The organism is Brevundimonas huaxiensis (assembly GCF_014218725.1).
Taxonomy (GTDB): Bacteria; Pseudomonadota; Alphaproteobacteria; order Caulobacterales; family Caulobacteraceae; genus Brevundimonas; species Brevundimonas huaxiensis.
The window spans coordinates 667,981-779,772 of sequence record NZ_JABBJE010000001.1; the positions used below are offsets into that span (position 1 = coordinate 667,981).

Annotated in this window: 111 protein-coding genes, 3 tRNA genes and 1 other RNA gene (2 of these 115 cut by a window edge); 72 read left to right on the forward strand and 43 right to left on the reverse strand. The window is 65.4% G+C overall.

Annotated features, from left to right (window positions below; translation table 11 throughout):
• Together hflX and HF680_RS03355 are read left to right on the forward strand one after the other, a co-directional pair.
• On the forward strand, positions 1 to 129 hold the 3' portion of the coding sequence (gene hflX / locus HF680_RS03350) for a GTPase HflX (RefSeq protein WP_185224059.1). It extends 1,185 nt beyond the left edge of the window; only the last 129 of its 1,314 coding nucleotides appear in the window; its start codon lies off the left edge, out of view; its stop codon occupies positions 127 to 129.
• Between the two features lie 6 nt (positions 130 to 135).
• Positions 136 to 1,773 carry a Na+/H+ antiporter gene (locus tag HF680_RS03355; RefSeq protein ID WP_185224060.1) on the forward strand — a complete coding sequence of 546 codons (1,638 nt, stop codon included), beginning with the start codon at positions 136 to 138 and terminating at the stop codon, positions 1,771 to 1,773.
• 3 nt (positions 1,774 to 1,776) lie between these two features.
• On the opposite strand, the gene HF680_RS03360 is transcribed toward HF680_RS03355, so the two are convergent.
• From HF680_RS03360 to HF680_RS03370, 3 genes are read right to left on the reverse strand one after another with little or no spacing between them, the layout of a single operon-like run.
• Entirely contained in the window at positions 1,777 to 2,433 is a 657-nt protein-coding gene (locus HF680_RS03360; protein WP_045810779.1) for an HAD family hydrolase, read from the reverse strand.
• Between the two features lie 10 nt (positions 2,434 to 2,443).
• Positions 2,444 to 3,238: a nucleoside triphosphate pyrophosphohydrolase gene (gene mazG / locus HF680_RS03365; RefSeq protein ID WP_082064417.1), complete on the reverse strand. Its 795-nt coding sequence runs from the start codon at positions 3,236 to 3,238 to the stop codon at positions 2,444 to 2,446.
• Positions 3,235 to 4,596: an MFS transporter gene (locus HF680_RS03370; RefSeq protein ID WP_185224061.1), complete on the reverse strand. Its 1,362-nt coding sequence runs from the start codon at positions 4,594 to 4,596 to the stop codon at positions 3,235 to 3,237. Before HF680_RS03370 ends, mazG begins: the two co-directional genes overlap by 4 nt.
• A 105-nt stretch (positions 4,597 to 4,701) precedes the next feature.
• On the opposite strand from HF680_RS03370, the gene HF680_RS03375 reads away from it, so the two are divergent.
• From HF680_RS03375 to ygiD, 4 genes are all read left to right on the forward strand, one after another.
• Positions 4,702 to 5,559, forward strand: a complete 858-nt coding sequence (locus HF680_RS03375; RefSeq protein WP_185224062.1) for a D-alanyl-D-alanine carboxypeptidase family protein — start codon at positions 4,702 to 4,704, stop codon at positions 5,557 to 5,559.
• A complete protein-coding gene (locus HF680_RS03380; RefSeq protein WP_185224063.1) occupies positions 5,535 to 5,993 on the forward strand; it encodes a hypothetical protein in 459 nt (152 codons plus the stop codon). The genes HF680_RS03375 and HF680_RS03380 overlap by 25 nt, the downstream gene beginning before the upstream one ends.
• 98 nt (positions 5,994 to 6,091) lie before the next feature.
• A complete protein-coding gene (wrbA, locus tag HF680_RS03385; protein ID WP_055805062.1) occupies positions 6,092 to 6,694 on the forward strand; it encodes an NAD(P)H:quinone oxidoreductase in 603 nt (200 codons plus the stop codon).
• Between the two features lie 4 nt (positions 6,695 to 6,698).
• Positions 6,699 to 7,457, forward strand: coding sequence for a 4,5-DOPA-extradiol-dioxygenase (gene ygiD / locus HF680_RS03390; RefSeq protein WP_185224064.1), 759 nt, complete (start codon positions 6,699 to 6,701; stop codon positions 7,455 to 7,457).
• Here ygiD and HF680_RS03395 read toward each other — a convergent pair whose 3' ends face one another.
• Positions 7,458 to 9,011 (reverse strand): AMP-binding protein, encoded by a 1,554-nt coding sequence (locus HF680_RS03395; RefSeq protein WP_185224065.1) that lies wholly within the window; start codon positions 9,009 to 9,011, stop codon positions 7,458 to 7,460.
• A 183-nt stretch (positions 9,012 to 9,194) separates the two neighbouring features.
• Here HF680_RS03395 and lipA point away from each other — a divergent pair, with 183 nt between their 5' ends.
• From lipA to lpdA, 14 genes are all read left to right on the forward strand, one after another.
• On the forward strand, positions 9,195 to 10,157 hold the full coding sequence (gene lipA, locus HF680_RS03400; protein WP_045810784.1) for a lipoyl synthase: 963 nt from the start codon (positions 9,195 to 9,197) through the stop codon (positions 10,155 to 10,157).
• A 7-nt stretch (positions 10,158 to 10,164) separates the two neighbouring features.
• Entirely contained in the window at positions 10,165 to 10,617 is a 453-nt protein-coding gene (locus tag HF680_RS03405) for a type II toxin-antitoxin system RatA family toxin (protein WP_039243665.1), read from the forward strand.
• Entirely contained in the window at positions 10,614 to 11,729 is a 1,116-nt protein-coding gene (locus HF680_RS03410; protein WP_185224066.1) for an NAD(P)/FAD-dependent oxidoreductase, read from the forward strand. Before HF680_RS03405 ends, HF680_RS03410 begins: the two co-directional genes overlap by 4 nt.
• Entirely contained in the window at positions 11,726 to 12,277 is a 552-nt protein-coding gene (locus tag HF680_RS16140; protein ID WP_039243667.1) for a sugar O-acetyltransferase, read from the forward strand. The genes HF680_RS03410 and HF680_RS16140 overlap by 4 nt, the downstream gene beginning before the upstream one ends.
• A 134-nt stretch (positions 12,278 to 12,411) precedes the next feature.
• On the forward strand, positions 12,412 to 12,594 hold the full coding sequence (gene rpmF / locus HF680_RS03420) for a 50S ribosomal protein L32 (RefSeq protein ID WP_026108365.1): 183 nt from the start codon (positions 12,412 to 12,414) through the stop codon (positions 12,592 to 12,594).
• 109 nt (positions 12,595 to 12,703) lie between these two features.
• Positions 12,704 to 13,324: a hypothetical protein gene (locus HF680_RS03425; protein WP_045810786.1), complete on the forward strand. Its 621-nt coding sequence runs from the start codon at positions 12,704 to 12,706 to the stop codon at positions 13,322 to 13,324.
• An 89-nt stretch (positions 13,325 to 13,413) separates the two neighbouring features.
• Positions 13,414 to 14,691, forward strand: a complete 1,278-nt coding sequence (gene eno, locus HF680_RS03430) for a phosphopyruvate hydratase (RefSeq protein ID WP_039243670.1) — start codon at positions 13,414 to 13,416, stop codon at positions 14,689 to 14,691.
• Positions 14,692 to 14,829: 138 nt separating this feature from the next.
• On the forward strand, positions 14,830 to 15,129 hold the full coding sequence (locus HF680_RS03435; protein ID WP_017504845.1) for an FtsB family cell division protein: 300 nt from the start codon (positions 14,830 to 14,832) through the stop codon (positions 15,127 to 15,129).
• A gap of 134 nt (positions 15,130 to 15,263) precedes the next feature.
• Positions 15,264 to 16,292 carry a pyruvate dehydrogenase (acetyl-transferring) E1 component subunit alpha gene (gene pdhA / locus HF680_RS03440; RefSeq protein WP_039243674.1) on the forward strand — a complete coding sequence of 343 codons (1,029 nt, stop codon included), beginning with the start codon at positions 15,264 to 15,266 and terminating at the stop codon, positions 16,290 to 16,292.
• Positions 16,293 to 16,295: 3 nt separating this feature from the next.
• On the forward strand, positions 16,296 to 17,675 hold the full coding sequence (locus tag HF680_RS03445; RefSeq protein WP_045810787.1) for a pyruvate dehydrogenase complex E1 component subunit beta: 1,380 nt from the start codon (positions 16,296 to 16,298) through the stop codon (positions 17,673 to 17,675).
• On the forward strand, positions 17,672 to 17,989 hold the full coding sequence (locus HF680_RS03450; RefSeq protein WP_045810788.1) for a DUF5076 domain-containing protein: 318 nt from the start codon (positions 17,672 to 17,674) through the stop codon (positions 17,987 to 17,989). Before HF680_RS03445 ends, HF680_RS03450 begins: the two co-directional genes overlap by 4 nt.
• The gene (locus HF680_RS03455; RefSeq protein ID WP_185224067.1) at positions 17,989 to 19,287 is read left to right on the forward strand and encodes a pyruvate dehydrogenase complex dihydrolipoamide acetyltransferase; all 1,299 of its coding nucleotides are present in this window, start codon (positions 17,989 to 17,991) and stop codon (positions 19,285 to 19,287) included. Before HF680_RS03450 ends, HF680_RS03455 begins: the two co-directional genes overlap by 1 nt.
• A gap of 15 nt (positions 19,288 to 19,302) precedes the next feature.
• A complete protein-coding gene (locus HF680_RS03460) occupies positions 19,303 to 19,782 on the forward strand; it encodes a glutathione peroxidase (protein WP_045810790.1) in 480 nt (159 codons plus the stop codon).
• The gene (lpdA, locus tag HF680_RS03465) at positions 19,782 to 21,188 is read left to right on the forward strand and encodes a dihydrolipoyl dehydrogenase (RefSeq protein WP_185224068.1); all 1,407 of its coding nucleotides are present in this window, start codon (positions 19,782 to 19,784) and stop codon (positions 21,186 to 21,188) included. The genes HF680_RS03460 and lpdA overlap by 1 nt, the downstream gene beginning before the upstream one ends.
• Positions 21,189 to 21,249: 61 nt before the next feature.
• On the opposite strand, the gene HF680_RS03470 is transcribed toward lpdA, so the two are convergent.
• Both HF680_RS03470 and HF680_RS03475 read right to left on the reverse strand, forming a co-directional pair.
• On the reverse strand, positions 21,250 to 21,432 hold the full coding sequence (locus tag HF680_RS03470; RefSeq protein WP_026108366.1) for a DUF3606 domain-containing protein: 183 nt from the start codon (positions 21,430 to 21,432) through the stop codon (positions 21,250 to 21,252).
• A gap of 33 nt (positions 21,433 to 21,465) precedes the next feature.
• Positions 21,466 to 23,820: an ATP-dependent helicase gene (locus HF680_RS03475; RefSeq protein ID WP_185224069.1), complete on the reverse strand. Its 2,355-nt coding sequence runs from the start codon at positions 23,818 to 23,820 to the stop codon at positions 21,466 to 21,468.
• 73 nt (positions 23,821 to 23,893) lie between these two features.
• On the opposite strand from HF680_RS03475, the gene HF680_RS03480 reads away from it, so the two are divergent.
• The gene (locus HF680_RS03480; protein WP_156146784.1) at positions 23,894 to 24,157 is read left to right on the forward strand and encodes a hypothetical protein; all 264 of its coding nucleotides are present in this window, start codon (positions 23,894 to 23,896) and stop codon (positions 24,155 to 24,157) included.
• Positions 24,158 to 24,176: 19 nt separating this feature from the next.
• On the opposite strand, the gene HF680_RS03485 is transcribed toward HF680_RS03480, so the two are convergent.
• Together HF680_RS03485 and HF680_RS03490 are read right to left on the reverse strand one after the other, a co-directional pair.
• Entirely contained in the window at positions 24,177 to 24,401 is a 225-nt protein-coding gene (locus HF680_RS03485; protein ID WP_039243685.1) for a ribbon-helix-helix domain-containing protein, read from the reverse strand.
• On the reverse strand, positions 24,398 to 24,805 hold the full coding sequence (locus HF680_RS03490; protein WP_185224070.1) for a YbaY family lipoprotein: 408 nt from the start codon (positions 24,803 to 24,805) through the stop codon (positions 24,398 to 24,400). The genes HF680_RS03485 and HF680_RS03490 overlap by 4 nt, the downstream gene beginning before the upstream one ends.
• Before the next feature lie 106 nt (positions 24,806 to 24,911).
• On the opposite strand from HF680_RS03490, the gene HF680_RS03495 reads away from it, so the two are divergent.
• Positions 24,912 to 25,796 (forward strand): DMT family transporter, encoded by an 885-nt coding sequence (locus HF680_RS03495; protein ID WP_185224071.1) that lies wholly within the window; start codon positions 24,912 to 24,914, stop codon positions 25,794 to 25,796.
• Between the two features lie 4 nt (positions 25,797 to 25,800).
• On the opposite strand, the gene HF680_RS03500 is transcribed toward HF680_RS03495, so the two are convergent.
• Positions 25,801 to 25,989, reverse strand: a complete 189-nt coding sequence (locus HF680_RS03500) for a DUF4169 family protein (protein WP_185224072.1) — start codon at positions 25,987 to 25,989, stop codon at positions 25,801 to 25,803.
• A 2-nt stretch (positions 25,990 to 25,991) separates the two neighbouring features.
• The gene (locus HF680_RS03505; protein ID WP_185224073.1) at positions 25,992 to 27,251 is read right to left on the reverse strand and encodes a patatin-like phospholipase family protein; all 1,260 of its coding nucleotides are present in this window, start codon (positions 27,249 to 27,251) and stop codon (positions 25,992 to 25,994) included.
• Positions 27,252 to 27,401: 150 nt separating this feature from the next.
• Here HF680_RS03505 and HF680_RS03510 point away from each other — a divergent pair, with 150 nt between their 5' ends.
• Together HF680_RS03510 and HF680_RS03515 are read left to right on the forward strand one after the other, a co-directional pair.
• Positions 27,402 to 27,641 carry a DUF2171 domain-containing protein gene (locus HF680_RS03510; protein ID WP_185224074.1) on the forward strand — a complete coding sequence of 80 codons (240 nt, stop codon included), beginning with the start codon at positions 27,402 to 27,404 and terminating at the stop codon, positions 27,639 to 27,641.
• Between the two features lie 97 nt (positions 27,642 to 27,738).
• Positions 27,739 to 28,125: a YccF domain-containing protein gene (locus tag HF680_RS03515; RefSeq protein WP_185224075.1), complete on the forward strand. Its 387-nt coding sequence runs from the start codon at positions 27,739 to 27,741 to the stop codon at positions 28,123 to 28,125.
• Positions 28,126 to 28,188: 63 nt separating this feature from the next.
• On the opposite strand, the gene fumC is transcribed toward HF680_RS03515, so the two are convergent.
• A complete protein-coding gene (fumC, locus tag HF680_RS03520) occupies positions 28,189 to 29,580 on the reverse strand; it encodes a class II fumarate hydratase (RefSeq protein ID WP_185224076.1) in 1,392 nt (463 codons plus the stop codon).
• 61 nt (positions 29,581 to 29,641) lie between these two features.
• On the opposite strand from fumC, the gene HF680_RS03525 reads away from it, so the two are divergent.
• Positions 29,642 to 30,304 (forward strand): peptidylprolyl isomerase, encoded by a 663-nt coding sequence (locus HF680_RS03525; RefSeq protein WP_205195899.1) that lies wholly within the window; start codon positions 29,642 to 29,644, stop codon positions 30,302 to 30,304.
• Positions 30,280 to 30,660, forward strand: coding sequence for a RusA family crossover junction endodeoxyribonuclease (locus tag HF680_RS03530; protein ID WP_205196010.1), 381 nt, complete (start codon positions 30,280 to 30,282; stop codon positions 30,658 to 30,660). The genes HF680_RS03525 and HF680_RS03530 overlap by 25 nt, the downstream gene beginning before the upstream one ends.
• 6 nt (positions 30,661 to 30,666) lie before the next feature.
• On the opposite strand, the gene HF680_RS03535 is transcribed toward HF680_RS03530, so the two are convergent.
• The 3 genes from HF680_RS03535 to miaA form a co-directional block, all read right to left on the reverse strand.
• Positions 30,667 to 31,140: an SspB family protein gene (locus tag HF680_RS03535; protein WP_184278155.1), complete on the reverse strand. Its 474-nt coding sequence runs from the start codon at positions 31,138 to 31,140 to the stop codon at positions 30,667 to 30,669.
• Between the two features lie 111 nt (positions 31,141 to 31,251).
• Positions 31,252 to 31,619, reverse strand: a transfer-messenger RNA (tmRNA) gene (gene ssrA / locus HF680_RS03540).
• 11 nt (positions 31,620 to 31,630) lie between these two features.
• Positions 31,631 to 32,503 (reverse strand): tRNA (adenosine(37)-N6)-dimethylallyltransferase MiaA, encoded by an 873-nt coding sequence (gene miaA, locus HF680_RS03545; RefSeq protein WP_185224078.1) that lies wholly within the window; start codon positions 32,501 to 32,503, stop codon positions 31,631 to 31,633.
• 74 nt (positions 32,504 to 32,577) lie between these two features.
• Here miaA and HF680_RS03550 point away from each other — a divergent pair, with 74 nt between their 5' ends.
• Positions 32,578 to 33,645, forward strand: coding sequence for an Mrp/NBP35 family ATP-binding protein (locus HF680_RS03550; RefSeq protein ID WP_045810874.1), 1,068 nt, complete (start codon positions 32,578 to 32,580; stop codon positions 33,643 to 33,645).
• Positions 33,646 to 33,721: 76 nt separating this feature from the next.
• Positions 33,722 to 34,819, forward strand: coding sequence for an NADH:flavin oxidoreductase (locus HF680_RS03555; protein ID WP_045810799.1), 1,098 nt, complete (start codon positions 33,722 to 33,724; stop codon positions 34,817 to 34,819).
• Positions 34,820 to 34,838: 19 nt separating this feature from the next.
• Here HF680_RS03555 and HF680_RS03560 read toward each other — a convergent pair whose 3' ends face one another.
• The 6 genes from HF680_RS03560 to HF680_RS03585 form a co-directional block, all read right to left on the reverse strand.
• Positions 34,839 to 35,159 carry a YbjQ family protein gene (locus HF680_RS03560; RefSeq protein WP_039243695.1) on the reverse strand — a complete coding sequence of 107 codons (321 nt, stop codon included), beginning with the start codon at positions 35,157 to 35,159 and terminating at the stop codon, positions 34,839 to 34,841.
• Between the two features lie 9 nt (positions 35,160 to 35,168).
• Positions 35,169 to 35,696 (reverse strand): dihydrofolate reductase, encoded by a 528-nt coding sequence (locus HF680_RS03565; RefSeq protein ID WP_045810800.1) that lies wholly within the window; start codon positions 35,694 to 35,696, stop codon positions 35,169 to 35,171.
• A complete protein-coding gene (locus HF680_RS03570) occupies positions 35,693 to 35,992 on the reverse strand; it encodes a nucleoside triphosphate pyrophosphohydrolase family protein (RefSeq protein WP_045810801.1) in 300 nt (99 codons plus the stop codon). Before HF680_RS03570 ends, HF680_RS03565 begins: the two co-directional genes overlap by 4 nt.
• 4 nt (positions 35,993 to 35,996) lie before the next feature.
• On the reverse strand, positions 35,997 to 36,851 hold the full coding sequence (locus HF680_RS03575; RefSeq protein WP_045810802.1) for an alpha/beta hydrolase family protein: 855 nt from the start codon (positions 36,849 to 36,851) through the stop codon (positions 35,997 to 35,999).
• A gap of 11 nt (positions 36,852 to 36,862) precedes the next feature.
• Complete coding sequence (locus tag HF680_RS03580) at positions 36,863 to 37,720, reverse strand: thymidylate synthase (protein WP_185224079.1); 858 nt, start codon at positions 37,718 to 37,720, stop codon at positions 36,863 to 36,865.
• A 75-nt stretch (positions 37,721 to 37,795) separates the two neighbouring features.
• Positions 37,796 to 38,338, reverse strand: a complete 543-nt coding sequence (locus HF680_RS03585; protein ID WP_185224080.1) for a DUF924 family protein — start codon at positions 38,336 to 38,338, stop codon at positions 37,796 to 37,798.
• On the opposite strand from HF680_RS03585, the gene ilvC reads away from it, so the two are divergent.
• Positions 38,337 to 39,371, forward strand: coding sequence for a ketol-acid reductoisomerase (gene ilvC / locus HF680_RS03590; protein WP_185224081.1), 1,035 nt, complete (start codon positions 38,337 to 38,339; stop codon positions 39,369 to 39,371). The two genes, HF680_RS03585 and ilvC, sit on opposite strands and share 2 nt — an antisense overlap.
• 60 nt (positions 39,372 to 39,431) lie before the next feature.
• Here ilvC and HF680_RS03595 read toward each other — a convergent pair.
• Positions 39,432 to 39,508 (reverse strand) — tRNA-Pro (locus HF680_RS03595).
• 201 nt (positions 39,509 to 39,709) lie between these two features.
• Between HF680_RS03595 and HF680_RS03600 the strand changes: the two genes are divergently transcribed.
• The 4 genes from HF680_RS03600 to HF680_RS03615 all read left to right on the forward strand — a co-directional run bounded on the left by HF680_RS03600 (position 39,710) and on the right by HF680_RS03615 (position 40,989).
• Positions 39,710 to 39,783: transfer RNA gene (locus HF680_RS03600), tRNA-Gln, on the forward strand.
• A 125-nt stretch (positions 39,784 to 39,908) separates the two neighbouring features.
• Complete coding sequence (locus tag HF680_RS03605; protein ID WP_045810805.1) at positions 39,909 to 40,424, forward strand: Dps family protein; 516 nt, start codon at positions 39,909 to 39,911, stop codon at positions 40,422 to 40,424.
• 68 nt (positions 40,425 to 40,492) lie between these two features.
• Positions 40,493 to 40,855 (forward strand): hypothetical protein, encoded by a 363-nt coding sequence (locus HF680_RS03610; RefSeq protein WP_231576620.1) that lies wholly within the window; start codon positions 40,493 to 40,495, stop codon positions 40,853 to 40,855.
• Between the two features lie 49 nt (positions 40,856 to 40,904).
• Positions 40,905 to 40,989, forward strand: a tRNA-Leu gene (locus HF680_RS03615).
• A 121-nt stretch (positions 40,990 to 41,110) separates the two neighbouring features.
• Here HF680_RS03615 and HF680_RS03620 read toward each other — a convergent pair.
• Positions 41,111 to 42,685: an amino acid permease gene (locus HF680_RS03620; protein WP_185224082.1), complete on the reverse strand. Its 1,575-nt coding sequence runs from the start codon at positions 42,683 to 42,685 to the stop codon at positions 41,111 to 41,113.
• Positions 42,686 to 42,830: 145 nt separating this feature from the next.
• Here HF680_RS03620 and hrpB point away from each other — a divergent pair, with 145 nt between their 5' ends.
• Positions 42,831 to 45,257 (forward strand): ATP-dependent helicase HrpB, encoded by a 2,427-nt coding sequence (gene hrpB / locus HF680_RS03625; protein ID WP_185224083.1) that lies wholly within the window; start codon positions 42,831 to 42,833, stop codon positions 45,255 to 45,257.
• A 56-nt stretch (positions 45,258 to 45,313) separates the two neighbouring features.
• Positions 45,314 to 46,591 (forward strand): MFS transporter, encoded by a 1,278-nt coding sequence (locus HF680_RS03630; RefSeq protein ID WP_185224084.1) that lies wholly within the window; start codon positions 45,314 to 45,316, stop codon positions 46,589 to 46,591.
• Here the strand turns inward: HF680_RS03630 and HF680_RS03635 are convergent.
• Genes HF680_RS03635 through HF680_RS03645 form a run of 3 tightly spaced genes read right to left on the reverse strand, consistent with a single transcriptional unit; the run spans position 46,588 to position 49,628 of the window.
• On the reverse strand, positions 46,588 to 47,385 hold the full coding sequence (locus HF680_RS03635; RefSeq protein ID WP_045810810.1) for a TrmH family RNA methyltransferase: 798 nt from the start codon (positions 47,383 to 47,385) through the stop codon (positions 46,588 to 46,590). The two genes, HF680_RS03630 and HF680_RS03635, sit on opposite strands and share 4 nt — an antisense overlap.
• Positions 47,382 to 48,293: a class I SAM-dependent methyltransferase gene (locus tag HF680_RS03640; RefSeq protein WP_185224085.1), complete on the reverse strand. Its 912-nt coding sequence runs from the start codon at positions 48,291 to 48,293 to the stop codon at positions 47,382 to 47,384. Before HF680_RS03640 ends, HF680_RS03635 begins: the two co-directional genes overlap by 4 nt.
• 18 nt (positions 48,294 to 48,311) lie before the next feature.
• On the reverse strand, positions 48,312 to 49,628 hold the full coding sequence (locus HF680_RS03645; RefSeq protein ID WP_185224086.1) for a glycosyltransferase family 2 protein: 1,317 nt from the start codon (positions 49,626 to 49,628) through the stop codon (positions 48,312 to 48,314).
• Positions 49,629 to 49,832: 204 nt separating this feature from the next.
• On the opposite strand from HF680_RS03645, the gene HF680_RS03650 reads away from it, so the two are divergent.
• From HF680_RS03650 to HF680_RS03665, 4 genes are read left to right on the forward strand one after another with little or no spacing between them, the layout of a single operon-like run.
• Complete coding sequence (locus HF680_RS03650) at positions 49,833 to 50,462, forward strand: TetR/AcrR family transcriptional regulator (RefSeq protein ID WP_185224087.1); 630 nt, start codon at positions 49,833 to 49,835, stop codon at positions 50,460 to 50,462.
• A complete protein-coding gene (locus HF680_RS03655; protein WP_185224088.1) occupies positions 50,459 to 51,256 on the forward strand; it encodes an ABC transporter substrate-binding protein in 798 nt (265 codons plus the stop codon). The genes HF680_RS03650 and HF680_RS03655 overlap by 4 nt, the downstream gene beginning before the upstream one ends.
• Positions 51,253 to 52,242 carry a FecCD family ABC transporter permease gene (locus HF680_RS03660; RefSeq protein ID WP_185224089.1) on the forward strand — a complete coding sequence of 330 codons (990 nt, stop codon included), beginning with the start codon at positions 51,253 to 51,255 and terminating at the stop codon, positions 52,240 to 52,242. The genes HF680_RS03655 and HF680_RS03660 overlap by 4 nt, the downstream gene beginning before the upstream one ends.
• A complete protein-coding gene (locus HF680_RS03665; RefSeq protein WP_317133983.1) occupies positions 52,239 to 52,994 on the forward strand; it encodes an ABC transporter ATP-binding protein in 756 nt (251 codons plus the stop codon). The genes HF680_RS03660 and HF680_RS03665 overlap by 4 nt, the downstream gene beginning before the upstream one ends.
• Here HF680_RS03665 and HF680_RS03670 read toward each other — a convergent pair.
• Positions 52,988 to 55,048 carry a lytic transglycosylase domain-containing protein gene (locus tag HF680_RS03670; RefSeq protein WP_185224090.1) on the reverse strand — a complete coding sequence of 687 codons (2,061 nt, stop codon included), beginning with the start codon at positions 55,046 to 55,048 and terminating at the stop codon, positions 52,988 to 52,990. The two genes, HF680_RS03665 and HF680_RS03670, sit on opposite strands and share 7 nt — an antisense overlap.
• Before the next feature lie 125 nt (positions 55,049 to 55,173).
• Between HF680_RS03670 and dapA the strand changes: the two genes are divergently transcribed.
• Together dapA and smpB are read left to right on the forward strand one after the other, a co-directional pair.
• The gene (dapA, locus tag HF680_RS03675; RefSeq protein ID WP_045810816.1) at positions 55,174 to 56,058 is read left to right on the forward strand and encodes a 4-hydroxy-tetrahydrodipicolinate synthase; all 885 of its coding nucleotides are present in this window, start codon (positions 55,174 to 55,176) and stop codon (positions 56,056 to 56,058) included.
• Positions 56,058 to 56,531, forward strand: a complete 474-nt coding sequence (gene smpB / locus HF680_RS03680) for an SsrA-binding protein SmpB (protein ID WP_045810817.1) — start codon at positions 56,058 to 56,060, stop codon at positions 56,529 to 56,531. Before dapA ends, smpB begins: the two co-directional genes overlap by 1 nt.
• A 3-nt stretch (positions 56,532 to 56,534) precedes the next feature.
• On the opposite strand, the gene HF680_RS03685 is transcribed toward smpB, so the two are convergent.
• Together HF680_RS03685 and HF680_RS03690 are read right to left on the reverse strand one after the other, a co-directional pair.
• Complete coding sequence (locus tag HF680_RS03685) at positions 56,535 to 57,173, reverse strand: uracil-DNA glycosylase (RefSeq protein ID WP_045810818.1); 639 nt, start codon at positions 57,171 to 57,173, stop codon at positions 56,535 to 56,537.
• Positions 57,170 to 57,706, reverse strand: a complete 537-nt coding sequence (locus tag HF680_RS03690) for a LabA-like NYN domain-containing protein (protein ID WP_185224091.1) — start codon at positions 57,704 to 57,706, stop codon at positions 57,170 to 57,172. The genes HF680_RS03685 and HF680_RS03690 overlap by 4 nt, the downstream gene beginning before the upstream one ends.
• On the opposite strand from HF680_RS03690, the gene folK reads away from it, so the two are divergent.
• The 13 genes from folK to recO all read left to right on the forward strand — a co-directional run bounded on the left by folK (position 57,705) and on the right by recO (position 68,931).
• Entirely contained in the window at positions 57,705 to 58,271 is a 567-nt protein-coding gene (gene folK / locus HF680_RS03695) for a 2-amino-4-hydroxy-6-hydroxymethyldihydropteridine diphosphokinase (protein WP_045810820.1), read from the forward strand. The two genes, HF680_RS03690 and folK, sit on opposite strands and share 2 nt — an antisense overlap.
• Positions 58,272 to 58,632: 361 nt before the next feature.
• Positions 58,633 to 58,992 (forward strand): DNA-directed RNA polymerase subunit omega, encoded by a 360-nt coding sequence (gene rpoZ, locus HF680_RS03700; protein WP_017504892.1) that lies wholly within the window; start codon positions 58,633 to 58,635, stop codon positions 58,990 to 58,992.
• A gap of 134 nt (positions 58,993 to 59,126) precedes the next feature.
• Positions 59,127 to 61,286, forward strand: coding sequence for a RelA/SpoT family protein (locus HF680_RS03705; protein WP_185224321.1), 2,160 nt, complete (start codon positions 59,127 to 59,129; stop codon positions 61,284 to 61,286).
• The gene (locus tag HF680_RS03710; protein ID WP_185224092.1) at positions 61,283 to 62,041 is read left to right on the forward strand and encodes an LOG family protein; all 759 of its coding nucleotides are present in this window, start codon (positions 61,283 to 61,285) and stop codon (positions 62,039 to 62,041) included. Before HF680_RS03705 ends, HF680_RS03710 begins: the two co-directional genes overlap by 4 nt.
• Positions 62,042 to 62,091: 50 nt before the next feature.
• Positions 62,092 to 62,676, forward strand: coding sequence for an orotate phosphoribosyltransferase (pyrE, locus tag HF680_RS03715; protein ID WP_185224093.1), 585 nt, complete (start codon positions 62,092 to 62,094; stop codon positions 62,674 to 62,676).
• Between the two features lie 4 nt (positions 62,677 to 62,680).
• Positions 62,681 to 63,421, forward strand: coding sequence for a pyridoxine 5'-phosphate synthase (locus HF680_RS03720; RefSeq protein WP_185224094.1), 741 nt, complete (start codon positions 62,681 to 62,683; stop codon positions 63,419 to 63,421).
• Positions 63,418 to 63,819, forward strand: a complete 402-nt coding sequence (gene acpS / locus HF680_RS03725) for a holo-ACP synthase (RefSeq protein WP_185224095.1) — start codon at positions 63,418 to 63,420, stop codon at positions 63,817 to 63,819. The genes HF680_RS03720 and acpS overlap by 4 nt, the downstream gene beginning before the upstream one ends.
• 160 nt (positions 63,820 to 63,979) lie before the next feature.
• Positions 63,980 to 64,768: a signal peptidase I gene (gene lepB, locus HF680_RS03730; RefSeq protein ID WP_235968860.1), complete on the forward strand. Its 789-nt coding sequence runs from the start codon at positions 63,980 to 63,982 to the stop codon at positions 64,766 to 64,768.
• A complete protein-coding gene (gene rnc / locus HF680_RS03735) occupies positions 64,768 to 65,478 on the forward strand; it encodes a ribonuclease III (RefSeq protein WP_185224097.1) in 711 nt (236 codons plus the stop codon). Before lepB ends, rnc begins: the two co-directional genes overlap by 1 nt.
• Positions 65,475 to 66,422: a GTPase Era gene (gene era / locus HF680_RS03740; protein WP_017503839.1), complete on the forward strand. Its 948-nt coding sequence runs from the start codon at positions 65,475 to 65,477 to the stop codon at positions 66,420 to 66,422. The genes rnc and era overlap by 4 nt, the downstream gene beginning before the upstream one ends.
• A gap of 15 nt (positions 66,423 to 66,437) precedes the next feature.
• Positions 66,438 to 67,676, forward strand: coding sequence for a serine hydrolase domain-containing protein (locus tag HF680_RS03745; protein WP_317133984.1), 1,239 nt, complete (start codon positions 66,438 to 66,440; stop codon positions 67,674 to 67,676).
• A 47-nt stretch (positions 67,677 to 67,723) separates the two neighbouring features.
• Positions 67,724 to 68,200: a nuclear transport factor 2 family protein gene (locus tag HF680_RS03750; RefSeq protein WP_185224099.1), complete on the forward strand. Its 477-nt coding sequence runs from the start codon at positions 67,724 to 67,726 to the stop codon at positions 68,198 to 68,200.
• Entirely contained in the window at positions 68,200 to 68,931 is a 732-nt protein-coding gene (gene recO, locus HF680_RS03755) for a DNA repair protein RecO (protein ID WP_185224100.1), read from the forward strand. The genes HF680_RS03750 and recO overlap by 1 nt, the downstream gene beginning before the upstream one ends.
• Here recO and HF680_RS03760 read toward each other — a convergent pair.
• Complete coding sequence (locus tag HF680_RS03760) at positions 68,928 to 70,700, reverse strand: cytochrome c biogenesis protein DipZ (protein WP_317133985.1); 1,773 nt, start codon at positions 70,698 to 70,700, stop codon at positions 68,928 to 68,930. The genes recO and HF680_RS03760 overlap by 4 nt on opposite strands.
• A gap of 103 nt (positions 70,701 to 70,803) precedes the next feature.
• On the opposite strand from HF680_RS03760, the gene parC reads away from it, so the two are divergent.
• Positions 70,804 to 73,005, forward strand: coding sequence for a DNA topoisomerase IV subunit A (parC, locus tag HF680_RS03765; protein WP_185224101.1), 2,202 nt, complete (start codon positions 70,804 to 70,806; stop codon positions 73,003 to 73,005).
• A gap of 18 nt (positions 73,006 to 73,023) precedes the next feature.
• On the opposite strand, the gene HF680_RS03770 is transcribed toward parC, so the two are convergent.
• From HF680_RS03770 to metC, 4 genes are read right to left on the reverse strand one after another with little or no spacing between them, the layout of a single operon-like run.
• The gene (locus tag HF680_RS03770; RefSeq protein WP_045810832.1) at positions 73,024 to 74,436 is read right to left on the reverse strand and encodes an FAD-binding oxidoreductase; all 1,413 of its coding nucleotides are present in this window, start codon (positions 74,434 to 74,436) and stop codon (positions 73,024 to 73,026) included.
• Between the two features lie 48 nt (positions 74,437 to 74,484).
• On the reverse strand, positions 74,485 to 76,566 hold the full coding sequence (locus HF680_RS03775; protein ID WP_185224102.1) for a DNA topoisomerase IV subunit B: 2,082 nt from the start codon (positions 76,564 to 76,566) through the stop codon (positions 74,485 to 74,487).
• Positions 76,541 to 77,887, reverse strand: coding sequence for an O-antigen ligase family protein (locus HF680_RS03780; RefSeq protein ID WP_185224103.1), 1,347 nt, complete (start codon positions 77,885 to 77,887; stop codon positions 76,541 to 76,543). Before HF680_RS03780 ends, HF680_RS03775 begins: the two co-directional genes overlap by 26 nt.
• A 23-nt stretch (positions 77,888 to 77,910) precedes the next feature.
• Positions 77,911 to 79,089: a cystathionine beta-lyase gene (gene metC / locus HF680_RS03785; RefSeq protein ID WP_185224104.1), complete on the reverse strand. Its 1,179-nt coding sequence runs from the start codon at positions 79,087 to 79,089 to the stop codon at positions 77,911 to 77,913.
• A 104-nt stretch (positions 79,090 to 79,193) separates the two neighbouring features.
• Between metC and HF680_RS03790 the strand changes: the two genes are divergently transcribed.
• Positions 79,194 to 80,261 (forward strand): amino acid ABC transporter substrate-binding protein, encoded by a 1,068-nt coding sequence (locus HF680_RS03790; RefSeq protein ID WP_205195906.1) that lies wholly within the window; start codon positions 79,194 to 79,196, stop codon positions 80,259 to 80,261.
• Between the two features lie 33 nt (positions 80,262 to 80,294).
• On the forward strand, positions 80,295 to 81,620 hold the full coding sequence (locus HF680_RS03795; protein WP_185224105.1) for a dicarboxylate/amino acid:cation symporter: 1,326 nt from the start codon (positions 80,295 to 80,297) through the stop codon (positions 81,618 to 81,620).
• A gap of 2 nt (positions 81,621 to 81,622) precedes the next feature.
• Here the strand turns inward: HF680_RS03795 and sseA are convergent, their stop codons facing one another.
• From sseA to HF680_RS03810, 3 genes are read right to left on the reverse strand one after another with little or no spacing between them, the layout of a single operon-like run.
• Entirely contained in the window at positions 81,623 to 82,447 is an 825-nt protein-coding gene (gene sseA / locus HF680_RS03800; RefSeq protein WP_045810837.1) for a 3-mercaptopyruvate sulfurtransferase, read from the reverse strand.
• Positions 82,444 to 83,664: an SAM-dependent methyltransferase gene (locus HF680_RS03805; protein ID WP_045810838.1), complete on the reverse strand. Its 1,221-nt coding sequence runs from the start codon at positions 83,662 to 83,664 to the stop codon at positions 82,444 to 82,446. Before HF680_RS03805 ends, sseA begins: the two co-directional genes overlap by 4 nt.
• Before the next feature lie 32 nt (positions 83,665 to 83,696).
• Positions 83,697 to 85,154, reverse strand: coding sequence for a cryptochrome/photolyase family protein (locus HF680_RS03810; RefSeq protein WP_185224106.1), 1,458 nt, complete (start codon positions 85,152 to 85,154; stop codon positions 83,697 to 83,699).
• 111 nt (positions 85,155 to 85,265) lie between these two features.
• Between HF680_RS03810 and kdsA the strand changes: the two genes are divergently transcribed.
• From kdsA to HF680_RS03845, 7 genes are all read left to right on the forward strand, one after another.
• Positions 85,266 to 86,144 (forward strand): 3-deoxy-8-phosphooctulonate synthase, encoded by an 879-nt coding sequence (gene kdsA / locus HF680_RS03815; protein ID WP_185224107.1) that lies wholly within the window; start codon positions 85,266 to 85,268, stop codon positions 86,142 to 86,144.
• Positions 86,145 to 86,162: 18 nt separating this feature from the next.
• The gene (gene rfaE2, locus HF680_RS03820; protein ID WP_045810840.1) at positions 86,163 to 87,617 is read left to right on the forward strand and encodes a D-glycero-beta-D-manno-heptose 1-phosphate adenylyltransferase; all 1,455 of its coding nucleotides are present in this window, start codon (positions 86,163 to 86,165) and stop codon (positions 87,615 to 87,617) included.
• A gap of 8 nt (positions 87,618 to 87,625) precedes the next feature.
• Positions 87,626 to 88,615: an ADP-glyceromanno-heptose 6-epimerase gene (rfaD, locus tag HF680_RS03825; RefSeq protein WP_185224323.1), complete on the forward strand. Its 990-nt coding sequence runs from the start codon at positions 87,626 to 87,628 to the stop codon at positions 88,613 to 88,615.
• Positions 88,615 to 89,706 carry a DUF3089 domain-containing protein gene (locus HF680_RS03830; protein ID WP_185224108.1) on the forward strand — a complete coding sequence of 364 codons (1,092 nt, stop codon included), beginning with the start codon at positions 88,615 to 88,617 and terminating at the stop codon, positions 89,704 to 89,706. The genes rfaD and HF680_RS03830 overlap by 1 nt, the downstream gene beginning before the upstream one ends.
• Positions 89,707 to 89,781: 75 nt before the next feature.
• Complete coding sequence (locus HF680_RS03835; protein WP_185224109.1) at positions 89,782 to 90,771, forward strand: SPFH domain-containing protein; 990 nt, start codon at positions 89,782 to 89,784, stop codon at positions 90,769 to 90,771.
• A 17-nt stretch (positions 90,772 to 90,788) separates the two neighbouring features.
• The gene (locus tag HF680_RS03840) at positions 90,789 to 91,247 is read left to right on the forward strand and encodes an NfeD family protein (RefSeq protein WP_185224110.1); all 459 of its coding nucleotides are present in this window, start codon (positions 90,789 to 90,791) and stop codon (positions 91,245 to 91,247) included.
• A 30-nt stretch (positions 91,248 to 91,277) separates the two neighbouring features.
• A complete protein-coding gene (locus tag HF680_RS03845; RefSeq protein WP_185224111.1) occupies positions 91,278 to 92,675 on the forward strand; it encodes an MFS transporter in 1,398 nt (465 codons plus the stop codon).
• Here the strand turns inward: HF680_RS03845 and rnhA are convergent.
• Positions 92,672 to 93,124, reverse strand: coding sequence for a ribonuclease HI (gene rnhA, locus HF680_RS03850; protein WP_185224112.1), 453 nt, complete (start codon positions 93,122 to 93,124; stop codon positions 92,672 to 92,674). The genes HF680_RS03845 and rnhA overlap by 4 nt on opposite strands.
• 110 nt (positions 93,125 to 93,234) lie before the next feature.
• Between rnhA and HF680_RS03855 the strand changes: the two genes are divergently transcribed.
• Genes HF680_RS03855 through tatC form a run of 3 tightly spaced genes read left to right on the forward strand, consistent with a single transcriptional unit; the run spans position 93,235 to position 94,942 of the window.
• The gene (locus tag HF680_RS03855; RefSeq protein WP_017503863.1) at positions 93,235 to 93,453 is read left to right on the forward strand and encodes a twin-arginine translocase TatA/TatE family subunit; all 219 of its coding nucleotides are present in this window, start codon (positions 93,235 to 93,237) and stop codon (positions 93,451 to 93,453) included.
• A 23-nt stretch (positions 93,454 to 93,476) separates the two neighbouring features.
• The gene (gene tatB / locus HF680_RS03860; protein ID WP_045810847.1) at positions 93,477 to 94,055 is read left to right on the forward strand and encodes a Sec-independent protein translocase protein TatB; all 579 of its coding nucleotides are present in this window, start codon (positions 93,477 to 93,479) and stop codon (positions 94,053 to 94,055) included.
• Entirely contained in the window at positions 94,052 to 94,942 is an 891-nt protein-coding gene (gene tatC / locus HF680_RS03865; protein WP_045810848.1) for a twin-arginine translocase subunit TatC, read from the forward strand. Before tatB ends, tatC begins: the two co-directional genes overlap by 4 nt.
• A gap of 98 nt (positions 94,943 to 95,040) precedes the next feature.
• On the opposite strand, the gene glnA is transcribed toward tatC, so the two are convergent.
• Both glnA and HF680_RS03875 read right to left on the reverse strand, forming a co-directional pair.
• Positions 95,041 to 96,447: a type I glutamate--ammonia ligase gene (glnA, locus tag HF680_RS03870; RefSeq protein WP_185224113.1), complete on the reverse strand. Its 1,407-nt coding sequence runs from the start codon at positions 96,445 to 96,447 to the stop codon at positions 95,041 to 95,043.
• Positions 96,448 to 96,528: 81 nt separating this feature from the next.
• Complete coding sequence (locus tag HF680_RS03875) at positions 96,529 to 96,867, reverse strand: P-II family nitrogen regulator (protein ID WP_008261682.1); 339 nt, start codon at positions 96,865 to 96,867, stop codon at positions 96,529 to 96,531.
• 24 nt (positions 96,868 to 96,891) lie between these two features.
• Between HF680_RS03875 and HF680_RS03880 the strand changes: the two genes are divergently transcribed.
• Complete coding sequence (locus tag HF680_RS03880) at positions 96,892 to 97,818, forward strand: NAD(P)H-hydrate dehydratase (protein WP_235968819.1); 927 nt, start codon at positions 96,892 to 96,894, stop codon at positions 97,816 to 97,818.
• 30 nt (positions 97,819 to 97,848) lie between these two features.
• On the opposite strand, the gene HF680_RS03885 is transcribed toward HF680_RS03880, so the two are convergent.
• Positions 97,849 to 101,202: an error-prone DNA polymerase gene (locus HF680_RS03885; RefSeq protein ID WP_045810851.1), complete on the reverse strand. Its 3,354-nt coding sequence runs from the start codon at positions 101,200 to 101,202 to the stop codon at positions 97,849 to 97,851.
• Positions 101,199 to 102,773: a Y-family DNA polymerase gene (locus HF680_RS15780; protein ID WP_231576623.1), complete on the reverse strand. Its 1,575-nt coding sequence runs from the start codon at positions 102,771 to 102,773 to the stop codon at positions 101,199 to 101,201. The genes HF680_RS03885 and HF680_RS15780 overlap by 4 nt, the downstream gene beginning before the upstream one ends.
• Positions 102,774 to 103,601: 828 nt before the next feature.
• Between HF680_RS15780 and HF680_RS03890 the strand changes: the two genes are divergently transcribed.
• Both HF680_RS03890 and HF680_RS03895 read left to right on the forward strand, forming a co-directional pair.
• Complete coding sequence (locus HF680_RS03890; RefSeq protein WP_185224114.1) at positions 103,602 to 104,729, forward strand: zinc-binding dehydrogenase; 1,128 nt, start codon at positions 103,602 to 103,604, stop codon at positions 104,727 to 104,729.
• A gap of 582 nt (positions 104,730 to 105,311) precedes the next feature.
• Entirely contained in the window at positions 105,312 to 105,926 is a 615-nt protein-coding gene (locus tag HF680_RS03895; protein ID WP_231576624.1) for a helix-turn-helix domain-containing protein, read from the forward strand.
• Here the strand turns inward: HF680_RS03895 and HF680_RS03900 are convergent.
• On the reverse strand, positions 105,923 to 107,569 hold the full coding sequence (locus tag HF680_RS03900; RefSeq protein WP_045810854.1) for an amino acid ABC transporter ATP-binding/permease protein: 1,647 nt from the start codon (positions 107,567 to 107,569) through the stop codon (positions 105,923 to 105,925). The genes HF680_RS03895 and HF680_RS03900 overlap by 4 nt on opposite strands.
• Positions 107,566 to 109,170 carry a thiol reductant ABC exporter subunit CydD gene (cydD, locus tag HF680_RS03905; RefSeq protein WP_185224115.1) on the reverse strand — a complete coding sequence of 535 codons (1,605 nt, stop codon included), beginning with the start codon at positions 109,168 to 109,170 and terminating at the stop codon, positions 107,566 to 107,568. Before cydD ends, HF680_RS03900 begins: the two co-directional genes overlap by 4 nt.
• Positions 109,171 to 109,366: 196 nt before the next feature.
• Here cydD and HF680_RS03910 point away from each other — a divergent pair, with 196 nt between their 5' ends.
• Positions 109,367 to 110,947 carry a cytochrome ubiquinol oxidase subunit I gene (locus HF680_RS03910; protein ID WP_045810882.1) on the forward strand — a complete coding sequence of 527 codons (1,581 nt, stop codon included), beginning with the start codon at positions 109,367 to 109,369 and terminating at the stop codon, positions 110,945 to 110,947.
• A gap of 24 nt (positions 110,948 to 110,971) precedes the next feature.
• A protein-coding gene (gene cydB / locus HF680_RS03915; RefSeq protein ID WP_185224116.1) for a cytochrome d ubiquinol oxidase subunit II crosses the window boundary here: on the forward strand, positions 110,972 to 111,792 show its 5' portion. The gene runs 328 nt beyond the window's last position; the window shows 821 of its 1,149 coding nt (coding positions 1-821); it begins with the start codon at positions 110,972 to 110,974; its stop codon lies beyond the right edge, outside the window.

Genomic DNA, 111,792 nt, shown 5'->3' on the forward strand with positions numbered 1-111,792 from the left:
TGGCTGTACGAGCATGGGCGGGTCACGGCGCGCGATGCGGACGAGCTTGGCCGTACTCACGTCACGGTGCGGCTGCATCCTGCGGCGCTCGGGCGATTCGAGCGCCTGTATCCCGACCTGACCGACTGAGTTTTCATGCATCTGATCGAAACCGTCCTGCTTCTGCTGTTGGCCGTGGTGATGTCGGGTTCGATCGCGCGGATCACGCGCATCGCCTTGCCTCTGGTTCAGATCGGGCTGGGCGCGGCCATCGTGCTGATCACGGGCAAGACGGTCGATCTTGAGCCGGACATCTTCTTTCTGCTGTTCCTGCCGCCGCTGCTGTTTCTGGACGGCTGGCGAATTCCCAAGGAAGACCTGTTTCGCGACCGCGCGGTCATCCTCGAGCTGGCGCTGGGGTTGGTGCTGTTCACCGTCGTCGGTCTGGGTTTCCTGATCTGGTGGATGATCCCGGAGATGCCGCTGCCGGTGGCCTTCGCCCTGGCCGCCATCCTGTCGCCGACCGATCCCATCGCGGTTCAGGCCATTGCGGCGCGGGCGCCCATCCCAAAGCGCCTGATGCACATTCTGGAAGGCGAGTCGCTATTGAACGATGCGACGGGCCTGACCTGCATGCGGATCGCGGTCGCCGCCGCGACGACGGGAGCGTTTTCGATCGGCCATGCGGTTGGGACGTTCGCCTGGCTGGCCCTGGTCGGGGTCGCGGTCGGCGTTCTGGTCACCACGGCCATCAGCTACGCCAAGAGCTTCGTCAGCCGACGCTGGGGCGAGGACGTGGGCGCGCAGATTCTTATCAGCCTGCTGATCCCGTTTGCGGCCTATCTGGTGGCGGAAGAACTGCATGCGTCCGGCATCCTGGCGGCAGTGGCGGCCGGGGTGACGATGAGTTTCACCGAACGCGGCGGCATCGCCGGCCAGTCGATGGCGATGACGCGAGTCCGGCGCAGCGTCGTGTGGGACACGGTTCAGTTCGTGGCCAACGGCATCATCTTCGTGATCCTGGGCGAACAGATGCCCTCGATCATGTCGCGGGCGGCCGAGGTGGTGGCGGGCACCAGCCGGCCCGAGGTCTGGTGGCTGGCGGTCTATGTGTTCGGCATCGTCGCCACGCTGGCGGCGCTGCGGTTCGTCTGGGTGTGGACATCGCTGAAGCTGACCCTGTTTCGCCGCCGCCATCGCGGGCCGCCGGCCAAGGTCGGTTTGCGGCTGACCATGGTAATGTCTCTGGCAGGTGTCCGCGGCGCGATCACTCTGGCGGGTATCCTGACCCTGCCGTTCGCTTTGGGAGACGGGTCGCCGATGCCGTCGCGGAACCTGGCGATCTTCTTGGCGGCGGGCGTGATCGTGGTGTCGCTGGTGCTGGCGACCTTCGCCTTGCCCCGGTTGCTGAAGAACGTCGAACTGCCGCCGGAGCCGTCGCATGAGCAGGAAGAGGATCGCGGCCGGGTCGCCGCCGCCTCGGCCGCCATCCGCGCCATCGAGGACGCCTCGCACGCCATGGCGGAGGGCAAGTCCAACCCCGACCTCTATTCCGACATCGCCGGGCGGATCATGGAAACTTATCGCCAGCGGATCGAGACCCACACCCGCACCGACGAGGAAGACGCCGCCCTGACACGCAAGATGGACGACATCGAGCGTCGTCTCTGGCTTGCCGGGCTGGCCGCAGAACGCGAGGAACTGCGCCGATTGATGAGGGCGCGTCAGCTGGACGAGGTGACGGCCAAGAAGCTGTTCCGTGACGTCGATCTACAGGAACTGCGCTACCTCTGATGCTCAGCGATCCATGAAGGCGGAGACGGCCGCATAGCTGTCGGCGATAAAGTGGGCGCCGCGCGCCGTCAGGCGTTCGGCATGGCCGTCGCGAACATGGCCGCCCGCCGTCAGCCCCACGACCGTCATCCCGGCCGCGACGCCTGCGGTGACGCCCGCCTCGCTGTCTTCGATCACCAGGACGCGCGCCGGATCGACGCCCATCGTCTGGGCGGCGTGCAGGAAGATGTCCGGGTGGGGCTTGCCGCGCTCGACCACCAGGCCGGTGAAGACTGCGCCGTCGAAATGATCCGTCAGGCCGAACAGGTTCAGGCCGACGCCGATCCAGTCGGGGCCGCTGGACGAGGCGATGCAGCGGGGCTCGCGGCGGGCGGCGACGAAGTCCAGCAGACCGGGCACGGGTTCAAGTTGCTGCGGCGCGCGCTGGCGACAGGTCGCAAACCATGTCGTGTGGAAGTCGTCAGGGCAGGCACGACCTAAGGCTGCCTCGACGACCGGCCGATTGTCGCGCCAGCGCTTGCCGGTATAGGCGGCCAAGACGTCGTCGAGCGAGGTCGGCAGGCCGATGGCGGTCAGTTGCTCGGCCATGACAGTGCTGTTCAGCACCTCGCTGTCGGCGACCACGCCGTCGTAGTCGAATATGATCAGGTCGTAGGTCACGCGGGATCGCTCAGGCTTGAGGCGCGGCCTTTTCCGCGACCTTTGCGGCGTCCCAGAGGCGATCCATCTCGGCCAGGTCCGATTGGTCGGGTGTGCGGCCGTCCTTGGCCAGCGCCGCCTCGATGAAGCCGAAGCGACGCACGAACTTGGCGTTGGCGGCGCGCAGGGCGTCTTCGGGCTCGACGTCCAGCTTGCGCGCCAGGTTGGCGACGACGAACAGAAGGTCGCCCAGCTCTTCGCGCGCCTTGGCCTTGTCGCCGGCGGCGATCTCGACGCGCAATTCCTCGACCTCTTCGGCCAGCTTGTCGAACACCTCGTCGGTCGATGGCCAGTCGAAGCCGACGCGGCCGGCGCGCTTGGTCAGTTTGGCGGCGCGGGTCAGGGCAGGCAGGCCGACCGGCACATCATCCAGGACACCGGGCTTTTTGCGGTCCTTGCGCTCGGCGGCCTTTATGGCTTCCCAGGCGATGGTCTGTTCCTTCGAGGAGCGCTGGGCCTCGTCACCGAATACGTGGGGGTGGCGGCGCTCCAGCTTGTCGGCGATGGCTATGACCACGTCGTCGAAGGCGAACAGCCCTTGTTCCTCAGCCATGCGGGCATGGAAGACGACCTGGAACAGCAGGTCGCCCAGTTCGCCCTTAAGCTCGACCAGATCGTTGCGCTCGATGGCGTCGGCGACCTCATAGGCCTCCTCGATCGTATAGGGAGCGATGGTGGCGAAGGTCTGCTCCACGTCCCACGGGCAGCCGCCGTCGGGATCGCGCAACCGCTCCATAACGCCGAGTAAGCGGTCGATCGGTCTCAACGGCGGGCTCCGTCGCGAGTTTCCAGGGCGAGGCGGATTTCATCGTGCCGCTTCGGCGTCAGGGGATAGCCCTTCAGCACCCAGGCGGCGGCGGCCAGCAACAGGCCGGGGACCAGAATGAACAGGATCTGCAGCGTCAGTAGTGAAAAGTCGCTGTTGCCCGTCGGTCCTGGCACAGCCTTGAAGCCCACGCCCTGCAGGATCAGGTAGGGGATCAGCGCGACCACATGGCCGATCTTGGTCGTCGCGGACAGGATGGAGAACATCAGTCCGGTGCGATCCACGCCGGTCTCCAGCCGCACCTCGTCACCCGCGTCCGCCATCATGGCGCGCAACAGGAACAGGCCGGCCGCATAGGGCAGGCCGGCGATGAACATGGCCCCCGCCGTCAGCATGAAGTTGCCGCCGGGAACCAGGGTGGCGGCGATGTAGAGGGCCGCGAAGATCAGGCTGGCGACGGCCAGGGCCTTGTCCTTGCCGATGCGCGTGGCCAGCCAGGCCCAGATGGGCGCGCCGCACAGACCGGCGATGAAATAGAACAACATGAACAGGCCGGCCTGGCTGTGGTCGTAGCCCTTGATCTGTCCGAAGAAGAAGAACAGCAGCGAACCCGTGATGCCCGGCGCGACGCCCAGCAGCAGGTCGGCGATCAAGAGCTTCCGGACCGTGGGCATCTTCAGCAGGGCCAGATAGGCGCCGGCGCCCCCATGCGGCTGGTCGCCCGCGTTGACGGGTTCTGGCACGGCGACCATGGCCAGACCGATGGTGACGGGCAGGGCGATCAGAATGGCCCAGCCCATGATCCGCACGCCGTCGGCATAGTTCCCGATGCCCGTCTGAACCACCACGGTCGGCAGCACCAGAATCAGGATCACGCCGATGATGTTGAACACCTGCCACCAGCCATAGACGCGGCTGCGCTGGTCATACTGCGGCGCAAGCACGGCGGCCCAGCCCAACTGACCAAGAGTGCCGATCGAGAAGCCGAGATAGAGGACCAGCAGCCAGCCGAAGAGATAGGCCGGCCCGGCGCCGGGCTGGACCACGACGAACATCATAAAAGCCGACAGCATCAGGATCGGCGTCGAGATCGCCATCCACGGGCGATAGCGACCGAACCGCGTCTTGGTCTTGTCCATGCCCCAGCCGATGAAGGGGTCGAAGACGATGTCGATCAGGCGCACGGCCATGAAGACGGCCGCCACGACTCCCAGCTCCAAGCCCACATGGGTGGCGTAGAATTCCGGCAGGGTGACGGGCAGGGCGACGCCGAAGGCCGCCAGCGGCAGGCACGGCCCGGAAAAGGCCGCAAGCACGGCGTTGGAACGGCGGGGCGCGGTCGGCGCGGCGGTGGACATGCGTCGGTCCGAAAGGCGCGGCGCGAGTCGGCCGCGCGTCACCATGCCAGCGATCGGTGACGCATGCACTTGTGAGATCGACCGGCTTGGGGCTTCCTGTGGGACATGTGGCGAAGCCTTTTTGCGTTCCTGTCCGTTTGCTGCGTTCTGACGTTCGCCGGCGGCGCGCGGGCGGCCGGGCCCTGCCACACCAATGCTGACGGTTGGCGGGCGCAGGGACTGGCGAACGCTGAATCGGCCTACGGCATGGAATGGGCGCCGTTCGGGGTGGCGGAGTGGGGGTGGCAGGCCTATCTGCCGCTGATCCAGCGCGAACTGCATACGATGTGCGGGGCCGGCACGCCGATCTTCGCGTCGCAACTGGCGGGGTTTCAGCAGACCTATGGCCTGGCGCCGACCGGTCTGTTCGATGTGGCGACATTCCAGGTGTTTCGCGGCCTTTGGCAGGAGCGCAGGCCATTCGTCATGGCGCGCGTCGGGGGAGCCTGTCCCGAGCCGCCGCCAATCAATCAGCTCGGCTATCTGGTCGCGTCCGAGGAACATGCAGACCGTCTGACGCGGCTGCTGCGCCGGGACGTCTTGGACGCCTATCGCCGGCTGGTCGCGGCCGCGCGGGCTGAGGTTCCGGAGGTGGGGGCCGATCCCGAACTGCTGCAGATCTTCTCCGGCTTCCGCGACCCCGAGGCGGACGCGGCGCGCTGTGCGCAGCAGGGTAACTGCGACGGCCTGCGCCGCGCGGTCTGCTCTCCGCATCGGACGGGCACGGCGGTCGATCTGTATGTCGGCCAGGCGCCGGGTCTGGGCGTCGATTCCACCACCCCAACTAGTCGCGAATATATGGCGCGGTCGGCGACCTATCGCTGGCTGGTGGCGAACGCTGGGCGTTTCGGCTTTGTGCCCTATGTCTATGAGCCGTGGCACTGGGAGTATGTGAAGCCTTGGGATCCTTCGTTCGCGCCCTGACCGAAGCCGAGAAATCGCTCGCGCGAGAGGCGTTCGGCGCCGCGATCGACCTGGCGACCGTCCGATTGATCGGCTGGCCGTTCCGCCGCGCCTTCGTCGCCGGGCGCTGGTTCGGGCGAGACTGGATCGTGTGGCCGCAAGCGCAGCTCGTCGCAGACTTCACTTTGGCGTCCGACCGCATGCAGGGCGTGCTGATTCATGAACTGACGCACGTCTGGCAGGCCCAGCAGGGTGTCAATCTGCTATTCGCAAAGCTGAAGGCTGGGGACACTTCCGCCTCCTATGCGTATCGCGTGGAACCGACCTGCCGGTGGGACGCGTTGAACATCGAGCAGCAGGCGATGGTGATGGAGCATCGTTTCCACTGTCGCCGCGGTCGCCCCACGCCGGGCGACCAGGGCTTTTACGATACCGTCTGCCCATTCGAGACGTGATTTGATGTCGGGGACTTGCGGAAGGACCGGCAGCGCGCCAAGTTAGCAACGGTCGTTGTTGCGAATGACGACCCTTGTCATTCAACGGAGCCTCCTCGATGCCGAAAGTCCTCGTCCTCTATCATTCGACCTATGGTCACCTGGAAACCATGGCCGAGGCGGTCGCCGAAGGCGCGCGCGAGGTCGAAGGCGCCGTCGTGGACATCAAGCGCGTGCCGGAAACCGTGCCGGAAGAGCTGGCCAAGGCTTCTCACTACAAGCTGGATCAAAAGGCGCCGATCGCCAAGATCGACGATTTGAAGGACTACGACGCCATCATCATCGGCGCCGGAACCCGCTTCGGTTCGGCCGCGTCGCAGATGCGCGCCTTTCTGGATCAGGCTGGCGGCCTGTGGTTCTCGGGCGCCCTGATCGGCAAGGTGGGCGGGGCCTTTACCGCCACGGCGACACAGCACGGCGGTCAGGAGACGACCTTCCAGGGCCTGCACAACTTCTTCATGCACCACGGCATGCCGGTCGTGGGTCTGCCCTATTCCTTCCAGGGACAGATGACGCTGGACGCCATCCACGGCGGCTCGCCCTATGGCGCATCGACGATCACGGGCGGCGACGGCTCGCGTCAGCCCAGCGATGTCGAGCTGGACGGCGCCCGGTTCCAGGGCAAGCATATCGCCGAGCTGGCCAAGAAGCTGCACGGCTGATCCGATGCGCCAGCCCGCCGTCTTCTTCGGCCACGGTTCGCCCATGAACGCGCTCGGCGGTCCCTATGGGGCGGCCTGGCGTGCGCTGGGCGAAGCGATCGGCAAGCCCAAGGGTGTGGTGATGATCTCCGCCCACTGGGAGACGCGCGGGCTGGGCGTCACCGCGCAGGAGAAGCCCGAGACCATCCATGACTTCGGCAACTTCCCGCGAGAACTTCATGAGATGCAGTATCCGGCGCCCGGGTCACCCGCCTTGGCGGCGCGGGTGTCGGCGCTGACCGGGGCCGTCCAGACGCAAGCGTGGGGCCTGGATCACGGGACCTGGTCGGTGCTGTGCCATGTGTGGCCCGAAGCGGACGTGCCTGTGGTGCAGTTGTCGCTGAACCGCGATCTGACGGCGCGCCAGCATTACGACCTGGCCAAGGCGCTGAAACCGCTGCGCGACGAGGGGATTGTCATCGCCGGCTCGGGCGATTTCGTTCACAATCTGCGGACCTGGAAACGCGAGGACGGGGCCGAACCCTACGCCTGGGCGACCAGCTTCAACGAGGCGGTCAAGACGGCGTTCGAACGGGGCGACCATGAGGCCCTGATCGACTGGGTGGGTCTGGCCGAAGACGCGCAGCTAAGCGTGCCGACCGACGAACACTTCCTGCCGGTGCTTTATATCGCCGCCCAGCAGGAGCCGGGCGAGGCGCTCAGCTTCTTCAACGACCGCATCGACGGCGGCTCGATCTCGATGACGGGCGTCCGGATCGGCTGATCAGGCCGCCTTCTCGGCCTCGACCATCTTCTGGATCGACACATAGTCGGTCTTGCCGGTGCCCAGGACGGGGACCTCGGCGACCTTGACGATCTTTTTCGGCACGATCAGCTCGGGCGCACCGTTGGTCCGCGCCCATTCAGCCAGGGGAGCGACTTCAGCGTCTGCGTGGTCAGTGACGAGCACCAGCTTCTCGCCCTTGCGGCTGTCCGGAATCGACACGACGGCGTGGCGCTGATCCGGCCAGACGGCGCCGGCGATCCCTTCGACGGCGGTCAGTGAGACCATCTCGCCGCCGATCTTGGCGAAGCGCTTGGCGCGGCCGCGGATGGTGACATAGCCGTCGTCGATTACATCGACGATGTCGCCCGTGTCCAGCCAGTCGTCGCCGATCGGATCCCACGTCAGAGGCTCGGCCGAGGTGACATAGCCGCTCATGACATTGGGACCGCGCAGCATCAGGCGACCGCCTGCGTCGATGCCCTCGACCGGCTCCAGCTTCCAGTCGATGCCGGGAAGCACCTGGCCCACCGTGCCGGGCGCATTTCGGTCAGGATGGTTGACGGCGATGACAGGCGAGGCCTCGGTCGCGCCGTAGCCTTCCAGAAGTTCGACGCCGCCGAACTTGGTGTTGAACAGGGTGCGGGTTTCCTCGCGCACCTTCTCGGCGCCGGCGACGACGAACTTCAGCGTCGAGAAGTCGTTCGGTTCGGCGACGCGGCCGTACTGGTTCAGGAAGGTGTCGGTCGCGAACAGGATCGAGGCGTTCACCTGGGGCAGCAGGTCGGTGATCTGTTTGGCGTGCAACGGCGACGGATATTGGAACGCCTTCAACCCTTGCAGCAGCGGCAGGATGACCCCGCCGGTCAGGCCGAAACAGTGGAAGGTCGGCAGGGGATTGAACATCACCCAGTCCGGCGACAGGTCGATGTGGGCCGCCACCTGACGCGCATTGGCGACGAGGTTCTTCTGGCTCAGCACCACGCCCTTGGGCGTGCCGAAGCTGCCGGAGGTGAACAGTACGACGCCCGGCGCGTCGGGGTCCGTCTTCACGCGGAACCGCCGGGGCGCCGCGCCGGCGGCGAGGCCATAGAGCTTGTCGGCCAGGCCGATGGTCTTGCGCACGTCGTCCAGCCAGACGACCTCGGCCACCGTCTTCAGTTCGACGATCAGGTCGTCCAGCTTGGCCTGATCGATGAAGCGTTTGGCGGTCAGCACCTTCTTGACGCCCGAGGCCTTGATCGCCGCCTTCAGATTGGCTTCGCCGGCGGTGAAGTTTAGCATCACCGGCACACGACCATGGGCGTGCAGACCGAAGAAGGTGACGACGACGCCCATGGACGACGGCAGCAGGATGGCGACCCGCTCGCCCTTGTCCGTCATATTGGCGATCTTGCGTCCCAGCACGAAGGCGGCGCGGATCAGGCCGGTGTAGGTCAGCGGATGCCGGTCCTGATCTTCCAGGATTTCCTTGTCGCCGAACCGCGACCGCGCATCGATCAGGGCGTCGATCAGGGTCGAGTCGTAAAGCGAGGGATCCAGGGCCTGGCGCAAGCGCGTCTCCTACGGAGGACGCGGGCGGCCCTCTCTGTTGTTCGGGCGACTGTCATTAATGACGCCGCGTCATCTTGAAAAGATGCGTAACGTCGCGTGAGTTCCGATGCGCGATCACGCCTGCGGCAAGTCTGTTACCCGGTGTGCCTTGCCTAAACGGCCTCAAAGTCCGAAATACCGGCCATGGTCACCCTGATCGACACCCTTCAGCGCAAGCCGTCCGAGCTGCGCCACCCCGAAAAGCAGAACCGGCCCGAGTCGGTCGTTCTGAAAAAGCCCGACTGGCTGCGGGTCAAGGCGCCGGGCTCTGGTCAGTATAACGCCACCAAGGAGATCGTTCGTTCCAAGGGGCTGGTGACGGTGTGTGAAGAGGCGGCCTGCCCGAACATCGGCGAGTGCTGGAGCCAGAAACACGCCACCCTGATGATCATGGGCGACACCTGCACGCGGGCCTGCGCCTTCTGCAACGTCAAGACCGGCCTGCCGCAGCCGCTGGATCCGGAAGAGCCGGGCAAGGTGGGCCTGGCCGTCCAGCAGATGGGCCTGAACCACGTCGTCATCACCTCGGTCGATCGCGACGATGTGGCCGACGGCGGTGCGGCCCACTTCGCCGAGGTGGTGCGGCAGATCCGCATCCAGGCGCCGGACACCACCATCGAGATCCTGACGCCCGACTTCCTGCGAAAGGACGGGGCGGCGGTCGTGATGATCGACGCCAAGCCTGACGTCTTCAATCACAACCTGGAGACCGTACCGCGCCTGTATCTGAAGATCCGGCCGGGCGCCCGCTACTTCCACAGCCTGCGCCTGTTGCAGATGGTCAAGGAGCGGGACCCGAACCAGTTCACCAAGTCCGGCATCATGGTCGGCCTGGGCGAGACCAAGGAAGAGGTCATGCAGGTGATGGACGACATGCGGTCCGCCGGCGTCGACTTCATCACCATCGGCCAGTACCTGCAGCCGACGCGCAAACACGCCGCCATCGACCGCTTCGTCACGCCGGAAGAGTTCAAGGCGTATGAGGCGATCGCACGGGCCAAGGGCTTCCTGATGGTGTCGTCCAGCCCGCTGACGCGTTCGTCGCACCACGCCGGCGACGACTTCGCCCGGCTGAAGGCCGCGCGCGAGGCGCAGCTGCGCCGCTAAGTCCCGCATGGCCGTCCATCGCGTCACGCGCATTCTTCCTTATGCGCCCGAACAGCTTGCCGATCTGGTCGCCGATGTGCGCGCCTATCCCGACTTCGTGCCGTGGGTGACGTCGATGCGCGTCTGGAACGCGCGCGAGGAAGGCGAGGGTGTCGGCTTGCAGGATGCGGAGGCCAGCGTCGGGTTTTCCTTCCTGAAGGAGCGGTTCTCCACCTGGGTCCGGCACGATCGCAATGCGCCCAAGGTCGAGGTCGGCCTGCTGCGCGGGCCCTTCAAGCACCTGAAGAACCGTTGGGAGTTCTTTCCCCATCCGGACGGCACGCGGCTGGAGTTCATGATCGACTTCGCCTTCAAATCCCGGATGCTGGACATGATGCTGTCGGCGAACTTCGACCGGGCCGTGGAAAAGCTGATCGGCTGTTTCGAGGCCGAGGCGAAGCGGAGATACGGCGTCCGATGAGTTTTGATTTCGACGCGACCGTCGTGGGCGCCGGGGCTGTGGGCCTGGCCTGCGGTCGGGCGCTGTCGAAACGGGGCCTGACGGTGCTGGTGCTGGAGAAGGAAGGCCACATCGGCCAGGGCGTCTCCTCACGTAATTCCGAGGTCATTCACGGCGGGCTCTATTATCCGACCGGATCGCTGAAGGCCCGCTTCTGCGTCGAGGGGCGGCGAGCGCTCTACGACTTCCTGACCAGCCGCAAGATCGACCATTGGAAATGCGGCAAGCTGGTCTTGGCGACGCAAGAGACCGAGGTCGAGCGGATCGAGGCCATCTTCGAACAGGCGACGGCGAACGGCGTCGAGGGGTTGGCGCATCTGACCGGCGCCCAGGCGCGTGCGCTGGAGCCGGAGCTTAACGCCCACGCCGCCATCCTGTCGCCCGAGAGCGGCCTGTTCGACAGTCACGGCTATATGCTGGCCCTGCAGGGCGAGATCGAGGATGCGGGCGGATCGGTCGTGGTCTCGGCGCCGTTCGAGGGCGCAGAGCCGCTGGCGGCCGGCGGCTTCACGATCCGTGTCGGCGGGGAGGGGGCGATGCAGGTCACCAGCCGCCTTTTGGTCACCGCACCCGGACTGTCGGCCCAGGTGGCGGCGGCGTTGATCGAAGGCTATCCGCCCGGCGACATTCCCGCCGGACATTTCGGCAAGGGCGTCTATTTCCGGCTGACAGGCAAGGCGCCGTTCGACCGCCTGATCTATCCGCCGCCCATCCCCGGCGCGCTGGGCACCCACTATCGCAAGGATTTGGGCGGTCAGGCCGTGTTCGGCCCCGATCTGGCCTATGTCGACACCGAGGACTATTCTGTCGATCCCGCCAAGGCGGAGGCGTTCGCCACTTACATCCGCCGCTTTTGGCCGGGATTGCCCGACGGCGCCCTGACACCGGACTACGCCGGCATTCGGCCCAAACTGCATGGGCCGGGCGAGCCGCAACCGGACTTCCAGCTTCATGGCCGCGAGCATCACGGCATTGATGGTCTGATGGCCCTGTTCGGCATCGAAAGCCCGGGCCTGACCAGTTCGATGGCCATCGGCGAAGCCGTGGCTGACGCCCTGACGGAGGCCGCATGACCGAGCGCGAAAAGATGCTGGCGGGATTGCCCTATGACCCGGGCGATCCCGATCTACGCGACGGTCGCGCCCGCGCCGTGGCCCTGACCGTCGCCATCAACGCCGAGCCCGATCGCGACCGGCGCGGCGCCCTGGTCAACGAACTGGTCAATGCTGCCGATGGCAAGGCGATCATCATGCCGGGCTTCTTCTGCGACTACGGCGTCAACATTCATTTGGGCGCGCGGGCCTTTGCGAACGCCAACTGCGTGTTCCTGGACTGCGCCGAAATCCGTATCGGCGACAACTTCCAGGCCGGGCCAGGCGTCCAGCTTCTGACGCCGGAACATCCGCTGGACGCGGTCGCCCGCCGGGGCGAGGAGACGGCGCGGCCGATCGTTATCGGGGACGACGTCTGGATCGGCGGCGGCGCCATCGTTCTGGCGGGCGTCACCATCGGCGATCGTTCGGTGATCGGCGCGGGATCGGTCGTGACGAAGGACGTGCCGTCCGACGTGGTGGTGGTCGGCAATCCAGCAAAGATCGTCCGGCGTTTGACACCTGCTTAAACGCCTTGAAATCGTCGCGCGGTTCATGCATAAGCCGCGCCTCGCGTGGCGGCTCTTTCGGGCCGCCGCTATTGTTTTCGCGCTAGACGGAGCTCGGCTCTGGGCGGCGCCCGACTTAGAAGATTGAGACGGACATGGCCGTTCCGAAGCGCAAAGTATCTCCCTCGCGTCGCAACATGCGCCGCGCCCACGACGCCCTGACCTCGAACGTCTACGTCGAGGACAAGGACACCGGCGAGCTGAAGCGCCCGCACCACATCGACCTGAAGACCGGCACCTATCGCGGTCGCCAGGTCATCACGCCCAAGGAAGACTAGTCCTTCAGGCGACCCCGACTTCGGTCGGATGACGATTTCGACGGCGCGCGGTGACCCGCGCGCCGTTTTCGTGCGTTCAGTCCGGTGAAGCTTCCACTGGAGACGCCGTATGATGATTCGTTTCACCGCCGTCAGCGCCTGCGCGCTGCTGACCCTCGCCGCCTGCAATCGCGCGGAGGAGCGCGTCTCGGAGCCCGCCGCAACGTCCGTCGCTTCGGCGAACGAGACGCCCGCTACGCCCGCCGCCGATCCCAATGCTTTGACGGCCGAAGGTCTGGGGCCGGTGCGAATCGGCATGACGCGCGCCGAGCTGGTGAAGGTCTGGGGCGAGGACTCCCAACCGAACGCCCCCGGCGGCGCCGAGCCCGAAGTCTGTGACCAGTTCCATCCAACCAAGGCGCCCGCAGATGTGCAGGTGATGGTCCAGAACGGCGTACTGACGCGAATCACCCTGGCGCGCGGTGCGACGACGAAGACCGATCGCGGATTCGGGGTGGGCGATACGGCCATGGCGATCAAGCAAGCCTATGGCGGCGCGGTCTTCGCCCAACCGCACAAATACCAGGAAGCACCGGCCGAGGATCTGTTCGTCTGGTCGAAAGGCGGATCGACGACCTATGTCACCGATCCGTCGGCGCGCGGCGTTCGATATGAGATCGGCAGCGACGGCAAGGTGATGATGGTCCACGCTGGCGATCCCTCGATCCAACTGGTTGAAGGCTGTTCCTGACGCCCGGCGATGACGTCGGCATTGGCGTTTGGCGGGGAGGCGGCTAAACCGTCTGACCTCCCTTGCCCCTTGAGCCAAAGAGCCGAGCCATGACCGACATCGCCGACATCGTCGCCCGCCAGATCCTCGACAGCCGGGGCAATCCGACGGTCGAGGTCGATGTCACGCTGGAAGACGGTTCGTTCGGCCGCGCCGCCGTACCGTCCGGCGCGTCTACGGGCGCGCACGAAGCGGTCGAGCTGCGTGATGGCGACAAGGACATGTGGGGCGGCAAGGGCGTCCAGAAGGCGGTCGACGCCGTCAACGGCGAGATCTTCGACGCCCTGTCCGGCATGGACGCCGAGCAGCAGCGCCGGATCGACGAGGCGATGATCGAACTGGACGGCACGCCCAACAAGGGCCGTCTGGGCGCCAATGCGATCCTGGGCGTGTCTCTGGCGGTCGCCAAGGCCAGCGCCCTGTCGGCCAATCAGGAACTGTATCGCTATCTGGGCGGCGTCTCGGCCCGCGTCCTGCCGACCCCGATGATGAACATCATCAACGGCGGCGCCCACGCCGACAATCCGATCGACATCCAAGAGTTCATGATCCTGCCCACCGGCGCCGAGACGTTTTCAGACGCCGTGCGTATGGGAGCCGAAATCTTCCACGCCCTGAAGAAGCAACTGAAGGACGCCGGGCACAACACCAACGTCGGCGACGAGGGCGGCTTTGCACCCAATCTGGCCTCGGCCGATGAGGCGCTGAGCTTCATCACCAAGGCGGGCCAGGCGGCGGGCTACCTCGCAGGCGAGGATTTCCACCTGGGCCTCGACGTCGCCTCGACCGAGTTCTTTAAGGACGGCAAATACGTCATGGCCGGCGAGGGCAAGACCGTCGATTCCGAAGGCATGGCCGCCTACCTGGTTGATCTGTGCGAACGCTTCCCGATCGTGTCGATTGAGGACGGCATGGCCGAGGATGACTTCGACGGCTGGCGCCTGCTGACCGAGCGCCTGGGCGACCGGGTCCAACTGGTCGGCGACGATTTGTTTGTGACCAATCCGGCGCGTCTAGCTGCGGGTATCGGCGAAGGCCTAGCCAACTCGATCCTGATCAAGGTCAACCAGATCGGCACCCTGTCCGAGACGCTGGACGCCGTCGATATGGCCCACCGCGCAGGCTATACCGCCGTGATGAGCCACCGGTCGGGCGAGACCGAGGACTACACCATCGCCGACCTGGCCGTGGCGACCAACTGCGGGCAGATCAAGACCGGCTCGTTGGCCCGCTCTGACCGGGTGGCGAAGTACAACCAGTTGCTCCGCATCGAGGAAATGCTTGGCGACCAGGGCGTTTATTTCGGCGACGGCATGCTGCTGAAATAGGAAACGGAATTGTCGGCGGAGAATCAGCGTTTTCCGCCGACAATCTTACGGTCAAGCTACATTTCGTTAGGCATTTCCGGGCACGGTTTCTGAACTGTGTTTTCGCGCTCAGAAGGAGCGTCTCAAGTGCCCGAACGGATGAAACCTTACCGCCTGTCCCTCGCCCTGTTGCTGCTTCTGGCCTATCTCGGGGTTCAGGCGCTGACGGGCGAGCGCGGACTGCTGAGCGGATCGTCTCGCGACGCCCTTCTGGGGCAACGCGAGGACCAGTTGGCGCATCTGACCGAACAGCGCCGCGATCTTGAGACACGAGTTCGCTATCTGCGCACCGACAGTCTGTCTCGCGACCTTCTGGAAGAGCGTGCTCGCGCCGTCCTGGGTTTCTCCGACCCGCGTGACTATGTGATCCGCGTCTCGGCCCCGGCCGCCCAAGGCTGATCGACCTTCACCACTTGAACTATTGTTACAGGGCGACCCGCACCCCTTTGCGTTACCGGAAGGAAGGCTGCTAAAGCCCCTTTCCGTAACGATAAGAAGGCGTCGGTTCTCGGCGCCTAGCCGGGAGATACCGGATGGCGAAAGCCCCAGCCAAATCCGCTCAGACGACCACGCCTGACAAACTGCCCAACACGCCGACGGCGTCCAAGGAAGACCTTCTGCGCTTCTATCGCGAGATGGTTCTGATCCGCCGCTTCGAAGAGCGTGCGGGCCAGCTCTACGGCATGGGTCTGATCGGCGGCTTCTGCCACCTGTACATCGGACAGGAAGCCGTGGCTGTCGGCGTTCAGGAGAGCGTCAAACAGGGCCATGACAAGATCATCACCGGATACCGCGACCACGGCCACATGCTGGCCGCCGGCATGGATCCCAAGGAAGTCATGGCCGAACTGACCGGCCGCAGCGGCGGTTCGTCCAAGGGCAAGGGCGGCTCGATGCACATGTTCGACGTGCCGACCGGCTTCTACGGCGGTCACGGCATCGTCGGCGCCCAGGTGGCGCTGGGCACCGGCCTGGCCTTCGCCGGCAAGTATCGCGGCGACGATTCGGTGGCCTTCGTCTATTTCGGCGACGGCGCCTCGAACCAGGGGCAGGTGTACGAAAGCTTCAACATGGCGCAGCTGTGGAAGCTGCCGGCCATCTACATCATCGAGAACAACCAGTACGCCATGGGCACGAGCATCGAACGCTCGTCCTCCACGACCGAGCTGTATCAGCGTGGCGCCAGCTTCGGCATTCCGGGCGAACAGGTCGACGGCATGGATGTGCTGGCCGTGCGCGACGCAACGGCCCGTGCGGTCAAGCGCGCCCGCGAAGGCGGCGGTCCCTTCATCCTTGAAGTGAAGACCTATCGCTATCGCGGTCACTCCATGTCCGACCCGGCCAAATACCGGACCAAGGAAGAGGTCGATGAGGTCAAGAAGACCCGCGACCCGATCGATCACCTGAAGACGCTGCTGTCGGCCGCCAATGCGACCGAGGACGAGCTCAAGGCCATCGACAACGAGATCAAGGCGATCGTCGCCGAAGCTGTTCAATTCGCCCAAGAGAGCCCGGAACCCGATCCGTCCGAGCTCTATACCGACGTCTACGTGGAGGCCTGATCCGTGACCGACATTCTGATGCCGGCGCTGTCCCCCACGATGGAAGAGGGCACGCTGACCAAGTGGCACATCAAGGCGGGCGACACCGTGTCGGCCGGCCAGGTGATCGCCGAGATCGAAACCGACAAGGCCACGATGGAAGTCGAGGCCGTGGATGAAGGCGAAGTGCTGGAAATCCTGGTCGCCGAAGGCTCCGAGAACGTCAAGGTGAACACGCCGATCGCGCGTCTGGCCGGCGAAGACGGCGCAGCGGCCCCTGCGCCCAAGGCTGAACCCGCCAAGGGCGACGCTGAGGCGCCCAAGGCTGCGGCCGAAGGCAAGACCGGCGATCCCGAAAAGGCCCCGGCCCAGACCGCGACGCCCAAGGTCGAACTGCGCGACCCGGAAATTCCGGCTGACGCCAAACTGGTCAAGACGACCGTGCGCGACGCCCTGCGCGACGCCATGGCCGAAGAGATGCGTCGCGACGACCGCGTCTTCCTGATCGGCGAGGAAGTCGCCCAGTATCAGGGCGCCTACAAGGTCAGCCGCGACCTGCTGCAGGAATTCGGCGACCAGCGCGTCGTCGATACCCCGATCACCGAGCACGGCTTTGCCGGCTTGGGCGTCGGCGCCGCGATGTCGGGCCTGAAGCCGATCGTCGAGTTTATGACGTTCAACTTCGCCATGCAGGCGATCGACCACATCATCAACTCGGCCGCCAAGACGCTCTACATGTCTGGCGGTCAGATCCGCGCGCCAATCGTCTTCCGCGGTCCGAACGGCGCTGCTTCGCGCGTCGGCGCCCAGCACAGCCAGGACTATTCGGCCTGGTATGCTCAGGTGCCTGGTCTGAAGGTCATCGCACCCTATGACGCGGCCGACGCCAAGGGCCTGCTGAAGGCCGCCATCCGCGACCCGAACCCGGTCGTTTTCCTCGAACACGAGATGATGTACGGCCTGGAGTTCGACGTGCCGGAGGTCGAGGATTATGTCCTGCCGATCGGCAAGGCCAAGGTCCGCCGCGAAGGCAAGGACGTCACCATCACCGCCCACAGCCGCATGGTCGGCTTCGCCCTGCAGGCCGCCGAGAAGCTGGCCGAGGAGGGTGTCGAAGCCGAGGTGATCGACCTGCGCACTCTGCGTCCCCTTGATCACGAGACTATCGTCGAGAGCGTCAAGAAGACGAACCGCCTGGTCTCGGCCGAAGAGGGTTGGGGTCCGATGGGCGTTGGCGCCGAGGTCGTGGCCCGCGTCATCGAACACGCCTTCGATTATCTGGATGCCCCGCCGCTGCGCGTGCACCAGGAAGACGTGCCGCTGCCCTACGCCGCCAATCTGGAAGTGTTGTCGCTGCCAGGCGTGGATAAGATCATCGCGGCCGTGAAGCAGGTGATGGCATGACCGAGGCATCGGAGTTCATGCTGACGACGCCAGACAGCGTCGCTGCTGACCCGAAGGCCATCGAAGTCCTTCGGATGTGGTGGTCGAAGGACGAGCCGGTGATGTCCGTCAAGCCGGCCTTCAACGATCCCATACAGTTTGGCCGGCTGCTGGCCTATGCAGCTCGACATATGGCGCATGGGTATGCCGTGCGGCACCAACACGATGAAACTGCGGCCTACCACCGCATCCTCGAAGGTCTCAGCGAAGTGGTGAAGGCGAATGACGTCCGCACTGTCGCCGAACCGATTACGCCAACCGGGGGGAACGCCTGATGACCGACATCCTGATGCCGGCCCTGTCTCCGACGATGGAGAAGGGCGTTCTGGCCAAGTGGCACGTCAAGGTCGGAGACATCGTCTCCGCCGGCGACGTGATCGCCGAGATCGAAACCGACAAGGCGACGATGGAAGTCGAGGCCGTGGACGAGGGCGAAGTCACCGACATCCTGGTCGCTGAAGGCACGGAAGGCGTGAAGGTCAATACGCCCATCGCCCGCCTGAAGGACGAGGGCGGCGCGGCCTCACCCAAGCCGGCTGAAAAACCCGCGGCCAAGGCAGAAGAGGCGCCGAAGGCCGAGGCCGCTCCGGCGGCTGCCGAGGCGCCCAAAACAGCTACCACCGCCGCTCCGGCGCCCGCCGCGACGAAGTCGGACAGCGGAGATCGCATCTTCTCGTCGCCGCTCGCTCGACGTATCGCCGCGCAGAACGGCGTCGATCTGAAGTCGATCAAGGGCACCGGTCCCCACGGCCGCATCGTCAAGCGCGACGTCGAGGCCGCCGGCAAGACGTCGGCCCGACCTGCGACCGCATCCGCGTCGCCCGCCGCGACCGCAGCGGAGCCGCGCAAGGCGCAGTCGCTGGCGCAGATGGGCATTCCGGACGGCAGCTACGACCTGATCCCGCTGGACGGCATGAAGAAGGCGGTGGCGCGTCGCATGGTCGACAGCGTCCAGAACGTCCCGCACTTCCCGCTGTTCATCGATTGCGAGATCGACCAGCTGATGGCCGTGCGCGCCAAGGTCAACAAGATGCTGGAGCCGCAAGGGATCAAGGTCTCGGTCAACGACTTCGTCATCAAGGCCGCCGCCCTGGCCCTGAAGATGGTGCCGGAGGCCAACGCCTCCTACACGCCCGAAGGCATCGCCATGCACCACAACGCCGATGTCTCCATGGCGGTGGCGATCGACGGCGGCCTGATCACCCCGATCATCAAGAAGGCCGAAACCAAGGGTCTGGCGCAGATCGCGACCGAGTCTAAGGACCTGGCCAAGCGCGCCCGCGACCGTAAGCTGAAGCCCGAAGAGTTCCAGGGCGGCACCTTCTCGGTGTCCAATCTGGGCATGTTCGGCATCAAGCAGTTCACCTCGATCATCAATGAGCCGCAGGGCTGCATTATGAGCGTAGGTGCGGGCGAGCAACGCGCGGTCGTCAAGAACGGCCAGGTCGTGCCCGCCACGGTCATGACCGTGACCCTGACCTGCGATCACCGCGTGGTGGACGGCGCGACCGGCGCCCGCTTCCTGCAGGCGTTCAAGCCGCTGATCGAAGATCCCGTCGCGATGCTGGCCTAAGGGGAGAGTGAGGTCATGACCTCGGTCTATGACTTCTCCGCCCGCGCCATCGACGGCACGGACGTTTCGCTCGATCGCTTTCGCGGTCAGGCGCTGCTAATCGTCAATACGGCGTCCAAGTGCGGCTTCACCGGCCAGTACGACGGTCTGGAAAAGCTGCACCGGACGTTTGTTGATCAGCCGTTCGAGGTGTTGGGCTTTCCCTGCAATCAGTTTGGCGAGCAGGAGCCGGGCAAGGCGGCGGAAATCGCCGCCTTCTGCGCCACAAGTTTCGATGTGACCTTCCCCTTGTTCGACAAGGTGGAGGTCAACGGACCGAATCGACATCCGCTTTACGCCTGGTTGACCGAACAGAAGCGCGGCTTCCTGGGGTCCAAAGCCATCAAGTGGAACTTCACCAAGTTCCTGACCGACCGCGAGGGCAGGGTTGTCGCCCGCTATGCTCCGCAGACTGAACCCGAGGCCATCAAGGCCGACATCGAGAAGTTGATCTAATGGCTGCTGAATTCGATCTCGTCGTCATCGGCTCGGGCCCCGGCGGTTACGTCGCGGCCATTCGCGCCAGCCAGTTGGGCCTGAAGGTCGCCATCGTCGAGCGCGAGAACCTGGGCGGCATCTGCCTGAACTGGGGCTGCATCCCGACCAAGGCTCTGCTGAAGTCGGGCGAGAAGTTCGAGAGCCTGAGCCACCTGAAGGAGTACGGCCTGTCGGCGTCCGGCGCGTCGTTCGATTTCGACGCCATCATCCAGCGCTCGCGCGGCGTGGCCAAACAGCTGAATCAGGGCGTCGGCTTCCTGATGAAGAAAAACAAGATCGAGGTGATCGAGGGTTCGGCCAAGCTGGAGAAGGGCGCCGCCGCCCCCAGGGTCGTGGTCGCTCTAAAAGCGGGCGGTTCGCGCGCTTTGGAGGCCAAGTCGGTCATGCTGGCCGTCGGCGCCCGTGCGCGCGCCCTGCCGCAGATCGGGCTTGAAGCCGACGGCGATCGCATCTGGGCCTATCGCGAGGCCATGGCGCCGAAATTCATGCCCAAGTCGATTGTCGTGATCGGTTCGGGCGCCATCGGGATCGAGTTCGGCAGCTTCTATCGCGCCCTAGGCTGTGACGTGACCGTGGTCGAGGCGGTGGATCGCATCATGCCGGTCGAGGACGAAGAGGTCTCCAAGGCGGCCCAGAAGTCGTTTGAAAAGCGCGGCATGAAGTTCAAGCTGGGCGCCAAGGTCACCAAGGTGAGCAAGGACGCCAAGGGCGTGAAGGTCTCCGTGGAGATCGGCGGCAAGGCCGAGACGCTGGAGGCCGAGGTCTGCATCTCGGCCGTCGGCATCACCGCCAACACCGACGGCATCGGCTTGGAAGAACTGGGTCTGGAAATGGACCGCGGCCACGTCAAGATCGACGCCCACTGCCAGACCAACGTCACGGGTCTGTACGCCATCGGCGACTGCGCCGGCGCGCCCTGGCTGGCGCACAAGGCGTCGCACGAAGGCATCCACGCCGCTGAACATATCGCCGGCCACGAGACACCCAACGTCCATTCGCCCATCGCCGGCTGCACCTATGCCCAGCCGCAAGTGGCCTCGGTCGGCGTCACCGAACAGGCTGCGCGCGCCGAAAAGCGCGACGTGAAAATCGGCCGCTTCCCGTTCCGCGTGAACGGCAAGGCGATCGCCTCAGGCGACACCGACGGGTTCGTCAAGGTAATCTTCGACGCCAAGACCGGCGCCCTGATCGGCGCGCACATGATCGGTCATGAAGTGACCGAGATGATCCAGGGCTATGTCACCGCCATCACCATGGAGGCGACGGAGGAAGATATCCACGGGATCGTCTATCCGCACCCGACCATGTCGGAGGCCATGCACGAGGCGGCGCTGGACGCCTATGGGCGTGTGATCCACATCTAGGCCCGAAACCGAAACGGCCCCGGAGTGCTCCGAGGCCGTTTTTCGTTTCAGGCAGGCGGCGTCAGCGCTTCTTGCCCAATTCCGCCGCGATATCCTTGGTCATGCGACCGACTTTGCGGTGGGCGGCGGTGATCTGGTCCTTGGTCACACCCCAGCGCTTCATCCAGTATTCGACCGACTGACGCTCGGTCAGGTCGATGCGGTCCTTGTCGATGAAGCCGCGCTTGTCCTTTAGGCCCGCCATGGTCGGCTCCGTTCGTTGCGTTAGGACGCCGGGTTAGGCCTTCTCGACAAAGCTGTCGATGACGCGCTTTTCACCGGCCTTTTCGAATTCGACCAGCAGTTTGTTGCCTTCGATGACGCGCACGTTCCCGTAGCCGAACTTCTGGTGGAAGACGCGTTCGCCCTTCTTCCATCCCGAGCTGGACTTGGGGTCGGCGGTGGCGATCAGCCGGCCGTCGCCTTCGATGACGGCCTTGCGCGCCGGGATCTTGGCTGGGGTCTGGGCGGCGGTGAAGGATTGGGCGCGTTTCCAGCCCGGGGAGGAATAGCCGCTGCCGAACGATGGCGCATCGTCCCAGCGGCTCTTGGCCTCCTTCATGCCGGTCGATGCGCCGTAGTAGCCGGTGTCGGATTGGGGATCGACGTGGGCGATGGGCAGTTCGTCGACGAAGCGGCTGGGCAGTTGGGAGGTCCAGCGTCCATAGACCAGCCGATTGGCGGCGAAGGAGATGCGGGCGTCCTGCTTGGCGCGGGTGACGCCGACGTAGGCCAGGCGACGTTCCTCCTCGAGGCCTTTTTCGCCCTTCTCATCGATGCTGCGCTGGCTGGGGAAGACGCCTTCCTCCCAGCCCGGAAGGAAGACCAGCGGGAACTCCAGCCCCTTGGCGCCGTGCAGGGTCATGATCTGCACCGCGCCGTCGCCGTTGGGATCGTCGCTGGTCGCGCGCTCCAGATCCATAACCAGAGAGACGTGCTCCAGATAGGCTTGAAGCGTCTCGAACTGCTGCATCGACTGGGTCAGTTCCTTCAGGTTCTCCAGGCGGGTCTGGCCGCTGGTGCGGTCGGCCTTCTGCATGTCGGTGTAGCCGCTCTCCTCCAGCACCGTCTCCATGACCTGCCAATGGGGCGTGGTCTCGGACAGTTGACGCCAGCGGTCGATGTCGCGCACGAAGTTGGACAGGGCGGTGCGGGTGCGGGCCTGAAGCTCGTCGGTGTTGATCAGCCCTCGCACGGCCGTCAGGGCTGACAGGTCGTGTTGGCGGGCCAGTTGCAGGATTTTCTGCACGCTGGTGTCGCCGATGCCGCGTTTGGGCACATTGACGATCCGCTCGAAGGCGAGGTCGTCGTCTTCCGACAGGATCAGGCGCAGATAGGCGTGGGCGTCGCGAATCTCGGCGCGCTCGAAGAAGCGCGGCCCGCCGATGACGGTGTAGGGGATGGCCAGCATGACCAGCCGTTCCTCGAAGGCGCGCATCTGGAACGAGGCGCGGACCAGAATGGCCATGTCCTTGTATTTCAGGCCCGGTTCGCCGGCGTGGGGACGCCGCGCGGTCTCGATCTCGTCGGCGATCAGCCTTGCCTCGGCCTCGCCGTCCCAGACGCCGCGCACGCGCACCTTGTCGCCGCTGTTGTCCTCGGTCCACAGGGTCTTGCCCAGACGGTCGCGGTTGGCGGCGATCAGGCCGGACGCCGCGCCCAAGATATGGCTGGTCGAGCGATAGTTGCGCTCCAGCTTGACGATCTTGGCGCCAGGGAAGTCCCGCTCGAAGCGCAGGATGTTGTCCACCTCGGCCCCGCGCCAGCCATAGATCGATTGGTCGTCGTCGCCGACGCAGCAGACGTTGCCGGTCGAGGCCGTCAACAACCGCAGCCACAGATACTGGGCGACGTTGGTGTCCTGATATTCATCCACCAGGATGTAGCGAAAGCGACGGCGATATTCCTCAGCCAGGTCCGCATGCTGCGACAGAATGGTGATGTTGTGCAGCAGCAGGTCGCCGAAGTCGCAGGCGTTCAGGCTGCGCAAGCGCGCCTGATAGGCGGCGTACAGGCCCTGACCCTTGCCGTTGGCGAAGTCCTCGCCCGGCGGCAGCTTGTCCGGCGTCCAGCCCCGGTTTTTCCAGTGATCGATCAGGCCGGACAGCGACTTGGGCGTCCAGCGTTTGGTGTCGATGTTGGCCGCTTCCAGCAGCTGTTTCAGCACCCGTTCTTGGTCGTCGGTGTCTAGGATGGTGAAGCTGGATTTCAGCCCGACCAGTTCGGCGTGGCGACGCAGGATCTGGGCGGCGATCGAGTGGAAGGTGCCGAGCCAGCGCAGGCCTTCGGCCGAGGGGCCGATCAGATGGGTGATGCGTTCGCGCATTTCGCGCGCGGCCTTGTTGGTGAAGGTGACAGCCAGCAGCTCCCACGGCTTGGCCCGGCCTGTCGCCAGAATGTGCGCCAGTCGTGTCGTCAGGACGCGCGTTTTTCCCGTGCCTGCGCCCGCCAACACAAGCACGGGGCCCTCGGTCGTCTCGACCGCCTCGCGCTGCTCTGGGTTCAGCCCTTTCAGATAATCGCGCGGCGCCTCGTCCTCGGGCGCACGAGCGCGCGCGAGGTCGGAAATGCGGGGGGCGGGAAGATCAGTCACAGGCGCAAAACTATCCGTCAGTCAGAATCGAACCGGAACATAAGGTGACCGCGCGACAAAGTCAGGGCCGCCCATGACGAAAGCTCGGAACCGTGCGGGCGAGGGTCGGTTCCTAGCTGCAATGCAGCACGACGATCACCAGCAAGGGCCGACGCGCCGCAAGCCGAACGGGCGGGCGGGCTGGATCGCCTTTGCCTTGGGCATGACCGCGATGTTCGCCATCATGGCGATCTGGGTGGCGGTCGTCGAAACGGGCGACGCCTCTTCAGATGAGGTGCAGTTGATCAGCCGATCGGAAGCTATAGACGACCAGGGCAGGCGCGGCCGCGACGACTAGCCGATCTTCGAGGCGCCGTTCACGTTTGACGTCCATGATCCGCCACCCAGTCCAGCGCCAATAGGCGACAGGCGGAGGCGAGGGGACGTCGGCCGCGACCGGCGTCAATTTCAGCCAGAAGCTGAGCCTTGCTGAGGCTGCGGGCAGCCGCGATCCGGTCCAGCACGGCCCAGAATTCCGGCTCCAGCGCCACCGAGGTGGCATGGCCGGCGAGCGCAACCGAGCGTTTGGTAAGGCTGCTCAACGCGCGGACTTCAGCACGATCTCGGCCGAGGCCGGCGCGCCGCTCGTCAGGATCGCGTGGCGCGTGTCTGTGACAAAGACCAGGGCGCCGGCCGCGTCGCGAATCTCGGCGCGCGCGGCGTAGGTGTGGCGCGGATCGATCTGAGACGTGGGAAAGCCCAGGGTGACGCGATAGGGCGGGGCGCCGGCCAGCGGCTCGCCGGTCTCGGCGAGGACCTTGGCGGGCGCGTCGGCCGGACTGACATCCTCAACCCTGACAGTCAGAACATGTCCGGGCGGCAGCATGATCCGTTCGCGATAGGTGGCGGTCACGTTTACGACCGTCGTTCCGGTCGTCATGTCCGGCGTGGCGGCGCAGGCCGCCAAGACCAGGGCGGCGGGCAGGATGAGGGGTGCGTTTCGCATGGTGATCTCCTTCGCGGCGCCCAGTGTGTCACAGTCAGGCGCAAGACGTGAGGGCGCGTGGCGCCAGAGCGTGTTATGCGGGCCGTCCACCGCCGGAGGTCAACCCTTGAGCCGCCCCTTTGCGATCGTCGCGATCGCCATCTGCGCCCTGATCTGGGGTACGACCTTGTACGCGATCACCCTGCAGCTGGGGCCGGTTGATTCCATCGTCTCCATCGTCTGGCGGTTTGGTCTGGCGTCGGCGGTCCTGTTCGCTTTCTGCGCCGTGACGCGCCGGCCGCTGCGTCTGACGCGCAGCCAGCATCTGGCCGCCATCGGGCAGGGCGCCTTCGTGTTCGCGGTCAGCTATGGCTTCGTTTATGCGGCGGAGGGGCAGGTGGCTTCGGCTGTGGTCGCGGTGATCTTCGCTGCCCTGGCCTTTGTGAACCTGATCCTGTTTCGGCTGCTGGGCGGACAGAAGGCGGCGCCGGCGGCGTGGATCGGCGCAGTATTGGGTGTCATGGGCGTCGGGGTCTTGTCCTACGCCCAGATCACGGCGGCGGGCGCCGGCCTCAACCCGGGGCTGGGCGTCATCTTCGCCCTGACCGCTGTCCTGGCTTCGGCGCTCGGCAACTGGTTCGCCTGGAAAGGCCAGCAGGCGGGCGCGCCCGTCATGGCCGCCACCTCCTGGGCGATGGCCTACGGCACGGGGATGTTGGCGCTGTACGGCATGGCGACCGGCATGACGTGGCGGATCGAGCCGACGCCGCCTTATGTCCTGTCGCTCCTCTATCTGTCGCTGTTCGGATCGGTGATCGCGTTCGGGCTATATTTCACAATCGCGCGTCAACGCGGCTATGCCCTGGCCAGCTACATCTCGGCTTTGACGCCGCCCATCGCCATGCTGGTGTCGGTGCTGTTCGAGGGCGCGCGTTTCGGCTGGAGCGCCCTGATCGGACTGGCGCTTGTGCTGGCGGGGCAGGTCATGCTGGTCCGCGCGCCCAAGGCCTGAGCCGTCAGTTGTCGGATTTCGGCTCCAGCTTGTGACCGTCCAGCTGCTTCTCGGCGCGTTGACGCTCAAGAGCGGACAGGGTCTTCTCGGCTTTGGAGCGTCCGTGCGCCACGCGGTTGGCGGCAGCCAGCGCCTTGTCCTCGGCCTTGGCGCGGGCCTTTCGCGCCCGGTTCAGATTGATGATCTCACCCATGACTACGACCTGGGCTTGTCAGCGGGGGGCGCATCGGCCGACGGTTTGGCCGAGGGCTCGGGCGTCAGCACAGCCGGCACTTCAGACTCCGAAATCGTCGTCTGGGGGATGAAGGGCTGGTCCGCCGGGCGCTCGCCCAGCCGTGTCCAGGCGTCGGCGCCGCGCCCGCGCTGGCGGCCCAACTCAAACATGGCGCTCATCGTCTCCTGATCGAACTTCAGGCTGGAGGCGGCGACATTGTCTGGAATGGCCGACAGGGCCATGTCCAGCCCATTGCGCCGCGCGAACGCCGCCGTCACCGCCAGATGGATGCGCAGCGACGACTTGCTCATGCTGTCATAGGTCCGCGCCAGGATCGCCGACAGCCGGCCGGGCGTGACCCCGTCGTTGCGGCCAACTTGACCGTTGACGATGACGTAGAGGGCGCCGACGCGGCCTTCGTCCTTTGGGCGGGTCCAGAGCATCAGGTCTTCAGGGATGGCCAGGAACGGCGTGTTGACGCCGCCGTCGACGTGCATTTCCAGAACCACCTTGTCGTCCTCCTGAAGCCCGGCGATCAGAACCGGGGGGAAGACGCCGGGAATGCTGGCCGAGGCGACCAGCACCTCCTTGAACAGCTCGCGGGCGTTCTCATCGCCTTGGGTCGCCAAGAGGCCCATGTCCCAGATGACGGTTTCCTCGCTGTCCAGATCGGTCGTCGCCACCAGCAGGCGTCTGCCCTTGGCGTGCTCGCGCGCGACGGCCTGCATCAGTTCAGGGGTCACGTTCTCGTCCACCAGATTGCGGAGGACCTGTGACGAGAACAGGCTCGGGTTCAGGAAGGCGGCGAAACTGCGCCAGCTCAGCAGCTTGCTGGCGGCGCCGCTGGTATAGGCGTGCTGAAGTTCGTCGTCCCAATCCCTTCCAAGAAAGGCGAATGGCGCGGCAAGGGCCCCGGTGCTGACGCCGGTGACGACGTCGAACGCGGGGCGATCGCCCTGTTCGGTCCAACCGACCAGCAGCCCGGCGCCGTAGGCTCCATTTGCGCCGCCGCCGGACAGCGCCAGGATCGAGGTTGGCTTGTCGGGCCGAAGCCGCTGACCGATTTCCTGGGTGAAGGCCTGCAAACGCGCGCTGTCGCTGGCGCGGATGCGAGGGTCTTCCGCCTTGACGAGCGTGCCGTCGGTAATCCGAAGAGGGCCGCTCGGGCGATCCAGTGTTCCACACGCCGACAAGGCCAAGGCCATGAGGACGCCCAACAGGCCTGATCCAATCCGCCGCATGTCTTGAGTTCCGGTTCCGTGTGAACGCTGGCTTCTACCGCGTCCTGGCCAATCCTGTCATCAAGGCGATGAACAAGCGTCGCCGTTTGAAACCGTCGAAGGTCGGGTGTGTTCTCATCGGCAGGACAAACCAAACTGCTGGAGATACACATGGTCGACGTTTCGCTCATCAAGGAACACCTCGAAGTCGTAGGCTCGGACGGCGGTCACGTGGGCCGGGTCGATCACGTCCTGGGCGACCAGATCGAACTGGCGAAGCTGGATTTCGCCGGCGGCTTCAAGCACCACATGATTCCGGTCAGCTGGGTCGAACGGGTCGATGACAAGCACGTCCATCTGAGCCTGACCAAAGACGACGCTAAAGCGCGCTGGACCGAGAAGCCGCACTAAGGCCGATCTGACGCCGATTTAATAGAGGCCCCGCTGTATAAGCGGGGCCTTTTGCTTATCTGAGTTACGTCGCATTTGGGCGACCATGGAGCCTGTCTTGATGCGCCTAATCCTGAATATCCTCTGGCTCATCTTCGGCGGCTGGATTTCCGGCCTGCTGTGGCTGCTGGGCGGCGCGATCCTGGCGCTGACCGTCGTCGGCCTGCCATGGACGTTCGCGGCGTGGCGCATCGCCAGTTATTCGTTCTGGCCCTTCGGCCGCGAGATCGTGTGGCAGGACACGCATCCCGTCGCTGGCTGTGTCGGCGTCGTGTTGAACGTCGTCTGGTTCGTCGTGGCCGGCTGGTACATCGCCCTGACGCATTTGATCATCGCCGTGGCGGAGTTCATCTCCATCATCGGCATTCCGTTCGCGCTGAAGGATCTCGAACTGGCCAAGCTGGCGCTGGCGCCGGTCGGACGCACCATCCGCGAAAAGGCCTGACCCAAACGAAAACGCCGACGTCAGACGACGTCGGCGTTTCAAAAATCCCGATCTTGGATGGGATCAGCCCGGCGAGATCATCTTTTCCGGCCGCACGGCTTCATCGAATTCGGCGTCCGTCAGATAGCCGCCGCCGACAGCTTCTTCGCGCAACGTGGTGCCGTTCTTGTGCGCGGTCTTGGCGATCTTGGCGCACAGGTCATAGCCCAGCTTGCCGTTCAGGGCGGTGACCAGCATCAGCGAGTTGTTCAGGCCGCGCGCGATATTGTCCTCGCGCGCCTCAATGCCGACGACGCAGTTGTCGGTGAAGCTGATAGCCGCGTCGGCGACCAGGCGCACCGACTGCAGGAAGTTGTAGGCCATCACGGGATTGTAGACGTTCAGCTCGAAATGACCTTGCGATCCGGCGAAGGTCAGGGCGGCGTTGTTGCCAAACACCTGGACGCAGACCTGCGTCAGGGCCTCGCATTGGGTCGGGTTGACCTTGCCCGGCATGATCGACGAGCCCGGCTCGTTTTCCGGCAGCGCCAGTTCGCCCAGACCCGAACGCGGGCCGGAACCCAGGAATCGGATGTCGTTGGCGATTTTGAACAGGCTGGCGGCGACCGTATTGATGGCGCCGTGGCTGAAGACCATGGCATCGTGGGCGGCCAGGGCCTCGAACTTGTTCGGCGCCGTGGTGAAGGGCAGGCCGGTGATCTCGGCGATCTGGGCTGCAACCTTCTCGGCGAAGCCGATGGGCGCGTTCAGGCCGGTGCCGACGGCGGTGCCACCCTGCGCCAGTTCCATCAGGGCCGGCAGCGTCTGTTCGATGCGCTTGATGCCGTTCTCAACCTGCTGGGCGTAGCCGCCGAACTCCTGGCCCAGCGTCAGAGGCGTGGCGTCCTGGGTATGGGTGCGGCCGATCTTGATGATGTGGGCCCAGGCCTTGGCCTTGGCGTCCAGCGCGGCGTGTAGATGTTTCAACGCCGGGATTAGGTCATTGACCACCTGTTCGGCGCAGGCGACGTGCATGGCCGTGGGATAGGTGTCGTTGGACGACTGGCTCATGTTGACGTGGTCGTTCGGGTGGACGGGCTTTTTGGAGCCCATCTCGCCGCCCAGAATCTCGATCGCGCGGTTCGAGATCACCTCATTGGCGTTCATGTTCGACTGGGTGCCCGAACCCGTCTGCCAGACCACCAGCGGGAAGTGGTCGTTCAGCTTGCCTTCGATAACCTCATTGGCGGCCTTGATGATGGCGTCGGCCAGGGCCGGATCCAGCTTGCCCAGGTCACGATTGGTCTCAGCGGCCGCACGCTTGACGATGCCCAGGGCGCGCACGACCGGCAGGGGCTGCTTCTCCCAGCCGATCTTGAAGTTGCCCAGCGATCGCTGCGCCTGAGCGCCCCAGTAGCGGTCGGCGGCGACTTGGATCGGGCCGAAGGTGTCAGTCTCTGTCCGGACGTTGCTCATGCGCGTAAATCTCGTCTCTCAGGCGTGGCGATGGGTTGCGCGGCGGTGTAGCACGAGAGCCATGCAGGGCAAGAAGAGCGCGGATATGAGACGAGGGTTGATCGCCGTGGCGGCGCTGTCGGCGCTGTCGGGGCTGGCGGGCTGCGCGACTGTTCAGCCTGAACCGACAATGCCCCGCGTGGCGCTCGACACAACAGCCGGCACGATCGTGCTGGCACTGGATGCGGCCTCTGCGCCGATCACGACATGCAACTTCATCAGTTACGTCGTGACGGGTGATTACGATGGGGGGACGTTCTTCAGAACCGTCAGCCGCGAAACCAATACCGCCAGCCGCTATCCCATCGACGTGATCCAGGCGGCGACCCCACGGGGCAGCGACGACGCCTCGCGACCGCCGATCACTCTTGAACGGACAAGAGACACTGGCCTGCGCCATACGGCCGGCGCGGTGTCCATGGCGCGGGACGGACCGGACAGCGCCACATCGAGCTTCTTCATCGTCACACAAGATACGCCGAGCCTGGACTTTGGCGGAGGGCGGAATCCTGACGGGCAGGGCTTCGCCGCATTCGGCGCTGTGGTCGAAGGGCTGGATGTCGCGCGCAGAATCCAGCGGATGCCCGCGAATTCGGAGGAGCAGCTTACGCCGCCCGTAGCGATCCGCTCCGCGCGCTTGCTGGATGCTGCGCCCGCCGTCTGCATAAAGTCGATGCGACCGTGACCGCTGGCTGGACCGGGACCGGCAAGGTCAGGGCGCGAGAGGATGGCGATGCGGTCGAGATCGTCATCGACGGCCTGACGACCCAGGCCAAATACTACAAGCCGCTGGTCTATGAGTTCATGCGCAAGGAATGGCGCGGAGCCAGACCATCATGGGGCGACCATGTCGTAGAAATCCGCATGGAGCATGTTGGCGAGCCGCCGTGGATGGACCTCGACAACCTGGCCAAGGCCTTACTCGACTCCATCAAAGGCTACCTTTTCCACGACGACGCACAGGTCGCGCGGCTGCTGGTCGAACGACGTGAAGGCGAAAGAGAGCGGATCCTGATCCGCTCTTATCCACGTAAAGACTAGCGGCGGCTATTTCTTGCGGAACTGGTCCAGAGACACGACCTTGGGGCCGTCCGAAATCGGCGGCATGTCCTGGGGCGGGGTCGGCTCGTCTTCGACCTCGTCCAGAAGCTGCGGGTCTTCGAACTGCAGCAGGAATTGGACGCTGGGATCGTAGAAGCGCGTGATCGCGGAATAGGGGATGACCAGGCTCTTGGGCATGCCGCCGAAGCGCAGCTTGACCGAGAAACGCTCAGACTCGACGCGCAGGTCGTCGTACTGGTGCTGCAGAACGACCGTCATCTCTTCCGGATATTTCGCCAGAATGTCAGGGGCTACGCTGACGCCGACGGCGCGCGTCTTGAAGGTGATGTAGAAGTGGTGGGCGCCGGGCAGGCCCTCGGCCAGCACGCGTTCAAGCGCGGCGCGCATGACGCCGCGCAGGGCTTCCTGCGCCAACTGTTCGTACCGCATCTCATCGACCGGAGGGGCCTGGTCGCTCATCGTCACCTCACATCAGAGCGCGACTGATAGCGGCGCGGGGCCGCAGGCGAAAGGTGTCATGAAGGTAAAGCTCCGGGATTCTGACGCCGGGCTCCCGATCATCTTTTGGAAAATGCCGGGATTCTGTTGCCAGGCTCCCGACAGGCCCCGCCCAAGGATCTGAACCCCTAGGACTTAAGATTCGAAATCACCCGAACCGCATTACGCGGCGAGAGCGACTTCTCCAGCGAAGTTATCGTTCGCAGTTAGAAAATGGCCCGATACGGTGGGCCAGGACGAGCGAAAGCAATCCTCTTTACACGTCCGTCGATGCTAGTCGGCCCCATGCTGCCTCCGCCGATAACGCGGGGAGAAAGTTGGTGGAGCCGCCGGGAATCGCACCCGGGTCCGGTCCGCTTATTACAAGCGCGTTTATCGCCATAGTCCGGCCGAAACCGGACCAGACGAATATAGGCGCAGCCGTGAGGCATTCCAAGCGCCGGATTATTTCTCAGGCGCGGCGCCAGTCCGGCGTCTGGTTTCGAAACCACGTCAGCTGACGTTTGGCGTAGTTGCGGGTGGCTTGTTTCAGAGCGGCGATCGCCTCGTCGCGGGCCAGATCGCCGGATAGGTAGGCGGCCAGTTCTCTGACGCCGACCGCCTTCATGGCGGGCAGGGCGGGGCTCAATCCACGGTCCATGAGGGCTTGGACTTCGTCTATCGCTCCCTGATCGATCATCAGGTCCACGCGTTGGTCGCAGTTTGCATAGAGTTGCTGGCGCTCAGGCTCCCTGACCCATCCGGTCCATGAACCCGGCGCCAACAAGGGCTGAGTGTCGGCCTTCCAGGCGCTCAACGCGCGGCCGCTGGCGATGAAGACGCTCATGGCTCGCACCAGTCGCTGGCGGTCCCCCTGTTCGATGGCCTGGGCCGCCTCGGGATCGATCTGGGCCAGGCGCCGACGGAAAGCTGACTCGCCGAGCGCCTTGTAGTCGGCATCCATCTGATCGCGCACCGCGCTCGGCACCGCGGGAATATCGGCCAGACCGCGTGTCAGGCTGGTGAAATAAAGGCCGGTCCCGCCCACCAGAATGGCCGGACGGCCTTGATCCCGGAGGTCGTCGAGCAACGCCATCACAGCGCGGCTCCAGCGTCCGACGGACCAGGCGTCCGCCGCGTCGGCGACGCCATACAGTCGATGATCGGCCTGGGCTTCATCTTCAACCGACGGGCGGGCCGTCAGGATGCGCAGGTCGGCGTAAAGCTGCTGGCTGTCGGCGTTGATGATCACCGCGCCCGTTTCACGCGCCATCTTCAGCGCCAGCGCCGACTTGCCTGACGCGGTCGGGCCGGCGATCAGGGTGATTGGGGGCGGCTTGGACAAATCGTGGCTCGCGGGAAGGGTTCGAGGGCGATAGAACGCGCGCATCATCGCCTGCAAGTCCCTTGGAGATCGCCTTGGTCGAACGCACCGCCGTCATCGCCGCCCTGGACGCCGTCATCGATCCGGTTTCCGGCCAGGGGCTGGTCGCCGCCGGTCTGGTTCAGGGATTGGTCGTGGCCGAGGATCGCGCGGGGTTTGCTCTGGAAGTCGATCGCAGCCAGGCGGCCGCCTACGCGCCGGTTCGTGACAAAGCGGAGGCTGCGCTGAAGGCCATTCCCGGCATGGCGCGCGTCTCGGTCATTCTGACCGCCGAGACCCAGCCTACTGCTGCGCCGCGCACGGCGGGCCTTTCCAAGGCGGCCGTTGATCAGGGCCGCGCCAAGGCGCCGGTCCCCACAGATCGTCCCCCCCATGTCCGCCGCGTCCTGGCCGTCGCCAGCGGCAAGGGCGGGGTCGGCAAGTCCACCGTCGCGGTGAACTTGGCCGCCGCACTTTCGGCGCGCGGGCTTTCGGTCGGCATTCTCGACGCCGATGTTTATGGGCCGTCGCTGCCGACGATGCTGGGCATCAGCGGCCAACCCGCCTACGAGGACGGCGCCATCGTGCCGCACGTCGCTCACGGGTTGAAGGCCATGTCGGTCGGCCTTTTGACCAAGATGGACGACGCCATGATCTGGCGCGGACCCATGGCGTCGCAGGCCATCACGCAGATGCTGACCCAGACGCGTTGGGGAACGGCGTATGCGCCGCTGGACGTGCTGGTGGTCGATCTGCCGCCGGGCACGGGCGATGTCCAGCTGACGCTGATCCAGAAGACGCCCCTGGATGGGGCGGTGATCGTTTCGACGCCGCAGGAAGTCGCTCTGGCCGATGCCCGGCGCGCCCACACCCTGTTCCAGCGCGTCAATGTCCCGACGTTTGGCCTGATCGAGAACATGAGCGGGCCAGTCTTTGGCGAAGGCGGGGGCAAGGCCGAGGCCGAGCGCCTGTCCATCCCATTCTTGGGCGCCTTGCCGCTGGACGCCGCCTTACGAGAGGGCGGCGATGCCGGACGACCGCCGGTCGCAACCGATCCACAGGGCGATATCGCCGACCGCTTCGCCGAAATCGCCGCGCGCGTGTCCTCTGCGCTCGGGCTATAGAAAAAGCCGCCGCAAGGGGTTTTCAAACGCAACCCTGTTCGCCACCTTGGGTGCTACAGATACCCAAGGAGATACGATGAGCCTCGACGCCCTGTTCAGCCCCTTCACGATCAAGGGGCTGGCCCTGCCCAACCGCATCGTCATGGCGCCCATGACGCGGTCCTTCTCGCCGAACGGCATCCCGAGCTCCGACGTCGCCGCCTATTATCGCCGTCGCGCCGAGGGCGGGGTGGGCCTGATCGTGACCGAGGGCACGGTCGTCGAGCGTCCGGCGGCGCGCAACGACGCCAATGTTCCAGTCTTCCACGGCGAAGCGCTGCCGGAATGGAAGTCGGTGGTGGAAGAGGTTCATGCCGCCGGCGGTCTGATCGCGCCACAGATCTGGCACGTGGGCTCGGCCCGCGGACGCGGCGATGACTGGGCGCCTCTGGGCAAGGTGGACAGTCCGTCGGGCATGACCATGCCGGGCAAGACCAGGCTGGAGCCGATGACGGAGGAGGACGTCGCCGACACAATCGCCGCCTTCGGCCGGTCGGCCCGCGCGGCTCGAGACCTCGGCTTCGACGCTGTCGAAATCCACGGCGCCCATGGCTATCTGATCGACCAATTCTTCTGGAGCGGCCTGAATGCGCGCGAGGACCGCTGGGGCGGACCGACCATCGCGGATCGCGCCCGTTTCGGCGCCGAGGTCGTGAAGGCGGTGCGTGAAGGCGTCGGCGACGACATCCCCGTCATCCTGCGCCTGTCGCAATGGAAGCTGCAGGATTACACGGCCCGCATCGCCGAGACGCCGGAACAGATGGTCGAGTGGTTGACGCCACTATCGGACGCCGGCGTCGATGTCTTCCACTGCTCGCAGCGGCGCTTCTGGGAGCCGGAGTTCGAAGGCTCGGACCTGAACTTCGCCGGCTGGACCAAGAAGCTGATGGGCAAGCCCACGATCACCGTCGGATCCGTGGGCCTGGACGGCGAGTTCATAGCGGCCTTCGGCGGCGAAGGTTCAAAGCCCGCTTCGCTGGACGGTCTTTTGCGCCGTCTGGAGAACGAGGAATTCGATCTGGTCGCCGTCGGCCGCGCGCTGCTGGCCGATCCTCAGTGGGTCGCCAAGATCCGCGACGGTCGCGAAGACGAGCTGCGCAACTTCGAGCGTTCGGACCTGATGACCCTGTCCTAATCGGGAAACGTCGAGCCGGTTACGCCGGCTCGACGATCACGCCCGTGCCGTAGCACAACACCTCGGTCACGCCCGGCATGATCTCCGTCGCATCATAGCGGACGGCCAGGATGGCGTTGGCGCCGTGGGCCTGGGCGTGTTTGACAAGTTCGTCATAGGCTTCCTGACGCCCGGCCTCAGCCAGCTTCACATAGGCGCCGACGCGGCCGCCCAGCATGGACTGAACCCCGCCGATGGCGTCGGATATGGCGTTGCGAGAGCGGACCGTGACGCCGCGCACCAGGCCGATGTGGCGCGTGACGCGAAAGCCGGGCAGGTCGTTGGTCGTGGTGACGTACATCTGTTTCTCCTAGCGGCGTTCCAGCACGCGAAAGGTGAAGGCGTGGTCGTCCTTCTCGCCCGCCGCGTGCGATTCCGACGATACCTCGACCCAGGCGGTTTCGTCGAATGACGGAAAGACAGTGTCGCCTTCGGGCGAGGCGTCCACTTCCGTGATGTAGAGGCGTTTGGCGCGGGGCAGGGCGACCTCAAACAGGGCTGTGCCGCCGATGATGCAGATCTCCTCGACGCCATCGTCCTCGGCGGTTTCGCGTCCGATCTCGATGGCCTCGTCCAGAGTGGCGCAGACCAGCGCGCCTTTGGCCATGCCGTCGGCTTCGTAGGACTCGTCACGCGTCAGTACGATGTTCAACCGACCCGGCAGAGGCTTCAACGGCAGGCTCTCCCAGGTCTTGCGACCCATAAGGCAGGGCTTGCCCACGGTGATGGCCTTGAACCTCTGCAAGTCGCTGCGGAGCCGCCAGGGCAGGTCGCCGTCGCGGCCAATGACGCCGTTACGTCCACGCGCGACGACCAATGCGATCAGAGGAACGGTCATGCTTTCGGCTCCAGCCACTTCAGCCATTTGCGCTGCATGGCTTGCTCAAGATCTATGTCCGCCCGCGCGCAGTAGATCAGCAGCATCCCCAGCACATCCGCCGCTTCGTCACCCAGCGCCTGGCTGTCGGGCGCGCCTCGTGCTCGGCCGGTCAGACGCAGATGCTCGGCGGTCAGTTCGCCAAGCTCTTCCTGAAGCTTGAGCAAGGCCCAGTCGCGGTCGCGTTCGATATCGTGTTCGGCGGCATAGATGTCGGAGATGCGAAGCACCGACGCGGTCAGATGGCGCAAATCCATCTGTTCAGCGACGCTCGACGCTGACGCCGTCCGCCGCGAAGGCCTGAAGGCGCGACCGGGCGTCGGCGTCGTTCAGCGTATAGGCGTCGAGGAAATCCTCAGTCGCTCGGATGACCTGATCAAACTGCTCGCCTTGCGCCGTCCCCGGCAGCTGGTGGTCAGCGCCCGCGAAGATCATGAGAGTTTTGTCGCCGGCCGGGCTGTTGTCGAACGGCGCGCGATGATCGCGCCAATCGCTGACGAAGCCAGGCACCAGATCTTGATCGCCGGTGATCACCAACAGCGGACGGTCAAGCGTGCGGTAGCTGTCGGAGGTGACGAGGCCGGGGATCGAGCCGGCCGAGGAAAAGGCGATCACGCCTTTCACCGCCGGGTCGCCTGCTGGCCCGGCAGCCGTAACGGCGCCGCCCTCGATCACGGACATCAGAGAGCCAAACGAATGCCCCGCCACGATCAGCGGTTTGCCCGAATGCGCATGGGCGGCGATGCCGCGTGCGACGCCCAGGTCGATCAGCCTGGTCGAGAAGGCGGCGCGATTGTCGTATTTCTCATGTTCCGGATGACGCAGGGAATCGACGTGAAGCGGTGCGATTACCGTGAAACCATGCGCCGCCCAGGCCGACAGAATGCGAGCATAGGCCGTCGGCGAACCGTTATAGCCGTGGCTGAACACCACCACGCCGCGTTCGATCGGAGCGGTCCAGATGCTGATCGGTATGGCCCGACCGTCCGGCGCCGGCACCCTGATTTGTACCGGTGTGATCTCGGCGGCTTCAACGGCGGATGAGATCGGCTGAGCGATGGCCGACGCTGCCGGTGCTGCGAGCAGAATGAGACCAAGAGAGAAAGCGCGGATCATCGTGAATGACCTTAAACGGCGACGGCGGCCTTGATGTGCGGCCAGGCCTCGTAGCCTTCGAGGGTGAAATCCGAGAGGTCGAAGGCGAATAGGTCGGTCTTGGGCGCGATCTGCATGACGGGCAGGGGCAGGGGCTCGCGAGTCAGCTGAAGTTCGGCCTGTTCGAGATGGTTCAGATACAGGTGGGCGTCGCCGAAGGTGTGGACGAAGTCGCCCGGCTCCAGACCCACGACCTGGGCCAACATCATCGTCAGCAGGGCGTAGGAGGCGATGTTGAAGGGCACGCCTAGGAAGACGTCGGCGCTGCGCTGATACAGCTGGCAGCTCAGCTTTCCGTCAGCGACGAAGAACTGGAACAGGCAGTGGCAGGGCGGCAGGGCCATGTCGTCGACATCGGCCGGGTTCCAGGCGGTGACGATGTGGCGGCGGCTGTTGGGATTGGTTTTCAGCCCATGAACCAGGTTCTCGATCTGGTCGATGACGCGGCCATCCGGCGCAGTCCAGGACCGCCATTGCTTGCCATAGACCGGACCCAACTCGCCCTCGGCGTCGGCCCATTCGTCCCAGATGCGAACGCCATTGTCCTTCAGATAGGCGATGTTGGTCTCGCCACGCAGGAACCACAGCAGTTCGACGATGATCGATCGTAGATGCAGCTTCTTGGTCGTCAGGACTGGAAAGCCCTTGGACAGATCGAACCGCATCTGGCGACCGAAGACGCCCAGGGTGCCGGTGCCGGTGCGGTCGTCGCGGCGAACCCCATTGTCGAGGATGTCGCGTAGCAGGTTCAGATACTGCCGCTCGGGATGATCGGCAGGCGCCGCGGCGATGCGAGCCTGAAGTTCAGCGATGGCGACCTGAGCGTTCATGGCATCAGCTTCAACCCGAATCAGTCGTTCGCCAATGAGCCGTCGCCGCTCACCATCGGATCGTTGTGGATCGAATCAGCCGCCGAAACCGCCTTCATCGAGGAAGGCCTTTTCTTCAGGCGTCGTCTGGCGGCCCAGCGCGGCGTTGCGGTGCGGGAAGCGGCCGAAGCGAACGATGATGTCGCGGTGCAGCTTGCCCCATTTCTCCAGCTCTTCATCGCCGGCGACCAAGGCCATGTAGCGGTTCTGATCCTCGATCCGTTCGGAATGTTCGAAGGGCAGCAGCAGGAAGTTCTTCAGCGCCGGCTCGACAGCCAGATGCAGATCGCGGGCCACGGCTTGGTTTGCGAACATCAGGGCGAGCGGGTCGGTGGCGAACTGATGCGCCGTGCCGCGAAAACTGTTTCGGGGATACTGGTCCAGCAGGATCAGCAGCGCCAGGGCGCCCTCGGCCGTGTCCATCCAACCGTCCAGTTCGCGGCGCGCGGCGGCCCAGTGGACCGCGCGACCGCGATCCCGGAAATCGGCGTCGAACGCCTCGTCCTTGGCGAACCACTTTTCGGGCCCAGCCTCTTTCCAGAAGGCGACGACGGAGGAAGGAGTTATGAAGACGGCCATGACCCAGACCCTACTCAATCCGCTTCCCGTCTTCCATGACCGCGACTGCGACCTTTCGATCATTCGCGGCAAGCGCGTGGCCATGATCGGTTACGGCAGCCAGGGCCGCACCCATGCGCTGAATCTGCGCGATTCGGGCGTGACCGACATCGTGGTGGGTCTGAAGGCCGACTCCAGAACACGCGACCTGGCGCGCGCCGACGGGTTTGATGTGATGACGGCCGGGCAGGCTGCGTCGGGCGCGGACGTGGTCGCCGTCATGACGTCAGACGAGGCGCACCGCGATCTGTGGCGCGACGAACTGGAGCCGAACGTGCGGCCGGGCGCGGCCCTGGTCTTCGCCCACGGCCTGTCGGTGCGATTCGGCCTGGTCGAACCGCGCGCGGATCTGGACGTCATCCTGGCCTCGCCCAAGGGGATCGGGCCGCGCATCCGCGACCTGTATGAAGCCGGGGAGGGGGTCTTCTGCCTGTTTGGCGTGCAGCAGGACGCGACGGGCGGCGCGCATGCCCTGGGCCTCTCCTATGCGGCGGCGCTGGGCTGCGGACGTAAGGGTATTCTGGAAACCACGATGCGCGACGAATGCGAGAGCGACCTGTTTGGCGAACAGGTGGTTCTGTGCGGCGGCATCGCCGAACTGATCGACGCGGCTTTCACGGAGCTGGTCCAGGCCGGCTATCCGCCCGAGGTGGCTTGGTTCGAATGTTTCTACGAGACCAAGCTGGTGACCGACCTGATGTACGAACGCGGCATTGCGGGCGCCTTCGCCAAGATTTCGAACACGGCGGAATACGGGGCCTATCTGACCGGACCGCGCGTCATCGGAGCCGATTCTCGCCAAGCGATGGATCAGGTGTTGGCGGAGGTTCAAGACGGGACGTTCGTGCGGCGGCTGATGGCCGATTATGACGCGGGCTCGCCCGACCTGACCGCGCGCCGAAAGGCGCTGGGCTCAAGAACCATCGAGTCGGTTGGAGCGCATCTGAATGCGGTGGCGCGCAAGGCGATGGAGAGCGCGGCGAACGACGACTGACGCGGCTCTGGCAGCGGGCGAACACCCGCTGTCGCATCGTCGATTTTTCTGAGGAGAAGATGGTCGGAGTGAGAGGATTCGAACCTCCGACCCCTGCGTCCCGAACGCAGTGCTCTACCAGGCTGAGCCACACTCCGACCGTGGGGGCTGGCCTGGCGGCGTCGCCCCGAAGTGAGGACGCGGCTTATAGCCATGGGTTCGATAGGCCGCAAGCGCCCATTTCGACCCATCTTCACGGTAAGCGAAAATAGTCCTGAAAGAGGGTGTTGCATCCCAAAACGGCTTGGCGTATCTGACCGCCTCCGCCGCACAGAGTGCTTCGGAAACGCCGGTCCTGCTGGGGAATGGTGTAATGGTAACACTACGGTTTTTGGTACCGTCATTCTAGGTTCGAGTCCTAGTTCCCCAGCCATCCGCCGAGAAAGGTCGGCACCGCCGAACCACTTCACAGCTTCAGCATTATCATCTGCGCCAGGGCTTCCGTCGGGACGCTCGGCTACCTAGCTTGACCGCAGACTGCTGCTGAGGAGAACGATGATGGTCACCGCCAAAGAAAAGCGCCTGGCGCCCCTGAAGACGCCGACGAGCCTGTCGGAGGAGGCGACCCAGAGCATTTCCGCCGCTCTGACCGGCCTGCTGGCCGATACGTTCGCTCTCTACATCAAGACAAAGAATTTCCACTGGCACGTCTCGGGTCCGCATTTCCGGGACTACCATCTGATGCTGGACGAGCAGTCGGCGGAAATCCTAGCCATGACCGATCCGATGGCCGAGCGGGCGCGCAAGATCGGCGGGACCACCCTGCGCTCCATCGGTCAGATCGCCAAGGAATCACGCATCGCCGACAACGACGCAGACTATGTCGACCCGCTCGATATGCTGGCGGAGCTTCGTGACGACAACGGTGAACTGATCGGCCGGATGCGCGAGGTGCATGACTTGTGCGACGAGCATAACGACGTCGCGACCGCCAGCCTGCTGGAGAACTGGATCGACGAAAGTGAGAAGCGAGTCTGGTTCCTGTTCGAATCGGGTCGTCGCGGCAACGGCTGAGGAACCGCAGCGCTTGCGCCGTCTTATGTATCGTCGATAGTCGATGACGGATGGCGCAGGAGGGGCGTGTGAAGCAGGTTTCGGTGATCTGCGGTTTGGCGATCGTCGGGGTGCTGGCGGCCTCGCCCGCCTCAGCCGATATGTCCAAGGCGTTCGGCAATACGATCGTGTCCCATTATCCGAACGGCCAGTGGGTCCGGCACTATTTCGAGCCGGATGGGCGCTACACCTCACAGTTTTCGGACGGGCGACGTGTGGCGGCCCGCTGGTCGGCCGAGGGCGACAAGATCTGTCTGTCCGGCTTCAGCCCGCGCCAGATCCTGCCACGCTTCTGCAGCCGGATGGTCGAAGCGGATGTCGGCGACAGCTGGCGCGCCCGCGATCCCTTGGGACGCTCCATACGCAACGAACTGGTCGCGGGACGTCGCTGAGGCCTTGCCCTGAGCGGCGTCACCCTCTAGACGCGACCGCCTACCCGATGCGGATGTGGCGGAACTGGTAGACGCACTGGATTTAGGTTCCAGCGCCGAGAGGCGTGGAGGTTCGAGTCCTCTCATCCGCACCAAGACAAAAAAGGCCCCGGATCGCTCCGGGGCCTTTCTCTATTCTTGGCCTATCGCCCTTGCGGGTTATTTGAGGCCGATAGCTGGGCCTGCCGCGATTGGTGCGACAGGCCCGGTTTGGTCTTAGCGGATCGGCGGCACGGGCGGCGGCGGAACGTCACCATCCGTTTCGTGAACCTCGACCACACCGCGACCCAGGTGGCTCTTGCGGTAGCCGTAGGCGAAGTAGATCAGCAGGCCGATCCCGCCCCAGATCGGCAACACCATCTTGGCGTCGTGCGGCAGGTTCCAGAACAGGAAGGCGCAGCCGAACGCCGACAGGGGCGCGAACACCCAGATCAGCGGCGTGCGGAACGGACGGCGACGGTTCGGATCCTTGACCCGCAGCACCAGCACCGCGATCGACACCATGAAGAAGGCGAACAGGGTTCCCGAGTTCGAGATGTCGGCCAGCTGACCGACCGGGAACAGGGCGCCGGCGATGGCGACCGCGATGCCGGTGGCGGCGGTCACGATATAGGGCGTCTTCCACTTGGGGTGGATCTTGGTCAGGCCTTCGGGCAGCAGGCCGTCGCGCGCCATCACGAAGAAGATGCGGGTCTGACCAAAGATCATCATCAGGATGACCGAGGGCAGGGCCAGGAGGGCGGCGGTGCCCAGGGCGTTGCCGATCTGGGGGTGACCGACGACGCGCAGAACGTGGGCCAGGGCCTCGTTAGAGCAGACCAGCATTTCTGCGTTGGCGGGCAGGGCGCAGGCGGCCACGAAGGCGGGCGAGCCCGGCTGTACCGCTTCACCGGCGGCGCCCAGAACCGGCTGAGCGCCGATAGCGCCGGCGGCGCCGAGCGCAACCAGCAGATAGAAGATCGTGCAGATGGCCAGCGAACCAATGAGGCCGATGGGCACGTTGCGCTGCGGATTCTTGGTTTCCTCGGCCGCCGTCGAAACGGCGTCAAAGCCGACATAGGCGAAGAAGATCGAGGCTGCGGCGCCGACGATGCCCATGCCCGAATATTGGCCGAACAGGCCATTTGGAGCGAACGGCGACAGGTTCGCCGACTTGATGACGGGCAGGGTGATGACGATGAAGACCGTCAGGGCGATGACCTTGATCGCGACCAGGATCGCGTTGACGCGAGCCGATTCCGTGGTGCCGACCATCAGCAGAGCCGTCACCAGCAGGGCCACGACGATGGCGGGGATGTTGACGATCCCGGCCGAGAAGTCAGGCGTGGGGATGAAGCCGTTCATCGACCAGGTCGGCCCGGCGGATAGAAGATCAGGGAAGTCGAATCCGAGCCCCTGTTCTATCAGCCCGAGCACATAGCCCGACCAACCGACCGACACGGCCGAGGCCGCCACGGCGTATTCCAGGATCAGCGCCCAGCCGACCGTCCAAGCCAGCAGTTCGCCCATCACGGCGTAGGTGTAGGTGTAGGCCGAGCCCGAAACCGGCGCCATCGACGCCAGTTCGGAGTAGCAGAGCGCCGCGACCGCGCAGACCGCGCCGGCGATGACGAAGCTGATCATCATGCCCGGTCCGGCCTTTTGGGCGGCCGAAGCAGTCAGGACGAAGATCCCGGTGCCGATGATGGCCCCGATCCCCAGAAGCGTCAGTTGAATAGGACCAAGCGACCGGTGAAGCGACTTCTTCTCGGCCGTGGCAAGGATCGCGTCGAGCGACTTAACGCGCCACATAAAATACCCCCACGTTTTAATGCAGCCCCTCGGCTGCTTGGGGCGGACGCTAGCGACGGATGAGGCGGCGCGCAACGCGCATGACGGGGTGGTTAAGGCGCGACGACGCTTTCGTGATCGCCCATCGGCAGGCTAGAGGCGACGCATGCTGCCCATCCACGCCGTTCTGGAACCGCTGAAAGTCGCGCTGAGCGCGGGCAATACAGCCGTGCTGGCGGCGCCGCCGGGGGCGGGCAAGACGACGGTTGTGCCGCTGGCCCTGCTGGATCAGCCCTGGCTGAAGGGCAAGGTGCTGGTGCTGGAACCGCGACGCCTGGCCGCACGGGCGGCGGCCGACCGGATGGCTGCGACCCTGGGCGAACAGCCGGGGGGGACGGTGGGCTATCGTACCCGGCTGCAAAGCCGGATCGGTCCGACCACACGGATCGAGGTAATCACCGAGGGCGTCTTCACGCGCATGATCCTGGACGACCCGGGGCTGGAGGGCGTTGGCGCGGTCCTGTTCGACGAGTTCCACGAACGCAGCCTGGACGCCGATCTCGGGCTGGCTTTGGCGAGAGATACGCAAGGGCTGCTGCGTGAGGATCTGCGGCTGCTGGTCATGTCGGCGACGCTGGATGTGGTCGGGGTCTCGCGCCTGCTCGACGGCGCGCCGGTGATCGAGGCCGAAGGACGGACCTGGCCGGTCGAAACCCGGTATCTGGGCCGCAACCCATCCGAACGGTTTGAAGAGACTGTGGCGCGGGCCTGTCTGACCGCCTTGGGCGAGGAGACGGGGTCGGTGCTGGTCTTCTTGCCAGGGCAGGGCGAAATCCATCGGGTGGCCAGACTGGTGAATGAGCGACTGCGGCTGCCGAACGTCGATGTCGTGCCCCTGTACGGCGGACTGGACCGGGCCGAACAGGACCGGGCCATCGAACCGGCGGCGCCGGGGCGGCGCAAACTGGTGCTGGCGACCTCGGTTGCAGAAACCAGTCTCACCATCGAAGGCGTGCGGGTGGTGATCGACGGCGGACTGTCGCGCGTGCCGCGGTTCGAACCCTCCAGCGGCCTGACCCGGTTGGCGACGGTCAAGGTCAGCCGATCTTCCGCCGAACAAAGACGCGGCCGGGCCGGGCGCGCCGAGCCGGGCGTCTGCTACCGCTTGTGGGATGAGGAACAGACGCGCGGGCTGGTCCCGCATCAGCGGCCGGAAATCCAGGAGGCGGACCTGACCGGACTGGCCCTGGACCTGGCGCGTTGGGGCGCACGCTCGGTCGAGGGGCTGGCCCTGCTCGACCCGCCGCCGGCCGGGGCGATGGCCGAGGCGCGCAAGGTGCTGACGCGGTTAGGGGCGCTGGATGCCGATGGCGGACTGTCGAAACACGGGCTGAGGCTGACGAAGATCCCGCTGTCGCCTCGGCTGGCCCATATGGTCGCCGTGGCGTCCGACGCCGGCGACGCGATGACGGGCGCACGGATCGCGGCGGTCTTGAGCGAGCCGGGTCTGGGCGGATCGAGCATCGATCTGGCGGATCGCCTGATCGGGCTGGAGCGCGATCGGACTCAGAGAGCGCGCGATTCGATCAAGCTGGCGGAGCGCTGGGCGCGCGCGGCGGGCGGCGGATCGGGTCGGACGATCGATCCGGGACTGCTGCTGGCCGAGGCCTTTCCCGAGCGGATCGCAAGGGCGCGGGGCAAGGCGGGTGAATACCTTCTCGCCAGCGGAAGAGGGGCTGTGCTGGAGGCGACCGACCATCTGGCGCGTCAGCTCTGGGTGGCGATCGCCGAACTCGGCGGCGGCGACACGCGCGACCGGGTGCGACTGGCGGCGGCGCTGGAGGCGGACCGGATCGACAGCGATCTGGCGCGCCTGATCTCAACGGAAGACCGGCTCGTGCGCGAACCGTCGGGGCGGTCGGTGATCCGACGCTCGCGACGCATCGGGGCCATCGTGCTGGACGAAAAGATCGTCGGCGCGCCGGATGCGAAGATCCTGAGCGCCGCCCTTCGGGCCGAGATCGAGGCGGATGGGCTGGGCGCCTTGAAATGGGGCGAGCAGGCGTCGGGACTGCGCGCCCGTCTGGCCTTCCTGCACGCGCACGACCCAGCTTGGCCTGATGTGTCGGACAATTCTCTGCTGGCCGCGCGTGAGGACTGGCTGTGGCCTTTGCTGGACGGGGCCAAGTCGCTGGAAGGGCTAGCTGACGGTCGTCTGGCCGAGGCTCTGCGTGGACTGATCCCTTGGGACCTACAGCGGCGGCTGGACGAACTGGCGCCCCCGCGTCTGATCACGCCGTTGGGCTCGGCGGCCATTGATTATGCCGCCGAGGGCGGACCGCGCGTGGATATTCGCGTGCAGGAACTGTTCGGCGTCACGACGCATCCGACTGTCGGCGGCGTGCCGTTGACCCTGGCGCTGTTGTCGCCGGCGCGACGGCCGGTGCAGGTCACCAAGGACCTGCCGCGCTTCTGGTCCGGCTCATGGGCGGCGGTGCGTGCGGAGATGCGCGGCCGCTATCCCCGTCATCCGTGGCCGGAAAACCCGGCCGAGGCGCAGGCGACGAACCGGGTCAAACCGCGCGGGACTTGATCGCCTTGACGCGGCGGGAAGGAAACGGGCATCGCTGGGACAACCGGGAGAAGAAGATGTCCGATGTCCTGCCGAAGAACTCCACCGGCCGTGTGCTGTTCGCCAGCCTGATCGGCACGACGATCGAGTTCTTCGACTTCTACATCTACGCCACGGCGGCCGTGCTGGTGTTCCCGACGCTGTTCTTCCCTGGCGAGGATCCGGGGACGGCGTTGCTGTCCTCGTTCGCCACCTTCTCCATCGCCTTCTTCGCGCGGCCCATCGGCGCCCTGGCCTTCGGACATTTTGGGGACCGGGTGGGACGCAAGGCGACGCTGGTCGCGGCGTTGATGACGATGGGCCTGTCCACGGTGGCCATCGGTCTGTTGCCGACGCACCAGCAGGTCGGCCTGCTGGCGCCCCTGCTGCTGGCCCTGTGCCGGTTTGGTCAGGGGCTGGGTCTGGGCGGCGAGTGGGGAGGGGCGGTGTTGCTGGCGACCGAGAATGCGCCGCCCGGAAAGAAGGCCTGGTTCGGCATGTTCCCCCAACTGGGCGCGCCCATCGGCTTCATCCTGTCCACCACATCCTTCATCGTCCTGACGTCGACGATGAGCGAGACCGCGTTCGAGGGCTGGGGCTGGCGCATTCCGTTTCTGGCCAGCGCCGTGCTGGTGTTCGTCGGCCTGTGGGTGCGGCTGAAGATCACCGAGACGCCCGAGTTTCAGAAGGCGGTGGACCGCGACGAGCGCGTCAAGGCGCCGGCCATCACCTTGTTCGCCCATCACAAGGCGGCGCTGGTTCTGGGCACCTTCAGCGGCGTGACGACCTTCACCCTGTTCTATCTGATGACTGTCTTCGCCCTGGGCTGGGCGACGACGGGAATGGGGCTGGCGCGGGCCGATGTCCTGCCCATCCAGCTGATCGGCGTGCTGTTCTTCGCCGCCTTCATCCCGGTGACGGCCTTGCTGGCGGATCGATACGGGCAGGTCAGGGTGCTGATCGCCTCTTCGGTCGGGATCGGCCTGTTCGGCTTTCTGTTCGCACCGCTGTTCGGGGGCGGTCTCAGCGGCCTGCTGATCTTCTTTGCGCTGGGGTTCGCCCTGATGGGCTGCACCTATGGGCCCATCGGCGCGGCCATGGCGCGGCCGTTCCCGACAGCGGTGCGCTATACCGGTGCGTCGATGGCCTTCAATCTGGCGGGCATACTGGGGGCGTCGCTGGCGCCCTTTGTCGCGCTGAAGCTGGCCGAGCGGTTCGGGCCGGCGGCCGTCGGCGGTTATCTAACGATTTCGGCCCTGATCACCATCGCCGCCCTGTGGGGCATGGGGCGGGTGGCGCCGGAGGAACAGCGCTAGGCTTCGTCCGTCGCGGCATAGACCATAATGCCGGTGGCGATGGCCAGGTTCAGGCTGTCGGCTCGGCCGCGCATCGGGATCTTGACGTTGACGTCGCAGGCGGCGGCCAGGGCGTCTGTCAGGCCAGCCTGTTCATTGCCCATCAGGATCAGCGACGGCCGTTGCATGACGGCCGAGCGGTGACTGACCTTGGCGTCCAGTCGTGTGCCGACGACGCTGCCGGGCCAGGTCTTGCGCCAGGTCAGGAAGGCTTCGGGCGTCGTCTTGGTGATCGAGACGGCGAAGACCGAGCCCATCGTCGCGCGCACGGCCTCGACCGAATAGGGATCGACGCAGTCGCCGATCAGGATGACGCCGCCGCAACCGGCCGCGTCGGCCGTGCGGATGATGGTGCCCAGGTTGCCGGGATCGCGCACCTGCTCCAGCGCCACCCAGCAGGGCGCCGAGGCGGGGTTCAGGCTGTCGAGAGGCGCATAGGCCTGTTCGAACACGCCCAAGACCGTCTGCGGATTGTCGCGGCGGCTGATCTTTTCGAGGATGGCGTGGGTGACGACGATGATATCGCCGCCGGCTTTAAGTGTGGCCGCCTTGGCGCGGTCCAGCAACGGATGAGGCCGGGCGTCCTCGCCGACCAGCAGCATCCGGGGCGCGCGCCCCTGGTCAAGCGCCTCGCCGATGAACTTCAAACCCTCAGCCAGGAAGGTGCCGGTCAGGTCGCGTTCCTTGCGCATATGCAGGGCGCGGACGCCCTTGACCGTGTCGTTGGTCAGGGAGGTGATGACGCGTTCGCTCATCGGCTCCACCGCGCGAAGAAGGACAGGCCGATGGCGCGGGCGTCCGGGCCGTCTTCGGACAGGGCCAGTTCGCCCCAGTCGATCCAGCCGCCGCGATCCTGGGTCGCCTCCACCATCAGATGCGCCAGGGACAGTCCTGACACACGGGCCGCATAGGCGTTCAGCAGCAGGAAGTCGGCATCGTCTGACAATAGCGCGGCGCAATCCTTCAGCAGGCCCGGCATGTCCTCAAACAGGCGCCAGACTTCCCCCGTGGGGCCGCGCCCGTATTTGGGCGGATCCAGAATGACGCCATCATATTTCGAGCCGCGACGAACTTCGCGCGCGACATATTTGCGGGCGTCCTCGACAATCCAACGGATTGGATGCTGGGCCAGGCCCGACTGTTCGGCGTTCTCGCGGGCGTAGGCGACCGACTTTTTGGAGGCGTCGACGTGGGTGACCTCTGCACCCGCGGCGGCCGCGGCCAGACTGGCGACGCCGGTATAGCCGAACAGGTTCAGGATCTTCGGCGCACGGCCGGCCGAACCTGTAAAGTCCCGCACGCGCCCGTCCAGCCATTCCCAGTTGGCCGCCTGTTCAGGGAAGAAGGCGAGGTGGCGGAAGGGGGTGAAACGGCCGGTGAACTTCACGTCGCGCCATTTCAAAGGGAAGGCGTCGATGGGGCCGTACTTGTCGAACCGCCAGCGACCGCTGTCTTCTTCCTCCTGCTGCGGATCAAAGGTCGCCGTGGCGTTTTCGAAGGCTTTCGGATCGCGGGGCGACCAGAAACACTGCGGCTCGGGCCGGACGACGGTGTAGCGGCCATAGCGTTCCAGCTTCTTGCCGTCGCCGCTGTCCAGCAGGGCATAGTCGGACCAGCCGGAGGTCACGAGGGTTTCGGGAGTTTTAGAAAGGACGGGCGCCATCGTCGGGCTGATAGGCGCTCAGGCCGCCTCGCGTCCAGCGTCCAGCGCCACGACGGTCAATTCCGGCATCTGATCGTCGCGATCGTGCGGGGTCTTGTCCCAGACGTGCGGTTCGACCGCGAGCCGCCAGGCCGCATGGACGAAGGCCAGGCTGAGCAACGCCCAATAGGCTGGCGCAGCCAGCACATCGCCCAGCCGGTAATCGAGCCCGGCGCGTCGCGCCCCGGCCGCACAGCTCATCCAGGCGACGATGACGCCCAGCGCCAGCACGCCCAGTGAGCCTCCGGGCAGGGGCGGCAGGACGCCGGAAAGCGCCCAGACGGCGATGGCTAGCGCCAGCCAGGCCAGCGTCGGGGCATGGGCGGCCGCCGACACGATCGCCGCGCCCAAGGTCATGATCAGCGACAAGCTTCCGCGCCGTCCCAGGGCGTTCGGACGCCGCGTGTGCACGCCCCAGGTCTGCATATAACCCTTCAGCCAACGGGTGCGCTGGGGCAGCCATCGGTCCATCGCACCCGGCGGCGTCTCCCACGTCGGACTGTCGATGACGCCGAGCTTCCAGCCGAGCGACCACAGGCGAAAGCCCAGGTCCGCGTCCTCGGTGACATTGTGCGCGTCCCAGCCGCCGGCGCCTCGCAGCGCCGTCATGCGGATGTGATTGCTGGTGCCGCCAAGCGGAAAAGGCAGGCCCAATCGCGCCATACCCGGCAGGGTCACTTCGAACAGCGCCGCATATTCGAAAGCGAACTGCCGATCCAGGAACCAGGAGCCAGGCTTTGCAGATGCTCGAATACGCAGCGGCGCCTGGAGACAACCCAATCGCGGTTGTGCGACGAAGCGCGCCGCCGCCTGACGGAGTTGTTGCGGATGCGGTCGATCCTCTGCGTCATAGATGGTGACCAGATCGCCCCGCGCATGACCCAAGGCATAGTTCAAGGCACGCGGCTTGGTCTGGGGGCTGCCCGGCGGCGCGATCAGTATCTTCAGCCACGGCGGTTTTGGCGTCGCCTGGGCTACCACCAGGGTGGCCTCGTCATGCGCCTCCAGCACGATGAAGGCCTCCAGCCTGTGCGCCGGATAGTCGATCCGGCTGAGGTTGGCGATCAGTTGCGGCGTCACCGCCGCCTCATCGTAAAGCGCCGCCAGAATGGTGTAGCGCGGCCATTCGATCGGACGCGGGACGGGCGCGGGGCGGCGCAGGCTGGCGATGCCGATGACGGCCTTCCACAACGCGCACACGACGAAGGCGGCTTGGAACAACACCAAGGCGACGTCGAAAGCGGTTTCCGGCCAGCGGATCAGCGCCACGACGGAAGTCAGGGTGAGCAGGATCAAAATCGTGACCTGAAAACCGCTCGGCGTGCGTCGTGAGGCGCCGTTTCGGCGGGGTCTGATCCCTGGATGCGCCCAATCCTTCACCGCATCCGCCCCCAAAGCGCCACAACCCATAATCGCTATTTGAAACAACCGCGTTCGGCAAGTCGATTGGCGTCCGGGACGGATTGTCGCTATTCAGGGCGCCTCACCCGGAGCAGCGGCTTGTCTCAACCCTCGAACGCCTCGCGCACGACCCGAAAGCCCAAGGGCGAAGGCCATTCGCGGCGAGGCGAAATCCTGGCGGCGGCCGAGCGCATCTTCGTCGAGCACGGCTATGAAGGCGCGACGATTCGCAAGATCGCGGACGAGGTCGGGTTGTCGTCGACGGCGCTCTATATGCATTTCCCGGACAAGGGCGCGATCCTGCAGGAAATCTGCCGTGACGCCTTCGCCCGTTTGATCGCGTCAAACGCCGTCGTCGCCGATGAGGCCGCACCGCCAGATCAGCGCCTGCGGCGGATGATCGAGGGGTATATCGACTTCGGTTTCGCTCATCCCAACGCCTATCGCCTGATCTATCTGACCCGGCCGGTCGAGGCGCGAGAGGGCGCCCAGGACGCGGCGCGCGAGTTGGGCTCCAGCCTGTTCACCACATTGGAAGCGACCGTCGGGGATGCCGTGACGGCCGGACGCATGAAGGGCGATCCCGCAACGATCGCCCAGGCGATCTGGGCTGCGGCGCATGGGATCGTGTCTCTGATGATCACCAAGCCCTATTTTCCTTGGTCCGATCGGCAGGCGCTGGTTCGCACGACCTTGGACGCCCTGTTCGCCGGTCTGATCGAACGATGAGGCGTATCTGCGTCGCCTTGGCGGCTCTGGCGTTCAGCAGCACGGCTCAGGCCAGGCCCTTGCGGATCATGGCGCTGGACCAGTGCGCCGACCAATATGTACTGGCTCTAGCGCCGGATGCGGACATCGCACTATCGCCGCGCGCCGACGATCCTGACGCCTGGCTGCGTCAGCAGGCGGTCGGTCACAAGCGTTTGCGTCCGACGCTTGAGGCCGCCGTGGGTTTTCAGCCTGACGTCGTGGTGCGCTATTGGGGCGGCGAACCGCGCCTGCTGGCAGCGCTGGCGCAGCGCGGGGTCAAGGTGGCCACGATCGATGACGCGGTCAACCTAGAGGGCGTGCGCCGGAACATCCAAACCGTCGCGCGCGATCTGGATCAAATTCAGCGCGGGCAGGCGTTAGAGCAACGGATGGACGCCAAGCTGACGAAGGCGGCGCCGGTGAAGCGCACGGCTGAGGCGCCGGGGGCCGTGTATCTGACATCGGGGGGCTTCACCGCGGGGCCAGGCACGCTGATCGATGCAATGATGCGGGCGGCCGGATTTCGCAATCTCACAGCCGCGCCCGGTTTTGGCGCTCTCAGCGTCGAGCGGATCGCGATGAATCCTCCGGTGCGATTTGTGCTCGGCTTCTTCGATCAGCTGCGCGCCGACCTGCGCGGACCGGGGCGGCATCCGGTTGTCGCGCGAGCGGCCGAGGGTCGAACGGCGGCGCGCCTGCCCGCCGCGACCTTGACCTGCCCGGCCTGGTTCGCAGCCGACGCGGTTGAGATGATGGCCAAGGGGCGGCCGTGAACAGAACGGTTCGGCTGTGCCTGGTTCTGATCGGATTGATCGTCGCGGCGCTGGCCCTGGCGGTGCTGGCCGGTGAGACGGCGTTCAACGTCGATCAGTATGCGGCGGCCTTCAGCGATCCGATATCCGGTCCGGCCGAGGTGCTGTGGCAGGTGCGGGCGCCGCGCGCGGTCTGCGCCCTGGTCGTCGGCGCCGCCCTGGGTTTGGCGGGAGCAGTGATGCAGGGGCTGTTGCGCAATCCGCTGGCCGATCCCGGCGTGCTGGGCGTGTCGGCCACCGCGGCCCTGGGCGCGGCGCTGGCCATCGTCCTTGGCGCTGCGGCCGTGCCGGGACTGGTCGAGGTGTCAGCCTTGGCGGGCGCGGCGCTGGCGGGCGGACTGCTGATCGCGGCGTCCAGGGCCATGCGGGCGCCTGAGGCCCTGATCCTGTTCGGCGTGGCCCTCTCCAGTTTCGCTGGCGCGGCGACGGCCTTGATCTTCAACCTGTCGCCGTCGCCGATCGCCTCGGCCGAGGTTATGTCCTGGCTGCTGGGATCGGTGCAGAACCGAAGCTGGGTCGATGTGGCCTGGGTGACGCCGGCCGTGATCGTCTCGGGCGTCTTTGCTGCCTTGTCGGGCGCCGGTCTGCGGATGCTGACCCTGGGCGACGAGGGTGCGGCGGCCTCGGGCTTGAATATGGGGCGGTTGAGGGCCTTCGCCCTGATCGCGGCGGCCTTGGCCACAGGGGCGGCGGTGGCGGTGGCGGGCGTGATCGGGTTTGTGGGCCTGACCGCGCCGCATCTGGTGCGCGCGGCGGTGCGCGGTGATGCAAAACAAATCCTGGCGCCCTCGGCGCTGGCCGGCGGGCTGATGCTGATCGTCGCGGACCTGTTGGCGCGACTGACGCCGACGGATCAGGAACTGAAGCTGGGCGTGTTCACCGCCCTGATCGGCGCGCCCCTGTTCGCCCTGATCGCCTGGCGGGCGGCGCGGGAGTGGCGGCTGTGAGCTTGCTGTCGCTGGAGACGGTTCAGGCGCGGCTGGGTAAGGCCGTCGTGCTGGATGGGGTAAGCCTGTCGGTCGCGGCGGGCGAGGTCGTGGCCCTGTGCGGACCAAACGGGGCGGGCAAGAGCAGCGCCATCCGCGCGGCTGTGGGCCTGCTGGAGACGACCGGCGGACAAATCAGGTTGGGCGGCGCGGACATCGTCGATCTATCCCATCGCCAGCGGGCGGAACGCGTCGCCTATCTGCCGCAGGAACGGCGCATCGCCTGGAACCTGCCGGCGATAGAAATAGCGGCGCTCGGCGCGCCGTTCCTGTCAAGCGCGGATGCGCTGGCGCGCGCGCGAGCCGCTCTGGACGAAGTCGGCGCCGGTCACCTGGCGGACCGCGGCGTTGCGGAGATGTCGGGCGGCGAGCGTGCGCGGGTTCTGCTGGCGCGAGCCCTTGTCGTCGATGCGCCGCTGCTTTTGGCCGACGAGCCGATCGCGGGGCTGGACCCAGATGCGCAGCGTCTGGTGCTGGAGCGCCTGAGAGCGCGCGCTGACGACGGGGCAGGGGTGATGGTCAGCCTTCACGACCTGACCTTGGCTGCAACCGTGGCAGATCGTATCATTGTGCTGAAGCAGGGCCGGGTGGTCGCTGACGCCGCTCCGATCCAGGCCCTGTCGCCCGCCGTCCTGCGCGAGGTCTTCGGACTGAACGGCGCGTGGATGGATGGGCCGCACGGGCCGCTGCTGGCGGCCCGCCGGGCTCAATAGGCGATATAGGGCCGCGCGCCCGCCGCCGATCCGCGCGAGATGTCGGCCGAGGGCGTCAGCGGGGCCGTGCCGCCGTTCAGGCGGGCCTTGTAGACCGCCATGTTTTCCATCACCCGCATCATGTAGTTGCGCGTCTCGGTGAAGGGCGCGCACTCGATGAAGTCGATGGTCTTGATCGCATCGCCGCGCGGGTCGCCGCAACGGGCGATCCACTGGCTTGGGCGCGCCGGCCCGGCGTTGTAACCGACCGTCGCCAGCAGCATTGAGCCGTTGTTCGCGGCCATCAGCTCGCCCAGGTGATAGCTGCCCAAGGTCATGTTGTAGTCAGGATCCCACAACTGCTCGGCGGAATAGCTCATGCCCAGACGCCGGGCGACGCCAGAGGCGGTGGACGGCAGGAACTGCATCATGCCGCGCGCATCGGCGCCGGAGCGGGCGCGGGGATCGAAGCTGGATTCCTGGCGTGTGATCGCTTGAGTGAACTCCAGCGGGGCAGCGCCAGCGACCTGGGGCGGGACGCGGACGGGATACATACGCTCGGGCATGACGAAGCCGCGCTGGCTGGCCGCGCGGCCCACCATCATGGCGGTGAAACCCTCGCCATAGCCGCGCGACAGGTCCATCAGCAGGGCCAGATCGTTGATGGTCGGCAAATCGTTGTCGAGCTGATAGGCGAAGACGCGCAGCAGGCTCGTCTCGCCCGTCTCGCCCAGGATGCGCGTGGCTCGTACGATCTCATTGCCTTCGAAACGGGCGATGTCCGCCTGTGAAGGCACAGGCTCGCCCGGCAGCTGAAGCGTGGTCATGCCCGCCTTCTCGGCCGCCAGTTGGCCGTAGAAGGTCTGCCAATGCTGGGCGCCGTTGCGATAGTAGGCGAGGGCGGCGTCGCGTTCGCCGCGGGCCTCGGCGGCGCGACCTAGCCAGTAGAAGGCGCGGCCCTGAGTGATCGGCGTGGACGAGGCCGTGCGCAGGGCTTCGAAATGGCGGGCGGCGACCTCGGGCTGGTTCAGCTTGGTCAGGGCGACCCAGCCGGCGAAGAATTCGGCGTCCACCATCCGGTCGCCCGAAGTGAAGCCGTGGCCGTTCATGGCGTCATAGGCTGCGCGCCAGTTGCCCTGTTGCAGGGCGTCGAGGAAGTAGTTGCGGCGCTCGCTCCACAGAGTGTTGTCGCCGGTCGTATGGCCCGGCGCCGGCGGCAGATTGGCCAGCAGCGCAAAGCCTTCCGATTGGCGATTTTGCGATCGCAGAAGGCGAACACGCTCCAACACGACCGCCGGATCGGCCGCCTGGGCCGGCGTCAGATTGGCGATGACGGCGTCGGGGCTGTAAGCCGAACGAAGGGTCATCACCGTGTTCGCGATGGCGGCGCGATCAGGCGAAACCAGATTGATCATGCTGCGCGTCGCCGGTCCGTGCGGACCGAGCAGCAGCATGTTCAGCCGCGCCTCGTGATCGGCGGGCGTCAGCCAGGAACCCCATTGACTGAGGATGCGCGACTGCGGTGCGTCGTCGAACGAGCGGGTGCGCCACCAGTCGCGGACCAGGGCGCGCGCCTCATCCTGGCGGCCGCGCTGCTGCAGCGCGGAGGCGTAGGCGATAGTCCCCTCGACCGTCGTCGGCTTGCCGTCGGACATCAGGGCCAGGGCCGCGTCCGCGCCCATGCCGGAGCGGTCCAGCACCTTTTCGGCGGCGGCCCGTCTTGATTCGCCGCGCGGCCATCCCGCCAGTTCGGACTGACCGCGCGCGAGGTCCGAGTAGGATAGCTGCTCGCCCGAGGTGTCGATCAGCGCCCATTCGACCAGTTTCCGAGCCGAGGCGTCCCTAATCTGCGACATGGCGGATTGGGCGCCGAACACGTCGCGCGCACGGGCCGCCGCCAGCCCCTGACGAAACAGCGCCGTGTCCTGATCATTCAGCACGCGACCCTGATAGGTCGCTGAATAGCCGGGCACGGACGAAGACGCCGAGGCATAGGGCACAGGCTGGGTGGGCAGGGCGTCCTGCGGATTCGGCGCAAGGACGGCGAGGGCCGCCGCCAGACTGGTCGCGATCATGATCTGTCCTGTTCCCATTCAATCCCGGTTGCGGCGGAGCCGCTGGCGACCTAACGTCCCGCGCTCATTGCAAAGGCGATGAACATTCGTCCATCGTCACTCCCCACGCAGGCCAGCTTAGTCTCATGAACGCCCCCTTGTTCAAGGGCGTGATCACCGCCCTGATCACACCACTTCGTGACGGAAACGTGGACGAAGCCGCATTCGCCAAACTGCTCGAGCGTCAGATCGCCGCAGGGGTCCACGGCGTCGTCCCGATGGGCACGACGGGCGAGGGCGCCAGCATGGATCTGGATGAGCACAAACACGTCATCGAGCTGTGCGTGCGTCTGACGGCCGGGCGCGTCGCTGTCATCGCCGGCACCGGATCTCCCTATACCAAGGAAGCCATCGATTTGACCCGCCACGCCAAGACGGTGGGCGCGGACGGGGCGCTGATCGTGACGCCCTATTATATTCGTCCGTCCCAGGCGGGCATGGCGGCGCATTTCGAGGCGGTCGCTGACGCCGTGCAACTGCCCATCCTGCTGTACAATGTGCCGGGCCGGACGGGGTCCGATCTGTCCAATGAGACCGTGGCGAGGCTGGCGGCCCACCCGAACATCGTCGGCATCAAGGACGCCACGGGCGACATGAGCCGCGTCAGCTGGATGCGCGCGAACATCGATGGCCAGTTCGACCTGATCTCGGGCGACGACCCCAGCTATCTCGGCTACCACGCCCATGGCGGCGTCGGCCTGATCTCGGTGGCGTCCAATGTCGCGCCAGAGGCCATGGTCGCCTTGCACAATGCGATGACCGCCGGCGATTACGCGACGGCGCGCGACTGGCAGGACCGGCTGATTAGTTTGTGCAAGGCGCTGTTCCTGGACAACTCGCCCGCGCCGACGAAATACGCCTTGGCCAAGCTTGGCTTATGCAACGAGGAGGCGCGTCTGCCGCTGTCGCCGACCTCCGATGCGGTCAAACCCTTGATTGACGGCGCCATGGCGGCGGCGGGCGTCATCTGATGGCGCCCAAGCCGCAATCGAAGTCCAAGGTCATCGCCGAAAATCGCCGCGCGCGGTTCGACTATTTCCTGGAAGACAATATCGAGGCCGGGATCCAGCTGCTGGGCACCGAGATCAAGGCGCTGCGTGACGGCCGGGCCAATATCGCCGAAAGCTATGCATCCGTTGAAGGGCGCGAGATTGTGCTGATCAACGCCGACATCCCGCCGTACAAACAGGCGAACCGCTTCAACCACGAGCCGCGCCGACCGCGTAAACTGCTGCTGCACAGAAAGCAGATCGACAAGTTGATGGGCGCGGTCCAGCGCGACGGCCAGACAATCATTCCGCTGAAGCTCTATCTGAACGATGCGGGCAAGGCGAAGCTGGAGATCGCGTTGGCCAAGGGCAAGAAGCTGCACGACAAGCGCGAAGCCTCGGCCGAACGTGACTGGCAGCGCGACAAGGCCCGCCTGATGCGCGACAAGGGCTGAGGCTCAGGCCTCGATCAGGGTTCGTGCGCGCGCGAAGATGTCCTCGAACATCTGCGGCGTCAGGCGACCGGTGTTCGTGTTCAGTCGAGAGCAGTGATAGCTGTTCAGAATGACGTAGCCGCCGGCTTTGCCCTGCGCCCCGTGACCCGCCGGCATTGCTGACGCAGGCCGTCCGAACGCTTTCAGGATGTTGCGGCGCGAGACGTCGCCCAAGGTCACGACCACCTTCAGGTTGGGCAGCAGCTTGAGCCTGTCGATCAGGAAGGGACGGCAGGTCGTCTCCTCGATCGGCAGAGGCTTGTTGCCGGGTGGCGCGCACCGGACCGCATTGGTGATCATGCAGTCCGTCAGCGTCAGGTCATCGTCGCCATTACGATCGTAATGGCCTTGCGCAAAGCCGGCCTTCTTCAGGGTGTCGTACAGCAACCAGCCGGCGTGATCGCCGGTGAAGGGCCGTCCCGTCCGGTTTGCGCCGGTCCGGCCAGGCGCGAGACCGGCGATCAGCAGACGCGCGTTCGGATCGCCGAACGAGGCGGCCGGCCCGTTCCACCAGTCTGGATTCTGGCGCGCATTCTCCTGACGATAGGCGACCAGGCGCGGGCATAGGGGGCAGTCGCGGGGCGGTTCGGGCGTCAGGGTCATTGGGCGGCCTTCGGGCGACCGAAGTCGGTCATTAGATCGTTCAGGTCCAGGAAGGCGTCGGCCTGACGACGCAGTTCGTCGGCGATATGAGGCGGCTGCGTCTTCTGGGTCGAGATGACAGTGACCCGCACGCCCCTGGCCTGGACCACCTGAACCACCCGCCGGAAGTCGCCGTCGCCGGAGAACAGCACCGCATGGTCGATGTGCGGAGCCAGCTCCAGCATGTCCACCGCGATCTCGATGTCCATATTGCCCTTGATCCGGCTATGGCCGCTAGTGTCCGTGAACCGCTTCACCGGCTTGGTGACGACCGAAAAGCCGTTGTAGTCGAGCCAGTCCACCAGCGGCTTCACCGGCGAGAATTCTTCGCCCTCGACCACGGCCGTATAGTAGTATGCGCGGGTCAGGATGGACCTCTCGCGGAACCAGTCCAGCATCCGCCGGAAGTCCATGTCGTGCTGCAGGGCGCGGGCGGCGGAGTAGAGGTTCGAGCCGTCGATGAAGATCGCCAGCCGGTCGGTGGGATGAAACATGGTCGAAGCCGTCGAAAGAGATGAAAAATCGGATCGCGCGGTCGCCGTCGGAATCGATGACGGGGTCGACCTGAATGATGCAGTCATCGTGGCCCTGGGCTGCAATGACAAGGGGGCATGGTCGTCCTGCACTGAAGCGCTGGAGGCGGCGATCGCGCGTTTTCGCAGCGAAGGCATTGATGTCGTCGCACGCTCGTCTTGGTGGTCTTCTCAAGCTTGGCCCGATCCGCACGATCCCGCCTTCCTGAATGGCGTGGTCATCGTCCGCACAGAACACGATCCCCATGCCCTGATGGCGGCGCTCGGCCGGATCGAGGACGCGTTCGGCCGCGAGCGGTCGGTTCGCAATGCGCCGCGGACGCTCGATCTGGACCTGATCGCCTACGGACGATTGAGCGGTGATCTGCAGGGGTTGATCCTGCCCCATCCCCGCGCGGCCGAGCGGCGGTTTGTCATGGGGCCCCTCGCCGAAATCGCGCCGGATTGGGTGCATCCCACGACGCATCAAAGGGCTGCGGCGCTCGTCGTGTCTGCCAAGGTGGGGACGGACGCCCATGCGGTCTAGCCGACGGCGGATTGAGCTAGCGCTAATTCAGACGCGATTGGCCGCGCCGTTAGGATTGGCGATCGCAGTCGCCGCAGTAGCAGTTCTGATCTGCATTTTCGTAGTGCTGATAAAGCCCAATCCTGCTCGCTTCGATCCATGGAGCAGCATCCATACTGATGACCCCAGTGTTTATTGCAGAACGTATGGCGAGGGCGGGACGGTCTGCTCCCAGGTTCCTGAAGGCGTCCGAAACTTCAGAGAACGGCAAGCCACGGTCCCGCGAAGTGCGCCTTGACGCCCAACTTCCGCCCCTGTGGCGTTGCAAAAAGCCGTCCTCATCTGTATTTGACGCGGTTCTCCCCCGCGTTCGAGGAATTTCATGGCCCGCGTCACCGTCGAAGACTGCATCGAGAAGGTTCCGAACCGCTTTGGTCTGGTGCTGATGGCTGGCCACCGCGCCCGCAGCATCGCCAACGGCGCCGCCCTGACGATCGACCGCGACAACGACAAGAACCCTGTCGTGGCTCTGCGCGAAATCGCCGACGACACCGTCGTGCCGGACGAACTGCGCGAGACCATCATCACCACGCTGCAACGCGTCGATGAGCGCACGGAAGCCGAGGACGAGGCCGAAACGGTCGCCTTGCTGGCCTCGCCGCAGCACATGAACATGGCCGAGGCGGAACTGATCCGCGCCCTGCAAAGCGACCGCGACGGCGGTCAGGAGGAGCGGTACTGACGCCCGAGGGAGCCCCTGGCGTCACTATCCTGCCGGCGCGGACCGAGACGGTTCCGCCGGCGCCCCAAGCTGCAAACAAAAACGACCCTCAGACGGCGCTCGTCGACCCGGCGCCGCAGCCCAAGCGCGCGCCGATCCTGCGTCAGTTCGAGCTGATCGAGGCCGTTAAGGCCTATGACCCTACCGCCGACGAAGCGCTTCTGAACCGCGCCTACGTCTATGCGATGAAGATGCACGGCTCGCAGTTGCGCGCCTCGGGCGATCCCTATTTTGCCCACCCGATTCAGGTCGCGGGGATCCTGACCGATTACAAGCTCGACACCGCCACCATCGTCACCGCCCTGTTGCACGACGTGGTCGAGGACACGACCGCGACGCGCGACGACATCGCCGGCATGTTCGGCGAAGAGGTCGCGGTCCTGGTCGAGGGCGTGACGAAGCTGTCGCGGCTGGAGCTTCAGGCCGAACACACGCGCCAGGCCGAGAACCTGCGCAAGTTCATCCTGGCCATCAGCCGGGACGTACGGGTGCTGCTGGTCAAGCTGGCTGACCGGCTGCACAATATGCGCACGCTCCAGTTCGTGAAGCCGGAGAAGCGCGAGCGGATCAGCCGCGAGACGCTGGAAGTCTATGCGCCCCTGGGTCGGTCGATCGGTATCCACTCGATCGCGTCCGAGCTGGAAGAACTGGCCTTCACCCATCTGAACCCAACGGCCAAGACCGCTATCGAGCGACGGCTGGAGGCGTTGAAGCTGGAGCACGGTCGCGCCATCGACGGCGTGGCGAGCGAGGTCGAGCGCGTCCTGTCGGAAGCGGGCCTGAAGGCCAATGTCTATGGCCGGCAGAAGACGCCCTATTCGATCTGGCGCAAACTGCAGCGTAAGTCGGTCGGTTTTTCGTCCCTGTCGGACATCTACGGCTTCCGCGTCATCGTCGAGGCGGAGGACGACTGCTATCGTGCCCTGGGTGTGATCCACCGCGAATGGCCGATGGTGCCCGAGCGGTTCAAGGATTTCATCTCGACGCCCAAGTCGAACAACTATCGCTCGCTGCACACCACCGTCGTCGGCCCCCGGGGCCTGCGCATCGAGATGCAGATCCGCACCGAGGACATGGACCGGATTGCCGAGGATGGGGTCGCCGCCCACTGGCGCTACAAGAACCATTCCTATGGCTTCGACCGTGAGGCGATGGAGCAGGGCGGCGGACGTGACCCGCTTCAGAACCTGCGCCACCTGGTTCAGGTGATCGAGCACGGCGAGGGCGGCGAAGACTGGGTCGAGCACGCCAAGCTCGAAATGTACCTGGACCAGGTCTTCGTCTTCACGCCGAAGGGGCAACTGGTCACCTTGCCGCGCGGGGGAATGCCTCTGGACTTCGCCTATGCCGTCCACACCGAGGTCGGGGATACGGCCGTCGGGGTCAAGGTCAACGGTGAGCTGAAGCCCATGCGGACGCCGCTCCAGAACGGCGACGTGGTCGAGATCATCCGTGGCTCCAAGCGTGAAGTGCCTGCTGACTGGCGCAGCCTGACGGTTACGGGCCGCGCGCGCTCCGCCATTCGCCGCCATATCCGCACCTCCGAGCGCGAAGAGTTCATCAAGCTGGGCCGCGTCGCGCTGGAGCAAACCCTGGGCCGGGTCGATAAGACCCTGACCGACGTGTCGCTGAAGCCGGTGCTGGAGTTGCTGGCAGTCGCGAGCGACGACGACCTGTTCGAAGGCCTGGGACGCGGGCGGTTGTCGCCGACGACGGCGGCCGAAATCCTGTTCCCCGCGCTGAAGGGACGGCTGAAGGCCGGGCCCGAGAAGCAGCGCATCGAGGGCGAGAAGGCGCGGCTGTTCGTGCGCGGCGGCGGGCTGACTCCCGGCGTGTCGGTACACTTCGGTCAATGCTGCACGCCCGTTCCGGGCGACCGGATCGTGGGCATTCTGGAGCCCGAATCTGGCCTGACCGTCCACACCATCGATTGCCAGACCCTGGCCGCCTTCGCCGATGACGATTCGGTGTGGCATGACCTGCAATGGACGCCTCAGGCCGAAACGGACGCGGTCGCCGCGGCCCGCATTCGCGCGACGATCCGCAATGCGCCAGGCGTGCTGGGTCAGGTCACGACCCTGATCGGCGAGGCCGGCGGCAATATCATCAACCTGTCGATGGCGCATCGTCAGCAGGACTTCTTCGACGTGGACGTGGATGTCGAGGTCGAAGACGCCAAGCATGCCACCACGATCATGGCGGCGCTGAGGGCTAATCCGTCGGTCGATTCAGTCGAGCGCGCGCGGGGCGAATGAGCGATTCGATAAAGCCGAACGCGGCGCAGATGGCCTCGCCGTCCTATCGCATGGCGGCGATGGATCAGGACTTCCTGCTGGGCGATTCGATGCGCGGCGTGCGGTTCCTGATGGAATACGCCAAGCCCGAGGAGGCGTTGAGGGCCTGGGGCGTGCGCTCGACCCTCGTCGTTTTCGGCAGCGCGCGCATCCGCGAAGGGCATCGCTGGTATGACGAGGCTCGCGCCTTTGGTCGGCTGGCGTCCGAGCGGGGCGGAGCCTTGCGAGGTCGCGTCGGCGAGCCCCGCGACAATGTCATCGCCACCGGCGGCGGTCCGGGCATCATGGAAGCCGCCAATCGCGGGGCCGTGGACGCGGGCGCGCCGTCCGTGGGCTTCAACATCACCCTGCCGCATGAGCAGGAACCGAACGCCTATTCGACGCCTGAGCTGACGTTCCGCTTCCACTATTTCGCGATGCGGAAGATGCATCTGGCGATGCGCGCCAATGCGCTGGTGGTGTTTCCCGGTGGGTTCGGAACCTTCGACGAAATGTTCGAGATGCTGACCTTGCGCCAGACGGGCAAGGCCCCGCCGGTTCCTGTCGTTCTGGTGGACAAGGCCTACTGGACCTCGGTCATCGGTTTCGACGCCCTGGTCGAACATGGAATGATCGCGGCCTCCGACCTGGACCTGATCGGTTTCGCCGAGGACGCGGAAGGCGTCTGGGCCGAACTGCTCGCGCGCGGGCTGCGGCCGAACGAAAACATTGAATGAAGCGTCGCCGCAGGGTTCATCCGCGCGCGGTCCGGGTCTAGAACCCTGTCATGAACACTGAAGACGTCCTCAACGAGTTTCGCGACGCCGGCGCCCTGCGCGAAGGCCATTTCGTCCTGTCGTCGGGCCTGCACAGCCCGGTTTTCCTGCAGAAGAATCTGGTCTTCATGGACGGCGCGCGATGCGAGCGCCTGTGCAAGGCGCTGGCGGACAAGATCACCGCCACGGTCGGCGCGGTCGATGTCGCCATCTCGCCGGCCGTGGGCGGCATCATCCCTGGTTACGAGACGGCCAAACACCTGAAGGTCCGTTCGATGTATGTCGAGCGCGAGGGTGGTGCGTTCAAACTGCGGCGCGGGTTCTCGGTCGAGCCCGGCGAGAAGGTCGTCATGGTCGAGGACATCGTCACGACCGGCCTGTCGTCGCGCGAATGCATCGCCGCCATCCAGGCCGCCGGGGGCGAGGTGATCGCCGCCGCCTGTATCGTCGATCGCTCGGGCGGCAAGGCGGATGTGGGTGTGCCGCTGATCGCCCTGGCGTCGTTGGACGTGCCCGCTTATCCGGCCGACGCCCTTCCTCCGGAGTTGGCTGCGCTTCCGGTAGAAGATCCCGGCAGCCGCAGATTGTCGAAGTAGAGCCATGCGCGAACGGGTCAGGCTGGGCGTCAACATCGACCACGTCGCCACGGTGCGAAATGCGCGGGGAGGGACGCATCCCGATCCGGCGCGAGCGGCCGAGGCGGCGCTGGCGGCTGGGGCCGACGGAATCACCGCCCACCTGCGCGAAGACCGCCGCCACATCACCGACGCCGACATCGATGTGTTGAGCGCCCTGTGCGCCCGCGCCGGCAAGCCGCTGAACCTGGAAATGGCAGTGACGGACGAGATGCTGGCCATCGCCCTGCGCCACCGGCCGCATGCCGCCTGTCTGGTGCCCGAGCGGCGCGAGGAGGTTACGACCGAAGGCGGTCTGGCGGTCGCCGGTCACGAAGGGCGGATTGCGCCTGTGGTCAGGGCGCTGGCGGACGCCGGCATCCGGGTCTCGCTGTTCATCGAACCGTCCGAAGCGCAGGTCGAGGCCGCCGCCGCCGTCGGCGCCCAAGTGGTCGAATTCCACACCGGTCGGTACTGCCATCTGACCGATCCGGCGGAGCGGGAGGTCGAGTTCGAACGCCTCGCTGCCGCCGCCGCCCAGGCCGACAACCTGGGGCTTGAGGTCCATGCGGGCCACGGTCTGGATTACGACACGGCGCCGCGCATGCTGGCGATCCCGGAAATCCGCGAGCTGAACATCGGCCATTTTTTGATCGGCGACTCGATCTTCATCGGTCTGGACGGGGCGATCCGTCGGATGCGGGCCGCGATGGATGCGGCCAAATGATCATCGGCGTCGGCGCAGATTTGTCTGACATCCGACGCATTCAAGCTTCGCTGGATCGGTTTGGGGATCGCTTCAAGACCCGCTGCTTCACCGAACTGGAACGCACCCGCTCGGACCGGAAGCCCGACCCGGCTTGGAGCTACGCCAAACGGTTCGCCGCCAAGGAAGCCTGCGCCAAGGCCCTGGGCACGGGAATGCGGGCCGATGTCTATTGGCGCGACATGGGGGTGGTGAATCTGCGTTCCGGCCAGCCGACGATGGCGCTGACCGGCCATGCGGCCGAGCATCTGGTGCGTCTGACGCCACCCGGACACGAGGCGAAAATCCACCTGACGCTGAGCGACGAACATCCGTATGCGCTCGCCTTCGTGGTGATCGAAGCCTTGCCGCAGTCGTAATCAGGTTATAGGCGTGCGCGATGACCGCGCGGACGCGGCGAGGATGCCTGATCGCATGAGCGAAGACCAAAAGCCCGACGACGCCAATCGCGACGCCACCCCCGAAGAACGATTTGCGGCCTCGGAGGCGGACGCTCCGGTCAAGTCGGTTCAGGAGCCGATGACAGCGAACCATAAGGTCTATGCCAAGACGCCCAAGCGCGGCGACAAGGCGGCTTCGGCGGCCAGCGAGACCGGCGAAATCTTCAAGACCATCGTCTTCGCCCTGCTGATCGCGATGGTGCTGCGCATCTTCCTGTTCCAGCCCTTCACCATCCCTTCGGCCTCCATGGAGCCGAATCTGTACGAAGGCGACTACATCGTCGTCTCCAAGTGGTCGTACGGCTTTTCCAAGCACTCGATCCCGTTCAGCCCGCCGCTGTTCGACGGGCGGATCATGGGTTCGGCGCCCAAGCGCGGCGACATCGTCGTGTTCAAACTGCCGCGCGACAACAAGACCGACTTCATCAAGCGCGTGATCGGCCTGCCCGGCGACCGCATCCAGATGATCGCCAACAAGCTGTATATCAACGACAAGCCTGTGCAGGACGTCGTGGTCAGCGAGCAGGAAATCAACGACATCTTCGGGCCGCGTCCTGTGACGGAGGTTCGCGAGACCCTGCCGGAAGGCAAGAGCTTCATGACCCAGGACTTCGGTCCCGGAAACGATCTGGACGACACCCCAGTCTATGAAGTCCCGGCCGGTCACTATTTCATGATGGGCGACAACCGCGACAACTCGATCGACAGCCGTGTCGAACAGTCCAGCGGCGTGGGCATGGTCCCGGCCGAGAATCTGGTCGGCAAGGCGCAGATCATCCTGTTCTCGTGGAAGCCCGGTTCGTCGTTCGTGAAGCCCTGGACTTGGTTGAACGTGCGGCTCGACCGGTTCTTCAACGTCCTGCACTGATGGCCAATCTGAGAGCCGAAGCGGTCGCGGCGCTGGAAACGCGCCTGGGACACAGGTTCAAGGACAAGGCCCTGCTGGAGCGCGCCCTGACCCACGCTAGCGTGGGCGAGGGCGCGCCGGTCGGCATCCACGGTCCACGCGACAACGAGCGGCTGGAGTTCCTGGGCGACCGGGTGCTGGGTCTGCTGGTCGCCGAGCACCTGTCGGCGCAGTTTCCGACGGCGGACGAAGGCCAACTCTCGTCCAGCCTGCACGCCCTGGTCAACAAGGGCGCCTGCGCCCGCGTCGGTGAGGCGCTGGGCGTGGGGCCGGCGCTGCGGCTCTCGCCCGGCGAGACCAAGACCGGCGGGCGTCGCAAGGCCGGCGTCATCGCCGATGCGGTCGAGGCCATACTGGCGGCCGTCTATCTGGACGGCGGGCTGGATGCTGCAAAGTCTGTGTTCGAACGGGCCTGGTCCGACGAATTGTCGGCGCCGCCGTCCCGCACCGTGACCAATCCGAAATCGGCGCTTCAGGAGTGGGCGCAAGGGTTGGGGCGGCCGCTGCCGACCTATCGCGTCGCCGATCGGACGGGTTCGGATCATGCGCCGACATTCACCGTCGAAGTGTCCGTGCAGGACGTGCAGCCCTTGACCGCGCAAGGGCGTTCGCGTCAGGAGGCGGAGAAGGCGGCCGCAACGGCTCTCCTCAAACGTGAAGGCGTCATTTGACCGATATCGAAAACCAGCGCGCAGGATTCGCTGCCATCATCGGCGCGCCCAACGCCGGCAAGTCCACGCTGGTGAACCGGCTGACCGGATCCAAGGTCTCGATCGTCACGCAAAAGGTGCAGACGACACGCTTTCCGGTGCGCGGCATCGCGATGGAAGGCGACGCCCAGATCGTGCTGGTGGACACGCCCGGCATCTTCACGCCCCGACGTCGCCTGGACCGGGCCATGGTCGCCTCAGCCTGGGGCGGCGCGGAAGATGCGGACATCGTCGTTCACCTGATCGACGCCCAGTCGCACATCAATGCCGAAGGCCGTGAGGGCACGGCGGCCGATCGTCGCTCGGCCGAGGACACCGAGACCATCATCGCCAACCTGCAGGCCACCGGGACCAAGGTCGTTCTGGCGTTGAACAAGATCGACGGCATGCGCCGCGACACCCTGCTGGCGCTGTCGCAGAAGCTGTTCGAAAGCGGCGTCTATTCCGAGGTCTATATGATCTCAGCGGCCAACGGCGACGGCGTCGAGGATCTGAAGCAGCGTCTCGCTCTTTCCATGCCCAAGGGGCCGTGGCTGTATCCCGAGGATCAGGCCGCTGATGTGCCGGTCCGGGTTCTGGCGGCCGAGATCACGCGCGAGAAAGTCTATCTGCGCGTCCATGAGGAGCTGCCTTATTCTGCGGCGGTGGAGACCACCAGTTTCGAGGACCGCGCCGACGGCTCGGCCCGGATCGAACAGACCATCTATGTCGAGCGCGAGAGCCAGCGGCCCATCGTGCTGGGCAAAGGCGGCCAGACCCTGAAGTGGATCGGCCAGAAGGCGCGCGAGGAGCTGAATGAAATCCTCGGCCGTCAGGTGCACCTGTTCCTGACCGTCAAGGTCGATCCGAAGTGGCAGGACAGCCGCGCCCTCTACGCCCAGTTCGGTCTGGATTTCGACGTCTGAGTTCCTGTGTTTGATGTGCCGCGTACCGCCGGGGGGCATCCCCGGCTCGTTCTAGGCGTCCTCGGGGCGCTGATCCTTGGCGGCGCGGTCTGGGGCGGCATCGCCATGGCTGTGGCCCCCAAGACCGATGTGGAACTGGCGACCGAGCGCGCCGATGCGCCGCCACGCCCCCCCGTCGTCGTGGTTCAGGACCTCCCGCAACTGGCGGCGCGCTTGGATCGCGAGGCCGCTTCAGGTCGCTTCATGGGCGCGGTTCTGGTAGCCAAGCGCGACAAGGTCCTGTTCCGCCAAGTCTATGGCAAGGCGAACTATGAGCAGAATCAACCGCTGGCGCTGGGCTCACGTTTCCGGCTGGCCTCGATCTCCAAACAGTTCACGGCGACGGCGATCCTGAAGCTTCAAGACGAGGGCAAGCTCAACGTCTCTGATCCGGTTTGCAAATGGATCCAGCCCTGTCCGCAAGCCTGGGCGCCCATCCGCATCAGCCATCTTCTGTCGCATACGTCGGGCATTCCCGACCTGATGGCGCGGCCCGGTTGGGGCATGCGCCGCACGACGCCGGCGACGCTGGACGAACTGACTGAGGATTCAAAGCGGTTCGGTCTTCAGTTCGAGCCCGGCGCCAAGGTTCAGTACGACAATGCCGGTTTCAATCTGGCGGCCGCTATCGTCGAAAAGGCTAGCGGCAAGCCCTTCCAGACCTATATGCGCGAGACCTTCTTCAAGCCTCTCGGTATGAAGGATAGCGGGCTTGATCTCGATGGCGGCGATCACGGCGTCATCATGGGATACGCCAACTTCCCCGGCGGCCTTGCGGCCCAGCCGAACGCCAACACCTCGATCGTGGCGGGCGCCGGCGCGGTCTATTCGACGCTGGACGATCTGCTGGTCTGGCAGAGGGCGCTGCACCGCGGCGGTCTGCTGACGCCCGCCAGCTATCAGCAGATGCTGGCCGACCATGCGCCGGCCGACACCAAGCCGAACGAGCGCAGCCATCCGCGTCGGGACTGGGGTTTCGGCATCTTCGCCAACCGCCTGGGCGATCAGGTGCGACCCAGCTTCCAGGACCGCCAGATTTATCACACCGGCAGTTGGGGCGGATTCCGCAACCTGATGCTCTATCAGCCGGACGCCGACGTGACGGTGATCGTGCTGTCCAACAACTATCACCTGCGTGACCAGGTTTTCTTGATCAGTCAGCAGGCGATGGCCGAAGCCTTGGGTCACGAGTTTCCGACGACACTGGCGCGCTGAGGCGTCCGACTGTTTCCCGGCGAGGAGAACAGGAGTAGAACAGGACCATGATCGCTCTTCTTGCCGCTCTTGTCCTTTCCGCTTCGTCGACGCAGGCTGCGGGCGATCCCGTTGTCGAGGCTGGCGCCGTACTCGATCGAATGCACGCGGCGGCCTCGCGTGCGGACGGCGAGGCCTATTTCGATCTGTTTACGCCTGACGCCCGGTTCATCGGCACGGATGCGACCGAGCGCTGGTCGCTGACTGAGTTTCGCGCCTACGCCACGCCCTATTTCTCGCAAGGCAAAGGCTGGACCTATCGCCCGCATGACCGGGTGGCGACCCTGGCGCCGGGCGATTGCCGCTGCATCGTCTGGTTCGATGAGCAGCTGGACAACGACGCCTACGGCCTGACGCGAGGCTCAGGCGTGCTGCGGCTGACCGACAATGGCTGGAAGATCGAGCAATATGTGCTGAGTTTCACCGTGCCGAACGATAAGGCCAAGGGCGTGGTCGGGGTGATCGCTCAAGGTCCGGCGGACTGATGGACTTCCACGAAGAGGCGTTCGTCCTGTCGGCGCGCAGTCACGGCGACACGGGCGCCGTGGTCGATCTGCTGACCGAGAGCCACGGCCGACGTTCGGCCTATGTGGCTGGCGGCGCGTCACGCAAGATGAAGCCATTCCTGCAGGCGGGCGCGCGGGTCGTGGCCGATTACCGCGCCCGCACCTCGGATCACCTCGGCGCGGTACGACTGGAGCCGGTAGGCGAGGGGCCCAGCGCCCTGTTCGACGACGCCCTGGCGCTGACCGGGCTGGCGGCGGCGGCGGGCGTGACCCAAGGCGCGTTGCCGGAGCGTGAGCCGCATCCCGGCGTCTTTCTGGCGTTCGAGGCGCTGATGGCGGCGTTCGAAATGCCTGCGGTCTGGCCTGCGATCTTCGTGCGGTTCGAAGCCGGCCTGCTTGAGGATCTGGGCTTCGGCTTGGACCTGTCGAAATGCGCCGCGACCGGCACGGCCGACGACTTGATCTACGTCAGTCCTCGCACCGGCCGGGCGGTCAGCCGCGACGCCGGCGCCCCCTATGCTGACAAGATGCTGACCCTGCCGCCCTTCATGCTGGGCGCCCAATCCGGTCTGATCGAGGGCGACGTCCGGGCCGGGTTCGACCTGACGGGGCATTTCCTGGAGCAGTTCGTCTTCCACCCGCAGAACAAGCCCCTGCCGCCCGCGCGCGTGTGGATGCTGGACAAGCTGGGCGACGCCGGCCGCCTCTAGCCGAAGGTGAAGGCGAAGACCTGAACGCCGGGATCCAGGAACTCGATCTCGAACGTCCGTTCGCGCACCGCGCCCGTCTGCCGGACCAGTTGGTACAGTCGCTCGCCGTCGACCCGGCCGAAGCCCTGGGCGTCGATGTCGCTGCCGGCGTTCGCGCCCGGCGCCGCGCCATCGATCCGGACACGGAAGCGGACGGGTGCGCCCGGCTTGCTGGGCCCCATGACCAGATGGAGATCGCGCGCCTTGAAACGGAAGGCGATACGGCCGCCGGCCGCCTGCAGGTCGGCATGCTCACGCGTCATACGCCAGCGGCCCGACAGGCTCCAATCGTTCAGCTTCAGCGGCGCGGCGACATAGTCCTTGATCACATCGTTGGCCAGGCCGCCGGGCGAGCGGAAGTTCTCGGCGCGGCCATAGCCGACGTAGGTCTCCGGCGATTCGACCCGGGCCATGTCGGCGGCGGCCTCTGCGCCCTCAGCCTGAACTGTGACGACATTGCTGGCGACGTTCGCTGCGCCCGCCTCCTTCAAAAGTTGCTGGATGACGCGTTCGGAGCCCGCATAGTCCCCTTCGCCGAAGTGGTGGTGACGGATCTGTCCTTTTGCGTCGATGAAGTAGTGCGCGGGCCAGTACTGGTTCTTGAACGCCCGCCAGATGGCGAACTCATTGTCCATGGCGACCGGATAGGTGATGCCGAGGCGCTGGATGTTCTGGCGGACGTTGGCCTCGGCTTTCTCGAAGGCGAATTCGGGTGTGTGCACGCCGATCACCACCAGACCTTGATCCTTATACTTCTCAGCCCAGGCGCGGACGTACGGGATGGAGCGGATGCAGTTGATGCAGGAGTAGGTCCAGAAATCGACGACAACCACCTTGCCCTTCAACTGCTCGGTCGTGAGCGGCGGGGTGTTGATCCAGGTCGTCGCCCCGGTCAGCGGCGGCATCACCCCCTCGACCGGCAGATTGGCCAGATCGGCCGGCGCCCGATTCGTCGGCATGCCGCGCCCGATCCCGCCCAGCAACGCCTGTTCGATCCGGCCCGTGCTGGCGGCCGAAATCCGGGTCAACACTCCCGTGTCCGCACCCAGGCCAATCACGACCACGCCGATCAGCACCAGAACGCCCAGACCGCGCCGCACCCATTCGCCGACGCCCAACGCGCCCTTCATGGCCTTGAACACGCGACCGCCCACCAGAAGGGCCAGGCCGAGCGATGTCGCCGCGCCTGCCGCATAGGCCAGTAGCAGAACCGTCGTTCCGACGCCTGCGCCCTGAAGCGCGGCGCCCGTCAGGATCACGCCCAGAATGGGTCCGGCGCACGGCGCCCAGAGCAGCCCCGTCGCGACGCCGAGCAGCATCGACGAGCGCACGTCACCCTGATCTCCCCCCAGATTGCTGGCTTGGCGCTCGGCGCGATCCGTCAGCCAGGACCCGGCCGCCACGAACGGCCGCATCAGCCGATCGCCGACGGCCGGAAACAGCAGGCTGACGCCCAGCACCGCCATGACGGCCAGGGCGATCCAGCGCCCCACCTCATTGGCCCGCACCGCCCAGCCCCCGCCCAGCGCCGCCAGCGTCGCCACGCCCGCAAAGGTCACGGCCATCCCGACCAACAACGGCAGACCATTGCGGATGAACGGCCGATCCGCTCGCGCGAAGACGAAGGGCAGAACCGGCAGGATGCAGGGACTGACGATGGTCAGAACGCCGGCGAGATAGGACAGCAGGAACAGGATCATGGCGCGGCCTGACGAGGGTGTGTCTCTCACATACGCACGGCGGAGCGGTTTGGTGACTCCCCAGCGCGCTTATCCCCCAATCTGGCGCCTTACGGGCTAGACTTCCCGCTTCCGATCCCCGATTCGCAGAGCCATGACGATCCACGCCCCGCCGCCGGAAGGCGGCCGCATCATCGACGAGCCGATGGAGACGGCGCTCAGCCGCCGCTATCTGGCCTACGCCCTGTCGACCATTACGAACCGCGCGCTGCCGGACGTCCGTGACGGGTTCAAGCCCGTGCACCGGCGCATCCTCTACGCCATGCATCAGATGCGGCTGAACCCGCAGGCGGCGGCGCGCAAATGCGCCAAGGTCGTCGGCGAGGTTATGGGCGGATATCACCCCCACGGTGACGCCTCGATCTACGAGGCTCTGGTGCGCCTGGCTCAGGATTTCGCCCAGCGTTACCCGTTGGTCGACGGTCAGGGGAACTTCGGCAATATCGACGGCGATAGCGCCGCGGCCATGCGCTACACCGAGTGCAAGCTGACGCCGGCCGCCGTGTTGCTGCTCGATGGCATCGATCAGGACGCCGTCGATTTCCGGCCCACCTATGACGATCAGGACGAAGAGCCGATCGTCCTGCCCGCGGGCTTCCCGAATCTTCTGGCCAATGGCTCGTCGGGTATCGCGGTCGGCATGGCCACCTCGATCCCGCCGCACAATGTCGGCGAACTGATCGACGCCTGCCAACTCCTGCTGGAGCGTCCCGACGCGACGACCGAGGACTTGGTCCAGCATGTGCCCGGCCCCGACTTCCCGACCGGGGGCGTAGCGGTTGAGGGTCATGCCTCGATCCTGGACGCCTATGAGACGGGGCGGGGAGGCGTGCGCCTTCGCGCGCGCTGGGAGACCGAAGATCGGGGTCGCGGCGTGTGGCGGATCATTGTCACCGAAATGCCCTATCAGGTGCAGAAGTCGCGCCTGATCGAGGCGCTGGCGGACCTGATCGAGCACAAGAAGGCGCCTCTGCTGGGCGATGTGCGCGACGAGTCGGCCGAAGACATCCGCCTGATCCTGGAGCCCAAGAACCGCACCATCGAGCCTGAAATGCTGATGGAAAGCCTGTTCAAGCTGTCCGATCTGGAGGTCCGCTTCCCGATCAACATGAACGTGCTGGACGCCAGCGGCACGCCGCGCGTCATGGGTCTGAAAGACTGCCTGCGCGCCTTCCTGGATCACCGGCGTGAGGTGCTGAACCGTCGTTCGCAATGGCGGATTGAGCGGGTCGAAAAGCGCCTGCACCTGCTGGAAGGCCTGCGCATCGTCTTCCTCAACCTGGACGAGGTGATCCGTATTGTCCGCGAGGAGGAGCAGCCGAAGGCTGTCCTGATCGCGCGGTTCGGCCTGACGGAGGTTCAGGCCGACTTCATCCTCGACACCCGGCTGCGTCAGTTGGCGCGTCTGGAAGAGATGACGATCGAAAAGGAATTCAATGCGCTGTCGGAGGAACTTGCTAATCTGAAGGCGCTGACGTCGTCTGAAGGCAAGCAATGGAAGGCGATCTCCAAGGAGCTGGAGGCCGTGCGCAAGGCGCTGATCTCGCCGCGCCGGACCACGATCGCCGAGGCGGTGGACACGTCCGCCTTCGTCGCGCCCGAGGCCTTCATTCCGCGCGAGGCGATCACCGTCATCCTGTCGGAACGCGGTTGGATCCGCGCCGCCAAGGGCAAGATCGAGGATCCGTCAGAGCTGAAGTTCAAGGAAGGCGACCAACTCGCCTACCTCGTGCCCGCCTATACGACCGACAAGCTGCTGGTGGCGGCGTCGGACGGGCGCATCTTCACTATCGGCGCGGACAAGTTGGCCTCCGGCCGCGGCCATGGCGAGCCGCTGCGCCTGATGATCGATCTGGACGAGAAGGCCGAGATCATCAACGTCCTGGCCCACCAGCCAGGCGGCAAGCTGCTGATCGCATCAAAGGCCGGATACGGCTTCATCGCGCCGGAAGATGACACCTTGGCTCAGAAGCGCGGCGGCAAGCAGGTGCTGAACGGCGAAATGCTGGCGGTGCTGCGGGTAACCGGCGATCACGTCGCGACGATCGGCGAGAACATCAAGACCCTGATCTTCCCGCTCGCCGAACTGCCCGAGATGGGGCGCGGCAAGGGCGTGAAGCTGCAAAGCTTCAAACAGGGCGGCCTCGCCGATATCTCGGTCTTCAACGCTGAGAACGGGCCGGAATGGGCCGACGGCGGCGGCCGTCGTCGAAACTGGCCGGACTGGAAAGACTGGCTTGGCAAACGCGCCGGCGCGGGTCGCCAAGGACCGCGAGGCCTGCGGAAGTTCAGATAGATGGATCGCCCGTCGGTTCTAGAACAGGACCGACGGGTTCATGATCCGCCTGGGATCGATGGCGCGGCGGATGGCGGCCATGGTTTCGATCTCGAGAGGGGACTTGTAGCGCTTGACCTCTTCGGTCTTCAGCCGGCCCAACCCGTGTTCGGCGGAGATGGAGCCGTCATAGGTTCCGACAACGTCGTGAACCACTTGCGAGCCTTCCTTCCAGCGCCCGATGAAGGTGGGGATGTCCTGACCGACGCCGGGCAAGATGTCGTAGTGCAGATTGCCGTCGCCGACGTGGCCGAAGACCGAGATGCGGGTGCCGGGGTGGAAGCGTTCGACGGCGGCTGAGGCCTCGTCGATGAATTCCGCGATGCGGCTGATCGGGACGGAGACGTCGTGTTTCCAGCCGCCGCCCTCGGGCTTGAGCGCCGCCGAGTGTTCTTCTCGCAGACGCCAGAAGGCGGCGCGCTGAGCGTCGTTCTGGGCGATGGCGGCGTCAGTGATCAGGCCATGCTCGAAGGCGACCTCCAGCAGGGCCTCCATCTGGGCCTCGGCGCCGCCGGGCGTGCCGGAGGCGATCTCGATCAGAACGTACCAGTCGGGCGTCGTGTCGAGCGGTTCGCGGGTGTCGGGGATGTTCTTGAGCACCAATTCCATGCCGAGGCGCTTCATCAGTTCGAAGGCTTCGACCCCACCGCCCGTCTCGGCCTTGGCGCGCGCGAGCAGTTCGACCGAGGCGGCGGCGGTTTCCAGTCCGACCACCGCGACGGCGCGCGAACGCATGATGGGGAACAGCTTCAGGCTGGCGGCGGTCACGACGCCCAGTGTGCCCTCGGCGCCGATCATCAGCTGTTTCAGGTCGTAGCCGGTGTTGTCCTTACGCAGTCGCTTCAGCCCCCGGTAGATTTCGCCATTGGGCATGACCGCCTCGAGGCCCAGCACCAGGTCGCGCATCATTCCGTAACGCAGCACTTGGGTGCCGCCGGCGTTGGTGGAGATGACTCCGCCGATGGTGGCCGAGCCTTCAGCCGCCAGGCTGAGCGGAAAGTAGCGGCCCGACGCCGTCGCCGTCTGTTGCGCCTCGAGCAAAGTCAGGCCCGCCTCGACCGTCATGGCGTCGTCCAAGGCAGTGACGTCGCGAACGGTCCGCATCTTCTTCAGCGACAGCAGGACTTCGCCAAAGGGCACTTGCCCGCCGACCAGGCCCGTGCCGCCGCCTTGGGGCGTAATCGCGACGCCCTCGCGCGCGCATATCGTCACGGCACGCGCGACCTCTTCCGTCGAACGTGGGGTCAGCAGGATCGGCGTGTCGCCGGTCCAGCGATTGCGCCATTCGGTCAGATGCGGCGCGATGACATCCGGGTCCTGGGTCCAGCCGCCCGGACCGAGCGCGGCCTTCAGTTCGTCAAGCACGGCGGTGGAGGGAGCGGGCGTCTGCATGCCCCCTTTTGTCAGGCGTCGCCGTGCGTTGGAAGGGCCGCGAGGCCGTTAGACGTCGAGTTCTTCTTTCACGAACTGGGCGTTTTCCTGAATGAACTGGAAGCGCGCGTCGGCGCGCTTGCCCATCAGGCGTTCGACCAAATCCTCGATGCTGGCCTCGGCGTCGGGCACCGTAATGCGGGCCAGTGTGCGTTTCTTGGGATCCATGGTGGTCTCCTTCAGTTGGGAGGCCATCATTTCGCCCAGGCCCTTGAACCGGCCGATCTCGGTTTTCTTGCCCTTGAAGACCGTCGCCAGCAGTTCGTCGCGGTGGGCGTCGTCACGGGCGTATTCGCTCAGAGGCCCGGCGCTGATGCGATAGAGCGGCGGCAGGGCCATGAAGACCCGGCCCTGGCGGATCGTCTCGGGCATGACGCGATAGAAGAAGGTGATGAGCAGGGCCGCGATGTGGGCGCCGTCCACGTCGGCGTCGGTCATGATGACGATCCGCTCGTAGCGCAGGTCATCGATGTTGAACCGGTTGCCGGGCTGGACGCCCAAGGCCAGGGCCAAGTCGGACAGTTCGACGTTGGCGCGCAGCTTGTCGGCGGTGGCGGAGGCGACGTTCAGGATCTTGCCGCGCAGGGGCAGGATCGCCTGGGTCGTGCGGTCGCGCGCCTGTTTGGCCGAGCCGCCGGCCGAATCGCCTTCGACGATGAAGAGTTCGGTGCCCTCAGCGGCCTGACGGGAGCAGTCGGACAGTTTCCCGGGCAGGCGCAGCTTGCGGGTGGCGGCGCGCTGGACCTCCTTGTCCTTGCGGCGGCGCAAGCGCTCTTCGGCCCGGTCGATGACGTAACCGAGCAGGGCGTTGGCCTGTTTCGGGCTCTCGGTCAGCCAGTGGTCCAGAGGGTCGCGCAGCAACTGCTCTACGATGCGCGCGCCCTCGGGCGAGGACAGACGGTCCTTGGTCTGGCCCTGGAACTCGGGATTGCGGATGAAGACGCTGATCAGGGCGCCGGCATTGGCGATGACGTCCTCGGCCGTGATGACTGAGGCGCGTTTCTCATTGGTCAGTTCGCCATAGGCCTTCAGCCCCTTGACCAAGGCGGCGCGGAACCCGGCTTCGTGCGTGCCGCCGTCGGGGGTGGAGACGGTGTTGCAGTAGGACTGGATGAAGCCGTCCGCCTCGCCGAAACCGACGGGCGACCAGGTGACGGCCCATTCGAAGGCGCCCGCTTCGCCTTGACGCTCGGCGCGGCCGGCGAAGGTGGGGGTGACGGTTTCCAGTTGACCGATGCGGTCGGCCAGAGCGTCGGCCAGGCCGCCTGGGAAGTGCAGACTAGCCTGGGCCGGCGTGGCGTCAGTGATCCGCTCTGATGCGCAGGTCCACCGGATTTCGACGCCGCGGAACAGATAGGCTTTTGACCGTGCCATGCGGAAGAGGCGCGCCGGCTTGAAAGCCGCTCCCATGCCGAAGATTTCGTCGTCGGGCTTGAACCGGATCAGGGTGCCGCGCTTTTTTGACGGGCCGATCTGCTGGATCGGAGCCAGGACGTGACCGCGGCTGAAGGCCTGTTTCCATTCGAAACCGTCGCGCCAGACTGTGACCTCGACGCTTTCGCTCAGAGCGTTGACGACCGAGACGCCAACGCCGTGCAAACCGCCAGAAGTTTCATAGGCTTTGCCGGAAAACTTGCCGCCGGAGTGCAGGACCGTCATGACGACTTCCAGCGCCGACTTGCCGGGATGCTTCGGATGCGGGTCGACCGGAATGCCGCGACCGTCATCACGCACCGAAAGATATCCCTCGGCGTCCAGATCGACGGTGATCAGCTTGGCATGTTTCGCCACCGCTTCGTCCATGGCGTTGTCCAGGACTTCGGCGAAAAGGTGGTGCAGGGCGCGCTCGTCGGTGCCGCCGATATACATGCCGGGGCGTTTGCGAACGGGTTCCAGCCCTTCCAGCACCTCGATGGAGGAGGCGGAATAGCCGGTGGCGGCCGCCGTCGTGGCCGTAGCTTGAACGGGAGGCGGCGCGGGCGTTGAGACAACAGCGGGCGCAGCTGCAGGCGGGGTCGCCACAACTGGCTTGGGCGGCTCGGGTTTGCGAGCTTCGGGTTCGTCGTCAAAAGCGAAGAGGTCGGCGGCCATTCACGTAGTCTGAGGCGATTCGGGACCGGGTCTGGTAGGCCCGTGACGCCTGTCGAGCAAGCGGCGCACGAACCGGGGCCGGATCAAAGGTCACGGCGCGGGCCATAATCGCGAGCATCAGGATCCACGGCAGATTAGCGTGGGTCAGCAGGACGCTCTCCGAAAGGCTTAGGGCCGTGAAGACCGCCAGATAGGCGACGCTCCAGTAGCCTTCGCGCGCACCGAGCCCGTTCGTGCGCGCGACGACGAAGATCGCAGAGATCGCCATAACGGCGCCCACAGCCACCGCACCGGGCCAGCCCAGCTGCACGAGCAGATCGATCCAGCCGTTGTGAGCGGAAGGCACGGGCCACTGGGTCTCGATGCGGATTTCGCGCGCCGGGATCGAGTCCACGCCCCAGAAGGCGCTGAAGCCGTATCCGGTCCAAGGGCGCTCTGCGACCTTCCGCATCAAGGCTTCCCAGATCAGCGTGCGGCCTGTCAGCGACGGGTCCTTGCCCAATGCCTCCAGGATCGCGGCGGAATCGGAGTTCCACAGCCAGGTCGCGCCGGCCGCAATGATGACGGCAAGCCAGATGCCGATGACGGTGATCACCGCGCCGCCTTGTTTCAACGTCCACCACCCCCCGATCATGCCCAGGCCCAGGCCCCAGCACAGAAGCGATGTCTTGGATTGGGTGGCGAGCACCAGGAGCGTGGTCAGGCCTAATGTCAGCAGGCAGATCCAGATCCGGTGGCTGCGTCCGGCGATATGATCGGCCGCCAGGGTCGCTGCGGCGGAAACGGCGCCCACCACCATGACCAGCCCCATCTGGTTCTTCTCATACCAGAGGCCGCGCCACAGGCCGGCGTTGTCGAACTGGTGCACCCCGACCTTGGGATAGCCGAAAACCATGATCAGGCTGCCGACCGCCATCACCAAACAGGTGTACATCAGGACTCGCGGCAGGGCGTCGTCACGGAAGCGGGCGCCCAGATAGATGGCGAAGGCGCTGTTGATTGCCATGGCGATGACGCGGCGCTCCGTGACCTCGGGGTCGATGGACCAGTATTTCGAGACGAAACACATTATGACGAGGGCGAACATCATCAGCCATGCCGGCCAGGCGCGGATGACCTTGTCGAAGCGAAAGACGATCAGGCCGGCGATGACGGCGTAGACCGGCAGCCAGATGAACCGCAGGATCGGCGTCTCGACCTGGGTCGGCGCGATGACGGGCGCGATCAGGGCGCCAGTCAGCATAAAGGCGACGAAGCCAGCCGCCCACTGTTCCCACAGCGGCGGCGAATCATCTGGGGTCTGAACGGGCGGTTCGCGCACGGGCGCACAGTCCTTTGCGGCGCTTAAGGAACCGTGAGTGCGGCGGTGAAGGCGGCGAGGCCCTGCTCCAGATCGGCGATGAGGTCCGCAGGATCTTCAAGACCGACATGCAGTCGGATCAGTTCGCCCTCAAGCACGGGCGGATCGTTGCGGTAGGCCATCTGATGGGTTTCGTGAGTGATCAGGCTCTCGAACCCGCCCCAGGAATAGCCAAGGCCGAACAGGGTCAGGGCGTTCAGCAACGCCTCGCCCGCCGCCCTGTCGCCGCCCTTCATGACCACACCCATCAAGGACGCGGCGCCGGTGAAATCTCGCCGCCACAGATCATGGCCGATCGAGCCGGGCAGGGGCGGGTAGAGGACGCGTGACACTTCGGGCCGGGCTTGCAGCCATTCCGCCAAGATCAAGCCTGATCGTGCCTGTTCGGCATAGCGCAGCGGCAAGGTCCGCAGGCCGCGCAGCGCCAGCCAGGCGTCGTCGGGGGACACATGCCAGCCGAGATCCTCGATCGTGTCGCCGATGGCGCGCAGGCAGGCGGGGTTGTTTGAAGCGATACCGCCCATCAGCACATCCGAATGGCCGCCGACATATTTGGTCACGGCCTGAACACTGACGTCCACGCCATGGGCCAGCGGACGATAGGCCAGACCGGCGGCCCAGGTATTGTCGACCACCGTCAGGACGCCTCGTGCACGGCAGGCCTGGGCCACGGCGGCGACATCGACCATCTCGAATGTGAGAGAGGCCGGCGACTCCATCAGCACCAGCCGCGTGCGTTCGCCAATAGCGGCCAGAACAGTCTGCGCATCTGCGTCTGCGGGCAAAAAGCGGGTCGTGATGCCGCGGGTCGATTGATACCGGCTAAGGAACCGGCGCGTCGGACCATAGACGGCGTCTGTCGTGATCACCTCGTCGCCCGGTCTCAAAAGCGCCAACAGCGGAACCGTGACGGCCGCAAGGCCCGAGGGAACCAGAAAGGCGTCCTTTGCCCCCTCAAGGTCGGCCAGGGCGCGGCGAAGATCGCGGGCGGCGCTGCCGCCGCTGAGACCATAGGTCGGGCCGTCGGTCTCGTCGCGCATGACGGCCGCGCTGTCGCTCAACATCGTCGAGGCGCGTTCGATCGGCGGATTGACGCCGCGCCGGCCCTGGCCGCGTCGCGTGGCGGCGGCGATCAGGCGGGTGCGGTCCGAAAGCGGCGACATAGCCTCTCCGATGGGTTGCGGATCGGCCCCTAAAGGCCTCTAAAGCCAGCGGGGCGCAAGCGGCGAGGAATAGGAACGCGATGCGGTGCTGGACGATCGGAGCGATGGCCGTTGTGCTGATGACGACGGCTTGCGGGCGCAAGGACGCCAGCCCGGCGCCGGAAGCCAGCCCTGCCGCGCCCGCGCAAGCGTCATCGACGGCGGTTGCGAAAAGCCCGACGCTGGCCGCCATCAAACGCCGGGGTCGCCTGAATTGCGGCGTGCATCAGGGATTGGTCGGCTTCGCCTATACCGACAATCGCGGCCAGTGGCGCGGCTTCGACGTGGACTTCTGTCGCGCGACGGCGGCGGCGGTGCTGGGCGATGCCGATGCGGTGCGGTTCGTGCCTCTGTCGGCGTCGGATCGCTTCACGGCGCTCAACGACGGCCGGATCGACGTGCTTTGGCGCAACTCGTCCTGGACCATGAGCCGCGACGCGGGTGAAGGCTTCGTGTTCGCCGGCATCAACTATTACGACGGCCAGGGCTTTCTGGTCCGGCGTTCGCTGAACCTGAACAGCGCCACCGAACTGACAGGCGCGCGGGTGTGCGTTCAGTCGGGTTCGACGTCCCAGGCCAACGCCGCCGACTATTTCCGGTCTCGCGGCATCGAATATCGGCCGGTCGTATTCGAGACGGAGGAAGCGGCGCGCGACGCCTATGGTCGCGAGGACTGCGATGCCTTCAGCGCCGACATCTCCGCCCTGGCCGCCGCGCGGACCGTGCTGACCAACCCCAACGAACATGTGATCCTGTCCGATGTCGCGTCCAAGGAGCCGCTGGGGCCGGTGGTCAAGTCGGGCGACGAGCGCTGGGCCTCGACCGTCCGTTGGACCCTGAACGCCCTGATGCTGGCCGAAGAGCTCGGCGTCACCAAGGCCAATGCCGACGATCAGTTTAAGACCGCGACCGACCCGCGTGTCCGGCGTTTATTGGGCGCCGAGGGCGAGTTCGGTCCCATGCTGGGGCTGTCCGACGATTGGGCCAAGGACGCGATCGAAGCCGTCGGGAACTATGGCGAGATTTTCGAGCGAAATCTGGGATCGCAATCGGCGCTCGACCTGGCGCGCGGTTTGAACGCACAATGGAACGCGCGCCCGGCCGGCTTGATCTATGGCCTGCCGATCCGATAAGCGCCGACGCTTGCATCGCTTCCTGGGGGACAGATGACCGAGACGAAACGCGGCGGCCTTGCGCTGCACTGGCTGATGTTGATCGGTTTCGCGGTCGGCCTGATCGGGGGATTGCTGGTCAATCTGGCGGTGGGGGCCGATGCAGCCTGGGTGGTCTGGCTGACGGACAACGTGACCGGGCCGATCGGTCAGATCTTCCTGCGCCTGCTGTTCATGATGGTGATCCCGCTGCTGTTCTCGGCCCTGGTTGTCGGGGTGGCGGAGATGGGCGATCTCAGCTCGCTGGGGCGAGCAGGGATCAAGACGCTGCTTCTGACGGTTGTGGTGTCCAGCATTGCGGTGGTCATCGGTTTGGTGATGGTCAACGTCTTCCAGCCCGGGCGAGGTGTCGATCCGGCGGTGGCTCAGCAGCTGTTGGAGCAGGGCAAGGACGGCGCCGCCAGCATCGTTCAGACAGGCCGCGACAGCTCGATCCAGTTGGGCGATTTCTTCCTGGATCTGGTGCCGTCGAACGCGGTTACCGCAGCGGCGGAGAACGCGATCCTTCCGCTGATGATTTTCGCCCTGTTCTTCGGCATCGGTCTGGTCATGGCCAAAAGCCCGGCGACGGACCGTCTGCAGGAAGTGATCCAGGGGATCTTCGAGGTCTCGATGACCCTGATCAACCTGTTCATCAGACTGGCGCCGCTGGCCATCGCCTGTCTGATGTTCAACCTGGCGGCGCTGTTCGGTTGGGACCTGTTGGTGCGCCTGGCGGCCTTCGTCGGCGTCGCGGTCGGCGCGATGGCGATCCATATGTTCGTGGTCTATCCGCTCGTAATCTGGCTGGCGGCCGGCCGCTCGCCCATCGCCTTCTTCAAGGGTGTGCGCGAGCCGATGGTGGTGGCCTTCTCGACCGCCTCGTCCAACGCGTCTCTGCCGGTGTCGCTCAAAGCGGCTGAGGAGCAGTTGCACCTGCCGCGCAAGATCGCGCGTTTCGTCCTGACGGTCGGCGCCACCGCCAACCAGAACGGCACGGCCCTGTTCGAGGGCGTGACAGTGCTGTTCCTGGCCCAGTTCTTCGGCATCGACCTGACGATCACGCAGCAGGTCGTGGTCATGCTGGTCTGCATTTTGGGCGGAATTGGCACGGCGGGCGTGCCGGCCGGTTCGCTGCCGGTCGTGGCGATGATCCTGGTGATGGTGAAGGTGCCGCCCGAAGGCATCGGCCTGATCCTTGGCGTCGATCGCTTCCTGGACATGTGCCGCACGACTTTGAACGTTACGGGCGACTTGGTTTTGGCCACCGTCGTTTCGCGTGGCGAGGAAGACGAACCGGCCGACGCCGACGACGTCTTCCCCGCGGCGCCGCCGGCCTGATCTTAGCCGGTTTCGACGGGGGTGTCCGTTCGGGCGCCCCATTCGGCCCAGGAACCGTCATAAAGCCGTGACGAACGGCCGAGTTCGGCCAGGCCTAGCGTCAGTATGGCGGCGGTCACTCCGGATCCGCAGGTGGTGATGACAGGTCGGTTGATATCCACGCCGGCGTCTGCAAAGGCCTCCTCCAAGGCCGCGCCACGCTTCATCGTGCCGTCGTCGTTTAGCAATCGGCCATAAGGGAGGTTGCACGCGCCGGGCATATGGCCGCTGCGAACACCGGGGCGAGGTTCGGGCGCTGCGCCGTCGAATCGGGGTGCGCCGCGCGCGTCGACGACCTGAGCATCCTGGGCCAAGGCCGCGCGCACATCATCCAACGAGGCGACGGCATCGGTCGCCATCTCGGCATGGAAGTCCGTCGCATCCGCTACCGAATGCCCGTGGACGGTCGGCAGGCCGTCGTCACGCCAGCGCGGCAGGCCGCCGTCGAGCACCTGAACCCTCTTCGCGCCCATCGTCTTCAGCATCCACCAGACGCGCGCCGCCGAGAACAATCCGGTGGTATCATAGACGACGATCTGGTCGTCGACGGAGAGGCCCAGCGCCCCGACCGAAGCCCCGAAGGCCTCTGGCGTCGGCATCATGTGGGGCAGGGGGCTGTCTCGAGCCGATATGGCGTCCAGATCGAAAAATACGGCGCCAAGGATATGGGTCTGTTCAAAATCGGCGCGCGCGTCGCGGCCGTCCAGGTGCCAGCTGCCATCGACGATCCGCAAGTCCGGCGCGCCCAATCTCGCGGCGAGGTCTGTCGTCGAAATCAGCGGGCTCATGGGCGAGACAGGCTCAGTTGGATCACGTCAGTGCGGCGAGAGCGGAAACCGGCTTCGCAATAGGCCAGATAGAAGCGCCAGAGCCGCCGGAATCGTTCGTCAAAGCCGGAAAGCTTGCTGATCTCGTTCCAGGACGCCTGGAAACGCTCATCCCAAAGCTTAAGCGTCGCAGCGTAGTCGAGGCCGAACCGTTCTACCGACTGCCAGGACAGTCCGGCTTTCGACACGACCGGCGCCAGCCGGTCTTCGGAGGGGAGCATGCCGCCGGGGAAGACGTACTTCTGGATGAAATCCGTCCGGGCATTGTATTCATCGAAAAGGTCGTCCTTGATCGTGATGATCTGCAACCCGGCCTTACCGCCAGGTTTAAGGACGTCGTGGACCTTGCCGAAGTAAGCGGGCCAATACTCCATGCCCACAGCCTCGAACATCTCGATGGACGCCACCCGATCAAATCGACCCTGCACATCGCGGTAGTCGATCAGCTGAATATCGGCGCGGTCGCTCACACCCGCGTTGAACATGCGCTGGCGAGCGAAATCATGCTGCTCTTTGGAGATCGTGATCCCGGTGATCTTGGCGCCGATCTCGCGCGCTGCGAACTCGGCGAAGCCGCCCCAGCCGCAGCCGATTTCCAGCACTGACATTCCTGCCCGAAGATCCATCATTCGGGCCAAGGCGGCGTATTTCTCACGTTGCGCCGTCTCCAGAGCCTCACCATCACGGCTGAAGCGGGCCGATGAATAGGTCATCGTCCCGTCCAGCCACTGGGAATAGAAGGCATTGCCCAGATCGTAGTGGGCGTGGATGTTCTTCTTCGAGCCGGTCTTGCTGTTACGATTGGTGCGGTGGCTCAGCCAGTTGACCACCCACATGATCAGATTGCCGTCGAACAGGCGCCGGATGTGATCGTAGTTGTCCACTAGGGTTTCAAGCAGGGCGGCCAAGTTCGGACTGTCCCACTCGCCTGCGATATAGCCTTCGGCGAAGCCGATATCGCCGGCCGCCAGCACGCGGCGTGCGAACTGGTAGTCGCGCACGGTCATCATGCCGCTGGGGCCCGGCTGCTTGCCTTGAAGCACATGGGTCTCGCCATTGGGCAGTTGCACCGTCAAGCGGCCGAAGGTCCAGTTGGCGGCCAGAAGCCGCAGCAACATGGCGAACACGCGCGGTGTTCGGCTGGCGACGGCTTCGATATCGGCGTGTGCGACGCTCATCTTTTGACTTTCAACGCGGAATACAAAGGGGGTCAATCACGGTCGCTGTGGTCGTCGCCGCGACCGGAAACCGTCTTCAGGGCAGCGAGCGCCCGATGGCGCGCCTTCTCGTGTTCGACGATCGGCTCGGGGTAATCGCGCCCTAGAACGATTCCGGCGTCACGCAGCACTTCGGTGGGTGCGGTCCAGGGCGACTGCAGCCAGCGGTCGGGCAGGCGGCGAAGTTCCGGCACCCACCGATGGACATAGCCGCCGTCGGGATCGAACTTTTCACCCTGCGTGATGGGATTGAAAATGCGGAAGAAGGGGGAGGCGTCTGCGCCCGAGCCTGCGACCCACTGCCAGTTCTGCACATTGCTGGCGCGGTCGGCATCCACAAGCGTGTCCCAGAACCAGGCTTCGCCTTCGCGCCAGTCGATCAGCAGATGTTTGATCAGGAAGGAGGCGACGACCATCCGAACCCGATTATGCATCCACCCTGTCGTCCAGAGCTGGCGCATGCCGGCGTCCACCAACGGGTATCCGGTCCGCCCCTGTCTCCATGCCTTGAGGCTCGTGTCGTCTTTACGCCAGGGCATGGCGTCATACTCGGGACGGAACGCGCGCTCGGTGATGTAAGGGAAATGATGCAGCAGGTGCGCCGAGAACTCGCGCCAGCCGATCTCAGCAATGAATTTGTCGGCTTCCGCCGATGATACTCTGCCGTCTTTCGCCGCCTGTCGGGCGCGGTCGATCGCCCGCCAGGGGCTGATTTCGCCCCAGTGAAGATGCGGCGACAGGCGGCTGTTGGCGCCCTGCCGGTCGGGAAAGTCGCGATCCTTCGCATAGGTCTTCAGGCCGGATGGTATGAACCTGGACAAGGCCTGCGAGGCCCCGTCTTCCCCTGGCGTCCAGTCGAATCCTTTGGACCAGTCCGGACGATGGGGGTGCAGCTTCCAACTGTCGAGGTCGTCGGATTGAACCGTTCTGGGCGTCTGTATCTGGCGCGGTCCCGTTGTGTGAGCCGGCGCCTCCGCCGTGGCCAAGAGGGCTCTCAAGAACGGGGTGAAGACCTTGTACGGCTGACCCGAACCGTTCAGCACCTCGCCGGGGCGGCAGAGCAGGGCGCCGTTGAAGCCTCGGCATTCGATACCGTCCGCCTTGAGCGCGTGGGCGATTTCGGCGTCATGCTCAAACGCCTCGGGTTCGAACAGGCGGTTCATGAAGACGGTGTCGGCACCGGTTTCGCTGATCAGCGCCTGAAGCTGGTTCAGCGCATTGCCCTTGCGCAGAATCAGGCGCGAACCGCGATCTTGAAGCGCCGCATCCAGCGCCCTCAACGACTTGTCGAGCCACCAGCGCGACGCGGCGCCCATCGGCCGTTCGAAATGCTCGTCCAGAATATAGACAGGCAAGATGGGTCGCCCTGTCTCCGTCGCGTGGGTCAGGGCAGGATTGTCATGCAGTCGCAGATCGCGGCGAAACCACAGGATGACAGGTTTGGTGGCCACGCGGGCGAACTCCGTGATAACTTGCGCGCATCCCTTCAGAGCGCCACCTGATGGCCCAATAGTTGCGGCAAAAGCCGCCTCCACAACACCGAACGTCGAAAGAGCCGCCTCGTGAGCCGACCCAACGCTGTCATTACGTTGTCCGAAGGTCTTCGGACGCCTGTCGTCATCGGCGGCGGCGCAAGAATCGCTTTCATCGCCGGTCCTTGCCAGATGGAGAGCCGCCAGCATGCGCTGGAGACGGCCCATGCGCTGAAGGAAATCGGTGAACGTCTGAACGTCGGCATCATCTACAAGACCAGTTTTGACAAGGCGAACCGGACCAGCGCCAGCGCCGCGCGTGGCATCGGTCTGAAAGACGCCATGCCGATCTTCGCCGAGATTCGCGATGTTACAGGCCTGCCGACCCTGACCGATGTTCACTCCGAGGTTCAGTGCGGTCCGGTCGGCGAGGTCGTCGACGTGCTGCAGATTCCGGCCTTCCTCAGCCGTCAGACCGACCTGCTGCTGGCGGCCGCCGCCACCGGCAAGGCGATCAACATCAAGAAGGGTCAGTTCCTGGCCCCCTGGGACATGAAGAACGTCATCGCCAAGGTGGTCGGCGCCGGCAATCCCAACGTCATGGCCTGCGAACGCGGCGCCAGCTTCGGCTACAACACTCTGGTCAGCGACATGCGGGCACTTCCGGTGCTGCGCGAGATCGGCTGCCCCGTCGTGTTTGATGCGACCCACAGCGTTCAGCAGCCGGGCGGGCAGGGCGCATCGTCGGGTGGTCAGCGCGAGTTCGTGCCGGTGCTGGGGCGCGCTGCCGTGGCCGTCGGCGTCGATGCGGTCTTCATGGAAACCCATCAGGACCCGGATAATGCGCCGTCGGACGGTCCGAACATGGTGCCGCTAAGCCAGTTCGAAGCTCTGGCCGCCGAACTGATCGCTTTCGACGACCTGGCCATCAAGATCGGGGCCAAGGCGCCGGTGGCGCAGGCCGCCTGAATCCTCTAGGTCGGACCCATGTCTGACACCCTGGACCTGGGCGCCCTGCAAAGCCTGCTGGAGCGCGTGCGCGGCCTGAAGATCGCCTGCGTCGGCGACCTGATGCTAGATCGCTACGTCTATGGCGAGGTCAGCCGCATCTCGCCCGAGGCGCCGATCCCTGTGCTTCGCACCAGCCGCACCGTCGCCATGCCAGGCGGCGTCGGCAACGTGGCGCGCAATATCGCGGCGTTGGGCGGGGTGGCGCGGCTTGGCGCCGTAATCGGCGACGACGCGGCCGGGGCGGAACTGACCGCTCTGATCGCCGCCGAGCCGCACATCGAGGACGTCGTGGCGAGGCCGGCAGGCGCGTCCACCATCGTGAAGACGCGCTTCGTTTCGGGGGGGCAACAGTTGCTGCGGCTCGATGACGAGGCTGCGCCGACGGCGATCCAAGATTCGGACGCGTTTACAGATGCCTCGGTCTATTTGCTCTCAGATTACGCCAAGGGCGTCGTCAGCGATGCGCTGCTGGCTTCGGCTCTGAACGCGGCGCAGACATCCGGTGCGCCGGTTGTCGTCGATCCAAAGGGAAGGGACTTCGCTCGCTACGGCGCGGTGGATGTCATCAAGCCGAATGCTTCGGAACTGGCCGGCGCCACCGGCCTGCCGGTCGGGACGGACGCCGAGGTCGAGACGGCGCTGGCTGCCTTACTGGCCGCCACGACCGCCAAGGCGATCATCGTCACCCGTGCGGGCAAGGGGATGAGCCTGGCGCGGCGCGGTGAACCCGTGAAGCACTTCCCCGGCCGGGCGCGCGAGGTCTTCGACGTGTCTGGCGCCGGCGATACAGGCTTGGCCGCCATCGGGTTGGCGCTGGGCGCCGGCGCATCGCTGGAGATGGCGGTCGAGTTCGCCATCCTGGCCTCTGGCGTGGTCGTCGGGAAGGCCGGGACAGCTGTCGTCACACCCGCCGAGCTGATCGAAGCCGAGCTGAGCCAGCACGCCACCGCTGCGGTGTCCAAGGTGACGCCGATCGACGAACTGGCGGTCGAGGTCGAGGACTGGCGACGTCAGGGCCTGAAGATCGGTTTCACCAACGGCTGTTTCGACATCCTGCACCGCGGCCATGTGGCCTATCTGGCGCAGGCCCGTAGCTGGTGCGATCGCCTGGTCGTGGCGCTGAACACCGACGCCTCGGTCAAGCGACTGAAGGGCGAGGGGCGACCGGTGAATGATCTGGACAGTCGTGCCGTCGTCATCGGCGGGCTGGCCAGCGTCGATCGCGTCACCAGTTTCGATGACCCGACGCCGATCGCCCTGATCGAACGGCTGCGTCCTGATGTTCTGATCAAGGGCTCGGATTACACGCGCGAGGGCGTCGTGGGCGGCGATCTGGTCGAAAGCTGGGGCGGCGAGGTCAAGTTGGCCGACTTTAAGGACGGCTATTCAACCACGCGGACGATCGAGAAAATGACAGGGAGCGCGCAGTGACGCCGAGAATGATCGTCGTGACCGGCGGCGCCGGTTTCATCGGCTCGAACATCGTCGCCCGACTGACGGCGGAGACCGCCTACGATGTGGTCGTTTGCGATCGTCTGGAGACGGCCGACCTAGCCAAATGGAAGAACCTGGCCAAGCACGCAATCGCCGACTTCTGGTCGCCCGAAGAACTGTTCGAGCAGCTGGAGCGTCACGCCGAGCGGATTGAGGCCGTGGTGCATATGGGCGCGATCTCTTCGACGACCGAGCCGGACGCCGACCTGATTTTGCGGACCAACTTCATTCTGTCCCGCGACCTGTGGGACTGGTGCGCAATCCGGGGATCGCGAATGATCTACGCGTCTTCGGCTGCGACCTATGGCGATGGCGAGACGGGCTTCAACGACGATGACGATGCAGATTCATTATCGCAGCTTCGTCCGCTAAACGCCTATGGCTATTCGAAAATGCTGTTCGACCAATATGCAGTCCGGCAGGCGGATCGGGGTCGAGCGCCGCCCCAGTGGGCAGGGCTGAAATTCTTCAACGTTTATGGTCCGAACGAAGGTCACAAGGGCGGAATGAAGTCGGTTGTGGCTCAAATCTGGCCGAAGGTTGCGGCGGGCGAGACCGTGACCCTGTTTCGGTCGCACAATCCCAACTATGCGGACGGCGGCCAGATGCGAGACTTCGTCTATATCGACGATGTGGTCGATATCATCGAGTTTTTGCTCCAGTCGCCGCAGGTCTCGGGCATCTTCAACGCTGGCTCGGGTCAGGCGCGGTCGTTCGCCGATCTTGCGCGCGCCACCTTCGAGGCCGCCGGCAAGACGCCCTCCATCGACTATGTCGATACGCCCCTGTCGATCCGCGACCGCTATCAGTATTTCACCGAAGCCCGCATGGATCGCATCCGCGCCGCAGGCTTCGAGGGTCAATCGACGCCGTTGGAAGAGGGCGTGCGGCGCTACGTGCAGGACTTCCTCGCCACGGCTGATCCGTACCGCTGATGCGTCGGCTGACCTTCAGGCAATGGGTCGGATATGCAGGCTTCGCCGCCGTCTTCGTGCTCACGGCGGCCGTCGCGGTGTGGAGCGGCGACATTCTGAGGGCAGGGCTGGACCCGCAGGTGCCGTTCCAGACCTACAAGCCACCGCCCGCGCCCGACTATCGAAAGACATCCTCCTGGGCGCTGATCGACCAAGGCGCGCCCAACCAGGCGGCGGTCTTCTTCGTCATGCCGACCACTTTCGATGGTGGAGCCGAGTGGAATGGGCCGATCGACGATGCACGGGCCAACGCCTATATGCGGCGCGTCGTGCTGCCCAACTATGCGTCGCCCTTCGCCCGGGAGGGCAGGGTCAGCGCGCCGCTGTATCGTCAAGCCAGCCTGTACACCCGCCTGACCTTGCGTGATGACGCGCGCGAAGCGCGCGCCTTCGCCTATGAGGACGTGAAGACCGCTTTCGAACTGTGGCTGCAGCAGCATCCCGCCGGTCCCATTGTTATCGCCGGCGTCGAACAGGGCGGGGAACTGACGGCGCGTCTGGTTCGCGACCAACTTCGCGCCGATCCGGCGCTGAAAGACAGGCTTGTCGCCGCCTATATGATCGATACTTTGGTCGGGCGCGAGATGTTCCGGCAGGCGATCTCGCCCTGCGACGCCGCTGATCAAACGGGGTGCATCTTGGCCTGGGCGTCGGTGCAGGAGGGCGATGATGCGGGCGCGCGGCGCAAGCTGAGACGCGCTCTGGAATGGGACGATCGCGGCGATCTGGTGAACCTGTCCACTGATCCCATCTGCGTGAATCCTTTGACGGGTGCTGTGAGCCAGCCGCGTGCCGCGGCGCGTCAGCACAGCGGCGCGACCAATGCGACCGGCTTGGAATGGGGCGCCCGACCAGCTCTCACGGGTCGGTTGATCTCCACAGAATGCCGTGGCGGCCTGTTGTGGCATAGCGCGCCTGACGCCGATTTTTTGACAGCTGGCGGCAGTTGGGCGGACCGACGCAAGATCGTGCCCTACAACCTGTTCTACGGCGACATCGAACGTGACGTCAGCGTGCGTTTGGCGGCCTGGCGGGCCAAGCGCGGCCTTTAAGGCGGCCATCCTCTCGGTTTGTCTGGCGCCGCTCGCGTACAGCGGGTAGGCTTGCCGCGTCAGGGAGGGATCTGAATGGACGTGACCACCATCTTCGCCGGCGTTGTGCTGTTGCTGGCCATCGTGCTGTTGATCAGCGTGATCAAGATTGTGCCGCAAGGCCGTGAATTCACAGTCGAACGTTTCGGAAAGTACACCAAAACGCTGAGCCCCGGCATCGGCTTCCTGACGCCGTTCGTGGAACGCGTCGGCCGCCGCATGAACATGATGGAACAGGTGCTGGACGTGCCGACCCAGGAGGTCATCACCAAGGACAACGCCATGGTGAAGGTCGACGGAATCGTCTTCATCCAGGTGATGGATTCCGCCCGCGCCGCCTATCGCGTCGACGATCTGCCCTATGCGATTTCGCAGCTGTGCATGACCAATCTGCGGACCGTGGTCGGTTCCATGGAACTGGATGAAGTGCTGAGCCAGCGCGACAGCATCAACACACGCCTGCTGCATGTCATCGACGCGGCCACCGAGCCGTGGGGCGTCAAGGTCAATCGGATCGAGATCAAGGACCTGACCCCGCCGACCGACATCACCAACGCCATGGCGCGTCAGATGAAGGCCGAGCGTGAACGTCGCGCCGTCATCACCGAGGCCGATGGCGAGAAATCCGCCGCCATCGCCCGCGCCGAGGGCGCCAAACAGGCCGCCATCCTTCAAGCCGAGGGTCGCAAGGAAGCGGCCTTCCGCGACGCCGAGGCGCGCGAGCGCGAGGCCGAAGCCGAGGCCCGCGCCACGGCCATGGTGTCGGAAGCCATCGCCCGCGGGGACGTCAACGCCATCAACTATTTCGTGGCTCAAAAATACGTCGAGGCTTTCGCGGAACTGGCCCGCAGCCCGCAGCAGCGCACCGTCATCGTGCCTGCCGAAATGGGCGCCCTGGTCGGCACCATCGCCGGCATCGGCGAGATGGTCGGACTAGCCAAGGATCAGAACTCGGCCGCGACGCCGCCCGTGCGGCCCGCGCCGCCCCGCCGCCCCGCCGGGGGCTCCGTTCTACCCTCGGCCTGATCCAGGGAGGCTGACCGATGATGTCGCTTGCTAATCTTTATGCCGCCCAGCCGTTCTGGATCTGGTTGGCGATCGGGGTTCTGCTCTTGGCGGTCGAGGCGATGTTTTCGACCGAATGGCTGTTGTGGCCCGCTGTTTCGGCCGGCGTCGTCGCGGTCATGACGGCGGCGGGCGTGCGGTTGGGGCTGCCGGGAGAGGTCGCCGTCTTCGCTATTCTGACGGTCATCGCCACCCTGCTGTCCCGACGTCTGATCTCCAAAGCCAATCCCGACGGTCCCGACATCAATGACCGCGACAGCCGTCTGGTCGGCCAGCGGGCGCGGGTGGTCGAGACGTTCGTATCCGGCCGCGGTCGAGTCTTCATCTCCGGCGCCGAATGGCCGGCCGAGATCGTGGGCGAGGTGCCGATCGAAGGACAGGATGTTGTCGTGATGCGCGTGAACGGCTCGTTGCTGACGGTGCAATCGCCCGTCTGAACGCAACGGCCACATCGGCGTTCGTCAGGCATGACTGACACCCCGAACGCCGTCACTGATGGCTTGCCGACACCCAGGCGCTATTGGGCCATCGTGTCCATCGGCCTGGGCATCACGCTTGCCGTTCTGGATGGCGCGATCGCCAATGTCGCCCTGCCGTCGATTGCGCAGGATCTACAGGCGTCATCGGCCGCCTCGATCTGGATCGTCAACGCCTATCAGATCGCCATCGTGGTCGCTCTTTTGCCGCTGGCGTCGTTGGGCGAGATCGTCGGTTATCGCCGTGTGTCGCAAGCCGGTCTGGCCGTCTTCACCCTGGCCTCCATCGCCTGTGTGTTCGCCAACTCCATCGAGACACTCAGCCTCGCGCGCGTTGTTCAGGGCTTCGGTGCGGCAGGCATCATGAGCGTCAACGGGGCCTTGGTCCGTTACACCTATCCGCAGCGGCTGCTGGGTCGTGCGGTCGGGATCAACGCGGTGATCGTTTCGCTGGCGGCCGCCGCGGGGCCGACCATCGCCAGCGCCATCTTGGCTGTCGGACACTGGCGCTGGCTGTTCGCGCTGAATGTGCCGATCGGCCTACTGGCGGTGTCGCTGGCGGGTTTCACCCTGCCGCACAACCGACTTCAGCGGCGAAAGCTGAACTGGGTCGGAGCCGCGCTGAACGCTGCGGCGTTCGGCCTGCTGATCACCGGCCTTCAATCGCTGGCGCACGGTGAGGCGGCCGTTCTGGGCTTCGGTCTGACAGGGGCAGGGCTCGCAGCCGGGGTCTTGCTGATTCGCCACGAGCGGTCACGAACCTCGCCGTTGATCCCCCTCGACCTGCTGGCGCGACCGATGTTCAGCCTGTCGGTCGCCACATCAATCATATCCTTCACCGCCCAGATGATGGCGTTCGTGGCCTTGCCCTTCTTCCTCCAGGGCATATTGGGGCTTACGGCGGTCGAGACCGGCCTGCTGATGACGCCTTGGCCGCTGGCGACCATGATTGCCGCGCCGCTGGCCGGCCATCTTTCGGATCGCTATTCGGCGGGCGTGCTGGGGGCTATCGGCCTGAGCCTGTTCGCCTGCGGCCTGATGGCGCTGAGTTTCCTGAATGCCGATTCGACGCATTTCGACATCGTGTGGCGCATGGCGCTTTGCGGCGCGGGCTTCGGATTTTTCCAGTCGCCCAACAATCGCGCCATGTTGTCGGAGGCCCCGAAAGATCGTGCCGGCGCGGCGGGCGGCACCCTGGGCATGGCGCGAGTCGTCGGGCAATCCCTGGGCGCCGTGGTGGTGGCCTTCCTGCTGTCGGCCGCGCCGATCAACGGCGTCGGTCACGGGTTCCAGATCGCGGCCGTCACGGCCCTGTTCGGCGCGGTGATGAGCGGGTCGCGCGTCCGCCGACGTCAAGCCGAGCCGGACAAGGAGGTCGAGGCGGTCTAGCGCCGGGGCAGTTCCGCGACACCGCGATTCGCCAGTTGGTCGGCGCGTTCGTTCAGTTCATGGCCGGCATGACCCTTCACCCATCGCCATTTCACCTCGTGACGCAGGCGCGCCGCGTCCAGCCGCTGCCACAGCTCTGCGTTTTTCACAGGCTTCTTGTCGGCCGTCAGCCAACCGCGCGCCTTCCAGCCGCGCATCCATTCGGTGATCCCCTGCATGACGTATTTGCTGTCGGTGTGCAGTTCGACCTTGCAGGGCCGTTTCAGGGCTTCCAGCGCCATGATCGCGGCCATCAGCTCCATGCGATTGTTGGTCGTGTTGGCCTCGCCGCCCCATAATTCCTTCTCGTGACCGCCGCCCGCCTGAAGCACGGCGCCCCAGCCTCCGGGGCCCGGATTGCCCTTGCAGGCGCCGTCGGTGTGGATGATGACGTGATCGGAGGGACTCATGGTCGCGCAGACCTACAGCCTCCCTTGGCGCGGGGCCATCACTGCGCCTATATGCGGGTCGAATAAGAGTGGATGGGATCGGATGACCGATTCCCGCGAGGAGATTAGCCATGGGCTCCATGAGCATCTGGCACTGGGCCATCGTCATCGTCGTCATCGCGCTGCTGTTCGGCGGCCGGGGCAAGCTGTCGGGCATCATGGGCGACGCCGCCAAGGGCATCCGCGCCTTCAAGGACGGCCTGAAGGACGAAGACAAGAAGGACGGCCCGCACGAAGGCGTCAGCTCGCTGCCGCGCACCGAGGCGGAAAAGGAAGAGCTGAAGCGCTAGTCGTCGTCTGTAAGGGCTGACGCATGGGCGGGCTCGGCCCCGGTATCGGGGGTTTCGAATTAGTGGTGATCGGCCTGGTGGCCCTTCTTGTTGTGGGGCCAAAGGATCTGCCTGTCCTGATGCGGCGCGTCGGTCAGATGGTGGCCAAGGCGCGCGCCATGGCCAACGAGTTCCGATCCAGTTTCGACGAGATGGCGCGTCAGTCCGAACTGGACGACCTGCGCAAGGAGGTCGAGGCGCTGCGCACGGGGCAGGGTGCCATGTATCCCCTGGGCGCCGAGGCGGACGCCGCGTTCAAGGACATCAACGCCGGATTGACCGGGCCGACTGCGGCGGCTGCCCTGCCTGCGCCCGAGCCGGAGGCGCCGGTGATGATGCCTGCGGCCGATGAATGGCCGGACACGCCATCGCCTGTTGAGCCTGTCACGGCGACGAAATCCAAGCGAGGGGACCCCAAGGCAAAGACGGGGGCGGCTATCGCCGGATCGGCGACCGCCAAGCCTCGCTCAGCCGCCAAACCGAAGAGCGCTGCGCCGGCGGCCAAGACCAAGCCTGCAGCCGCCAAGCCCAAGACCTCGCACAAGAAAGCCGTTGACCTGTGACGCCTTCCGATCGTGACGAGGCCGAGATCGAGGCGTCGCGCGCGCCCCTGATGGATCATCTGATCGAGCTGCGCGGGCGGCTGCTGATCTGCGTCGTGGCCTTCTTCTTGGCCTTCATCCTCTGCTTCGCCTTCGCCAATCAAATTCAGATTGCGCTGATCAAGCCGTATCAGGCCGCCGTGGCGATCCATGCCGCCGCTCTGGCGACAGGCGGTCACGCCAATCCCATCGAACTGATCGCGGTGATGACGGGGATCAAACCCTATCCGCCCGGCAGCGCCGCCGTTGTTCAACTGATCGCTACGGCGCCGCTGGAACAGCTGTTCACCAAGATGAAGATCGCGGCCTTTGGCGCGGCGGTCCTGACCTTCCCCGTTATGGCGTGGCAGCTGTACCGGTTCGTCGCGCCGGGTCTCTATCGCAACGAGCGCGGGGCGTTTCTGCCGTTCCTGATCGCGGCACCTGTGATGTTCTGCCTGGGCGGGGCGCTGGTCTATTACGTCATGCTCCCTTTCGTGATGTTGTTCTCGCTGAGCCAGCAGGTGGCCACCGACGGCATATCCGTGGCGCAAACCACGAAGATTTCCGACTACCTCAGCCTGGTCACCTCGCTGCTGCTCGCCTTCGGTCTCTGCTTCCAGCTGCCTGTCGTCACTACGCTGTTGGGCCTGGCAGGTCTAATCAGCTCAAAGATCATGGCGGCTGGTCGGCGTTACGCCATCGTCGCCGTGGTCGTGGTCGCGGCCGTGGTCACGCCGCCCGATCCGATCAGCCAGCTGATGCTGGCCGTGCCTCTGGTCATTCTCTACGAGATTTCGATCTGGTGCGTGCGACTGATCGAGTTGCGCCGCAGGAAGGCGGACGATCTGGAAGCCGAGATCGCTTAGCGCCACGTTGGCGTCTCGATCGCTGCTTGAAGCAGTCAGGCCATGAAAAAGGGCCGGGGAGCGATCCCCGGCCCTTTGTCTTGACTGCGATCAGATGATCAGCAGCTGTAGTACATGTCGAACTCGACCGGGTGCGGATGCAGCTGAAGACGCATCACCTCTTCCATCTTTAGCTCGATGTAGCTGTCGATGAAGTCGTCATCCATCACGCCGCCCTTCTTGAGGAAGGCGCGGTCCTTATCCAGGTTCTCCAGCGCTTCACGCAGCGAGCCGCAGACCTCGGGAATCGAGCCGCGCTCTTCCGGCGGCAGGTCGTAGAGGTTCTTGTCGGCGGGCGCGCCCGGATCGATGCGGTTCTCGATCCCGTCCAGACCGGCCATCAGCAGGGCCACGAAGGTCAGATAGGGGTTGCCCATCGGATCGGGGAAGCGGGCTTCCAGACGCTTGGCCTTGGGCGAGGAGACGTGCGGGATACGGATCGAGGCCGAGCGGTTGCGGGCCGAATAGGCCAGCTTCACCGGGGCTTCATATCCGGGGACCAGACGCTTGTAGGAGTTGGTGGTCGAGTTGGCGAAGGCGTTGATGGCCTTGGCGTGTTTGATGATGCCGCCGATGTACCACAGACATTCCTGCGACAGACCGGCGTACTGGTCGCCGGCGAACTGGGGCTTGCCATCCTTCCAGATCGACATGTGAACGTGCATGCCCGAACCGTTGTCCGCAAACATCGGCTTGGCCATAAAGGTCGCCGATTTGCCGTAGGCGTGGGCCACATTGTGGATCACGTACTTATAGAGCTGCAGGCGGTCGGCCATGGTCAGCAGGTCCGAGAACTTCAGGCCCAGCTCGTGCTGAGCAGGAGCCACCTCGTGGTGGTGCTTCTCGGGCTGTAGGCCCAGATCGCGCATGACGCCCAGCATTTCGCCACGCAGGTCCTGGCCGGAATCGACCGGATTGACGGGGAAATAGCCGCCCTTGGGCCCAGGGCGATGGCCCATATTGCCTTCGGAATATTCGGCGCCCGTGTTGGCCGGCAGCTCGGTCGAATCGTAGCTGTAGCCGGTGTCGTGCGGCTGGGTGGACCAGCGCACGTCGTCGAAGATGAAGAACTCGGCTTCCGGTCCGAAGAAGACCTGGTCGCCCACGCCCGACGACTGGACGTACGACAGCGCCTTCTTGGCCATCGAGCGGCTGTCGCGGTTGTAGGGCTCGCCGGTGTCCGGGTTCAGCACGTCGCAGAACAGGAACATCGTCTTCTGCTGATAGAAGGGATCGATGTAAGCCGTGGTCAGGTCCGGCTTCAGCAACATGTCGGACTCGTTGATGGCTTTCCAGCCGGCGATCGAAGAGCCGTCGAACATCGTGCCTTCGTTCAGGAAGTCCTCGTCGATCAGATCGACGTCGAAGGTGACGTGCTGAAGCTTGCCGCGCGTGTCGGTGAAGCGGACGTCCACATATTGGACCTCCTCATCCTTGATCTCTTTGAGGATCTTGCTGGCGCTCATTCTCGAAAAGTCCTGTTCTTGTCGTTTGGGGAGGAGACCGGACAGCGACCCTAGGGCCGAGGGCCGGGGAGGGTAGTCAGGTCAGACGGCTTGGGCTCCGGTTTCGCCGGTGCGGATGCGGATCACCTCGGCGACGTCGGACACGAAGATCTTGCCGTCGCCGATCTTACCTGTGCGGGCCGAGGTCTGAATGGCCTCGACAACCGCGGGTGCGAGGTCGTCGGCGACGACCACCTCGATCTTGATCTTGGGCAGGAAGTCGATGACGTATTCCGCGCCGCGATACAGTTCGGAATGACCCTTCTGGCGGCCATATCCCTTGGCCTCCAGCACAGTCATGCCTTGCACGCCCACGTCCTGGAGCGCCTCTTTGACGTCATCCAGCTTGAAGGGCTTGATGATGGCTTCGATTTTCTTCATGGCGACCCCGGAGCGGCGCACGGAATGCAGCGGCGCTCGGGCGCGAATGGGACACAGCAGGGCCGCTCAAAGCAAGCGATTTTCGCAAGCTGGCGAAGGATAATCGGAACGCGGATGATAGAAACCAACGACCCGGCGATCTGGCGCAATTTTCTGCCTTGGCCGAGCGCGGAAACGCACAAGCATGCGCGTGGTCGTTTGGCGGTCGTTTCCGGGAAGGCGCATCACACCGGCGCCGCGCGGCTTGCAGCCCATGCAGGTCTGAGGATGGGCGCTGGGGTCGTGCGAATCCTTTGTCCGCCAGATGCAGCGTCGGTGATCGCGCCGGCTGTGCAGGCGGTGATGTTGGCGCCTTTTTCTTCAACCGAAAACTTAAGTCGGGAGGCCGCCGGCAGCGACGCCGTCGTGATCGGACCGGCCGCAGGCCTCGACGACGCGACGATCGCAAACATTCAGGCGCTTGGCTCCACCGGCGCCGTTCTGGTGATCGACGCCGATGGCCTGTCGGTCTTCAAAGGTCGGACTGCTGAACTGTTCGCCGTGTTGGATCGCGACGATATCCTGACGCCACATGAAGGCGAGTTCGAACGACTGTTCCCAGGCCTGCTTAGGCAAGGCCGCGAAGCGGCTGTGGAAGAGGCTGCGCGAGCGGCCCAGGCGACGATCGTCTTGAAGGGCGCTCAGACGCTGATCGCATCGCCTGACGGCCGCATCCGCCGAAACGAAAACGGCTCGCCTTGGCTGGCGACGGCCGGAACCGGCGACGTCCTGGCCGGCATGATCGGCGGATTGGTCGCCCAACGCATGGACAGCTTCGAGGCAGCCTGCGCCGCTGTCTGGCTTCATTCCGACGCCGCAGAGCGTTTCGGTCCGGGATTGACCTCGGATGACCTCTACGATGCCTTGCCGAAGTCATTGTTTCAGCAGTGGAGTATCGGGAATCAAAAATGACCTTTTGAGTTTCGGTCCCGCAATTTTGGATCAATGAAAATCTCTAGATCCGGGCAGGATGCGCACATCACGGGGATGGCGATGCGGTGGATGTCGGGGTGTCTGGGGATGGGCGACGACGTCGGCGCGGGCGAGTTGCACCGAAGTATCGTGATCTTGAGATAGGCGTGACAGTTCGCTGGAACGGTCGATGACGCGGCGGGCGACCAAGTGGACGACGCCTTCGGGGCTTTTCTCAACCACACCCTCGACCGCCATCAGGCGGGCGGCCATGACCTCGCGGCGGAACTGCTCGAACATCCGCGCCCAGAGGACCACGTTGATGATGCCGGTCTCGTCTTCCAAGGTGACGAAGATGGCGTTGCCCTTGCCGGGACGTTGACGCACCAGAACCACGCCGGCGACCTGCACCAGGGCGCCGCCGTGACGGGCTTCGGTCCGGGCGCAGGTCAGCAGGCCTTCGGCGTGGAAGATCGGGCGCAGGATGGCCATGGGGTGCGCCTTCAACGACAGGCGCAGTGTCTGGTAATCGGCGGCGACATGCTCGCCCAGCGGCATGACCGGCAGCCGGGCGTCGGGTTCGACGCCGAGCTCGCGCGCATCGGCGGCGGCGAACAACGGCAAGGGCGTGTCGTCAGGCAGTCGGCGCACGGCCCAAAGGGCTTCGCGCCGGTCCAGCCCCAACGATCGGAAAGCGTCTGCGTCAGCCAGCTTGCGCATAGCGGCAGACGGCAAGGCGGCGCGGCGGGCCAGAGTTTCGATGTTGGACAGAGAGAAGGCGCGGGCGGCGGCGAGCGCCTCTGCCCAGTCTTCGCGGAAGCCCTCGATCTGGCGCAGGCCGATCCGCAGCGCCGGCGTCTTGTCCGAACCTTCCAGACTGTTGTCCCAACCGCTGTAAGAGACATCGACCGGCCGCACCTCGACGCCGTGTTCGCGGGCGTCGCGCACGATCTGGGCCGGGGCGTAGAATCCCATCGGCTGGCTGTTCAGCAGGGCGCAGGCGAAGGCCGCCGGATAGTGGCGTTTGATCCATGAGGAGACATAGACCAGTTGGGCGAAGGAGGCGGCGTGACTCTCAGGAAACCCGTAGGAGCCGAAACCCTTGATCTGATCGAAGCACCGCTGGGCGAAGGTCGGGTCATATCCGCGTTCGATCATCTTGCCGACCATTCGGTCTTCGTAGGTGTGCAGGGTGCCGTCGCCTCGGAAGGTGCCCATAGCCTTGCGCAGACCATTCGCTTCCTTCTCGTTGAACTCGGCCGCGACCATGGCGACCTTCATCGCCTGTTCCTGAAACAGGGGCACGCCGAGGGTCTTTTCCAGAACCTGTTTTAGCTCGTCTTGAGGATACTGCGGTCCAGGCCTGGAGTAGTCCGGCTCCTCAAGCCCGTTGCGGCGGCGCAGATAGGGGTGGACCATGTCGCCCTGGATCGGACCAGGCCGAACGATGGCGACCTGGATCACCAAGTCATAAAGGCGGCGCGGCTTCAACCGGGGCAACATGTTGATCTGGGCGCGGCTCTCGACCTGAAACACGCCGATGGAGTCGCCCTTGCACAGCATGTCGTAAACGGCGGGATCGTCGCGCGGGATCGTATGCAGCGCCCAATCGTCCCCGTGATGAGCGCGGATCAGGTCGAACGCCTTGCGGATGCAGGTCAGCATGCCGAGCGCCAGCACATCGACCTTCATCAGGCGGAGTGCATCAATGTCGTCCTTGTCCCATTCGATGAAGGTGCGATCCGGCATGGCGGCATTGCCGATGGGGACCAGTTCGTCCAGCCGGTCCTGGGTCAGGACGAATCCGCCGACGTGCTGGGACAGGTGGCGGGGAAAGTTCAATAGCCGCATGGCCATCTTCACCGCACGCTGGATCATGGGATTGGCGGGGTCTAGACCGGCCTGCTCGACATGGCGCTCGCCGATCTCACCGCCCCAACTGCCCCATTGGCTGGAGGCCAGACGTGCGGTCACGTCCTCGGTCAGACCCAGCGCCTTGCCGACGTCACGGATGGCGCTCTTGGGACGATAGCGGATCACGGTGGCGGCGATGCCGGCGCGCGCGCGGCCATAGCGTTCGTAGATGTGCTGGATGATCTCCTCGCGCCGCTCGTGCTCGAAGTCGACGTCGATGTCAGGCGGCTCGCCCCGGTCGGTGGAAAGGAAGCGTTCGAACAGCAGATCGGATTCCGCCGGGTCCACCGCCGTGATGCCCAGTACGTAACAGACAGCCGAGTTGGCCGCCGAACCTCGACCCTGACACAAAATCCGCTTGTCCTTCGCCACCCTCACGATGTCGTAGATCGTCAGGAAGTACGGCGCGTAGCCGGCCTTTGCGATGAAGATCAGCTCTTTCTCCAGCAGCGCCTTGACCTTGTTGGGCACGCCGTCGGGATAACGCATCTCGGCATGTCGCCAAGTCAGCTGTTCCAGCCAGCCCTGCGGCGTCTTATCAGGCGGGGTCGTCTCTTCCGGATACTGGTAACTGATATCGCCTAGATCGAAGCCGATGCGAGACAAGACGTGCCGGCTCTCGACCAGCGCCTCGGGCGCATCGCGGAACAGGCGGGCCATCTCGGCGGGCGGTTTCAGCCAGCGTTCGGCATTGGCGTTCAGACGTCGGCCTGCGTCCTCGATCGTCACGCCTTCGCGAATACAGGTCAGCACGTCCTGCAGATCGCGTTGGATCGGGTCGTGATAGAGGACATCGTTGACGGCCAGAAGCGGTGCGCCGCTTCGCTCTGACAGTGTTTTCAGCCGGGCCAGTCTTCGACGGTCGTCGCCGTTCCGCCCCATCACCGCGCCCAGCCAAACCGCGCCGGGCGACGCATCGGTCAACTGCGCCAAGACCTGATCGATGCCATTCAACCGTTCGCCCGGCATGAGGATCAGCAGCAGATCCTCGGGCGCGGCCAGCAGATCGCGCAGTCCGATCTCGCACTGCCCCTTCACCGCCCGGCGATTGCCCAGGGTCAGCAGCCGCGTCAGTCGTCCCCAGCCGGCGCGCGTCTCGGGATAGGCGAGGATGTCGGGCGTCCCGTCGTTGAAGGCCAGACGCGCGCCGGTCGCCAGTTTGAACGTCGCGGCCCGATCCTTGACCATCTGCGACAGGGCTGGATCGTTCAGCGGATCCTCGACATAGGTCACTTCGCCCGGCCCGCCGCCGTCGCGCACGACATCGGGCGGCGACAGGCCGTCCTCGCGGATGGTCCGCAGGGCGCTCCAGGCCCGCACCACGCCGGAAACCGTGTTGCGATCGGCCAGACCCAGCCCCGAATGCCCTCTCAGGATCGCGGTCAGAACGAGATCCTTCGGATGCGACGCCCCGCGCAGGAAGGAAAAGTTGCTGGTCGCCGCCAGCTCGGCATAGGCGGGCGCGGTCAAGCGAACAGGCCGTGGACGAACCACCGCGGCTCGTCGGTCTCGCCATACAGGCCCTGACGGAACAGCCAGAAACGGCGGCCCTCGCGGTCCTCGACGCGGTAATAGTCGCGGGTCTTCTGATCCGGCGCGCGCCACCATTCGCCGCCGATCCGCTCCGGTCCCTCGGCCAAGGCCACCTCATGCAGAACCCGGCGCCATCGGAAACGCAGGGGCGAACCGTCCGGCACCTCCGCCAGGGTTTCCACTGGCTGGGGCGGGTCGAACATCTGCAAGGGCCGCAAGGGCGGATCGTCGGGATCGAGATCCGGCCAGTCATGAGCCGTTCGCAGCGCCTTCATCGTCGCCGGGACCATCCGTCCGGCGCGCTCGGGGATGTGCGACCCTAGAGGTTCGAAACTCAACACCGCCTCGGGTCCCAGCCGCGCCGTCAATCGGTCGATCAGACGACTGAAATCCTCGCCGTCGGGGCTGTCACCGTCGAGGCCGCGCTGAACCGGTTTCAACGTCTGGGCTTCCAGAACCGATAACCGCATCTGATCGAAACCGAAGCCGGGATCCAGCGGGCTTGCCAAGGCCGCCAACCGTTCGCGAAACAGACGCAGCACCGTGTCCACATCGCGTGTCGGACGGCCTGTCCTCGCGACGATGCGGCGAACTTGGCCATCAACGCGGTAGAAGCCGGCCTCAAACGCCCGCCCGCCCTGGCCCGCCTGGTCCAGGCGATCGGCGATGTCGATCAGCAGGTCGGACAGGACGCGATCCACGTCCGCGTCGGTGAGAATGGGTTCGAAAAAGACTCGATCCACGACGATGGGGGGCGGCGGTCGGTGCGGGGTGATGCGAACATCCTCGTCGCCAAGCAAACGAGCCAGACGTGAAGGGAAGTCCGTCCCAAAGCGGGCCGCAAGAGGCGCGCGCGGCCGGTCGTCCAGATCGGCGATCCGCTTCAGGCCGGCGCGCTGCAGCGCCTGGGCGTCACGCTCCGGCAACTCTAGCGCCGTGATCGGCAGCCGACGCACCGCCTGTCGATCCTCGCCCGAAGCGAACAGCCCACCCCGCCCGAAACGGGCCAAGGCGCGCGCCGCCTGGGGTGTGGACGCCAGAGCGCTGCGCATCTCCAGGCCGATGCGACCCGCACGCTGATACGCAGCGCGCACCAGGCCAGCCTCCCCGCCGAACAGATGGGCGCAGCCGGTGACGTCCAGCAACAGACCGTGCGGCGCATCCTCGGCGATCATCGGAGTGAAGCGGCCGAAGTCCTCCAGCACCCGCAGCAGCAGGGCAGAATCCACCTCGGGCCTATGGATGATGGTGCACAGGAACGGCGTTCGCGCCCTCGCGTCAGCCAGGGTCAGCCCGGGCGTCAGCCCCGCCCTTGCCGCCGCCGGATCGACGGCCGCCAGACGCAGGGCGCCGCCGACCTTCTCGACCAGGACGACCGGCGCGGGATTAGGCCCAATCTCAGGCGACGCGTCGCCCGCTATCGCCCCACGCCTCAGCCGGTCGCTGGGCAGCCACGGGAACCATAGCGCCAGATAGCGGCGCCGGTTCGCGGAATGATCGGGCGTCACGATCCCACTCCAAGATCCAGTTTTTCACTTCGCCCCCGCCGCGCCGCCGCAGCAGGGTAAGTGAGAAAGACGGATGGCCAGGCGCGCCTCCGGCCAGAGAGGTGGAGGCTGTTGCCCTCACAGACCATCTTGTCTCTGCCGCACTGGATGATGGCTCGGCTCCAGCACGCACACAGAAAAGCGTTGAGCCTCCCCACTTGGCCGCCAGAGCAAGGCGTCGACTTGAGTTCAATGAGAGGGCTTTAGAATTGCCCCAGGCACTAATAACAACAGATCCGACAGGAGGCGATTTTAGTGACTCCTCACCAACAAGAAGGAGATTTTTTATATCTGGAGCTTTGACTAGCAAAACCCTAGATGAATCGATTCCCATTTCTTCAATGCCAACGCCATAGGGAGTACCATGTTCTGAAGCCATCATTGCATCCAATGCCCAGACAACATGCTGTCCATTTGCGGAAAGCATTCCGACCGCCAAGGCAAAGGCATTTACCGCAACTGCGTCTGCGGCATTGGCTGCATAGAGTTCGTGAATCGCGTCCTGCTTAAAAGCACCAGAAAGTAGTCCAGGCATATGTTTTAAATGACAAACTTCTGGACAGCCTTTGTCCAAGGCCCTCAATCGCTGCCGGACAAGAGATATACGTTCAGCCCTGCACATGTTCTCCATTTGTTCTTTCTTGCATTGTGCAGAGAGCCTTTGTCAAGCCGCTATGTGGCGGCCAGATCGGGCATGACGCGCGCGCCAGACTAAATCTGAACCGATCGCGAGACACAAAACGTCATACATCCGTTCAGCAGCCGATGCCTCGATTAGGACCCATCTTCATGGCCCACAAAACGCGTGAATTACGATCAACGGTGAATAAGGACGGGGTTCTAACGCTGTCACTTGCGGAGATTGTGCTCGATGATCCGGCATCCGACGAAATCATTGTCCGTGTCGAGGCGGCGCCCATCAATCCTAGCGATCTCGGTTTGCTGCTTGGTCCGGCGGATGCAGCTTCGGTCCGCAAGGGTGTGTCGGACGGCGCCCCGCAGCTTAGCCTCGATATTCCGCCAGCGCGGATGGGCGGCATGGCCGGCCGGATCAACCAGTCGCTTCCGGTCGGCAACGAAGGGGCAGGGACCGTCATCGCTGCCGGCGATCAGGCGAAGGACTGGATCGGCCGTCGGGTCGGCATGATCGGTGGCGGCATGTACGCCGATCTGAGAAAGATCAAAACACGCGACGCCCTGCCGATTCCCGAAGGTGTGACGGCCGCCCAAGGCGCAGCCTTGACAGTCAATCCCATGACGGCGCTCGGATTTGTCGAAACCGCTCGGGCCGAGGGACATTCCGCGATCGTCCATACTGCGGCCGCATCCAGCCTGGGCCAGATGCTCCAGCGGATTTGCGCCCAAGACGGTGTGCCACTCGTCAATATCGTGCGTTCTGAAGATCAGTTGCGACTGCTGAAGGACGCGGGGGCGACCCATGTCCTGAACAGCCGCGAAGATGATTTTCGAACACAACTCACCGACGCGGTCACTGAAACCGGCGCCACTGTCGCGTTCGACGCCATCGGCGGCGGATCGCTGGGCGGCGAAATCATGCACGCGATGGAACGTGGCGCAGTCAACCGTATGACCGAATACAGCCGATATGGCTCATCAACGTTCAAACAGCTCTACGTCTACGGCGCGCTCGATACTTCGCCGATGATTCTGAATCGTCTTGCTTTTGGTTTCCAGTGGAGCGTGTCCGGGTGGCTATTGACGCCTTTCATGCAGAAGATTGGTTCCGATACCGTGTCGAGAATGCGCAAACGCGTCTTTGACGACCTGACCACCACATTCGCGACACGCTACACACGCACAATAGGACTTGCTGAAGCGCTCGACCCAGAAACTCTGCTTGCTTACGAGCGGAAGGCGACGGGAGAGAAATTCCTGATCGATCCAACCATAAACTGACGGCTAAAATTTCCGAGACTGCACAGGTTCGGAAACTGTTGCAGCCATAAACGGCTGGATTAACGTCAAAATAACGCAATTTGAGAGGTATGGCTGTTGCACTCGACGACAGCGCTTCTGTTGCAAATCCGAAAGTGCTCTGGCGGCTGCGGAGGCGCTATGGGCACGAAAACACTAGGCGTAGATAGGTTGTGGATAAACGCCAGAAGCGAAGACGGATATCCGTTTGGGACTCGTTGCGGACTTTGAGAAGAGCTGGTTTGCGTCAAGGCGACTACCCGATCGCAGCAGGCCGAGGACTAACTCCCATCTGATCTCTGCCGACAGATGAGGAGGTCTGTCTCGCACCAGCAAATTGTCGCTGTTCCTCTTTGAGTGATGCAAATGCCGAAGCACTCTCAGCTGGCACGTCGGAAATAGACTGCTTCGCGCGTGCTTAAGGGGTGATAGAAGGCGAGCATGTTGAAAGTCCGCGCGCTTCCGACGGCCTGTGCCGACCGGCCCACCAGTTCGGTCTGCTCAGGCTGTGGCGCGCGCGCGTTCAGCGTCTGCGACGCGTTGTCGGAGGTCGATCTTGGGCGATTGGATTCACTCGCAGAACGCGTGACGCTGGCGGGCGGCGACGTCCTGGCCAATGAGGCCGAACCGGCCGTGAACGTCTTCAACATCACATCGGGCGCGGTCCGGATTTACAAGCTGCTGCCCGATGGTCGCCGCCAGATCACCGCTTTCCTGTTCGCCGGGGATTTCATTGGGCTGACGGCGGGGGCGACCTACGCCTTCTCTGCTGAGGCGATTGAGGACACGACCGTCTGTCGCTTCCGGGCCTCGGAATATCGGGCCCTGGCGCGAGAGCGGCCCAGTCTGGAAGCGGCCTTGCTGAGCCGGGCGATGCATGAGCTGACGGCGGCGCAGGAACAGATGCTGCTGCTTGGTCGCAAGACCGCGCGTGAACGCGTGGCCAGCTTTCTGGTGACGATGCTTTCGCGCGATCCCTTGCGTCCGTCCGGCGACAACGCCGTGCGACTGCCGATGACCCGATCCGAGATCGCGGACTATCTCGGACTGACGATCGAGACCGTCAGTCGCGAGCTGACCAAGTTGAAGACCAGCGGCGTCATCCATGCCGTCTCTCTGCACGACCTGCGGATCGAGCGCCCTGACCGCCTGAAAGACATGGCGAACGGCGCATCCTAGGCGGCCAAATCATCCGCAGGGCAGGTCAGACGCAGATGTCCGTCGCTGCCCAGCCCTTCGACCCGGATGGAGCGGTTGCAGAGCGCCATCGGCAACGCCCGGTGGCTGACCAAGATCAGGCCTTGCCCCCGCGCGGACAGGCGGTTCTGAAGGCGGTCCATGACCTGGGCCTCCGTCGCGGCGTCCAAGCCTTCCGTCGGTTCGTCAAGCACCAGCCAGGGCGCATCGCGCAGATAGGCGCGCGCCAGGCCAAGACGCCGTCGTTCTCCGCCGGATAGCTGCTCGCCGTTCGGTCCGACGGCGGTATCCAGGCCCAGCGGTTCTGCGCGAATTCGGTCGCCCAGCGCGGCGTCGTCCAGCGCCGCCCACAGGGCCGCATCGTCGGCAGGTCCTGCAAGCAACAGGTTCTGGCGCACGGATCCGTTCAGCAGACGGACGTCTTGGGCCGCATAGGCGAACAGCCGGCGCCGACATTCCGGCGCGATGTCGAGGGCGTCCAATCCACCGAGCCGCATCTCTCCGGTCTGGGGCGTTCGCAACCCGATCAGGCGTTCGATCAGCGTCGTCTTGCCAGCGCCCGATGGGCCGAAGACACCGAGGCGGTAGGGCGGCGTCAACTCGGCGCCAAGGTTAGCAAGACCGAGCGCCGCACCGCTGAGCGGTCGACCGTGACGGGAGGACGCCGTGGACATGGCGGCGTCGAGGCGAGACAGGGCCTGGGCGGCGGAGCCGTTCTGGTGCAGGGCAACGACCAGCCCGCCGGCGGATTCGACACCCATCACCGCCGCCAAGGCTGCGAGCGCGATCAGCGGCAGATCGGCGGAGGATGCGGCGGGGATGACGACGCCGACCGCGAGGGCGCTCGCCGCCGCCTGCCACACGGCCATCCAGCCGCCCGAGCGGGTCAGGGCGATCTGCGCCGCGTCGTGATTGGCGGCGACCTGCGCGACCTGCGCGCACGCCCAGTCGTCAAGACCGTAGGCCTTCAGCTCGGGCGCGGCGGCCTCCAATGCGGCGAGGCGATCCTTCAGCGCGCCGGCGCCGATCTGGACTGCTCGGCCGGCGGGATCGGCGAGGCTGCGCGCGATCAGAACGCCGCCCAAGACAGCCGCGATCAACACGCCGAGCAGGGCCGCGCCGGCGAAAGGGGAGGCGAGGCCGGCCAGCAGCGCGGCGGAAACGGCGCCGGCGCCCAGACTCCAGGGCGCCGAGCGGCGCACTAAGAGCGTCTGAACTGCGTCGACGTCCTGAACCAAGCGGGCGGAGACCTCGCCGGACGACAGGTTCAAGGCGCGCTCGGCCGGGCCTGTGGCGATGGCGTCGAACACCTGCGGGCGCAGGCGGGCGAGCGCCTTCAAGGCGACCTCGTGGCCCGCGACGCGCTCGACATAGCGCCCGCCGGTGCGGACGATGGCCAGCAGGCGGATGATGGCGCTGGGCATCATGTAGTTGAAGCTCTGGGCGGCCGCCGCGCCCGCCAGGCCCGCAAAGGCCGCGCCCGTGATGAACCAGCCTGACAGCCCCAACAGACAGACGGCCGCCACCGAGACGACAGCGCCGCCGGCCGCAGCGAGCCGAAGCCGGGCGCGTTGAGCCTGAGTTTGGGCGGCGATCAGGCCGGCGATGCGCGACGGGACTCTCATAGCGTCACCACGCGGTCGGCCAGGGCGGCGACGGCTGGCGAGTGGGTGGTGATCAGGGTGGTGCGGCCGCGCGCGGCCTGACGGATGACGTCGAGCATGGCGCGTTCCGAGGCCGGATCCAGATTCGCGGTCGGCTCGTCCAGCACGAGAAGCGGCGCCCGCTTCAGGATGGCGCGGGCGAGGCCCAGGCGACGGCGCTCGCCGCCCGACAGACCGCCGCCACGCTCGTCGATGCGGCGATCCAGATCGCCGGACAGGCCCGCCGTGCGCGCGGCCAAGGCGATGCGGCCGGGGCAGGCGGTGCGATCCGCCAAGGCGATGTTCTCGCTCACGGTCCCAGGCGTCACGATCGGGTGCTGGCTGGCCCAGGCGACCCGCCCGGCGATGTCGCCGCACTGGCTGAGCCGCGCACCGCCCACCTCGACCTCGCCGCGCGTCAGGGGCGCGAGGCCGAGCAGCAGATGCAGGAGGCTGGACTTGCCTGCGCCGCTGGCGCCCATCATCGCCACGATCTGGCCCGGCGCGATGTCGAGGTCGAACCCGTCGATGACCGGCGCTGAGCCTTCATAAGCGATGGCGACGTCGCGGAAATGGATGGCGGGCGCCAGATCGCCGAGAGGCGCGCGCTGGGCCGGGCGCGGGTGTGGCGTGATCAGGGATGGGGCTGCGGCCTCGGCGGCCTGGCGATCATGATAGGCGGCCGCCAGGCGGCGCAGCGGCGCATAGACTTCGGGCGCCAGGGCGAGAACGAAGAAGGCGCGCGACAGGTCCAGCGTCTCGGGAACCGGGAAGGGCAGCAGCCGCAACAGGTTGAAGCCGCAATAGACGGCGATCAGCGCGACCGACAAGGCCGAGAAGAACTCCAGCACGCCCGACGACAGGAAGGCGATGCGCATGACGCGGGCGGTGCGGCGCTCCAACTCGTCCGAGGCTTGGGCGATCTGCACCGTCGTGCGGCTAACGGCCTCGAAGGCGAGGATGGCGGGCAGGGTGCGGATACGGTCGATGAACAGGCCGGACAGCCGCTCAAGCGCCTGAAACTGACGACGGCTTTCGCCCGCCGCAGCCGTGCCCGCCAGCGCCATGCCGACGATGAAGGGGAAGAGGGTGAACAGCAGGATGCCCGCCGACACCGGGCTGGCGATCGCGGCGGCGGCTATGACCAGCAGCGGCGAAACGCCTGCGGCGAGGCGCAAAGGTGCAAATCGTGAATAGTAGCCGTCCAGCGCGCCGACCCCTTCGACCAGGGCCGTCATCTGCGCGCTGGATCGCCGTCCTCGCCCGAACAGGTCTGACAGCAGGCGGCCTCGGACGTCGGTCTTTACCGCCCGACCCAGCTTCGCGCCGACGATCACGGCGGCCTGGCCGATCAGGCCGCGCGCGATCAGACTGAACACAGCCAGGGCCAGCCACGGCGCGGCGGCGGCCGGCGATACGGTCAGGCTGGAAATCGTCAAAGCCAGCCCCGCCGCGAAGCCGATCGCTGGCGCGACGTCCGCAATGGTCAACACGCCGGTCAGCAGGGTCAGCCGCCCCCACGGACGACCGATCTGCTTCAACCAGGCGGCCGCAGAGACAGGGACGATTGGCACGGCGCTCATCAGCGGACTCCAGCGCTCGGCGCAGGCCGCGCGCCACTGGGCGAAACGTCGTTGGACGAAATGTCCAAGGACCAAGCGTCCAATAGGGCCGGGCGTTCGCCGCCGCTTTGATCGAGATCAAGGCGGGCGTCCTGCGCACCGCCTACGACCGACGAAACGTCGGTCCAGCAGACCGATTCCTCGGAGCATCGCCATGATCGACCTCGCGGTCGTCGACCTGTCCCGGCTGCAGTTCGCGCTGACGGCCCTTTACCACTTCCTGTTCGTGCCCCTGACGCTGGGGCTGTCGTTCATGCTGGTCATCATGGAGTCGATCTATGTGATGACCCGCCGGCCCATCTGGCGGACGATCACCCGGTTCTGGGGCGTGCTGTTCGGCATCAACTTCGTGCTGGGCGTCGCGACCGGCATCACCATGGAATTCCAGTTCGGAATGAACTGGAGCTATTACAGCCACTATGTCGGCGACATCTTCGGGGCGCCCCTGGCCATTGAAGGGCTGATGGCCTTCTTCTTGGAAGCGACCTTCGTCGGCCTGATGTTCTTCGGCTGGGACAAGCTGAAGCCGCATGCCCACCTGTTCGTCACATTCATGGTCGCGCTGGGCACCAATCTTTCGGCTCTGTGGATCCTGATCGCCAACGGCTGGATGCAGAACCCGGTCGGCGCCGCCTTCAATCCCGACACCATGCGGATGGAGGTCACGGACTTCATGGCCGTGGTGTTCAACCCGGTGGCCCAGGCCAAGTTCGTCCACACCGTCAGCGCCGGTTACGTCTGCGCCTCGGTCTTCGTGCTGGGCGTTTCGGCATTCTATCTGCTGCGTGGCAAGCACGTTGGCTTCGCCAAGCGGTCGATGACGGTGGCGGCGGCCTTCGGCCTGGCCTCGTCCTTGTCGGTCGTCGTGCTGGGCGACCAGTCCGGCTATAATCTGACCGACAACCAAAAGATGAAGCTCGCCGCTCTGGAGGCCATGTGGCGCACCGAGCCTGCGCCCGCTGGCCTGACGCTGATCGGCATTCCTTCGATGAAGGACCGCGAGACCCATTTCGGCGTTCACGTGCCGTGGATCATGGGGCTGATCGCGACCCGCACCATCGACAAGCCTGTCGAAGGCATCTTCGAGCTGGTCGCCACGGCTGAGGACCGCATCGAATCCGGCGTCATCGCCTATGATGCGCTGGAGAAGGTCAAGGCTGACCCGGCCGATCCCGTCGCGCGCGGCGTGTTCGAGACCCATCGCCGCGACCTGGGCTACGGCCTGCTGTTGAAGCGCCACGTCGCCGATCCCCGCCAGGCCACGCCGGCGCTGATCCAGCGGACCGCATGGGAGACGGTGCCGAACGTCCCGGCCCTGTTCTGGAGCTTCCGCATCATGGCGGGCATCGGAATGTTCATGATCGCCCTATTCGGGACGGCCTTCGTGCTGTGCACCCTGCGCAAGCATCATACGAAGTGGTTCCTGCGGTTAGCCGTCCTGGCCATCCCGCTGCCGTGGATCGCCATCGAGTTCGGTTGGATATTGGCCGAGTTCGGCCGCCAGCCTTGGGCGGTGGAGGGCGTGCTGCCCACCTTCCTGGGCGCCTCGTCCCTGACCGTGCCGCAGCTGTGGGCCACGATCGTCGGCTTCACCCTGCTGTACGGCGCGCTGGCGGTGGTCGAGGTGCGGCTGATGCTGTTCGCCATCAAGAAGGGGCCGTTCCACGAACAGGAGACGTTCGGCGAACCCAGCCCCGAAGCGCCGACCGAGCGCTTTCCCGCGCCCGCCGTGGCCTGACCCAAGACCTTAGGACATCCGACAATGGATCTTCCCCTCGACTTCGCCACGCTTCGCCTGATCTGGTGGGGGCTGCTGGGCGTGCTTCTTATCGCCTTCGCCCTGACCGACGGTTTCGACCTGGGCGTCGGCGCCCTTCTGCCCTTCGTCGCCAAGACCGACGAGGAGCGCCGCATGGTGATCAACACCGTCGGCGCCACTTGGGAAGGCAACCAGGTGTGGTTCATCCTGGGCGGCGGCGCCATCTTCGCCGCCTGGCCCTTCGTCTACGCCGTCAGCTTCTCGGGCTTCTACCTGGCCATGTTCCTGGTGCTGTCCGCGCTGATCCTGCGGCCGGTGTCGTTCAAATATCGTTCGAAGCGGGCGTCGCCGCGTTGGCGGTCGTTCTGGGACTGGTGCCTGTTCATCGGCGGCTTCGTCCCGGCCCTGGTGTTCGGGGTGGCGGTGGGGAACGTCCTCTTGGGCGCGCCCTTCCATCTGGATGGCGACCTGCGGTCCTTCTACGACGGCACGCTGCTCGGCCTGTTCACGCCCTTCAGCCTTATCGCCGGCCTGTTGTCGGCAGCCATGCTGGTGCTGCACGGCGCGGCCTGGCTGTCGGTCAAGGCCGAGGCTGGCCCGGTGATGGAGCGGGCGCGTCTGTTCGGAACGGTCGCCGCTGTTCTAGCCCTGATCCTGTTTGCGGTCGGCGGACTGTATGTCGCTTACGGCGGCCTGGGCTACCGGATCACCGGCGCGCTGGACGTCAACGGCTTCTCCAATCCGCTGCGTACGACCGTCGAGGCCGCGCCCGGCGCCTGGCTGGATAACTACGGCCGCTATCCGTGGATGCTGATCGCACCGGC

Excerpts from the sequence above, each read along its gene's own strand:
- HF680_RS03605 (WP_045810805.1), top strand. The coding sequence starts at position 39,909 with ATGGTCACCGCCAAAGAAAAGCGCCTGGCGCCCCTGAAGACGCCGACG.
- HF680_RS03835 (WP_185224109.1), top strand. The coding sequence starts at position 89,782 with ATGGACGTGACCACCATCTTCGCCGGCGTTGTGCTGTTGCTGGCCATC.
- glnA (WP_185224113.1), bottom strand. The coding sequence starts at position 96,447 with ATGAGCGCCAGCAAGATCCTCAAAGAGATCAAGGATGAGGAGGTCCAA.
- dapA (WP_045810816.1), top strand. The coding sequence starts at position 55,174 with ATGAACGCCCCCTTGTTCAAGGGCGTGATCACCGCCCTGATCACACCA.
- HF680_RS03410 (WP_185224066.1), top strand. The coding sequence starts at position 10,614 with ATGAGTTTTGATTTCGACGCGACCGTCGTGGGCGCCGGGGCTGTGGGC.
- rfaD (WP_185224323.1), top strand. The coding sequence starts at position 87,626 with ATGATCGTCGTGACCGGCGGCGCCGGTTTCATCGGCTCGAACATCGTC.
- HF680_RS03855 (WP_017503863.1), top strand. The coding sequence starts at position 93,235 with ATGGGCTCCATGAGCATCTGGCACTGGGCCATCGTCATCGTCGTCATC.
- HF680_RS03655 (WP_185224088.1), top strand. The coding sequence starts at position 50,459 with ATGAGGCGTATCTGCGTCGCCTTGGCGGCTCTGGCGTTCAGCAGCACG.
- HF680_RS03405 (WP_039243665.1), top strand. The coding sequence starts at position 10,165 with ATGGCCGTCCATCGCGTCACGCGCATTCTTCCTTATGCGCCCGAACAG.
- HF680_RS03470 (WP_026108366.1), bottom strand. The coding sequence starts at position 21,432 with ATGGCGGGCCTAAAGGACAAGCGCGGCTTCATCGACAAGGACCGCATC.
- metC (WP_185224104.1), bottom strand. The coding sequence starts at position 79,089 with ATGTCGCCGCTTTCGGACCGCACCCGCCTGATCGCCGCCGCCACGCGA.
- HF680_RS03560 (WP_039243695.1), bottom strand. The coding sequence starts at position 35,159 with ATGTACGTCACCACGACCAACGACCTGCCCGGCTTTCGCGTCACGCGC.
- HF680_RS03370 (WP_185224061.1), bottom strand. The coding sequence starts at position 4,596 with ATGTCCACCGCCGCGCCGACCGCGCCCCGCCGTTCCAACGCCGTGCTT.
- HF680_RS03490 (WP_185224070.1), bottom strand. The coding sequence starts at position 24,805 with ATGCGAAACGCACCCCTCATCCTGCCCGCCGCCCTGGTCTTGGCGGCC.
- HF680_RS03845 (WP_185224111.1), top strand. The coding sequence starts at position 91,278 with ATGACTGACACCCCGAACGCCGTCACTGATGGCTTGCCGACACCCAGG.
- lepB (WP_235968860.1), top strand. The coding sequence starts at position 63,980 with ATGACAGCGAACCATAAGGTCTATGCCAAGACGCCCAAGCGCGGCGAC.
- folK (WP_045810820.1), top strand. The coding sequence starts at position 57,705 with ATGGTCGAAGCCGTCGAAAGAGATGAAAAATCGGATCGCGCGGTCGCC.
- lipA (WP_045810784.1), top strand. The coding sequence starts at position 9,195 with ATGGTCACCCTGATCGACACCCTTCAGCGCAAGCCGTCCGAGCTGCGC.
- HF680_RS03555 (WP_045810799.1), top strand. The coding sequence starts at position 33,722 with ATGAGCCTCGACGCCCTGTTCAGCCCCTTCACGATCAAGGGGCTGGCC.
- HF680_RS03720 (WP_185224094.1), top strand. The coding sequence starts at position 62,681 with ATGCGCGAACGGGTCAGGCTGGGCGTCAACATCGACCACGTCGCCACG.
- HF680_RS03510 (WP_185224074.1), top strand. The coding sequence starts at position 27,402 with ATGGTCGACGTTTCGCTCATCAAGGAACACCTCGAAGTCGTAGGCTCG.
- HF680_RS03435 (WP_017504845.1), top strand. The coding sequence starts at position 14,830 with ATGAAACCTTACCGCCTGTCCCTCGCCCTGTTGCTGCTTCTGGCCTAT.
- smpB (WP_045810817.1), top strand. The coding sequence starts at position 56,058 with ATGGCGCCCAAGCCGCAATCGAAGTCCAAGGTCATCGCCGAAAATCGC.
- rpoZ (WP_017504892.1), top strand. The coding sequence starts at position 58,633 with ATGGCCCGCGTCACCGTCGAAGACTGCATCGAGAAGGTTCCGAACCGC.
- HF680_RS03575 (WP_045810802.1), bottom strand. The coding sequence starts at position 36,851 with ATGATCCGCGCTTTCTCTCTTGGTCTCATTCTGCTCGCAGCACCGGCA.
- HF680_RS03805 (WP_045810838.1), bottom strand. The coding sequence starts at position 83,664 with ATGAGCGTCGCACACGCCGATATCGAAGCCGTCGCCAGCCGAACACCG.
- HF680_RS03460 (WP_045810790.1), top strand. The coding sequence starts at position 19,303 with ATGACCTCGGTCTATGACTTCTCCGCCCGCGCCATCGACGGCACGGAC.
- HF680_RS03830 (WP_185224108.1), top strand. The coding sequence starts at position 88,615 with ATGCGTCGGCTGACCTTCAGGCAATGGGTCGGATATGCAGGCTTCGCC.
- parC (WP_185224101.1), top strand. The coding sequence starts at position 70,804 with ATGACGATCCACGCCCCGCCGCCGGAAGGCGGCCGCATCATCGACGAG.
- eno (WP_039243670.1), top strand. The coding sequence starts at position 13,414 with ATGACCGACATCGCCGACATCGTCGCCCGCCAGATCCTCGACAGCCGG.
- ygiD (WP_185224064.1), top strand. The coding sequence starts at position 6,699 with ATGCGCCAGCCCGCCGTCTTCTTCGGCCACGGTTCGCCCATGAACGCG.
- hrpB (WP_185224083.1), top strand. The coding sequence starts at position 42,831 with ATGCTGCCCATCCACGCCGTTCTGGAACCGCTGAAAGTCGCGCTGAGC.
- HF680_RS03375 (WP_185224062.1), top strand. The coding sequence starts at position 4,702 with ATGTGGCGAAGCCTTTTTGCGTTCCTGTCCGTTTGCTGCGTTCTGACG.
- HF680_RS03670 (WP_185224090.1), bottom strand. The coding sequence starts at position 55,048 with ATGATCGCGACCAGTCTGGCGGCGGCCCTCGCCGTCCTTGCGCCGAAT.
- HF680_RS03570 (WP_045810801.1), bottom strand. The coding sequence starts at position 35,992 with ATGGATTTGCGCCATCTGACCGCGTCGGTGCTTCGCATCTCCGACATC.
- HF680_RS03355 (WP_185224060.1), top strand. The coding sequence starts at position 136 with ATGCATCTGATCGAAACCGTCCTGCTTCTGCTGTTGGCCGTGGTGATG.
- fumC (WP_185224076.1), bottom strand. The coding sequence starts at position 29,580 with ATGAGCAACGTCCGGACAGAGACTGACACCTTCGGCCCGATCCAAGTC.
- HF680_RS03840 (WP_185224110.1), top strand. The coding sequence starts at position 90,789 with ATGATGTCGCTTGCTAATCTTTATGCCGCCCAGCCGTTCTGGATCTGG.
- HF680_RS03635 (WP_045810810.1), bottom strand. The coding sequence starts at position 47,385 with ATGAGCGAACGCGTCATCACCTCCCTGACCAACGACACGGTCAAGGGC.
- HF680_RS03750 (WP_185224099.1), top strand. The coding sequence starts at position 67,724 with ATGATCGCTCTTCTTGCCGCTCTTGTCCTTTCCGCTTCGTCGACGCAG.
- recO (WP_185224100.1), top strand. The coding sequence starts at position 68,200 with ATGGACTTCCACGAAGAGGCGTTCGTCCTGTCGGCGCGCAGTCACGGC.
- ilvC (WP_185224081.1), top strand. The coding sequence starts at position 38,337 with ATGACCCAGACCCTACTCAATCCGCTTCCCGTCTTCCATGACCGCGAC.
- HF680_RS03580 (WP_185224079.1), bottom strand. The coding sequence starts at position 37,720 with ATGAACGCTCAGGTCGCCATCGCTGAACTTCAGGCTCGCATCGCCGCG.
- wrbA (WP_055805062.1), top strand. The coding sequence starts at position 6,092 with ATGCCGAAAGTCCTCGTCCTCTATCATTCGACCTATGGTCACCTGGAA.
- HF680_RS03795 (WP_185224105.1), top strand. The coding sequence starts at position 80,295 with ATGACCGAGACGAAACGCGGCGGCCTTGCGCTGCACTGGCTGATGTTG.
- pyrE (WP_185224093.1), top strand. The coding sequence starts at position 62,092 with ATGAACACTGAAGACGTCCTCAACGAGTTTCGCGACGCCGGCGCCCTG.
- HF680_RS03455 (WP_185224067.1), top strand. The coding sequence starts at position 17,989 with ATGACCGACATCCTGATGCCGGCCCTGTCTCCGACGATGGAGAAGGGC.
- HF680_RS03565 (WP_045810800.1), bottom strand. The coding sequence starts at position 35,696 with ATGACCGTTCCTCTGATCGCATTGGTCGTCGCGCGTGGACGTAACGGC.
- HF680_RS03480 (WP_156146784.1), top strand. The coding sequence starts at position 23,894 with ATGACGAAAGCTCGGAACCGTGCGGGCGAGGGTCGGTTCCTAGCTGCA.
- HF680_RS03525 (WP_205195899.1), top strand. The coding sequence starts at position 29,642 with ATGCAGGGCAAGAAGAGCGCGGATATGAGACGAGGGTTGATCGCCGTG.
- HF680_RS03535 (WP_184278155.1), bottom strand. The coding sequence starts at position 31,140 with ATGAGCGACCAGGCCCCTCCGGTCGATGAGATGCGGTACGAACAGTTG.
- HF680_RS03505 (WP_185224073.1), bottom strand. The coding sequence starts at position 27,251 with ATGCGGCGGATTGGATCAGGCCTGTTGGGCGTCCTCATGGCCTTGGCC.
- sseA (WP_045810837.1), bottom strand. The coding sequence starts at position 82,447 with ATGAGCCCGCTGATTTCGACGACAGACCTCGCCGCGAGATTGGGCGCG.
- rpmF (WP_026108365.1), top strand. The coding sequence starts at position 12,412 with ATGGCCGTTCCGAAGCGCAAAGTATCTCCCTCGCGTCGCAACATGCGC.
- HF680_RS03900 (WP_045810854.1), bottom strand. The coding sequence starts at position 107,569 with ATGAGAGTCCCGTCGCGCATCGCCGGCCTGATCGCCGCCCAAACTCAG.
- rnhA (WP_185224112.1), bottom strand. The coding sequence starts at position 93,124 with ATGAGTCCCTCCGATCACGTCATCATCCACACCGACGGCGCCTGCAAG.
- HF680_RS16140 (WP_039243667.1), top strand. The coding sequence starts at position 11,726 with ATGACCGAGCGCGAAAAGATGCTGGCGGGATTGCCCTATGACCCGGGC.
- HF680_RS03500 (WP_185224072.1), bottom strand. The coding sequence starts at position 25,989 with ATGGGTGAGATCATCAATCTGAACCGGGCGCGAAAGGCCCGCGCCAAG.
- pdhA (WP_039243674.1), top strand. The coding sequence starts at position 15,264 with ATGGCGAAAGCCCCAGCCAAATCCGCTCAGACGACCACGCCTGACAAA.
- HF680_RS03690 (WP_185224091.1), bottom strand. The coding sequence starts at position 57,706 with ATGTTTCATCCCACCGACCGGCTGGCGATCTTCATCGACGGCTCGAAC.
- HF680_RS03790 (WP_205195906.1), top strand. The coding sequence starts at position 79,194 with ATGGCCGTTGTGCTGATGACGACGGCTTGCGGGCGCAAGGACGCCAGC.
- HF680_RS03685 (WP_045810818.1), bottom strand. The coding sequence starts at position 57,173 with ATGACCCTGACGCCCGAACCGCCCCGCGACTGCCCCCTATGCCCGCGC.
- HF680_RS03450 (WP_045810788.1), top strand. The coding sequence starts at position 17,672 with ATGACCGAGGCATCGGAGTTCATGCTGACGACGCCAGACAGCGTCGCT.
- HF680_RS03710 (WP_185224092.1), top strand. The coding sequence starts at position 61,283 with ATGAGCGATTCGATAAAGCCGAACGCGGCGCAGATGGCCTCGCCGTCC.
- HF680_RS03630 (WP_185224084.1), top strand. The coding sequence starts at position 45,314 with ATGTCCGATGTCCTGCCGAAGAACTCCACCGGCCGTGTGCTGTTCGCC.
- HF680_RS03880 (WP_235968819.1), top strand. The coding sequence starts at position 96,892 with ATGCAGCGGCGCTCGGGCGCGAATGGGACACAGCAGGGCCGCTCAAAG.
- rfaE2 (WP_045810840.1), top strand. The coding sequence starts at position 86,163 with ATGTCTGACACCCTGGACCTGGGCGCCCTGCAAAGCCTGCTGGAGCGC.
- acpS (WP_185224095.1), top strand. The coding sequence starts at position 63,418 with ATGATCATCGGCGTCGGCGCAGATTTGTCTGACATCCGACGCATTCAA.
- HF680_RS03620 (WP_185224082.1), bottom strand. The coding sequence starts at position 42,685 with ATGTGGCGCGTTAAGTCGCTCGACGCGATCCTTGCCACGGCCGAGAAG.
- HF680_RS03775 (WP_185224102.1), bottom strand. The coding sequence starts at position 76,566 with ATGGCCGCCGACCTCTTCGCTTTTGACGACGAACCCGAAGCTCGCAAA.
- tatB (WP_045810847.1), top strand. The coding sequence starts at position 93,477 with ATGGGCGGGCTCGGCCCCGGTATCGGGGGTTTCGAATTAGTGGTGATC.
- HF680_RS03875 (WP_008261682.1), bottom strand. The coding sequence starts at position 96,867 with ATGAAGAAAATCGAAGCCATCATCAAGCCCTTCAAGCTGGATGACGTC.
- HF680_RS03640 (WP_185224085.1), bottom strand. The coding sequence starts at position 48,293 with ATGGCGCCCGTCCTTTCTAAAACTCCCGAAACCCTCGTGACCTCCGGC.
- HF680_RS03425 (WP_045810786.1), top strand. The coding sequence starts at position 12,704 with ATGATGATTCGTTTCACCGCCGTCAGCGCCTGCGCGCTGCTGACCCTC.
- rnc (WP_185224097.1), top strand. The coding sequence starts at position 64,768 with ATGGCCAATCTGAGAGCCGAAGCGGTCGCGGCGCTGGAAACGCGCCTG.
- HF680_RS03770 (WP_045810832.1), bottom strand. The coding sequence starts at position 74,436 with ATGCAGACGCCCGCTCCCTCCACCGCCGTGCTTGACGAACTGAAGGCC.
- cydD (WP_185224115.1), bottom strand. The coding sequence starts at position 109,170 with ATGAGCGCCGTGCCAATCGTCCCTGTCTCTGCGGCCGCCTGGTTGAAG.
- HF680_RS03890 (WP_185224114.1), top strand. The coding sequence starts at position 103,602 with ATGGCCCACAAAACGCGTGAATTACGATCAACGGTGAATAAGGACGGG.
- lpdA (WP_185224068.1), top strand. The coding sequence starts at position 19,782 with ATGGCTGCTGAATTCGATCTCGTCGTCATCGGCTCGGGCCCCGGCGGT.
- HF680_RS03585 (WP_185224080.1), bottom strand. The coding sequence starts at position 38,338 with ATGGCCGTCTTCATAACTCCTTCCTCCGTCGTCGCCTTCTGGAAAGAG.